Source organism: Algoriphagus lacus (genome assembly GCF_003583985.1).
Lineage (GTDB): Bacteria > Bacteroidota > Bacteroidia > Cytophagales > Cyclobacteriaceae > Algoriphagus > Algoriphagus lacus.
In genome coordinates this window covers 115,343-230,685 of record NZ_QXML01000008.1, presented here as the reverse complement: position 1 = coordinate 230,685, position 115,343 = coordinate 115,343, and the positions used below count along the sequence as shown (strand labels likewise).

96 protein-coding genes (2 of these 96 running past the window's edge) are annotated in these 115,343 nt (G+C 43.6%); 44 read left to right on the top strand and 52 right to left on the bottom strand.

Translation table 11 applies throughout. The features are described 5' to 3' along the window. The 3 genes from D0X99_RS16050 to clpX form a co-directional block, all read left to right on the top strand. A protein-coding gene (locus tag D0X99_RS16050) for a trigger factor (RefSeq protein WP_119478864.1) crosses the window boundary here: on the top strand, positions 1-445 show its 3' portion. It extends 884 nt beyond the left edge of the window; 445 of the gene's 1,329 nt are visible here — the last part of the coding sequence; its start codon lies beyond the left edge, outside the window; its stop codon occupies positions 443-445. 77 nt (positions 446-522) lie between these two features. After that, on the top strand, positions 523-1,194 hold the full coding sequence (locus D0X99_RS16045; RefSeq protein WP_119478863.1) for a ClpP family protease: 672 nt from the start codon (positions 523-525) through the stop codon (positions 1,192-1,194). 2 nt (positions 1,195-1,196) lie between these two features. After that, positions 1,197-2,420, top strand: coding sequence for an ATP-dependent Clp protease ATP-binding subunit ClpX (clpX, locus tag D0X99_RS16040; RefSeq protein WP_119478862.1), 1,224 nt, complete (start codon positions 1,197-1,199; stop codon positions 2,418-2,420). Positions 2,421-2,451: 31 nt separating this feature from the next. Here the strand turns inward: clpX and lpxB are convergent, their stop codons facing one another. From lpxB to D0X99_RS15990, 10 genes are all read right to left on the bottom strand, one after another. After that, positions 2,452-3,561 carry a lipid-A-disaccharide synthase gene (lpxB, locus tag D0X99_RS16035; protein WP_119478861.1) on the bottom strand — a complete coding sequence of 370 codons (1,110 nt, stop codon included), beginning with the start codon at positions 3,559-3,561 and terminating at the stop codon, positions 2,452-2,454. A gap of 80 nt (positions 3,562-3,641) precedes the next feature. Next, the gene (locus tag D0X99_RS16030) at positions 3,642-4,067 is read right to left on the bottom strand and encodes a 6-pyruvoyl trahydropterin synthase family protein (protein ID WP_119478860.1); all 426 of its coding nucleotides are present in this window, start codon (positions 4,065-4,067) and stop codon (positions 3,642-3,644) included. Between the two features lie 83 nt (positions 4,068-4,150). Further along, positions 4,151-4,813: a hypothetical protein gene (locus tag D0X99_RS16025; RefSeq protein WP_119478859.1), complete on the bottom strand. Its 663-nt coding sequence runs from the start codon at positions 4,811-4,813 to the stop codon at positions 4,151-4,153. Positions 4,814-4,884: 71 nt separating this feature from the next. After that, a complete protein-coding gene (locus D0X99_RS16020; RefSeq protein WP_119478858.1) occupies positions 4,885-5,343 on the bottom strand; it encodes a DUF4843 domain-containing protein in 459 nt (152 codons plus the stop codon). Between the two features lie 11 nt (positions 5,344-5,354). Next, positions 5,355-6,860: a RagB/SusD family nutrient uptake outer membrane protein gene (locus D0X99_RS16015; protein WP_119478857.1), complete on the bottom strand. Its 1,506-nt coding sequence runs from the start codon at positions 6,858-6,860 to the stop codon at positions 5,355-5,357. A gap of 21 nt (positions 6,861-6,881) precedes the next feature. Continuing rightward, the gene (locus D0X99_RS16010) at positions 6,882-9,944 is read right to left on the bottom strand and encodes a SusC/RagA family TonB-linked outer membrane protein (protein WP_119478885.1); all 3,063 of its coding nucleotides are present in this window, start codon (positions 9,942-9,944) and stop codon (positions 6,882-6,884) included. Positions 9,945-10,429: 485 nt separating this feature from the next. Continuing rightward, positions 10,430-12,352 (bottom strand): OmpA family protein, encoded by a 1,923-nt coding sequence (locus D0X99_RS16005; protein WP_119478856.1) that lies wholly within the window; start codon positions 12,350-12,352, stop codon positions 10,430-10,432. 4 nt (positions 12,353-12,356) lie between these two features. After that, the gene (locus D0X99_RS16000) at positions 12,357-13,007 is read right to left on the bottom strand and encodes a 7-carboxy-7-deazaguanine synthase QueE (protein WP_119478855.1); all 651 of its coding nucleotides are present in this window, start codon (positions 13,005-13,007) and stop codon (positions 12,357-12,359) included. Between the two features lie 124 nt (positions 13,008-13,131). Continuing rightward, a complete protein-coding gene (locus D0X99_RS15995) occupies positions 13,132-13,584 on the bottom strand; it encodes a GNAT family N-acetyltransferase (protein ID WP_119478854.1) in 453 nt (150 codons plus the stop codon). Positions 13,585-13,730: 146 nt separating this feature from the next. Beyond that, a complete protein-coding gene (locus D0X99_RS15990) occupies positions 13,731-15,320 on the bottom strand; it encodes a peptidase dimerization domain-containing protein (protein WP_119478853.1) in 1,590 nt (529 codons plus the stop codon). Between the two features lie 171 nt (positions 15,321-15,491). On the opposite strand from D0X99_RS15990, the gene D0X99_RS15985 reads away from it, so the two are divergent. The 5 genes from D0X99_RS15985 to D0X99_RS15960 all read left to right on the top strand — a co-directional run bounded on the left by D0X99_RS15985 (position 15,492) and on the right by D0X99_RS15960 (position 22,799). Continuing rightward, the gene (locus D0X99_RS15985; RefSeq protein ID WP_119478884.1) at positions 15,492-18,419 is read left to right on the top strand and encodes a leucine--tRNA ligase; all 2,928 of its coding nucleotides are present in this window, start codon (positions 15,492-15,494) and stop codon (positions 18,417-18,419) included. Between the two features lie 84 nt (positions 18,420-18,503). After that, on the top strand, positions 18,504-19,529 hold the full coding sequence (locus tag D0X99_RS15980) for a glycosyltransferase family 4 protein (protein WP_119478852.1): 1,026 nt from the start codon (positions 18,504-18,506) through the stop codon (positions 19,527-19,529). A 628-nt stretch (positions 19,530-20,157) separates the two neighbouring features. Continuing rightward, positions 20,158-21,321 (top strand): dipeptidase, encoded by a 1,164-nt coding sequence (locus D0X99_RS15970; protein WP_119478850.1) that lies wholly within the window; start codon positions 20,158-20,160, stop codon positions 21,319-21,321. 3 nt (positions 21,322-21,324) lie between these two features. Beyond that, positions 21,325-22,044 (top strand): VIT1/CCC1 transporter family protein, encoded by a 720-nt coding sequence (locus D0X99_RS15965; protein ID WP_119478849.1) that lies wholly within the window; start codon positions 21,325-21,327, stop codon positions 22,042-22,044. A gap of 8 nt (positions 22,045-22,052) precedes the next feature. After that, the gene (locus tag D0X99_RS15960) at positions 22,053-22,799 is read left to right on the top strand and encodes a DUF5995 family protein (protein ID WP_119478848.1); all 747 of its coding nucleotides are present in this window, start codon (positions 22,053-22,055) and stop codon (positions 22,797-22,799) included. Between the two features lie 47 nt (positions 22,800-22,846). Here D0X99_RS15960 and D0X99_RS15955 read toward each other — a convergent pair whose 3' ends face one another. Next, positions 22,847-23,956: a DUF4407 domain-containing protein gene (locus D0X99_RS15955; RefSeq protein WP_119478847.1), complete on the bottom strand. Its 1,110-nt coding sequence runs from the start codon at positions 23,954-23,956 to the stop codon at positions 22,847-22,849. A gap of 293 nt (positions 23,957-24,249) precedes the next feature. On the opposite strand from D0X99_RS15955, the gene cax reads away from it, so the two are divergent. Continuing rightward, positions 24,250-25,359 carry a calcium/proton exchanger gene (cax, locus tag D0X99_RS15950; RefSeq protein ID WP_119478846.1) on the top strand — a complete coding sequence of 370 codons (1,110 nt, stop codon included), beginning with the start codon at positions 24,250-24,252 and terminating at the stop codon, positions 25,357-25,359. A 3-nt stretch (positions 25,360-25,362) separates the two neighbouring features. After that, entirely contained in the window at positions 25,363-26,025 is a 663-nt protein-coding gene (locus D0X99_RS15945) for a GDSL-type esterase/lipase family protein (RefSeq protein WP_119478845.1), read from the top strand. 29 nt (positions 26,026-26,054) lie between these two features. Here D0X99_RS15945 and D0X99_RS15940 read toward each other — a convergent pair whose 3' ends face one another. Next, the gene (locus D0X99_RS15940) at positions 26,055-27,122 is read right to left on the bottom strand and encodes a bile acid:sodium symporter family protein (protein ID WP_119478844.1); all 1,068 of its coding nucleotides are present in this window, start codon (positions 27,120-27,122) and stop codon (positions 26,055-26,057) included. Positions 27,123-27,294: 172 nt separating this feature from the next. Between D0X99_RS15940 and typA the strand changes: the two genes are divergently transcribed. Together typA and D0X99_RS15930 are read left to right on the top strand one after the other, a co-directional pair. Then, on the top strand, positions 27,295-29,100 hold the full coding sequence (typA, locus tag D0X99_RS15935) for a translational GTPase TypA (protein WP_119478843.1): 1,806 nt from the start codon (positions 27,295-27,297) through the stop codon (positions 29,098-29,100). A gap of 161 nt (positions 29,101-29,261) precedes the next feature. Continuing rightward, positions 29,262-30,155, top strand: a complete 894-nt coding sequence (locus D0X99_RS15930) for a hypothetical protein (protein ID WP_119478842.1) — start codon at positions 29,262-29,264, stop codon at positions 30,153-30,155. A gap of 33 nt (positions 30,156-30,188) precedes the next feature. Here D0X99_RS15930 and D0X99_RS15925 read toward each other — a convergent pair whose 3' ends face one another. Continuing rightward, positions 30,189-31,175, bottom strand: coding sequence for an aldo/keto reductase (locus D0X99_RS15925; RefSeq protein ID WP_119478883.1), 987 nt, complete (start codon positions 31,173-31,175; stop codon positions 30,189-30,191). A 142-nt stretch (positions 31,176-31,317) separates the two neighbouring features. Here D0X99_RS15925 and D0X99_RS15920 point away from each other — a divergent pair, with 142 nt between their 5' ends. After that, the gene (locus D0X99_RS15920) at positions 31,318-31,710 is read left to right on the top strand and encodes a Dabb family protein (protein WP_119478882.1); all 393 of its coding nucleotides are present in this window, start codon (positions 31,318-31,320) and stop codon (positions 31,708-31,710) included. 183 nt (positions 31,711-31,893) lie between these two features. Continuing rightward, the gene (locus tag D0X99_RS15915; protein ID WP_119478841.1) at positions 31,894-33,213 is read left to right on the top strand and encodes a S41 family peptidase; all 1,320 of its coding nucleotides are present in this window, start codon (positions 31,894-31,896) and stop codon (positions 33,211-33,213) included. Positions 33,214-33,248: 35 nt separating this feature from the next. On the opposite strand, the gene hisIE is transcribed toward D0X99_RS15915, so the two are convergent. The 13 genes from hisIE to D0X99_RS15845 form a co-directional block, all read right to left on the bottom strand. Further along, positions 33,249-33,869: a bifunctional phosphoribosyl-AMP cyclohydrolase/phosphoribosyl-ATP diphosphatase HisIE gene (hisIE, locus tag D0X99_RS15910; protein WP_199708119.1), complete on the bottom strand. Its 621-nt coding sequence runs from the start codon at positions 33,867-33,869 to the stop codon at positions 33,249-33,251. A gap of 37 nt (positions 33,870-33,906) precedes the next feature. Continuing rightward, the gene (hisF, locus tag D0X99_RS15905; protein WP_119478840.1) at positions 33,907-34,662 is read right to left on the bottom strand and encodes an imidazole glycerol phosphate synthase subunit HisF; all 756 of its coding nucleotides are present in this window, start codon (positions 34,660-34,662) and stop codon (positions 33,907-33,909) included. A gap of 203 nt (positions 34,663-34,865) precedes the next feature. Continuing rightward, positions 34,866-35,582, bottom strand: a complete 717-nt coding sequence (hisA, locus tag D0X99_RS15900) for a 1-(5-phosphoribosyl)-5-[(5-phosphoribosylamino)methylideneamino]imidazole-4-carboxamide isomerase (protein ID WP_119478839.1) — start codon at positions 35,580-35,582, stop codon at positions 34,866-34,868. Positions 35,583-35,684: 102 nt separating this feature from the next. After that, on the bottom strand, positions 35,685-36,281 hold the full coding sequence (hisH, locus tag D0X99_RS15895) for an imidazole glycerol phosphate synthase subunit HisH (RefSeq protein ID WP_119478838.1): 597 nt from the start codon (positions 36,279-36,281) through the stop codon (positions 35,685-35,687). A 74-nt stretch (positions 36,282-36,355) separates the two neighbouring features. Further along, the gene (locus tag D0X99_RS15890; RefSeq protein ID WP_119478837.1) at positions 36,356-37,138 is read right to left on the bottom strand and encodes a phenylalanine 4-monooxygenase; all 783 of its coding nucleotides are present in this window, start codon (positions 37,136-37,138) and stop codon (positions 36,356-36,358) included. A 301-nt stretch (positions 37,139-37,439) separates the two neighbouring features. Next, positions 37,440-38,459, bottom strand: a complete 1,020-nt coding sequence (locus D0X99_RS15880) for a bifunctional 3-deoxy-7-phosphoheptulonate synthase/chorismate mutase (RefSeq protein ID WP_119478835.1) — start codon at positions 38,457-38,459, stop codon at positions 37,440-37,442. A gap of 158 nt (positions 38,460-38,617) precedes the next feature. Further along, positions 38,618-39,391: a tryptophan synthase subunit alpha gene (gene trpA, locus D0X99_RS15875; RefSeq protein ID WP_119478834.1), complete on the bottom strand. Its 774-nt coding sequence runs from the start codon at positions 39,389-39,391 to the stop codon at positions 38,618-38,620. Positions 39,392-39,599: 208 nt separating this feature from the next. After that, positions 39,600-40,778 carry a tryptophan synthase subunit beta gene (trpB, locus tag D0X99_RS15870; protein ID WP_119478833.1) on the bottom strand — a complete coding sequence of 393 codons (1,179 nt, stop codon included), beginning with the start codon at positions 40,776-40,778 and terminating at the stop codon, positions 39,600-39,602. 42 nt (positions 40,779-40,820) lie between these two features. After that, complete coding sequence (locus tag D0X99_RS15865; protein ID WP_119478832.1) at positions 40,821-41,450, bottom strand: phosphoribosylanthranilate isomerase; 630 nt, start codon at positions 41,448-41,450, stop codon at positions 40,821-40,823. Beyond that, positions 41,450-42,268 (bottom strand): indole-3-glycerol phosphate synthase TrpC, encoded by an 819-nt coding sequence (trpC, locus tag D0X99_RS15860; RefSeq protein WP_119478831.1) that lies wholly within the window; start codon positions 42,266-42,268, stop codon positions 41,450-41,452. Before trpC ends, D0X99_RS15865 begins: the two co-directional genes overlap by 1 nt. A gap of 99 nt (positions 42,269-42,367) precedes the next feature. Next, positions 42,368-43,381 carry an anthranilate phosphoribosyltransferase gene (trpD, locus tag D0X99_RS15855; protein WP_119478830.1) on the bottom strand — a complete coding sequence of 338 codons (1,014 nt, stop codon included), beginning with the start codon at positions 43,379-43,381 and terminating at the stop codon, positions 42,368-42,370. 37 nt (positions 43,382-43,418) lie between these two features. Further along, a complete protein-coding gene (locus tag D0X99_RS15850; protein ID WP_119478829.1) occupies positions 43,419-43,985 on the bottom strand; it encodes an anthranilate synthase component II in 567 nt (188 codons plus the stop codon). A gap of 12 nt (positions 43,986-43,997) precedes the next feature. Then, on the bottom strand, positions 43,998-45,410 hold the full coding sequence (locus tag D0X99_RS15845) for an anthranilate synthase component I family protein (RefSeq protein WP_119478828.1): 1,413 nt from the start codon (positions 45,408-45,410) through the stop codon (positions 43,998-44,000). A gap of 248 nt (positions 45,411-45,658) precedes the next feature. On the opposite strand from D0X99_RS15845, the gene D0X99_RS15835 reads away from it, so the two are divergent. The 3 genes from D0X99_RS15835 to D0X99_RS15825 all read left to right on the top strand — a co-directional run bounded on the left by D0X99_RS15835 (position 45,659) and on the right by D0X99_RS15825 (position 50,229). After that, a complete protein-coding gene (locus D0X99_RS15835) occupies positions 45,659-45,886 on the top strand; it encodes a hypothetical protein (protein WP_119478826.1) in 228 nt (75 codons plus the stop codon). A 374-nt stretch (positions 45,887-46,260) separates the two neighbouring features. Next, positions 46,261-49,221: a DNA polymerase III subunit alpha gene (locus D0X99_RS15830; protein WP_119478825.1), complete on the top strand. Its 2,961-nt coding sequence runs from the start codon at positions 46,261-46,263 to the stop codon at positions 49,219-49,221. A gap of 51 nt (positions 49,222-49,272) precedes the next feature. After that, complete coding sequence (locus tag D0X99_RS15825) at positions 49,273-50,229, top strand: DUF1295 domain-containing protein (RefSeq protein ID WP_119478824.1); 957 nt, start codon at positions 49,273-49,275, stop codon at positions 50,227-50,229. Positions 50,230-50,237: 8 nt separating this feature from the next. Here the strand turns inward: D0X99_RS15825 and D0X99_RS15820 are convergent, their stop codons facing one another. The 6 genes from D0X99_RS15820 to D0X99_RS15790 all read right to left on the bottom strand — a co-directional run bounded on the left by D0X99_RS15820 (position 50,238) and on the right by D0X99_RS15790 (position 55,259). After that, a complete protein-coding gene (locus D0X99_RS15820) occupies positions 50,238-50,909 on the bottom strand; it encodes a 3-keto-disaccharide hydrolase (protein WP_119478823.1) in 672 nt (223 codons plus the stop codon). A 58-nt stretch (positions 50,910-50,967) separates the two neighbouring features. After that, positions 50,968-51,213 (bottom strand): acyl carrier protein, encoded by a 246-nt coding sequence (locus tag D0X99_RS15815; protein WP_119478822.1) that lies wholly within the window; start codon positions 51,211-51,213, stop codon positions 50,968-50,970. Between the two features lie 359 nt (positions 51,214-51,572). Beyond that, positions 51,573-52,616, bottom strand: coding sequence for a hypothetical protein (locus D0X99_RS15805; RefSeq protein ID WP_119478820.1), 1,044 nt, complete (start codon positions 52,614-52,616; stop codon positions 51,573-51,575). 105 nt (positions 52,617-52,721) lie between these two features. After that, positions 52,722-53,477, bottom strand: coding sequence for a hypothetical protein (locus D0X99_RS15800; RefSeq protein ID WP_119478819.1), 756 nt, complete (start codon positions 53,475-53,477; stop codon positions 52,722-52,724). A 143-nt stretch (positions 53,478-53,620) separates the two neighbouring features. Next, positions 53,621-54,016, bottom strand: a complete 396-nt coding sequence (locus tag D0X99_RS15795) for a group III truncated hemoglobin (RefSeq protein ID WP_119478818.1) — start codon at positions 54,014-54,016, stop codon at positions 53,621-53,623. A 1-nt stretch (position 54,017) separates the two neighbouring features. After that, positions 54,018-55,259 (bottom strand): alkaline phosphatase family protein, encoded by a 1,242-nt coding sequence (locus D0X99_RS15790; protein ID WP_119478880.1) that lies wholly within the window; start codon positions 55,257-55,259, stop codon positions 54,018-54,020. Between the two features lie 229 nt (positions 55,260-55,488). Between D0X99_RS15790 and D0X99_RS15785 the strand changes: the two genes are divergently transcribed. Next, positions 55,489-56,160, top strand: a complete 672-nt coding sequence (locus tag D0X99_RS15785) for an OmpA family protein (RefSeq protein ID WP_119478817.1) — start codon at positions 55,489-55,491, stop codon at positions 56,158-56,160. 191 nt (positions 56,161-56,351) lie between these two features. On the opposite strand, the gene D0X99_RS15780 is transcribed toward D0X99_RS15785, so the two are convergent. The 8 genes from D0X99_RS15780 to D0X99_RS15745 all read right to left on the bottom strand — a co-directional run bounded on the left by D0X99_RS15780 (position 56,352) and on the right by D0X99_RS15745 (position 66,074). Then, entirely contained in the window at positions 56,352-58,727 is a 2,376-nt protein-coding gene (locus D0X99_RS15780; protein ID WP_119478816.1) for a tetratricopeptide repeat protein, read from the bottom strand. Positions 58,728-58,794: 67 nt separating this feature from the next. Continuing rightward, positions 58,795-59,325: a GNAT family N-acetyltransferase gene (locus D0X99_RS15775; protein WP_119478815.1), complete on the bottom strand. Its 531-nt coding sequence runs from the start codon at positions 59,323-59,325 to the stop codon at positions 58,795-58,797. Between the two features lies 1 nt (position 59,326). Continuing rightward, a complete protein-coding gene (locus tag D0X99_RS15770; protein WP_119478814.1) occupies positions 59,327-59,920 on the bottom strand; it encodes a hypothetical protein in 594 nt (197 codons plus the stop codon). 34 nt (positions 59,921-59,954) lie between these two features. Continuing rightward, a complete protein-coding gene (locus D0X99_RS15765; RefSeq protein ID WP_119478813.1) occupies positions 59,955-60,818 on the bottom strand; it encodes a bile acid:sodium symporter family protein in 864 nt (287 codons plus the stop codon). A gap of 98 nt (positions 60,819-60,916) precedes the next feature. Beyond that, the gene (locus D0X99_RS15760) at positions 60,917-62,050 is read right to left on the bottom strand and encodes a DUF819 family protein (protein ID WP_119478812.1); all 1,134 of its coding nucleotides are present in this window, start codon (positions 62,048-62,050) and stop codon (positions 60,917-60,919) included. 41 nt (positions 62,051-62,091) lie between these two features. Next, the gene (locus tag D0X99_RS15755; RefSeq protein WP_119478811.1) at positions 62,092-63,183 is read right to left on the bottom strand and encodes a DegT/DnrJ/EryC1/StrS family aminotransferase; all 1,092 of its coding nucleotides are present in this window, start codon (positions 63,181-63,183) and stop codon (positions 62,092-62,094) included. Continuing rightward, positions 63,164-64,453 carry a glycosyltransferase family 4 protein gene (locus D0X99_RS15750; RefSeq protein WP_119478810.1) on the bottom strand — a complete coding sequence of 430 codons (1,290 nt, stop codon included), beginning with the start codon at positions 64,451-64,453 and terminating at the stop codon, positions 63,164-63,166. The genes D0X99_RS15755 and D0X99_RS15750 overlap by 20 nt, the downstream gene beginning before the upstream one ends. A 166-nt stretch (positions 64,454-64,619) precedes the next feature. Further along, positions 64,620-66,074: an NADP-dependent isocitrate dehydrogenase gene (locus tag D0X99_RS15745; protein WP_119478809.1), complete on the bottom strand. Its 1,455-nt coding sequence runs from the start codon at positions 66,072-66,074 to the stop codon at positions 64,620-64,622. A gap of 211 nt (positions 66,075-66,285) precedes the next feature. Between D0X99_RS15745 and D0X99_RS15740 the strand changes: the two genes are divergently transcribed. The 17 genes from D0X99_RS15740 (at position 66,286) to D0X99_RS15660 (ending at position 90,820) form a co-directional block, all read left to right on the top strand. Continuing rightward, positions 66,286-67,071 carry an enoyl-CoA hydratase/isomerase family protein gene (locus tag D0X99_RS15740; protein WP_119478808.1) on the top strand — a complete coding sequence of 262 codons (786 nt, stop codon included), beginning with the start codon at positions 66,286-66,288 and terminating at the stop codon, positions 67,069-67,071. Between the two features lie 15 nt (positions 67,072-67,086). Beyond that, entirely contained in the window at positions 67,087-68,592 is a 1,506-nt protein-coding gene (locus tag D0X99_RS15735; RefSeq protein ID WP_119478807.1) for a lipopolysaccharide biosynthesis protein, read from the top strand. A gap of 75 nt (positions 68,593-68,667) precedes the next feature. Further along, the gene (locus tag D0X99_RS15730) at positions 68,668-70,416 is read left to right on the top strand and encodes a tetratricopeptide repeat protein (protein ID WP_119478806.1); all 1,749 of its coding nucleotides are present in this window, start codon (positions 68,668-68,670) and stop codon (positions 70,414-70,416) included. Continuing rightward, positions 70,409-71,146, top strand: a complete 738-nt coding sequence (locus D0X99_RS15725) for a DUF4292 domain-containing protein (RefSeq protein ID WP_119478805.1) — start codon at positions 70,409-70,411, stop codon at positions 71,144-71,146. The genes D0X99_RS15730 and D0X99_RS15725 overlap by 8 nt, the downstream gene beginning before the upstream one ends. A gap of 5 nt (positions 71,147-71,151) precedes the next feature. Next, positions 71,152-72,393: a murein hydrolase activator EnvC family protein gene (locus D0X99_RS15720; protein WP_119478804.1), complete on the top strand. Its 1,242-nt coding sequence runs from the start codon at positions 71,152-71,154 to the stop codon at positions 72,391-72,393. A 114-nt stretch (positions 72,394-72,507) separates the two neighbouring features. Further along, a complete protein-coding gene (tatA, locus tag D0X99_RS15715; protein WP_119478803.1) occupies positions 72,508-72,705 on the top strand; it encodes a twin-arginine translocase TatA/TatE family subunit in 198 nt (65 codons plus the stop codon). Between the two features lie 18 nt (positions 72,706-72,723). After that, positions 72,724-74,151, top strand: a complete 1,428-nt coding sequence (gatA, locus tag D0X99_RS15710; protein WP_119478802.1) for an Asp-tRNA(Asn)/Glu-tRNA(Gln) amidotransferase subunit GatA — start codon at positions 72,724-72,726, stop codon at positions 74,149-74,151. Positions 74,152-74,163: 12 nt separating this feature from the next. Further along, positions 74,164-75,558 carry a LysM peptidoglycan-binding domain-containing protein gene (locus D0X99_RS15705; RefSeq protein ID WP_119478801.1) on the top strand — a complete coding sequence of 465 codons (1,395 nt, stop codon included), beginning with the start codon at positions 74,164-74,166 and terminating at the stop codon, positions 75,556-75,558. A gap of 114 nt (positions 75,559-75,672) precedes the next feature. Beyond that, positions 75,673-76,770 (top strand): DUF4837 family protein, encoded by a 1,098-nt coding sequence (locus tag D0X99_RS15700; protein WP_119478800.1) that lies wholly within the window; start codon positions 75,673-75,675, stop codon positions 76,768-76,770. Between the two features lie 15 nt (positions 76,771-76,785). Beyond that, on the top strand, positions 76,786-79,059 hold the full coding sequence (locus D0X99_RS15695) for an NADP-dependent malic enzyme (RefSeq protein ID WP_119478799.1): 2,274 nt from the start codon (positions 76,786-76,788) through the stop codon (positions 79,057-79,059). Further along, on the top strand, positions 79,056-79,652 hold the full coding sequence (gene ruvA, locus D0X99_RS15690) for a Holliday junction branch migration protein RuvA (RefSeq protein ID WP_119478798.1): 597 nt from the start codon (positions 79,056-79,058) through the stop codon (positions 79,650-79,652). Before D0X99_RS15695 ends, ruvA begins: the two co-directional genes overlap by 4 nt. Before the next feature lie 90 nt (positions 79,653-79,742). Beyond that, a complete protein-coding gene (gene sov / locus D0X99_RS15685) occupies positions 79,743-86,798 on the top strand; it encodes a T9SS outer membrane translocon Sov/SprA (RefSeq protein ID WP_119478797.1) in 7,056 nt (2,351 codons plus the stop codon). Positions 86,799-86,852: 54 nt separating this feature from the next. After that, a complete protein-coding gene (gene gcvH, locus D0X99_RS15680) occupies positions 86,853-87,230 on the top strand; it encodes a glycine cleavage system protein GcvH (protein WP_119478796.1) in 378 nt (125 codons plus the stop codon). A 58-nt stretch (positions 87,231-87,288) separates the two neighbouring features. Continuing rightward, positions 87,289-87,612 (top strand): VanZ family protein, encoded by a 324-nt coding sequence (locus D0X99_RS20770; protein ID WP_119478795.1) that lies wholly within the window; start codon positions 87,289-87,291, stop codon positions 87,610-87,612. 67 nt (positions 87,613-87,679) lie between these two features. Further along, a complete protein-coding gene (locus D0X99_RS15670) occupies positions 87,680-88,363 on the top strand; it encodes an energy transducer TonB (RefSeq protein ID WP_119478794.1) in 684 nt (227 codons plus the stop codon). A gap of 134 nt (positions 88,364-88,497) precedes the next feature. Further along, a complete protein-coding gene (locus tag D0X99_RS15665) occupies positions 88,498-89,169 on the top strand; it encodes an energy transducer TonB (protein ID WP_119478793.1) in 672 nt (223 codons plus the stop codon). Between the two features lie 85 nt (positions 89,170-89,254). Beyond that, on the top strand, positions 89,255-90,820 hold the full coding sequence (locus D0X99_RS15660; protein ID WP_119478792.1) for an N-acyl-D-amino-acid deacylase family protein: 1,566 nt from the start codon (positions 89,255-89,257) through the stop codon (positions 90,818-90,820). A gap of 27 nt (positions 90,821-90,847) precedes the next feature. On the opposite strand, the gene D0X99_RS15655 is transcribed toward D0X99_RS15660, so the two are convergent. The 3 genes from D0X99_RS15655 to D0X99_RS15645 are packed head-to-tail and all read right to left on the bottom strand — an operon-like array spanning position 90,848 to position 96,103. Next, the gene (locus D0X99_RS15655) at positions 90,848-91,726 is read right to left on the bottom strand and encodes a YicC/YloC family endoribonuclease (protein ID WP_119478791.1); all 879 of its coding nucleotides are present in this window, start codon (positions 91,724-91,726) and stop codon (positions 90,848-90,850) included. A 12-nt stretch (positions 91,727-91,738) separates the two neighbouring features. Then, entirely contained in the window at positions 91,739-95,035 is a 3,297-nt protein-coding gene (locus D0X99_RS15650) for a biopolymer transporter Tol (RefSeq protein WP_119478790.1), read from the bottom strand. Between the two features lie 21 nt (positions 95,036-95,056). Further along, positions 95,057-96,103, bottom strand: a complete 1,047-nt coding sequence (locus D0X99_RS15645) for an NAD(P)/FAD-dependent oxidoreductase (RefSeq protein WP_119478789.1) — start codon at positions 96,101-96,103, stop codon at positions 95,057-95,059. Here D0X99_RS15645 and D0X99_RS15640 point away from each other — a divergent pair. From D0X99_RS15640 to D0X99_RS15620, 5 genes are read left to right on the top strand one after another with little or no spacing between them, the layout of a single operon-like run. Next, positions 96,081-96,812, top strand: a complete 732-nt coding sequence (locus D0X99_RS15640; RefSeq protein WP_449353857.1) for an MBL fold metallo-hydrolase — start codon at positions 96,081-96,083, stop codon at positions 96,810-96,812. The genes D0X99_RS15645 and D0X99_RS15640 overlap by 23 nt on opposite strands. A 2-nt stretch (positions 96,813-96,814) precedes the next feature. After that, positions 96,815-97,507: a CDP-diacylglycerol--serine O-phosphatidyltransferase gene (gene pssA / locus D0X99_RS15635; RefSeq protein WP_317133432.1), complete on the top strand. Its 693-nt coding sequence runs from the start codon at positions 96,815-96,817 to the stop codon at positions 97,505-97,507. Beyond that, positions 97,504-100,755: a type IX secretion system sortase PorU gene (porU, locus tag D0X99_RS15630; RefSeq protein ID WP_119478787.1), complete on the top strand. Its 3,252-nt coding sequence runs from the start codon at positions 97,504-97,506 to the stop codon at positions 100,753-100,755. Before pssA ends, porU begins: the two co-directional genes overlap by 4 nt. Further along, the gene (porV, locus tag D0X99_RS15625; RefSeq protein ID WP_119478786.1) at positions 100,752-101,966 is read left to right on the top strand and encodes a type IX secretion system outer membrane channel protein PorV; all 1,215 of its coding nucleotides are present in this window, start codon (positions 100,752-100,754) and stop codon (positions 101,964-101,966) included. Before porU ends, porV begins: the two co-directional genes overlap by 4 nt. Beyond that, entirely contained in the window at positions 101,966-103,237 is a 1,272-nt protein-coding gene (locus tag D0X99_RS15620; protein WP_119478785.1) for a M16 family metallopeptidase, read from the top strand. The genes porV and D0X99_RS15620 overlap by 1 nt, the downstream gene beginning before the upstream one ends. Here the strand turns inward: D0X99_RS15620 and D0X99_RS15615 are convergent, their stop codons facing one another. From D0X99_RS15615 to D0X99_RS15605, 3 genes are read right to left on the bottom strand one after another with little or no spacing between them, the layout of a single operon-like run. Next, positions 103,238-104,188, bottom strand: coding sequence for a glycosyltransferase (locus tag D0X99_RS15615; protein ID WP_119478784.1), 951 nt, complete (start codon positions 104,186-104,188; stop codon positions 103,238-103,240). A 2-nt stretch (positions 104,189-104,190) separates the two neighbouring features. Beyond that, positions 104,191-105,120, bottom strand: coding sequence for a hypothetical protein (locus D0X99_RS15610; RefSeq protein ID WP_233553740.1), 930 nt, complete (start codon positions 105,118-105,120; stop codon positions 104,191-104,193). After that, on the bottom strand, positions 105,092-105,535 hold the full coding sequence (locus tag D0X99_RS15605; RefSeq protein ID WP_119478783.1) for a sugar 3,4-ketoisomerase: 444 nt from the start codon (positions 105,533-105,535) through the stop codon (positions 105,092-105,094). The genes D0X99_RS15610 and D0X99_RS15605 overlap by 29 nt, the downstream gene beginning before the upstream one ends. Positions 105,536-105,620: 85 nt before the next feature. Here D0X99_RS15605 and D0X99_RS15600 point away from each other — a divergent pair, with 85 nt between their 5' ends. Next, positions 105,621-106,247 (top strand): IMPACT family protein, encoded by a 627-nt coding sequence (locus D0X99_RS15600; protein WP_119478782.1) that lies wholly within the window; start codon positions 105,621-105,623, stop codon positions 106,245-106,247. On the opposite strand, the gene D0X99_RS15595 is transcribed toward D0X99_RS15600, so the two are convergent. The 3 genes from D0X99_RS15595 to D0X99_RS15585 are packed head-to-tail and all read right to left on the bottom strand — an operon-like array spanning position 106,237 to position 109,470. Next, a complete protein-coding gene (locus D0X99_RS15595) occupies positions 106,237-106,839 on the bottom strand; it encodes a 3'-5' exonuclease (protein WP_119478781.1) in 603 nt (200 codons plus the stop codon). The genes D0X99_RS15600 and D0X99_RS15595 overlap by 11 nt on opposite strands. Then, positions 106,836-108,293, bottom strand: coding sequence for a Na+/H+ antiporter NhaC (nhaC, locus tag D0X99_RS15590; RefSeq protein ID WP_119478780.1), 1,458 nt, complete (start codon positions 108,291-108,293; stop codon positions 106,836-106,838). The genes D0X99_RS15595 and nhaC overlap by 4 nt, the downstream gene beginning before the upstream one ends. Positions 108,294-108,342: 49 nt before the next feature. Beyond that, on the bottom strand, positions 108,343-109,470 hold the full coding sequence (locus D0X99_RS15585; RefSeq protein WP_119478779.1) for an NAD(P)/FAD-dependent oxidoreductase: 1,128 nt from the start codon (positions 109,468-109,470) through the stop codon (positions 108,343-108,345). 76 nt (positions 109,471-109,546) lie between these two features. Here D0X99_RS15585 and D0X99_RS15580 point away from each other — a divergent pair, with 76 nt between their 5' ends. Then, positions 109,547-110,026: an Mpo1 family 2-hydroxy fatty acid dioxygenase gene (locus tag D0X99_RS15580; protein ID WP_119478778.1), complete on the top strand. Its 480-nt coding sequence runs from the start codon at positions 109,547-109,549 to the stop codon at positions 110,024-110,026. Between the two features lie 20 nt (positions 110,027-110,046). Here D0X99_RS15580 and D0X99_RS15575 read toward each other — a convergent pair whose 3' ends face one another. Further along, on the bottom strand, positions 110,047-112,308 hold the full coding sequence (locus D0X99_RS15575) for a patatin-like phospholipase family protein (RefSeq protein WP_119478777.1): 2,262 nt from the start codon (positions 112,306-112,308) through the stop codon (positions 110,047-110,049). 207 nt (positions 112,309-112,515) lie between these two features. Between D0X99_RS15575 and D0X99_RS15570 the strand changes: the two genes are divergently transcribed. Then, complete coding sequence (locus tag D0X99_RS15570) at positions 112,516-113,007, top strand: DUF4494 domain-containing protein (protein ID WP_119478776.1); 492 nt, start codon at positions 112,516-112,518, stop codon at positions 113,005-113,007. A gap of 31 nt (positions 113,008-113,038) precedes the next feature. Here D0X99_RS15570 and D0X99_RS15565 read toward each other — a convergent pair whose 3' ends face one another. Continuing rightward, positions 113,039-113,650 (bottom strand): HD domain-containing protein, encoded by a 612-nt coding sequence (locus tag D0X99_RS15565; protein WP_119478775.1) that lies wholly within the window; start codon positions 113,648-113,650, stop codon positions 113,039-113,041. Between the two features lie 81 nt (positions 113,651-113,731). Between D0X99_RS15565 and D0X99_RS15560 the strand changes: the two genes are divergently transcribed. Further along, positions 113,732-114,778 carry a PAS domain-containing protein gene (locus D0X99_RS15560; protein WP_119478774.1) on the top strand — a complete coding sequence of 349 codons (1,047 nt, stop codon included), beginning with the start codon at positions 113,732-113,734 and terminating at the stop codon, positions 114,776-114,778. 56 nt (positions 114,779-114,834) lie between these two features. Here the strand turns inward: D0X99_RS15560 and D0X99_RS15555 are convergent, their stop codons facing one another. Continuing rightward, positions 114,835-115,343, bottom strand: the 3' portion of a protein-coding gene (locus D0X99_RS15555) for an SDR family oxidoreductase (protein WP_119478773.1). The gene runs 364 nt beyond the window's last position; 509 of the gene's 873 nt are visible here — the last part of the coding sequence; its start codon lies beyond the right edge, outside the window; it ends in the stop codon at positions 114,835-114,837.

Here is a 115,343-nt window from a genome sequence, read left to right as displayed (position 1 = left end):
ATTGAAGAAAGCCTTGGTAGAAAAGGCTAACCTATCCCTACCGGATACTTTCTTGAAAGAGTGGTTGCTAAGAGCTAATGAAGGCAAAGTGACCCTAGCGGATGTCGAAAATGAATATCCACTTTATGCCAAACAATTGACTTGGTCTTTGATCTCCAATCAGATTGCAAAAGACAACGGAATACAAGCTGAGCATGCAGATGTAATTGAGAAAACCAAAGAAATGATTCGTGAGCAATTTGCTTCATCAGGTCTTGGTGCCCAGTTGGAAGCTAGCATGGATATGTTTGTCGACAATTACCTCAAAGGAAATGAAGGTCAGAACTACATGAACATGCTGACTTCAGTCCAAAATGAGAAAGTTCTTTCATTTGTTCAGGAGAAAATTGATCTGACAGAAAAGACCATTTCAATCGACGAATTCAAGGAACTTTTAGAGAAGTAAATCGATTTAGAGCTTATATTGAAAAGTCCTTTTTTAAAGGACTTTTTTATTTTTGTCCACCACAACAAACTCAAAAAATGATCAACAAAGAAGAATTCAGAAAGTACGCCATTCATAATCAAGGCGTAAGCGGGACGGCTTTTGACCAATATACCCAACATATCGAAAACATGACCCGCTCCGTAATCGAAGAGCGTCCTCAGAACTTCCGGGAAATCGACGTGTTTTCAAGATTGATCATGGACAGGATCATTTTCCTGGGTACCGGGATTGACGATCATATCGCCAATATCATTGTGGCCCAACTGCTTTTTCTTGAATCAGTCGACGCCAAAAAAGACGTATTGCTTTATGTGAACAGCCCAGGGGGATCTGTGACTGCAGGTCTTGGAATCTATGACACCATGCAATACATCGGCCCGGATGTGGCAACGATTTGTACCGGAATTGCCGCCTCAATGGGTGCAGTTCTTTTGGCAGGCGGAGCAAAAGGAAAAAGATCCGCATTGCAGCATTCAAGAGTGATGATTCACCAACCTTCAGGAGGTATGCAGGGTCAATCTAGAGACATGGAAATCTCCCTAAAACTGATTTTGTCCATGAGAGAGGAATTGTACCAAATCCTGGCAAATCATACTGGAAAAACATTTGAAGAAATCGAAAAAGACTCCGATCGCGATTACTGGTTGAGAGCTCAGGAAGCCAAAGAGTATGGCTTGATTGATGAAGTATTAATTAAAAAAGCGTAAGAATGGCTCAAGTAACCTGCTCCTTTTGTGGCAGAAACAAAAAAGATGTGGATCTCATGGTGTCGGGAATTTCTGCCCACATCTGCAATTTCTGCATCGACCAGGCACACATGATTCTTGGAGAGGAAGAAAAAACCAAGAAATCAGGTGCCAAGCCCAAGTTCAAAATCAAAAAACCAAAGGAGCTGACTTCCTACTTGGACCAATACGTCATTGGGCAGGAGGAAGCGAAAAAGGTACTTACTGTAGCCGTTTACAACCACTACAAGCGTCTTCAGCAAAAAGACGAGCATGATGAAATCAAGATTGAAAAATCAAACATCATCATGGTTGGGGATACAGGAACAGGTAAAACGTATCTAGCAAAAACCCTGGCCAAAGTTCTTGAAGTCCCATTTTGTATTGCGGACGCCACAGTTTTGACCGAGGCAGGCTATGTCGGGGAGGATGTGGAAAGTATTTTGACCCGCCTGCTTCAGGCCGCTGACTATAATGTCGAAGCTGCTGAGCGAGGCATTGTCTACATCGATGAGATTGATAAAATCGCACGTAAATCCGACAATCCATCAATTACTCGTGATGTAAGTGGTGAAGGGGTGCAGCAGGCTATGTTGAAGCTTTTGGAAGGAACGATGGTAAATGTCCCACCGCAAGGCGGCAGGAAACACCCCGATCAAAAAATGATCGCAGTGAACACAGAGAATATTCTATTCATTTGCGGTGGAGCATTTGACGGCATTGCAAGGCATATCGGTAAGCGACTGAATACCCAACCAATGGGATTCAGCAAAACTTCCAATTCACCTCAGGCAGATCGGGAAAACCTCCTTCAGTACGTAACCGCTCAAGACCTGAAAGCTTTCGGATTGATCCCGGAATTGATCGGTCGATTGCCTGTATTGACTCACTTGGATCCTTTGCACAAAGAAGCTTTGAAAAGAATCCTGACCGAGCCAAAAAATGCATTGGTGAAACAATACACGAAACTATTGGAAATGGAAGGGGTCAAACTCAAATTCGAAGATAGTGCTTTGGATTTCATCGTGGAAAAAGCGTTGGAATATAACCTTGGAGCAAGAGGTTTACGGTCCATTTGCGAAGCCATCATCACGGATGCGATGTATGAAGTACCATCCGACGACACGATCAAGGAATTGGTCATCGATGAAGTTTACGCAAGGTCACAATTTGACAAATCAAAATTCAAGCGACTACAAGTCGCATAAATTGAAAAACCCTGCTTCGATGAGGCAGGGTTTACTTTTTTAGAGAACCTAAAATCAACTTTGCAGTAGTCTCTGAGGCACTGCTTTCTCCTATTTTTTCCCGGATCAAATCATAGCCCTGAAGCATTTCTCCCTTATAGACCACATTGGTAAAAATGCGATTCAATTCCGACTTCAACTTTTCAACAGAAAAATCATCTTGAATCAGCTCCTTCAACACTTCTTTTTCTGCGATCAAATTAACCAATGAGATAAAAGGAACCCGAATCAGATTTTTTGCGATAAGGTACGAAACGGAGGAAGTTCGATACACTACAATCTGGGGAACACGGAAAAGGGCCGTTTCCAAAGTCGCGGTACCTGAAGTCACCACTGCAGCAGTAGCATGTGAAAGCAGGTCATAGGTCTGATTGAACACTACTTTAAGTCCAGCTTTTTTGGCAGAATCATAGACTGAGGCAGGCAGGCTATCCACCCCAGCTATGACAAATTGGGCATTGGGAAATTCCTTTACCAAAGAAATCATCCTATCCAACATGGCAGCAATTTCTTGCTTCCTGCTTCCTGGCAGCAATGCGATGATTGGCTGATAACTCAATTCATTTCTTTGGAAGAAAAAGTCATGTGGGGCAAACTTCCGGATTTCATCCAAAAGTGGATTGCCGACATAATGCACTTCCATTCCAAATTTGGCAAAAAAATCAGGTTCGAAAGGCAAAATGGAATAGATCTGATCGGTAATCTCCTTGAGTTTTAGTGCTCGCTTTTGATTCCAAGCCCAGACTTTGGGTGGAATGTAATAGTGTACAGGGATTCCGTTTTCCTTTGCAAAATCAGCGATTTTCATATTAAAACCACCGTAATCCACCAAAATCAAGGCATCAGGACGATAGGCCAACAAATCTTTTTTAACCAAATTCAGGTATTTCAAAACTTTCCGGAAGCCCAACACCACTTCCAAAAATCCCATCACCGCTACTTCTGAGTAATCCACCGCCAACTCGACTCCAGCTTCTTTGGAATATCCCCCTCCCATTCCGCGGAATTGAACGGAGGAATCAAGCCCTTTCATAGCCAAAACCAAATTGGATGCATGCAAATCACCCGAACGTTCTCCGGATATGAGGTAGATTTTTTTCAATTGTGTATGTTATTGGATTCGAAAACAATAAAAGTAGGCTTTTGGACCTACTTTTAATTCTAAATTATAAATTCTCAACTTTAAATACCTTCTCCAAAGTACTCTACAAAATTCCTCGGGGTCTCGTACAGCGTTAGCTTATAAAGTCCACCTTGAGGAGTGATTTCCTTGACAGCTGGCTCCAGAATTTTCCAAAATTCCATCACCAATATTTCACAGCTTGCCAACTTCCCCTGCATGAAATCGACGTCCATGTTTAGATTTTTGTGATCTACTTTATCAATCACCAATCTTCGGATAATTGTACTAAGCTTTTTAAGATCCACCACAAAACCCGTCTCCGGATCCGGCAAGCCTTTCACAGTTACAATCAATTCAAAGTTGTGGCCATGCCAATTGACATTGGCGCATGGACCAAATACTTCAAAATTCCTTTCATCGGACCAAGTTGGATTCCACAGTTTATGTGCGGCATTGAAATGTTCCTTTCGGCAAACGTAGATCATCTTTTCTGTTACTAGCTGGCAAAAGTAAAAAAAAAGTCCCTCGTTGAAAATTAAGGGACTTAGGATGAGGCAAACTTTGGCTTTTAATTCAATTGTTTAATCAATTTTTGAATATCAGCCTGGCTTTTCAAATTCAACTTTTGATCCTTAATAATAGAATTAACCTTTTCGAAATCTTCCCCAAAAATTTGCTGAAGGTCTTTTGATTTACTTTTCAAGAGCGAGACTTCGCCGTCCTTCACGATGAAAAACTCCTCCTGATCCTGAAAAACTTTGGCAGCTTGTGCACCGTAAGTGGCCATTACATCATCAGTCATAATCTTATATTGATGGAGAAGAAGAGTATATTCTCCTTTTTCCAACACCCTCAAAAATCTTTTTTCAGAAAGGGTCGGAACCTCAAATTCAGAAGTGAATTCAAGAATTTCTCCGGATTCTGAGGGATAGGAAAAGCCTGCCAATTTATCTGCAGGATACGCATACAAGGTTCCTTCCAATTTGTATTCAAGCGTATGTTCGTAGCCATTCAATGCAATCTGAAGACCTTCAACTTTTTGACCATTGGGGAGGTAAATGGTGCCGTTTTTGAAATCCTCAAAATACTGGGATCCTTTCACTTCCCGATAGGGGCTGGTCATAATCGGATTGCCGGTACCATTATCCCGCAAAACCGATAATTGGGCCTGAGAAAAGCTGGGGAATAAAAGGACGAATAAACCTGCAATTATCAAACTAATTCTTCTCATGATATTAAGGAAAAAAAGACCGGAATTCACCGGTCTTTTTGATTTATAAATTACTAGTTAACCTGATAAGATTATCTGGTGATTCGGATTTGAACCTGATTATGATTAACGCTGGAACCGATGGCTGCGTTGCCTTCCAATTCAAGAAGAAGGTCAACATTTCCGCCGATTTTTCCAGTGTTGGTCACATTCACAGTCAAAGTTCCAAAGCTAGAACCCGCAGGAATAACCACTGTACCCGTAGCAGTATAGTCAGTACCGGCAACAGCAGTCGTGCCTTCTGGAACTACCTTGAAAGCGATTGTCTCATCACTGGCGCGGTGAGCACCGATCAAGTTAACCTGAAGGTTAACAGTTCCTACTGTATTGGCTACAGTGATTCTTGGATATTTTTGGCCTGCCAGTGGAGTTCTCACCACTGCATCCTGAAACTCAACCAAAGCTCCTTCCCAAACAGGATAGTCCTGCTCGATACAAGAAGTGAAAACTAGAGCAAAGGCCAGAGTAAGTAAAGAAAATAACTTTTTCATGATTTCTGATTTTAGTAGCCTCTGTTTTGGTTAAGATTTGGATTACCATCCACCTCTCTCTGTGGAAGCGGAGGCAAGATTTTGAAATCGTCAAACGCCAAGTTTACAGCAGGTGTAGTCTTAACGATTGGTTTACCATAGCGTTTCAAATCAAAGAAACGGTGACCTTCAAAGGCAAACTCTTTGAATCTTTCCAAAAGGATCTCATCCAAAAGTGCCTGGCCTGATAGGTTGACAGCGGTCAATCCTCTCAAAGCTTTGAAAGCATTCAGTTCGGTAAGTGCTTCCGCAGTATTATTCAGATGGTAGTTTGCTTCTGCTCTGTTCAAATGCATTTCAGACTTTCTGATTACAGGAACGTTATCAGCATAAGCAAAACCGGACTTGGACATAAACTTGGTGGACTCGATCTGACGTCCAGCACCTCTTACCGTGTTACCGGTAGTGTAAAGCTGAGCTCTTACGTCTGAGTTTCTGGTCACATCCCAGTTGTTGTTGTCTGTAGCTGGTGAACCAGTCTGAAGAGGAGTCAACCCAAAGAAACCTCTAACAGTAGCATTTGGAATGAAATCACCCCAACCGCCCTGAGAGTTTTTGTTTGTCAGGTTCAACAGCGCAGTGTAAGAAGACTGAAGCGACTCATTCACGCCAATTGATTCTTCTGCCAAAGCAAAACGAACTTCAAACATTGATTCAGGATTAATTGAAGATCTCCAGCCGGAAACGTAAGCATTTCCTCCAAGGACAGTCCCCACATTGCTACCCAAAGCTGTAGTAGCTTCAGAAGCAGCTTTTGCCCAATCACCTCTGTACAAGGCAACTCTTGAAAGCAAAGCAGAGGCAGCAGCACTTGAAGCATACTGAGTACCTCTTGAAGTCAAGAGTCTCTTGGCATCTTCCAGATCAGTATAGATTTGAGTATACACCTCATCAATAGTGGCTCTGGAAGTCTGTCTGCCCAGTGCTTCACCGGAGGTAATTACACCAGTCAGTTCCAAAGGAACTCCCCCTTCATCAATCACACCTGGCTGATAGATAGCCGTTGGCATGTAGGCATATACCTTGATCAAATCGAAGTAGTAAAGTGCCCTGAGGAATTTGGCTTCACCTTCCCAACGATCACGCTGAGCCTGAGACGCTCCCTCCACACCGGCAAGACCGTCAATGATCAAGTTTGCTTCGTTGATTGCGAAGTAACTATTCTGCCAAAAACCTGCCTGAAAATGCGCGTTTGGCTGATTATTGTTTTCGCCAATCAAACGACCCGAGTTACTGGTAGTCTGACCAACATCTGCCAATGCATCTGACAAAGCCAACAAATCACGACCGTAATTTCTAACGGATCTTAATCTGGCATACACCGAATTAAGAGCTGCATCCATTGCATCAGGTGTATTCAAAGCACCGTTTGCATCGATGGACTGTCTAGGATCCACTTGCAACAAGCTATCGCATGAACTCACGAGAAGAGTACTCCCGAGTGCAAGTGATAAAATTGCTTTATTTATAAATTTCATAGTTTTTTCTCTTTTAGGTGATTAGAAACCAATTTGAACACCTACAGTGTAATTCTTAGTCAAAGGGATTTGACCTGTACCAGCACCGGTAAATTCAGGATCGTATCCTGGATAATCGGTGTAAGTCCACAAGTTTAGACCTTGAACATAAAGTCTTGCCTTGGAAAGACCGATTTTGCTTACTAGGCTTGACTGGAAATTGTAGGCAAGAGTCACTTGAGACAATCGGATAAAATCCGCCTTCAACAAACCTGCAGAACCGGAGTTACGACCAGCGCCTCTAGTTTCGTTACCTGCGTTGGTGGTCAAGTTTCTAGGGATATCAGTGATCTGACCTGGAGCAGTCCAAGTCCTCTCATTCACCTCTCTAAGCGCGTTGAGTGCCAGACGGGTACCGTTCTCTCTCAAGAAACCATATTGACCATCATTAACAACAGCTCCATATTCATAGGTAAAGAATGCTGTAGCCTCAAAGCCCTTGTAAGAGAAGGTATTATTCAAACCACCGAAAGTAGTCGCCAAGTTGGAACCTTTGTACACACGGTCAGCTGCCAATGGGAGGTAAGTGATGTTGCCATTGATATCGTACCACATTGGACGACCAGTTGCTGGGTTAACCCCAGCGTATTCAGCCACAAACCAAGCACCTGGAGCCTGTACACCCTGAGTTGCAGGGTTACCTACTGGCTGTCCTACAGCAATACCTGGGTTAGCTGGAAGGAATTGCAAACCATCATACAAGCTCAACACCTGGTTTTTGATATAGGTGAAGTTGAAAGTAGTATTCCATCTGAAACCTCCCTTGTCAATATTAACAGTGGAAAGTTCGAATTCAATACCCTTGTTCTGAAGCTCACCTACGTTGTTGGCAATGTTATCAAAACCATTAGTCCAAAGCACCGGCTGGCTCAACAACAAGTCTTTTGTTCTTCTGTCGAATACGTCAACGGAACCAGTCACTCGGTTGCTGAAGAAACCATAATCCAAACCAAAGTTCAGGGTGGTGTTTGTCTCCCAACCCAAATCCAAGTTTGCCAAGGAAGTAGGACGGATACCGGCACTACCTGCGTAGTTACCACCACCTCCGTACAAACCTCTTGCGTCAAAGTTTCCGATTTGGTCGTTACCTGTCAAACCATAAGAAGCTCTCAATTTCAATTCAGATACCGCTGTGGATTGCTTCAGGAATTCTTCTTCAACAATGCTCCAACCCAAACGGATGGATGGGAACAAACCATATTGGTTGTTAGTACCGAATCTTGAAGAACCGTCATATCGTGCTGTTACAGTAGCCAGGTATTTTTTCTTGTAATCGTAGTTAGCTGACAAGAAAATACCTGCTCTTCTGTAACCAGTCCAGAAACCTGTGATGGATTCTGGAGTAGCGGAAGACTGGATAGTTCTGAATTGGAAAGTAGGGAAACCAATACCAGCACCGGAAATACCTTCACGGGTTTCAGAAAGGAATTCACCACCAAGAATTGCAGAAACGGAATGAACTCCATTGAAAGTCTTATTCCAGTTCAAAGTATGGGTAGTGATGAAACGAGTTCTCCAGTCAGATTGAACAGAGCTTCTACCTCTAACACCTGCTCCATCTGGAGTACGTGGATCTCTGTAGCTATCACCTTGTAATAATCTATAATCCAAACCTACCAAAGCTCTGTAAGAAAGGTTATCGAGAATCTTATAAGTACCGATTACGTTACCTACAACTGTATTTGTTCTCTGAAGACCAGAGTTGTAAGCATTTACCAGGACAATGTTTTGTCCTAAAACACCACCAATGGCTGTGTTGAAAGTTCCGTCCTCATTGTAGATCGCATTGTGTGGCAATACTGCTGATGCGGAGAAAGCTGGGTTACCCAAGAATGCACCATCAATTGAGAAAGGAACATTCTGCTGGAAAGTAGACAAGTTGATGTTTGTCTCCAAGTTCAATCGATCGTTTGCCTGGTGAGCAAGTGCAACTCTTACGGTTCCTCTTTCAAAGTCAACTGGTTTGAAAGAAGATTCCTGATAGTTGTAAGAACCTGAAAGGAAGAATGTAGTCTTCGCATCACCACCTGAAACAGAAAGTTCATAGTTCTGGATTTTACCAGTACCCATTACCTCACGCTGCCAGTCATAGGTTGGAAGATCCAAACCGATCTGATTCAATTGTTCTCTAGAAAGAGTCTGCCAGTTTGAAGGTCTTCTCCCCATTGCATTGAGGGCATCAGCTTCAGGGCTTGCACTGTTTGAGTTGATGTGAGCATCTCTTCTCATTTCATACCACTCAGCTCCGCCGAGCACATCCAAATATTTCATTGGTTGTGTCTGACCGCTGAATGCGTTGAATTCGAACTTTGCCTTACCTTGCTTACCTTTTTTGGTAGTGATAATCACAACCCCGTTTGCAGCCTGAGAACCATAGATTGCTGCAGAAGCTGCATCTTTCAGGATTTCCATTGACTCGATGTCATTTGGGTTCAAGAAAGCCAATGGGTTTGACTGGGTGAAGTTTGAGTTAGACTGGTTGTTCAACTGAACGCCATCCACGATGAAAAGTGGCTCGTTACCTGCGTTGATAGAACCTACACCTCGGATACGGATGTTAACAGCTCCACCTGGAAGACCGTTAGATGATCGTACCTGAACACCTGCTGCTCGGCCCTGCAATGCGCGGTCAAATGACTGCATCGGCAAGTTTTGAATTGCCTCACCTTTTACAGAAGAAACCGCACCGGTTACTTCTCTTTTTGGCTGGGAACCATAACCGGTCACGATTATTTCCCCCAATGCCGTTACATCGGATTCCAACACTACGTCAACTGTAGTTCTTGTCCCGATGGTAACTTCCTGCTGTCTTAAGCCTACGAAGCTAAAGACGAGCACATTGTTTCCGGCAGGAACGCTGATTGAGTACTTACCATCAATGTCAGTGGCAGTACCAATAGTTGTTCCTTTCACCAGAACTGTCGCTCCTGGCACTCCCATGTTGTCCTCTGCGGAGGTCACGGTACCAGTGATCACGCGGTCCTGAGCAAACGCTACTGCGCTGGCAAAAAACAGCATGAGTCCTAGAAGTAAAACTTTCCTCATTTTGGTTAGATTTTGGTTTAATAAACTCAATGATATTTCTAAAACTTGAATATCTCAAGCGAAATACCACGAAGGAACTGGAAAAGTTTTGGGAACCAACCCATCAAAATAATCGCGAAAAAATGAGTTCTCGGAATTAAATTCCGTATAGCACTAATGAACTACTTACTGCAAATCATTATTCGGTTATCCCTATGTTAACAAAAGTTAATTTGTGTAAAAAAAAATTAACCGTTCATAAAAAAAGTGGGTTTAGGACCCCCAAAAGACCAAAGCAAAAGAAACAAAACAATTATTCCTTACAGGTTTTGAATCAGATTACCTCCAATAGGTATATAAAAGAAGAGCAAAACTTCAATTTTATATAATTGTTTAAAATTATATTTTGATTTTATTGTATAGACAATAATCATATAATATCAAAAGTGCATGTATTGATATTTATATACATCATTTGCAAAAACAGCAAAATTTAATTTTGGGATTTAAAGGACCTTTATAGTTATCCTTCTATTAAGCGCTTGATTTTCGGGACTGGAGTTTGGAACCATGGGCTCATTATCTCCCTTTCCCTCAACTAAAAGTCTTCCAGGATGTAGGCCTGATTTCACTAAAAAAGTCTGAACGCTGGTGGCTCTCTGCAAACTCAGGGTTTGATTATAAGCTGAGCTACCTACATTGTCGGTATGACCCGAAATCAGAATGTTGACATTGGGATTTTCCTGCAAAAATTTCAGCAGGCGCTTAAGTGATGTGATTGATTCAGATTTTAGGTCATACTTGTCAAAATCAAAAAAGACGTTTTCGAACACAAACTCTTCTCCCGTAGCCACTGGGGTCAATTCCACTTTTAAGTCTTTGACATTTTGAATTTTATCCCTTTCCACATTGTAGATTTTAGGCAAATAGCCCTTTTTCTCCACATAGAGGCCTGATACGGCATTTTCCGGATAGAGCATCATAAACTCCCCCGTTTTACCGTCAGATTGGAACTGATACAAAGTGCTGTCGTTTGTAAGGGACACAAGTGACAAAGTAGCGTCTATTGGTTGGCCGGTTTTTGCGTTCAGTACTTTACCTTGTGTTACAAGGAGGTTTTCTCCCAAATAAATTTCTTCCGGAAACTTGAACCGATAAAGCAGTGAGCGGTCTTGCGCTCCATCTTCTTTTGTCAGTTCGGTATAGTAGGCATAATCTTTCTTGGCGGTTATAAAAAGGGCCACTTGATCCAACTGATCATTGATGGGAAGGCCAAGATTCTCGGGGTCCTGAAATTCGCCATCCTTCACTCTGGAAAGAAAAATATCCATCCCACCAAAACCCTGATGGCCATCAGAAGCGAAAAACAAAAGCTCATTATTGAAAAACATGAAGGGTGAAATCTCATCTTTTGGTGAATTGACAATGCTTCCTAGATTTTTGGCATCTGACCAATTTCCGTCATTTAACCGAACGGTATACCAAATGTCATTTCCTCCAAACCCTCCTTTTCGATTGGAGGAGAAAAAAAGAATCCGCCCATCAGCAGAAAGTGAGGGTTGGGAATCCCAGGAACGGGAATTGACCTTAGTTCCCATATTGGTGGGTCGCTGCCAAGTTCCATTGACCTTGTAAGCCACATACAGATCACAGCTTCCCTGAGAATCCGGTGCATCACAGGAAGTGTAAATCAGGATATTTCCATCAGCGGTGACTGTACAAGTTCCTTCATTAAACTGCGAATTGATGGTTTGAGCAATGCTTTGCGGGTCGGTCCATCCTCCGTCAGCCTTCACATAGGCAGTGTAAATGTCCTCCTTGTCAAAATTGCCGGTTCCATCCCTTTTGGTGAATAGGATCTGCTCACCGTCAGCTGTAAGAACCGGGAAATATTGGAGCTGGAACTCATTCAGTGGTTGCTCGAGTTTTTCTTTTTCTATTGACCGAATATCCCCAAGTTGCGTACCCAAAAAGTCGATTTGCTTTTTCATTTGAGTGTAATACATGGACTTTTTGAACACCTCGTCAAAAAGGGGATCCACTTCCTGAAACTGTCTGTATGCTTCGGTAAATTTCCCCTGCTTCAAATAAAGATTGGAAAAAAGCCAACCATAATCCGCTTTGTGTTTTGAGGTGGCATTTTTGCCGGACAATTTTGCTTTGCCTGCTAAGGCCATTTTTTCCGCATCATCCAGTTTTCCCTGAGTAATCATCAACTGGGATACTTTCACATACGCTTCCAAAAAAGAGGCTTCTCTTTCTATAGCAGCTTTGTACTTTTCAATCGCCAGATCATATTCTCTGGATTGAGATAATTCCTCCCCTTCCTGATAAAGCTTAATGGCCTTCCCGTCAATGATTGAAAATGTCTGCGCCTGAGCCCAAAGGGAAAAGAAGCTTAACAGGATGAGAAGGTAAACAGGGCGCATGGACTTAGGGGATGTCCATAAATTTATGAGTTTGAAGAGATATTTTCCAAGTCGGGTGATTTTTCACGTACTCAATGATCTCCGGGGTAAATTTGGCTGCTTTACTCCACTCAGGCTGAAGACGGAGTTCGCAGTCTGAATTCACCAACTTTGCATGGTCCTCGGCAAAATCAAAATCACTCTTATTGTAAATGACCACTTTCAGTTCATCAGCCTCAACATAAATGGATGGATGGGGCTTTTTGAATTTCTTTGGAGAAAAACACACCCAGTCAAAATCACCTGAAAACGGATGGGCTCCTGAGGTCTCGATATTGGTAGTGAATCCCTTTTCTTTCAAAAGTTTGGTCAGGGGTCCGAGATTGTACATCAAGGGTTCGCCTCCGGTGATTACCGCTAGCCTTCCCGGAAAAGCTAAAGCATCTTCGACAATTTTCTCGATTGACAACACTGGCCACTTTGCCGCCTCCCAGGAATCTTTCACATCGCACCAGACGCAACCCACATCACAGCCTCCCAGCCGAATGAAATATGCTGGATGCCCGGTAAATCTGCCTTCTCCTTGGATTGTGTAAAAGGCTTCCATGATGGGAAGCTGTAGCCCTGCGGCTATTAATTCTTGGGTAGTCGGTGCTACCAATTCGAGCGTATTCATGAATTTTTGGTAAAGCGGGTGATTCGACCGCTGAGTTAGAGGGCAAAGATAGGATTGGAAAATTGAAAAATTACAAGATTGGAAAATTAAGCACCTAACCTTTCAATTTTCCGATTTTTCAATCTTACAATTCTTTTCTCATCACCACCCGAAAATCATCCACTCCACCCTTGGGAATGACCTCTATGATTTTAAAGCCCCGATTCAACCCAAAAGTTATCATGGCAGGAAAGCGGTTTCGGGTTTTGAAAAATACGGATGTAAAACCCTTTTCCCTTGCCCAGTTTTCCTGATACTCTGCCAAGGCCTTTGCAATTCCATGTTTTCTAAACTCAGGCCTTACCCCTCCCATCCACGAATAAAACGTATCTGGAGTATCACTCTGATAGCCGACCTTAAAACCCAACAACTCTCCTTCCCTTTCAGCCACCAACGCCAGATGAAGGCGATGCTTCAGGCGTTCAGTATAAAATTCCAAAGAAGCCTTCCCGGGAAACTCCGGGATGTGCTCATGCAGCCAGAGAAGTTCGGCAGGAGACGCTTGTCTTATGGTGAAACTTGAGTGGACTTGTGACATTGGATTTTTGATTTACGAATTACGATTTACGACATTGAAAAGAACCTCAATCCTAATTTCAATTGGTTAATCTTTGGAATTTAGGATTGAGGAACAAAAAAGGGTCGTAAATCTAAAATCGCAAATCGTACTAAAGCCAAACTGATTTAATCTTTTTTGATGGTGGGGTAAGTCACTCCCAACTGCTGCAAATAGGTATCATACTTCGTCTCGTCGTAGTAGAATTTCTCAAGCTGAGGACGGAATTGCTTCATAATGCCTTCATTCAAGTAAATCGGAGGAGCATCGTCCTTCGTGATCATCGGCTTGTAAGTTTCCTCTTTAGTTTGCACATTTTTGAAGTAATCCCATGCCTGATCGACAAGTTCAGGTTGAAGCAAAAAGTCCAAAATGGTCATTGCTTCTGCTTTTGCTCCTGCCGTCACACCCTTGTGAGCGATTGGGGTTGCCATAGCAATGGCATTGCTCCAATGGTGTCCTGGAAGTCCTGGAATGTTGGAAGGAAATCTCAAGGTAACGGTTGGAACCACCCAAGACACATCCCCGATATCATCCGAACCGCCAGAAATCGGCTCAACTACCGGAAGACCCAGGGTATCCAGTTTGGTTGGTAGTCCTTCCTCTTTGGATCCCAATTCTTTTTGAACTGCCTTGGCCAAAGTCTGATCATTTTCATCCCATGTAGGCAAGCCCACCTTCAGGATATTCAGATACATTTTTTCCGCAATCACTTTATTGAAGTGTCTTGGCCAGGCTGTACCCAACACTTTCGAAGTCATAGTGGTCCCCGTCATCAAGGCAGCTCCTTTGGCAATGTCGTTTGCCTGAGCATACATTTCCATGATTCCGTCGTACTTCACATCTCTGAAATAGTACCAGATCGAAGCTTTGGATGGTACAACGTTCGGCTGATCTCCTCCATCAGTGATAACCGAGTGTGATCGTTTGAGCGGATGCAAATGCTCCCGCTTGTAATTCCAACCGATATTCATCAGTTCAGTCGCATCAGCAGCGCTTTTTCCTCTCCAAGGTGCCCCAGCTGAGTGGGCAGCATCTCCTGAAAACGTATATTCCACGGAGATCAATCCTGTACCGCTTGCCTGTCCCCAGCTCACACCCAGATTATTGGCCACGTGGGTAAAAATGCACAAATCCACTCCGTCAAACTTCCCATCGCGTGCAAACCAAGCTTTCGCAGCCACCAATTCTTCGGCAATTCCGGGCCAGAGGACCAAAGTCCCTCCGATTTTTTCCCGCTCCATAATCTGCTTCACAGCCAAAGCTGCAGTGATATTCAAGGGAATCCCTGCATTATGTCCTTCACCATGTCCGGGAGCTCCCTCAACCATGGGTTTGTGATAGGCTACACCGGGGTATTGGGAAGCTTTGGGAATATTGTCCACATCAGAGCCTAGAGCGATAACGGGTCCCTCTCCATTGCTCCAAGTCGCAAACCAAGCAGTGGGAATTCCTGAAACACCCCGCTCGATGGTAAAGCCATTTTTCTCTAATATTCCAGTTAGGTAGTTGGAAGACTCTACTTCCTGAAATCCTAGCTCAGCAAAGCTGAACACTTTATCCACCATCACCTGGCTTTGTTTGTGATTGGCTTGGACGATTTGTGCAGCTTCGGCTTTGAGCGCCTCTATTTGTTTTGGGCTGTATTTTTTTTGGGGAAAAGCCGAAAGGCAGATTCCTCCAGCCAAAGCAAGTGTTACTAATAATTTCTTCCTCATAAGGTCGGTTGGTTAGGTTTGGGAAAGTACAAAAAAGCGCCAAGTACCTGAAACAAAATTGATCAATGGCCAAAATCCCAATTTGGGAGGAATTGGAAATTTGGCTACCAAAGCCGCCTGATTTTTCTATTTTTGCAGGCATTTAGTCAAAAAATCAAGAAAATTTCAATCATGGCGGAGTACAACTTCAGGGAAATTGAGCAAAAGTGGCAAGGATACTGGAAAAATAAAGGCACGTTCAAAGCCGAAGTGGACACCAATCGTCCCAAGTTTTATTCCCTGGATATGTTTCCTTACCCGTCTGGTGCCGGACTACACGTCGGCCACCCGCTGGGATACATTGCTTCTGATATCGTCTCCCGATTCAAGATGCTTAAAGGATTCAATGTCCTACACCCCATGGGCTACGATTCTTTTGGCTTGCCTGCCGAGCAATATGCCATCCAAACCGGACAGCATCCTGCCATTACCACTGAGCAAAACATTACCCGCTATACGGAACAGCTGAAAAACATCGGTTTCGCTTTCGATTGGGACCGGGAAGTTCGCACCTCTGATCCTTCGTACTACAAGTGGACACAGTGGATTTTCATGCAGCTGTTTAGCAGCTACTATGACCATGACGCTGACAAAGCGCTTTCGATTGATTCCCTGATTTCCAGATTCGAAAAAGAAGGAAACGGGAAAGTGAAAGCGGTTTGCGATGATGACACTCCGACTTTTAGCGCAGCTGAATGGAATTCTTTTTCAGAAAAAGAAAAGCAGGAAATGCTGCTCAAATACCGCTTGACTTTCTTGGCTGAGACGACCGTCAACTGGTGCCCGGCTTTGGGAACCGTACTATCCAACGATGAAGTGAAAGATGGCTTCTCCGAAAGAGGCGGACATCCCGTCGAAAGGAAAAAAATGATGCAGTGGTCCATGCGAATCACTGCTTATGCAGACCGGCTTTTGCAGGGACTGGAAAAAGTAGACTGGTCCGAACCGATCAAGGAAATGCAGCGAAACTGGATCGGAAAGTCGATCGGTGCAGAAGTGCTATTTGACGTTAAAGGTTCTGATAAAAAAATAAAGGTCTTCACCACCCGAGTGGATACCATTTACGGTGTGACCTATTTGGCTTTGGCACCGGAATCCGATTTAGCCTCCGAATTGGTAACGGATGATCAACGCGATACGGCCGAGGCCTACATCAATGTGGCCAAAAACCGCTCCGAGCGTGAGCGGATGAGCGACGTGAAAACCATTTCGGGAGCATTCACCGGATCGTATGCCATCAATCCGTTCAACGGAGAAGAAATTCAAATTTGGGTAGCGGACTACGTTTTAGCCGGATATGGCACGGGCGCTGTGATGGCTGTACCTGCACATGACGAGCGGGATTACAACTTTGCGAAGCACTTCGGACTGGAAATCCGCCAGGTGATCAAAGGCTCGATGGAAAATGGATCCTTCCCCGGCAAAGGGGGTTTAATCATCAATTCGGGAATGATTTCCGGATTGTATATGAAGGACGCGATGCAGAAATGCATTGAATTCTTGGAAGAAAAAGGCATCGGTAAGGGCAAAATTCAGTTCAGAATGCGGGATGCAATTTTCACCCGTCAGCGCTATTGGGGGGAACCGCTTCCGGTATATTTCAAGGACGGATTGCCTTATCTGATTGAAGAAAAAGACCTGCCTTTGGTACTTCCTGAGGTGGATAAATACTTGCCTACCGAAGACGGGGAACCCCCACTCGGAAGAGCAAAAGATTGGACTTACAAAACGGCAGACGGAGAATATCCATTGGAACTCTCCACCATGCCGGGATGGGCGGGTTCGAGCTGGTATTTCTTCCGCTACATGGATCCAAAGAACGATTCAGTCTTTGCAGACAAAGCCAAAACCGATTATTGGGGTGCAGTGGACTTGTACATCGGAGGTTCCGAGCATGCTACCGGTCACTTGTTGTATTCACGATTCTGGACAAAGTTTTTGTATGACTTGGGCGTGGTAAGTATCGACGAACCTTTCCAAAAGATGATCAACCAAGGGATGATTCAGGGAAGGTCGAATTTTGTGTATAGGATTAAGCCTTTATTCACTGGGTCAAAAGAAAATGAAAGTGAAAAGGCTATTTTACCAATGATTTTTGTATCCAAAGGATATCAAGACAAGATTGAAAGTGATAAGCTTTCTTCCGAGGAAAAGAAATTAATCGAAGATAAATTCAAAGAGGTTTTTAAAAGACTTAACCCATCCTATAGCTACGAAAGTCTTCAAAAAATTGAAACCTCTGCCATGCACGTGGATGTAAATATTGTCCACAACGATCAGTTGAACCTGGACAAATTCAAAACTTGGAGACCGGACTTAGCTGATGCGGAATTTATCCTGGAAGACGGTAAGTATATCTGCGGTTCCGAAGTGGAAAAAATGTCCAAGTCCAAATACAATGTGGTCAATCCGGACGATATCATCGAGCGCTACGGAGCCGACACGCTTAGATTATATGAGATGTTCCTTGGGCCTTTGGAACAATTCAAGCCTTGGAACACCAATGGAATCGACGGCGTTTTTAAGTTTCTGAGAAAAGTCTGGAATCTTTACCACAATGCAGCGGGGGAATTTGCAGTTTCAGATGCTCCAGCAAGCAAGGAGGAAATGAAAGCCCTTCACAAAGCCATCAAAAAGCTGGAAGAGGACATGGCTAATTACTCCTTCAATACCTCGGTGTCCAGCTTTATGATCTGCGTGAACGAACTTACCGCACTGAAATGCAACAAGCGCGAAGTTTTGGAGCCTTTGGCCATCCTGATTTCACCCTATGCTCCGCATATTGCTGAGGAACTTTGGTCGCTTTTGGGTCATTCAGGATCGATTACCACTTCAAAGTTCCCTGAATTCAAAGAAGAGTATTTAGTCGAAAGCAATTTTGAATATCCGGTGATGATCAATGGCAAAATGCGGGCAAAACTGGATCTGCCGCTTTCGCTCAGCGTGCCTGAAATCGAAAAAGCCGCACTGGAAGATGTACACGTTCAAAAATGGCTGGAAGGTAAAGCACCCAAAAAGGTGATCATCGTGCCAGGCAAGATTGTGAATTTGGTAGTGTAAAATTTCCAAAACCTGAATTTAAGGGGAAACTGTGTTTCCCCTTTTTCATTTTCTGAATTACCTTAATGACCAATACGGGCCCAAATGATCATTTATACATTTCCAGTACAAACTACTTTTATCGACCGTGACCTGGAAATGATCCGTCCAGTCGCTGAAATCAAGCCATTGGAATTCACCCAAAGTCCGGTCAAGCTTCCCTTTTATTTTATCCTTCAGTTTCTTCAACTGCTTTGGTTTTTACCTGTAACTAGCCAATACCTCTGTTTTTTTGGTGGGTATCACAGTGTTTTGCCGGTTTGCTTTGGGAAGGTTTTTGGAAAAAAATGCACCATCCAAGCCGGAGGTACCGACTGCATCAACATGCCTGAGATCGGATATGGAAACTTTCGAAAGAAATGGCTGCGTAAAGCCACTGTTTATTCCTTTAAAAATTGCTCCCTCATCCTCCCTGTCGCTGAGGCTTTGGTTAAACAGGACTATACTTACGACCCGCAGATCAATCCCAAACAAGGCTTACTGAATTTGATTCCTGATTTGAAAACGCCTATTCAGGTAATTCCAAACGGATTCGATACCATGTTTTGGAGGGATTTGGAAGAAGTACGAAAGCCGATGAGTTTTATTTCAGTTGCTACTGGGACCTCCAATCCCTCCCGAGCTATTGTCAAAGGATATGACTTGATTGAAAAATTAGCCGAAAACCATCCTGATTGGAGCTTTTCGCTTGTTGGTGATTCGGCCTATTCATCACCAAACTCCAACGTCAAAGTACTGGGAAAGAGTAAGCCGGCAGAACTCTTGGCACTTTACAATTCCCATCAGTTTTACCTCCAACTTTCCACTTCGGAGGGTTTTCCCAATGCCCTGGGAGAAGCTATGGCCTGTGGCTGCATTCCAATTGGATCGGCTGTCGGGGCGATTCCCGAAATTGTGGGAAGCGAGGGCTTTATTCTTCCTACAAAAGATTATTTCAAACTGGAAAGTATTTTAAATCGTGCTAGTGTGACTGATCTTAATTCAATCCGATTGGCGGCCTCAAAACGAATCCAAACGAAATTCAACTTCGCTAACAGGAAAAAAATGCTACTGAGAAGTTTGGGTGAGTAGGGGAATCAGGATAAATACCCACCCCTGTGACAAAGGTCACCATAAGTTCCAAGTTCAGGTTCGAAATTCGAAACACTAAATCAGGCTCTAAATAATCTCACAAAAGGCTGTCCTCCACGGACAAGTCTTCTTGAAGGATAGAAAAGCTGTTGATTTTTGGATTAAAGGGTTAATTAAAGCAAAAAGCCTTTTCGAAATTTTCGGAAAGGTTTTTTTGTTTTTAACCTCAAAATCAGAATCTTTTGGAAATCGATTTCTCAAGGTTCACAAAACCGAATTTTCTCATAATTACATTTTTTCGAAGCTTTTTACTGGTTTTTGAAACCGGTTTTTGAATTTTCAACAAAACCTTGGAAAATACAGACAAAAAAAGAGGGAGCCTTTTAGAATTTAGGCTCCCGGTCAGGGTTTATTGTCAATGGATTAAAACCATATAAACTTTGGCAAAGTGCTGGGTTGAGCGATTATTCTGTTTGCAAAAGTTTATTAAACCTATCAAAAGCAAACAAAGAATCAAAATTTCAGTAAAAAATATCTGATTTTTTTTCAACGGATCTCCACTTCAATTCTTCAATGTCTTGCCTCAGCTAATCAAATTTCCTTTTAACTTGATGCAAAACCGAAGCTGATGAAAAAATTTCTTCTATTCCTTGGTATCCTTTTCATTATTTATCTAATCGGAATCAATACGGTTCCCCAATACATTGAATCCCAACGGAATCCCGTAAAAGCAATCGGACCGCATCAAGTTTCTCCTGAGGCACAGGCATTATATGACCGCTTGGATTTCATTTCAGACCTTCATTGCGACGCTTTGCTTTGGGGAAGAAATCTAAACAAACGTGAAGATCGTGGGCATGTGGATTTCCCAAGAATGCGTGAAGCAAACGTTGCGTTGGAAATGTTTACGATCGTTTCCAAATCTCCAGCAGGGCAAAATATACAAAGCAACAGTGAAGATGCTTTTGACAACATCACTCCACTTACTATCGCAAAAGGCGAAAGCCCTTGGAACTGGTTTAGTCTGTTCAATAGAACAATCTCCCAATCTGAAGCCTTGGCTGCTTTTGTTGAAAATGAAGAAGAGAAAGCCATTTTCGTCAAGTCAAAAGCTGATTTGGAAAAGTTGATCGAAGCCAGAAAATCAGACAAGCAAGTAATCGGTGCTATGCTTGGAATTGAAGGTGGACATGCACTGGAAGGCACCTTAGAAAACTTGGATGCCGTCCATGCAGCTGGAGTCCGAATGATAGGACCTACCCACTTTTTTGACAATGAATTTGGGGGATCAGCCCATGGAAAAAATGGAGCAGGACTATCCGATTTTGGAAAAGCAGCAGTAAAAAGAATGAACGAATTGGGCATTTTCATTGATTTGGCCCACTCCTCTCCGGCTATCCTTGAAGATGTACTTTCCATTACCACCGAACCAGTCATTGTTTCCCATACTGGAGTAAGGGCAGTGATGGATTCTCCTCGAAACCTGACCGACGAGCAAATCCAAAAGATAGCAGCTAACGGAGGCATCATCGGAATAGCCTTTTTTGATATGGCTGTTGGAACTCCGGAATTACCCAATATCATCGCTTCCATGAAGCATGTCCGCGATTTGGTCGGCGTCCAATATGTCGCCTTGGGTTCGGATTACGATGGCTCGGTGGTTGTTCCATTTGATATAACTGGACTGCCATTGATTGCGGAAGGCCTTATGAATGCTGGATTTACCGAAGAAGAAATTCGCGCCGTAATGGGAGAGAATGTAAAGCGATTTTTTTTAAAGAACCTTAGATAAAACATGGAATCAGAAATTCATCTGGAAAACGCAAAATTTGGAAAGCTGCAGGAATACCTTCGGGAATTTGTTTATGGTGGAATTGATGGCGCGGTAACAACCTTTGCAGTTGTGGCAGGCGGATTCGGAGCCAATCTAGACGCCGGTATTTTGATCATTCTTGGGCTCGCCAATCTTCTTGCAGATGGTTTTTCCATGTCGGTAGGAGCTTACCTTTCTGCCAAAAGCGAACGGGACAATTATGATAAGCACGAAAAAATTGAATATTGGGAAGTGGAAAATCTCCCTGAAGTGGAACGTGAGGAAATTGTGGAAATCTACAGGGAAAAAGGCTTCAAAGGCGAGCTTTTAGACAAAATCGTCGATCACATCTGCTCCAACAAAGACCTTTGGGTTTCCGAAATGATGAAAGATGAATTGGGAATGATGCGGGACAGCAAAAGTCCCTTCAAAATTGGACTCGCAACTTTGATATCCTTTATCTTGGTGGGATTCATTCCACTTATGGTTTATCTCTGGGATTTTTTCTTCCCAACCGATCTGAATATTTTTCTTTGGACGAGTATTTTGACTGGAGTAGCCTTTCTGATTGTTGGTTGGCTCAAGGGAATTGTCAATCAGACTTCAGCCATCCGTAGCATTTCTGAAACGGTGGCCTTGGGACTTTTGGCAGCTATAGTCGCTTATTATGTGGGTGACATTCTGGAAAGCTTTTTTATCTAATATCCGATATGAAAACGATCGACGAAGTGTTGATCCGCATGGATCAAATTGTGACAGAATGCAAATCCACTTCATCCAGGATTGGATACTTTGCGGTTTTGTACAGGCAAGTGACCCGAAGAGTTCGGGATGGAATATTAGCAGGGGAGTTTGAGGATAATCCTCGGATGGAAGTACTGGATGTGCTTTTTGCGAAGCGGTTTATTGATGCTTACGAACTTTGGAAAGCTGGCAAAAAGCCCACTGAAAGCTGGCGACTTGCATTTGAAGCAAGCAAAAACCCACGTTTACTGGTGCTTCAGCACCTTTTTCTTGGAATCAATGCACACATCAACCTGGACTTGGGAATCGCCGCTTCGGAAACGATGGCTGGAAAAACCCTAATCGGAATCCAAGGCGATTTCAACAAAATCAATTCACTCCTTGCTGAACTGGTGGATGGAGTAAAAGCCAACATCAGCACCATTTCACCGATTTTCGGATGGTTGATTCCGCTTGCAAAAGGGCGGGATGAAATGCTACTCAACTTTTCCATTCAGCTCGCTCGAGACGGAGCCTGGAAATATGCCGGAGAGTACCATGCAGATTCCAATAAGGATTTTCAGGTAAAAGATCGCGATGCCAACATTTCCAAACTTGCTCAAAAGCTGATCAATCCCGGGAGATTCTTGGCATTTTTGGTCAAAATAGTCGGCTTTGCCGAATGGAAATCCGTGAGCCGCACTATGGATCAACTGGATCAGTTGACGAAGTGATTTTTGGTAATAATCAAGTTTTACCGAAGTTTTGGCAAAGGGATTATCTATAAATCGTTATCCCACTTTGCCAGTTCCCGATCCGTTTCGGCTCTATTTTTTCGATTGGTTTTTTCCTTTTTCAGATCGGTCGCATAAAAGTGCGTATCCTGAAAATAACCCACTCTTGCTTCGGATTCTCCTTTGGCAATAGTCCATTTTTCACCCTTAAAGAGCTTCACCTTCTCTTCGTGCAATTCCAGCAACTCATCATAAGGTCCCCGAGCTGAGATCAATTTGACAAAAATCGGCGCGGTCTCAATTGCAATAAACAGCAACATGATAAAGATATTGGCCAATGCCATGGCTGAGCTTTCTGTAGTCAAGACCGAAAGCGCATCCATACGTGCTGCCAATCCGTCAAATCCTTCGATTCCAGGTTGCTGCTTTTCAAACTCTGCCTGACGTAAAGCCATAAATTCACGAATCTGAGCTTCAAGCGTATCGATCCGGATTTGATTTCTTTTTCGAAGGTCATCCAGGGCAAGTTGGGCTGCGTCGAGTTGTTGTTCTTTTTTCTTCGCATTGGTTCCCAACCCAACAATCCCGCTTGTTCCCGAGGTCTTCTCTCCAAACCGCTCCGCATCGTATTCTTTTTGGAGCTGATCCCTAAATGCTTCCGCATCGGACACCTCAATTTTCAAGGTGTCAATATCTGCTTCCAATTCCTGGATTTCAGGAAATCCCTTGGCCAGATTTGCTTTGGATTGAGCGATAAACTCGGTCTTTTTCTCGTCTAGTTTTCGGTTGATTTCCCGTTCAAACATTTTCAATTCGAGCGGCTTGGAAATCACCAACGCGAGCAAAACCGCCAAAACCAATCTTGGAATGGCCAGCTTCCACTCTGCCCAGGCATTATCCCGCTTTCTCATACTGGACACAATAAACCGGTCCAAATTGAAAATCATCAAACCCCAAAGCAGCCCAAAGAAAATCGCCGGAACCAACGACTGAAAGACCGTAAAAAGTGCATAGCCAGCGGCTAAGGCAGCCAATACTCCAGTAAAGAAAACGGTAGCACCAATTCCGAAATATTTATTGGACTCGGTCGGGGTTCGCTTAAGCAAAGCAAAATTTGCTCCGCTGCAAAACCAGAAAAAACGGGTGATTTGCTCCATGGTTTGGAAGATTGTGGGTTGGATCCGTACTAGAGAACGCGAAAAGGATTCCAAAAAGATGCGGGTTATTTTATTCGCATTGATTTTATCTGAAAATGTGACCAAAACATGGTTTTATGGGGCAGAAAGGTAGTTTGGTTTTTTTGATTGAGCCTACTGGACAGGCTCTACGTCTGTCCGAGGTGTACAGAATCGTGCAAAAAAATGAACGATGGAGACCAGTGCCGTCAAAACCTGAGTTTGATCATATTTTATAAAACTTCAATAGGCTAGCTTCATGCAAATTCACCCATATGAAAAAGTCAAATTCCATTCTGAAAAGTATTTTAACTCCCGGAATCCACTGGTTATTTGCATTCATCCCCATCACGCTTTTTCTGGAATATTCACATTCCTCTGCTCCGATGATTTTTTTCTCAGCAGCACTTTCGATAATTCCAATTGCCAGACTTATTAGCACCTCCACAGAAAATCTGGCAACCTACACGGGAGATGCGGTGGGAGGATTGTTAAATGCCACATTTGGAAACCTTCCTGAACTCATCATTGCTTTTGTAGCACTTAGGGCAGGTCTTCACGAGATGGTTTTGGCTTCGATTGCTGGAGCGATTTTGGCCAATTTGCTTCTGGCATTGGGAGTTTCTTTTTTGGTAGGTGGAATCAAATTCCACTATCAGGAATACAACTCCACCAGTATCCGGATGTACAGTTCTATGATGATGATTGCTGTACTCAGCTTGATGGTACCTAGTGCCTTCAACCGGTTTTTTGGAAGCACTGGATTTACTGAGGCAGAAAATGACCTGAATATTCTTCTCAGCATTTCCTTGCTGGCAGCCTATGGACTATACCTGGTATTTATGCTAAAAACTCACCCGGATTTTTTCAAAAGCGAAAGTGCAGAAGGCCATGAAGAGCATGAAAAACCTTGGCCTTTACCAAAAGCAGTTGGTTTCCTGATTTTTGCATCTGTGCTTGCAGCATTCATGAGTGAAGTGCTGGTGGGAGCGGCTGAAGAAACAGGAGAAGTCATGGGGATGTCCAGTATTTTCATCGGGGTGGTCTTTTTGGCGGTAATCGGCGGTGCTGCGGAAAGCATCTCCGCTATTGTGATGGCTTCCAAAAACAAAGTGGATCTAAGCATCGGCATTGCCTTGGGAAGTTCGATCCAAATCGCCTTGTTCATCGCTCCGTTACTGGTATTGCTGAGTACCTTTATTGGACCTGAACAAATGAACCTGACTTTCAACAGGGCCCTGCTTGGAGCCTTGTTTTTGGGAGTGATTTTGGCTTCCATGATTTCAGGAGATGGCCGTTCAAACTGGTATAAGGGCGTTCAACTGATTTTGGTGTATTTAATTTTGGGAATGATGTTTTATTTCATACCCGAAACAGCGGTATAACCCATGAAAATCAATCGGATTTTAAGCCTTTACCTTCTACTCTCTTTTTTTCTTTGGGGAAAAACTCAAGCCCAGGAACTTCCTTTTGAAAAAGAAGTCCGTCGGATTTCCGCTCAAATCGACAGCTTGGGATGGGAACCAGAAAGCACAGTTTTCACGGGAAGCTCAACGATCCGAATGTGGAAAACACTCCAATCTTCCTTTCCAACTTATTCAATTCTAAACACCGGATTCGGAGGTTCAAAAGCTTCTGACCTGGAAAACCACCTGTTTCCGCTGGTTATCCGATTTGATCCAAGCAGGGTTTTCATTTACGAGGGCGACAATGACCTCTGGGCAGGCGTGGACGTAGCGGATATTCTAAGCAGCTTGGATAACATTGTCAAACGACTGCAGCTAATCAATCCGAAAACCGAGATCTACCTGATCGGTGCAAAGCCTAGCCCTTCCCGTTGGGAGAAAAAGGAGAACTATGCCATTTTCAACCAAAAACTCAAGGAATATTGCCTGTCCAAAGAAGGTGTTGAATTTGTGGATACTTGGAAAGCGCTCACTGACCAATCCGGAAATGCCAGACCTGAATTGTTTATCCAAGATCAGTTGCATCTGAATGAGGAAGGATACAAAATTTGGACAGGGATTTTCAAAACCTATTTCAAACAGTGACAATTAAAATGAAGATGATTTAAAAGGTTTTAATCTTTTACTTCTCTTTTGTGCCAATAGGAAGCCAAAATCGATCCTGTAATATTCTGCATTGGTCCAAAAACCGCCGGAGCCAAGCCGACCGTGGCAATTTTACCCAGAGTCTTAGCTAGACCTGAGGCCAATCCTGCATTTTGCATTCCCACTTCGATGGCCACAGTTCGGGCATCCCGCTCGTCCAGGCCGAGTAGCTTTCCAGCAAAGTACCCAATTCCATAGCCGGACAGGTTGTGAATCATCACCAAAACAATCAAAATCGGTCCGATGCTCAGGAGGCTATCCCGACCGGCAGCTGTAATGACCAAAATGATCAAGGCAATTCCCAGCATCGAAACTACCGGCATAGCCTTGTCCAACCAAGCTGATTTCCCTTTCAATATCTTGTTGAAAATCAACCCCGAAGCGATCGGAAGGATGATCATTTTGACGATGTCCCACATCATTTTCAGCAAATCTATCTCGATAAACTGACCTGCCAGCAACTTCATCAGCAAGGGAGTCATCACCGGTGCCATCAAAGTTGTAATGGAAGTCAGAGTTACCGAAAGTGCCAGATTTGCTTTGGCCAAATAGGTCATCACATTTGAGGCAGTTCCACTCGGGGAGCATCCAGCCAAAATAATCCCTGCGGCAATTTCAGGACTCATTCCACTGATCGATGCCAGAAAAAAACCCAATAGCGGCATAATCAAAAACTGGGCAGACACACCGATCAGGACCGATTTAGGGCTTTTTATCACCTCCGAAAAATCCCTCAAACTAAGCGAGGTTCCCATTCCAAACATGATCACCTGGATCAGGGGGGTAATCAAATTGGAAAGGGGATAACCATTGATTTCCTGAAAATCGGAAGGGAAAAACATCGCCAAAGCCACTACTCCAAAGATCACAATCGGGAAACTGAAGCCCTTTAAAGACTCCTTAACCCTGCAGCCCAATCCAAGTGCAACAAAAAATCCGATTAAGGGAAGTCCTGAGTTTTCAATCCCAGAAGTCAACCAGACCACTATCCACGTGATAAAAAGAACTGCTGCAAGAGGAAAGAAAATCTTATTCATTGGCTAACTGGATCAAATTCCTACCAAATAGCACCATAAAAACCAAGGTTCCAAAAGTCCACCGTTTCAACTTTGTTCGTTGATTACTAATCAACTAAGCCGTAAACTTCATGGGGCGATAACCTTACTCCCAAATTTTATTCGTACTTTTGCGCCTTCAATTAGGCAAACCATGCAGAATATCAGGAATATCGCGATCATCGCACACGTTGACCACGGTAAAACAACCCTTGTGGATAAGATCATCCACGCCTCTCAAATCTTCAGAGAAAACCAACAATTCCAAGACCTAATCTTGGACAGCAACGATCTTGAACGTGAAAGGGGGATTACTATCCTTTCAAAAAACGTTTCTGTACGCTACAAAGACGCAAAAATCAACATCATTGACACTCCAGGTCACGCCGACTTTGGAGGAGAAGTAGAGCGAGTACTTAAAATGGCTGATGGGGTGATCCTGTTGGTCGATGCATTCGAAGGACCAATGCCTCAGACCCGATTCGTTTTGGGTAAAGCTTTGGCGCTTGGACTTACTCCAATTGTGGTAGTCAACAAAGTAGACAAAGAAAACTGTCGCCCTGACGAAGTACACGAGGCGGTATTTGACTTGATGTTCAATTTGGATGCTACTGAGGAGCAGCTAAACTTCCATACCCTGTATGGTTCTGCCAAACAAAACTGGATGGGTCCGGATTGGAAAAATCCAACCAACTCTATCCTTCCCCTATTGGACGCTATTTTGGAATACATTCCTGCTCCAAAAATTGAGGAAGGAACTCTTCAGATGCAGATCACTTCTTTGGATTATTCCAATTTCGTAGGTCGGATAGCCATTGGTCGTGTAAAAAGAGGGAAAATTGTTGAAAATCAGCAAATCGCCCTTTGCAAAGCTGACGGTGTGATCAAAAAAATGCGTGTCAAAGAATTGCAGGTATTCGAGGGATTGGGAAGAGTAAAGGTATCCGAAGTAAATGCAGGTGATATCTGCGCCGTAATGGGTGTGGAAGATTTTGAAATCGGAGATACCATCGCAGATCCTGAGACTCCGGAAGCACTTCCGAGAATTTCCATTGATGAGCCTACCATGAACATGCTCTTCACAATCAACAACTCTCCTTTCTTCGGCAAAGAAGGAAAATTCGTGACTTCCCGTCACCTGAGAGACAGACTTTTCAAAGAAACTGAGAAAAACCTGGCACTAAGAGTAGAGACTACAGACAGTGAGGATAAATTCTTGGTTTACGGACGTGGCATTCTTCACTTGTCGATCTTGATCGAAACGATGAGAAGAGAAGGATACGAACTTCAAGTAGGTCAGCCTCAGGTGATTTTCAAAGAAATCGACGGAGTAAAATGTGAGCCGATCGAATTGCTCGTAGTGGACGTGCCTCAGGAAACTGCCGGAAAAGTCATCGAATTGGCAACCCAGCGAAAAGGCGAATTGACTATCATGGAGCCTAAAGGCGATCTTCAGCACTTGGAATTCAGAATTCCTTCTAGAGGTTTGATCGGGTTGAGAAATAACGTACTGACAGCGACCCAGGGCGAAGCCATTATGAACCACCGATTCTCGGCATATGAGCCCTTCAAAGGCACAATTCCTGGAAGAATCAACGGTTCAATGATTTCCATGGAAGGCGGACCTTGTACTGCCTATGCCATCGACAAACTTCAGGATAGAGGTGTATTCTTCGTAGATCCGGGAGATGATTTGTATGCTGGACAAGTTGTAGGGGAACATTCCCGTGACAATGACATTGTAGTAAATATTCAAAAAGGGAAAAAACTCACCAACATGAGAGCTTCAGGCTCTGATGACAACGTAAGGATCATTCCTGCCAAAAAATTCTCCCTGGAAGAATCCATGGAATACATCCAGAAAGATGAATACCTGGAAATCACTCCAAAGTCCATCCGGATGAGAAAAATCTATCTGGACGAAAACGAAAGAACCAGAATGGCGAAAAAGGAATCCTGATCCTTTTTTGAGCAATTGACTCATCTTAAATCAGAAAAATTTCAAAATCCCTCCGGAAGATCCCGGAGGGATTTTTCGTTTGCGCCAGTGTAAAAAAACCTTTTTCACCCTAACCCAAAACTCGATTTTTCGTCCTAGAAACTAATTTCAAATTTTATTTTATGAACAAACCAACTATTCTAACAGCTGCATTTTTGTTGAGTTGGAGCCTGCTATCAGCCCAGAGCAAAAATGATGTGATCCATCTTTTGGACGGAACCAAAGAAGTTCAGGTAAAAGAAGTCGGAATTAATACGATTAAGTATTCGTTCCCCAATGAATCCACTGTATACAGTGTGAGTAAGCATCAAGTGAGCAAAATTGAGTTTGCCAGTGGACGGGAGGAGATATTCCCCAGTCCATTCAAGGAGGTAAATGGCCTGGATGATTTCCAGGAGGTTTATATCACTTATAGTTCAGAAGATGTGTCTGGATTATACCCAAAGGGTGAACTTTTCAGTAAAGCAACTGGAGTAACCACCCTGTCAAGCATCAATAATGTTAAAAACAGGGCAGTGGAAAAGCTGAAAGCAGAAGCTGCCATGCTCGGTGCCAATGTGGTTTTGATCGGAAATATGTATCAACGTGGAAATGAATACGGCGGAGAAAATCAGGTAGGGAACAGTACCCAAACCACTTTCTCAGGTGTGGCATACAGCACAGAAAAACTTGATATCGAAAAAGCCAAGGCTCAGTTGGAAGGAAAAACCTTTCACCATTATCAAACCCACCGGCTAAACCGGAATTCCTGGAGTCCTGGGCGAACCATCGCCACCAAGTACGACGAAAACAGAAAGCCTTTGCTATTTGCCATTGATCGGATTTTTGAAAAAGAAGGGGAATTATTTGTCACTTCAACCCACCTTCCCACCAAAACCAAGGAGCTTAAAGTGATTTCTGTTGGTGAGGAAACAGTCATTCTTATGGAAAGAAATGACAAAGTGATCACCAACTACTATTTGATTTCTGATCAAAACAAGTATTTCAAAAACATGGCAAACCGAGTGGTTTTATAGATAAAAAGGCCGGGTATAAGCCCGGCCTTTCAGTTACCATAATTGGTGAACCTCTTCCTTGATGTATTTTTCATAGATTCTTGCTGCCTCCTGCATTTGATGGGGACTTAGTGGGGGAAGCTGAGCAGCTCTGACATTTCGTTCCACCTGATCCACACTCGACGCTCCAGGAATCACCGTACCCACTTGCTTAAACATCAAAATCCATCTCAAAGCCTGAGCTGCCAGATCGTGTCCATCCGCAAACTCTCCGTTCAATTCTTCAATGGCCTGAAAAGCCTTAGGCAAAGGAACACCTGAAAAAGTCTCCCCTTTGTCGAATGCCTTTCCATCCCGGTTGAAGTATCGGTGGTCATCCTTATCGAATTGTGTTTCGGGAGTGATTTTCCCGGACAAAAGCCCACTGGCAAGCGGAACACGAACAATCAATCCGATGGAATTTAAGGAGGCTAGATTAAACAGCATTTCTGCTGGCCGTTGCCTAAACAGGTTAAAAATGATTTGAACAGTAGAAACAACATCATATTTAATCGCTGTCATCGCTTCATTGATCCGCTCCACAGAGACCCCCATTGCAGCGATTTTCCCCTCCTTTTTCAAGTCTTCAAACAATCGGAAAATTTCATCACGGTGATAAACAGGCCCCGGAGGACAATGCAACTGAATCAAATCAAGTTGGTCCAAACCCGTGTTTCGCAAACTGTCCTCCACATATTTCCTCAGTCTTTCCGTGGTATATCCTTCGGCAGTGTGAGGCTGTATCCTTCGACCACATTTGGTAGCCACATAGATTTTTTCACTTCGCTCCCTAACGGCTTTTCCAACTGCAGCTTCGCTGAGTCCTCCATCGTAGACATCTGCTGTGTCCACAAAATTGATTCCCCTATCAAAAGCTGTGTGTAAAATTTCTTCGGCTTTTTTTGGATCAAAGGGTTTACCCCAACCACCTCCTACCTGCCAAGTACCCAATCCTATTTCAGAAACTTTCCATCCGGTCTTTCCTAAAGTCCTATACTGCATAAAAATCTTGTGGGTTTGATGATAAACTAGCTTCAAGCCATTGTAAAACCTGAATACCGAAAAGCAATTTAAATTTTTATCTTTAAATCCGTTCCGGAATGGACGCGCTTCACCATTCAAAATGACTCCGGAAAATCAAAAAATGACATCTCGAAGAAAAGTAATTCAAACCCTAGGCGTGGCGAGTGCCGCTGCCATATTACCTATTCAAACCATCGCTTCTGTTATGCCCGCACAAAAAATGATTCACCAGGTTTATTTCTGGTTACACAAAGACTCTGATCTGAAAGAATTTACAACTGATGCAGCCCCAATGCTCGGCCGATGCAAAGACGTCGCAAAGTTCATCATGGGAACACCGGCACCTACTGAAAAACGGGATGTGGTTGACCATTCCTTTCATGTGGCCTGTACCCTATTCTTTGATTCATTGGAAGACCAGGCAGCCTATCAGGTAGATCCACTTCACCTTGAATTTATCAAGAAGTATTCCCACATGTGGAAAACCGTGAAAGTTTACGACATCGCCATTTGAGAAACCTTTTATCGGTCTTTGTTCGTTTCTTCTTAAAAATCATACTTATGAATTCGAGCATGACGAAAACTTCACAAAGAAGTCTAGTTTGTTCAGTCGTGCGAGATTCGCACGAAACAAGCCTGCCTGCTGCAGGCAAACTCGGGAAAGGCTATTTACCTTTAAAAATCAAATTATAAACAGATGAAAAAGCTCCAGTGGATTGTAGGATTGGTGGTGATGGTAGTTTGGGCTTGTGAACCGAAAGAAGATACCCTTCCAGTTGCTCCTCAGCAGGATGTCAAAAAAGCAATTGTGGAATCGATGCGCGAATGGTATTTCTGGAACGGTCGACTCCCTAGCACAATCGATTTAACCAAGTTCGCCACGAATGAAGAGTTACTGAATGGTATCATTTACAAGCCCTTGGATAGGTTTTCTTATCTGACAACTCAGGAAGCTTTCAACAATTCCTTTGTCGGAAGAAATGCCGGACATGGTTTTGGATTCGCTTTCAATTCGGACGAGCGGGTGTTCATCTCTTTCGTTTTTGATGAATCTCCTGCCGGAAAAGACGGTTGGAAGCGGGGTTGGGAAATCATCCAGATTAACGGAAAACCAATTGCCGATTACAAAACGAGCACCGGTGGCTATGATTTCAAACTTGGAACTTCAGATCCTGGGATTTCAAACACCTTCACGTTCAAACTTCCAGACGGAAGCACTACTACCCGAACCAACGTCAAAGCGGAATACCAGTCCAATTCGGTTTTGGATCAACGCGTATTTACTGTAGGAGGGAAAAAAGTAGGGTATTGGGCTTATCAAAGCTTTAAAGCGACAGCCGGACTCAGCCCGACCCGAAGCACTGAAGTCCAAAAATCCATGGAATATTTTCAAAGCCAGGGAATTCAGGAGTTGATTATTGACCTTCGCTACAACGGAGGTGGATCAGTGGCTGTAGCAGAACAAATCTGCAATTATGTGATTCAGGCTTCCAACTCCGGAAAACTGATGTATACCAATAAGCTGAATGACATGAAATCAAGTAACAATGAGAACAGGAATTTCAGCAAAATTGACAATCTGAACCTAAGCAGAATTGTTTTCATTACTTCCAGAGGCTCTGCTTCGGCCTCCGAATTGATCATCAACAACCTCGATCCGTACATGGATATCGTGTTGATTGGGGATAATACCTTTGGGAAGCCAGTGGGCTCTTTCCCGCTTTCCAGATACAACAGAGTTCTTCAGACCAACAATGTCGAACTGGTACCAATCACCTTTGCAACTGCAAATGCTCAAGGGAAAGCGGAATATTTTGATGGGTTCCCTGTTGATTTTACAGTTGGAGACACGCCACAATATCCTTGGGGTGATACCAAGGATGCCAGACTTGCCGCAGCTTTGCAATACATCCAAAGCGGAAATGTGAGCGGAAGGATGCTGGACACCTATTACAAGCCAAAGTGGGAAATGATAGACGCCTTCACCGGATTGCAACAAGAATTCCCCGCTTTCTAAGAAAATCAAAGCCCGATCAATTGACCGGGCTTTTTTCATTTTTTATGCCTTTTAATGAGAACTTCCATTACTTCATCAAGCTCGTAACCCTTGGCTTCCAAAAGAACCAGATAGTGAAAAAGCAAGTCTGCGGCTTCACCAAGAAACAGCTCCTTATTATCATCCTTTGCTTCGATCACAATTTCCACTGCTTCCTCTCCTACTTTTTGGGCGATCTTATTGATTCCTTTGGCAAAAAGAGAAGCGGTGTAGGACTTATCTGAAGGATTGTTTTTTCGGTCTTTGATGATTGCCCGAAGCTGATCGATAAATCCGGTTTTGGAAGAATTAACCTCAAAAAAGCAGGTATCCGCTCCGGTATGACAAACCGGACCTCTTGGGTTGGCTTGAATCAAAATGGAATCTCCATCGCAGTCCGCTGCAATTGAAACTAACTCCATAAAGTTGCCAGAAGTCTCGCCTTTGGTCCAGAGTCGGTTTTTGCTTCGGCTGAAAAAAGTCACCATACCGGTATCCTGGGTTTTTGCCAAAGCCTCCTCGTTCATGTAGCCCTGCATGAGGACTTTACCGCTCAGGGCATCCTGGACTATGGCTGGCACCAGGCCGTTCATTTTGTTGAAATCGATTTTCATATTGTTCGTTTTAAGACCTGCCATGATTTGAAAACCTGGCGGATCTATCACTTTCAAAACTTTACTTTCTAATGCTTATTCCCTCTCCAATCAAGTAGCTCTTCAATTCGGGAATTCCGATTTCCTTGAAGTGGAAAATACTGGCTGCCAAAGCTGCATCTGCCCTACCAAAGGTAAAGACATCTTTGAAATGCGGCATACTTCCAGCACCTCCGGAGGCAATCACCGGGATGGACAAAGCGGAAGAAATCTCCGCCGTGAGTTCATTGGCAAATCCTGACTTGGTACCGTCATGGTCCATCGAGGTCAATAATATCTCACCTGCTCCCCGATCAGCTACTTCCTTGGCCCAAGCTTGGGTTTTAAGCAAAGTGGGTTTTCGGCCTCCATGCGTATGCACAAAATCAATCCCGTCCATAGTTCGGGTATCGATCGCGACTACGATACATTGGGAACCGAACTCTTTAGCCATTTCATCTACAATCTTTGGATTGTTGACAGCGGCAGAATTGATGGAAATTTTATCTGCCCCGGCTGCCAACAACACTTTAACGTCCTCCACAGTGGATATACCTCCACCTACGGTAAATGGAATATTGATCGCCTTGGCCACTTTGGTAACCAATTCAGCCAAAGTTTTTCGCTTATCAACCGTCGCAGTGATATCCAAAAAGACAAGTTCGTCCGCCCCTTCGTCAGAGTATATTTTCGCCAACTCCACCGGGTCACCGGCATCCCGCAATTGGACAAAGTTGACTCCCTTGACCGTTCGGCCGTCTTTGATGTCGAGACAGGGGATGATTCTTTTTGTTAGCATTATATAGTATTCAAAACTTCATTATTCTTCATTCGGTGTTCGATATTCGATATTGAAAATTTACGATTTACGAGATTTTGAAGAACCTCAACCCTGATTTCCTTAGGTGAAGATTTTCTATTTGATGATTGTAGTTCGCTAGGAGGTCGTAAATCCAAAATCGTACATCGTAATTATGGGATTCTTAAATCTAAAATCGGCAATCACCCAAAACTCGCTAATTCCTCCAACGTCACCCTTCCCTCATAGTAGGCCTTTCCGACAATCGAACCGTAAACTCCGATTTTCTCCAGTTCTTCCAAGTCTTTGACCGAGGAAACTCCACCGCTGGCAATCAGCTTCAACTCAGGAATTTCCTGCAAAATCTCACGGTACAAGTCCACAGAAGGTCCTTGAAGCAGTCCGTCTTTAGCGACATCCGTACAGATCACATAGCGGATTCCTTTATCGAAATAGCTTTTGATAAAAGGAATCAAGTCCACGGAAGTCGTTTCCTCCCAACCTCCGACAGCAATTTTTTTGTTTTTAGCGTCGGCGCCCAGGATGATTTTCTCCGAACCGTACTTTGTGATCCATTCGTCAAAAAGAATCGGATTTTTTACCGCAATGCTTCCACCGGTCACTTGCTTAGCTCCAAGTGCAAAGGCTTTTTCGATCTCCTCATCCGCCTGAATTCCTCCACCAAAATCCACCTGAAGACTCGTTCCGGCACAGATTCGCTCCAAAATATCTCCATTGATGATTTTTTTGGCTTTAGCCCCATCTAGATCCACCAGGTGCAACCGGGTTAGTCCAGCACCTTCAAATCGCTTGGCCATTTCGAGGGGATCGTCATGGTATTCTTTTTTGCTGCTGTAGTCGCCCTGACTGAGTCTGACACACTTTCCTCCGATTAGATCTATGGCTGGGATGATGTACATATTTAGAAATTAGACGCAAGACGGTAAATCAAAAACTTGCGGGATTTTAGGTTTGAGGTTCATTTTGGCCAACTCCCCTTTTCAAAAGGGACAGGTGGATTTTCAAATAGTCAGGAAATTACTCAGCAGCTTCTCTCCCACCGTGCTGCTTTTTTCCGGGTGAGCCTGAATGGCCCAATAATTATCCCGATGAAGAATAGCAGTAAAATCCTGGATGTAATGCGTGGTTGCTATCGTTGCCTCGCTCAGCTCGGCATAGTAGCTGTGAACATAGTAGAGAAACTTTGGGTCCGGCAAATCCTTCACAAGGACATTATCAGCAAGGTTTTCCAATTCATTCCAGCCTACATGCGGCACCTTGAATTCTTGGGAATTTTCGGGAATAAAGCGCTTTACCTTCACCGGGAAGATCCCCAGGCACTCGGTATCGTTTTCCTCCGAATGCTCGCAAAGCAACTGTAAACCCAAGCAAACGCCCAAAAAGGGTTGCTTGATCTCCTTGATGACTTGGTCTAGTTGGCGTGCTTTAAGATAGGCCATGGCAGAACTCGCCTCTCCCTGACCGGGAAAAATGACTTTGTCCGCCGCGTGGATTTCCTCCGGATCATCCGTCAATACCGCATCAGCACCTAATCGCTCCAAAGCGTATAGGACCGATTGGACATTGCCTGCGTTGTATTTGATTACTGCTATTTTCATGTGTGAAGACGGAAGACGGAAGAGGGAGGACGGAAGTCAATGCTTCAGTCTTCGGTCTTCAGTCTTCGGTCAGTTTAATTTTCCATCTTTTCTTTCAACATCTCCTCCAAAACCTCTTTTATCTCAGGAAGAGAATTGAACAGCTGCTCATAGCTTTCGATCACCCAATATTTATCCTGAAAGTGATCTTTCCAGTACTCGGTACTCATGATATGACGGACATCGTAAGGAAAGTGCTTAGGCTCGTCGGAAAGTGAAAACTTGGTCTCTCCAGCTGAACTCAAAATCCCTGCTCCGTAAATCCGCAATTCTCCTTCCTCCCGAATCAAGCCAAACTCGATCGTAAACCAGTAAATCCGACTGAGCAACTGAATCGCCCAAGGGTTATCAATATGCTTCAATGCTATGCCGGAAAGCTCCTCCAGAAAATCCACATAGTGCTGATTGGTCAGCAAAGGCATGTGGGCAAAGGCATCGTGAAACATATCCGGCTCCTCGAGATAATCGAGTTGATCCATTTTCCGCAGCCAGGTGGACGAAGGAAAACGCTTGTTGTTCAGCAAGCCGAAAAACAAATCATCATCAATCAGCCCCGGCACTACTTGCACTTCCCATCCTGTCGTTTTGGCTAGGATCCCGTTTAGTTCCTCAAAATTGGCAATCTGGTCTGCAGTAAATTTCACCGTTTTGACTCCTTCCAAATAGGCCTTGGAGGCCGCTTTGGGAAGGTTGGGCATCTGCCGTTCGAAGAGGATTTTCCAGACTTTAAAGTCCTCTTCGGTGTAAGCCGAATAATCCTGCCTCAGTTCCTTTAATCTCGGGTCGGTAAAGACCCAGTCTTTGGGTTTAGTACTCATTTTTATTTGGGTTTATGGTACGCTACTGTTGTCCTTTTTGCTGTCCTGCCTCTCTTGAAGCTGGACATTTACTCAAATCACCTTGAACTGCTGGTTCTGGAGAAGCAGCATAACCAAATACTGATTAAACTAAAAAAGGCCTACACCAGCTACGGAATAGGCCTTTTTTATTTCTTCAGCAAAAACCAAAGTCATTCCTATTCCCTCAGTGGAGGAGATGATAAGAATGATGAACGTAGGTTCTTGGTGTAGGATTCATGGTTCGAATTTAATCAGGGATTCGGCTTGGCACAAACTTATTTTACAGCAACTCGAAAGTTTTTCTTTTAGCGAAAATCTCTCTGATCCAAGCGGCTAGTCTCGCACTTTGCGCAAAGTCCAAGGTCTGCTGCCCATCGGAGTAAGCTTTCTCAGGTACTTCATGGGATTCATAGATGATTCCATCCGCTCCTGCCATTACGCCAGCCAAGGCCATTTGTGGCACATAAGCCCGGATTCCAATGCCGTGCGAAGGATCGACGATCACTGGAAGGTGGGATTTAGCTTTCAGGATTGGGATCGCATTGAGATCCAGCGTGTTTCGGGAAGCACGTTCATAGGTTCGGATGCCCCGCTCGCAAAGGATCAGTTTTTCATTTCCTCCGGAAAATACATATTCAGCAGACTGAAGCAGTTCCTCGATCGTTCCGGAAATCCCCCTTTTGATCATCACTGCCTTATCCACTTTTCCGAGCTCGTCCAGCAGGTTAAAGTTTTGTGAGTTCCTTGCTCCTACCTGATAAACATCCACATATGGATACATTTCCTCGATTTGGGAGGTTTGCATCACTTCGGTCACAATCTTAATGCCTGCCTCAGAGGCAATAGAATGCCACAGCTTTAAACCTTCCAAACCCAATCCACGGAATGCATAAGGACTGCTTCGCGGTTTGAACACTCCACCACGCATCATCTTGATGCCATTTTCAAGGCAGTGATTGACCACTTTGCGGATTTGCTCTTCCGACTCGATGGAGCAAGGTCCGGTAATGATAGCCATTTCACCATCTTTGATAAAAACATCGTCACCCAAATCGACTGAGGTGGGCTTTGCTTTCCATTTTTTGGAAACCAACTTATACTCATCCGACACGATGTGGATGTCCTGGATACCGTCCATCTGACCGATACGGCGTATGTCAAATTCATTTTTTCCGATTCCGATCAGGTAATCTCCCAATTGGGTTTTGACCTCAGTGGTCTTATAGCCAATCTCATTGACTTTGGAGATCAGTCTTTCTTTTTGGATGTCGGAAATATCGGGTTGAAGCTGGATAATCATGGGGAAGTACGATTTACGAAGTACGATTTACGAGGTCATTTTGAACCTCCATCCTTATCTCCCAAAGTTTAGACTCTAGGTTTGTGGAATGAAGGTTATCAAAGCGTCGTAAATCGTAAATCAAAATTCTAAATTATTAACTGGTTTAAATTGATTTACTAGGCTTTAACACCTTTCAGGTAGTCCTGAATGTCTTGACTCAGGTTTTGGGAATCTTTGATTTTCTTGATAAATGCTGATCCGATGATGGCTCCGTTGCTGTATTGGGATGCGGTGGTGAAGGTTTCAGCATCCGAAATTCCAAAACCGATCAGGCGGGGATTTTTTAGGTTCATGGCTTCCACTCGCTCGAAGTAGGCGATCTGCTCCTCGGTAATGCCTGTTTTCGCTCCGGTAATGGAATGCGAGGAAACCATGTAAATAAACCCATTGGAGTTTTGGTCTATCTCGCGGATGCGCTTTTCAGAGGTTTGCGGGGATATCAGGAATATATTGAACAGACCATATTCCTCGAAAAGCTCCTTGAACTCATCCAGGTATTGCTGCATCGGGAGATCAGGAAGGATCAGTCCGTCGATACCCACTTCCTTGCACTTCTTGCAAAAAGCCTCCATCCCGTATTGCATGATCGGATTGAGGTAGCCCATCAGGACCACGGGGAGATGAATTTTTGCCCGAAAGCCAACTAATTGCTCAAAGAGTTTTTTGAGACTCATGCCGTTTTCGAGAGCTATCAAGTTGCTGTCCTGGATAGTCGGCCCATCAGCAATCGGATCCGAGTAGGGAACGCCGATCTCGATGATATCCGCTCCACCTGCCTGAATTGCTTCCATCACCGGAAGAGTGTCCTCCAGTTTTGGAAATCCGGCGGTGAAATAAATCGAGAGTACCCGCTCTTTTTTGGTATTGAATAAGTAGTTTATGCGATTCATTTTTAAGTGCGATTTACGAAATACGATTTACGATGCTTAGTTGTATCTCATTCCTTTTTTCCAAAGTTTAAAGCCTTGAAAATTTCTTTTGAGGTTCATTTTAACTCTTAAATCGTAAATCAAAATTCTTAAACTTTTACGGAGCGTGGTCGAAGCATCCTATATCCGAAACTTGTGCTGAGCTTGTCGAAGCATCCGAAATCCGAAATCAATACCCTCCCCACTTGATATAAGTATCCAAGTCTTTGTCGCCCCTGCCTGATAGGTTGATCACAATAACATCATTCTTGCTGTATTCGATCATGTTCAGTGCATGAATGGCATGGGCAGTTTCAATGGCAGGAATGATTCCTTCGAGACGGCTGAGTTCGATGCCTGCTTTCATGGCATCTTCATCCTCCACTGCTACGAATTCAGCCCTTCCGATATCAAACAAATGAGCATGAACTGGGCCGATTCCAGGATAGTCCAATCCTGCGGAAATGGAATGCGGCTCAACAACTTGACCGTCTTCGGTTTGCATCAGGATAGTTTTGGAGCCATGCAAAATCCCCGGCGTCCCAAGAGCTGTAGTCGCGGCGGATTTTCCGGAATTAACTCCCAAACCTCCAGCCTCAGCAGCTACTAACCGTACTTCTGGGGTGTTGTAAAAATGGTAAAAGGCACCTGCAGCATTAGATCCTCCGCCCACACAGGCGATGACAAGGTCCGGGTTTTCTCGGCCTTCTTTTTCCATCATTTGCCATTTGATTTCCTCGGAAATTACCGACTGAAAGCGGGCGACCATCTCCGGATACGGATGAGGACCGACCACTGATCCAATAATGTAATGGGTTCCGACAGGATCATTGATCCAAGCACGCATGGCTTCGTTGGTGGCGTCTTTTAGGGTTTTGGATCCGGAAGTTGCCGGAACTACTTTGGCCCCAAGAATCTTCATTCGCTCCACATTGGGCCTCTGCCGTTGGATATCCAGCTCACCCATATACACGGTGCAGTCCATTCCCATTAAGGCACAAACCGTAGCCGTAGCCACTCCATGCTGTCCCGCACCAGTCTCGGCGATAATCCGCTTTTTACCCAGTTTTTTGGCCAAAATGATCTGACCTACGGTATTATTGACTTTATGGGCACCGGTATGGCAAAGGTCTTCCCGCTTCAGATATATTTTTGCGCCATGCTTTTCTGAAAGCCTGGAAGCAAAATACAAAGGTGTAGGTCGGCCAACGAAATCCCGAAGAAGCAGTTGAAACTCATTCTGAAATTCAGGCGAGGCAACAATTGACTCCCAATTTTCTCTCAGTTCTTCAATGTTGGGATGTAGCATCTCGGGGATGTAGGCCCCTCCAAATTTTCCGTAAAACCCCTTTTCATCTACACGTATCATAGTCTTCAAGTTTATGGTCAAAAGTCCATGGTCCACGGACCATCAACTATGCTCTAATTTTTTCTTAAATCGAATTAATTTTTCAATGTTTTTCAATCCCGGAGAATCCTCAAACTTGGAGTTGAGATCAACCCCTTGGAGTTGCGCTAATTGCTTCTCCAAGGCCAAAACTTCCTCGGCGCTGGCTTCGTCTAAGCCTCCACTTAAGAGAAAGCCTTTGTTGAAAGGATAAGTTTCCAAAACTTTCCAGTCAAATCGCTTACCCGATCCACCATGGGTAGAAGTTGCGGTGTCAAACAAGAATTTGCTCACGAAAGGCAGGTAACCTTCCAAGCTTTTCCAATCAATCGCATCCCCCACCGAAATCACTTTCCAAAGTTCACAATCGGTTTTTCCCGACAGGTTTTCAACAAAATCCGGGGACTCAGTTCCATGAAGCTGGATAGCTGAAAGTTCAAATTCATGCGCTTTTCGCAGAATTTCAGCTTCGCTTTCATTGACAAAAACTCCAACTTTTTTAATTGAAATTTCCTTCAACTCCGAAGTTTGTTCATCCGAAACATACCGGGGAGACTTGGGATAAAAGATCAATCCCATCCAGTCTGGTTTCACTTCTGAAATGAGACGCCGGATATTTTCCTGTTCCCGCATGCCACAGACTTTGATTTCCATTAGGCTTTGCTCAGTTCAGCAGCTGCAAGCAGCTTTCGGTATTCTTTGATAAAATTGTAAGCTGCCTGCTCCGGCCGGGCTGATTTCATAAAGTTTTCCCCGATTAGAAACCCGTCAAATCCCGCCTTTTTCAACTCAATCATCGTATTGGGATCGGAAATTCCACTTTCGGAAACTTTCACAAAACTGGACGGAATCCTGTTGACCAAGCTCAATGAGGTGTCCAGTGATACCTCAAAGGTCTTCAGGTTTCGGTTGTTTACTCCGACCAGATCGACGTTTTCATTGAGGCTTTTTTCAAGCTCTTCTCCATCGTGTACTTCCAACAAAACCTCCAGTCCAAGGCTTTTGGCAAAAGCGGCCAGAGACTTCAGTTTTTCAGGTTCCAAGGCTGCCGCAATCAGCAAAATGCAATCAGCGCCAATGGATTTGGCCTCGACAATCTGGTACTCATCCACCACAAAATCCTTTCTCAGGATCGGGCAGAAATTAAATTTCCGGGCAACTTTCAAGTCCTCATTAGTTCCTCCGAAGTATTCCTTATCGGTCAAAATCGACAAGGCTGAGGCACCTGCCTGCATGTACCCAATGCTCACTTGCTCCACAGAAGCGGAGCCATTGATTGTGCCCTTGGAAGGAGATTTTCGCTTGAATTCCGCAATGATTCCCGACTTGTCGGGATTGGTCACATACTTTTTCATCGAGACGACCTTTCCCTCAAAGTAGGTACTTCGCTCCAGCAGCTTTACCGGCAGAATGCTACTTTTCTCTTCAACTTCTCTGTACTTGTCTGCGATGATTTTTTCTAAAATATTCATGAGTAATGATTAAGCTATTGAAATCTAGTATGGAGTTACGCCTCAAACTTTTTGATAGGTTTTAAAACATCCGGGATTCCATGGGATGGTAATAAATCACTAATTATTAAAGGAAACTGAGGTTTTGGGATTGACTAGGCCATTGAACACACGAAGAGCTTTGCCGCTAAGCAAGACTTCCTCTGCCAGTCCAACAGCATCCGGAAAACTCAGCCCTTCCCGCGCAGTCACCAAAGCAGCGGCTGCATTGGCAATTACAACTGAATTTTGGCTGTCTGTCCCTTCCCCTTTCAGCACCCTTTCGAAAATTTTGGCGGATTCCTGTACTGTATTTCCCCCTTCAATGCTTTCAGGCGAAAGTCTGGAAAGCCCTAAATTTTCGGGATTGAGGAGTTTTTCACCCTGATTGGAAATCATTTTGAAAGGTCCGGTGAGCGAAATTTCATCGTAGCCATCAAGAGCATGAAGGATCGAAAACCGGCCGTCCATTTCCTGATACAGGTATCCGTAAAGTCGGGCTAGTTCGAGGCTGAAAACACCAACCAACTGTTTTCTTGGGAAACTTGGGTTAACCATCGGACCGAGCATGTTGAAGAAGGTCTTCACGCCAAGCTCCTTTCGGATTGGAGCGACATTTTTCATGGCTGGGTGAAATAGCGGGGCATGCAAAAAGCACAGTCCCGCCTCGTCCAAAGACCGACGAATCTCGCTGATGTCGTTGGAAAACTCATAGCCAAAATAAGCCAGGAGGTTGGAGGAACCGCATATCGAAGAAACGCCAGTATTGCCATGTTTGGCTACATGCTGACCTGCTCCGGCAACAATAAAGGAAGATAAGGTGGAGATGTTGAAGGTGTCCTTGCCGTCACCGCCTGTGCCACAAAGATCCATGGCATCGTATTCGTCGATTTCGACAGGAATACAAAGTTCCAGCATGGCTTCCCGGAATCCGCGAAGCTCCTCCACTGTGATACTTCGCATCAGGTATACCGTCATAAAGGAAGCGATCTGACTGGTGTTGTAAGATCCAGTTGCCAAGTTTTTCAATACCTCCCGAGCTTGCTCCTGAGAGAGCGTTTTATGCTCTATTAACTGATTGAGAATGTCTTTCATTTTGGGTCGAGTGGGGTGATGGGTAAAAGGCCAGTGATCAAGATTCCAGCCAGTTTTGCATGATTCTGACGCCATTTTCGGTCAGGATACTTTCGGGATGAAATTGTACACCCCTTACGTCGAATTTTTTGTGTCTTACGGCCATAATTTGTTGATCCGGAGTACGGGCGATGACCTCCAGGTCAGGGGAAAGAGTAGCCTCATCAATGACCCACGAATGGTATCGGCCAATTTTGAATATTTTTGGCACTCCTTCGAAAAGAACATCCGGCTGGACAGTCACTTCTGAAGCTACTCCATGGAGCACTTCAGAGAGGTTGATCAAACTGCCTCCAAATGCCTCTCCAATCGCCTGATGGCCTAAGCAAACGCCGAGAATGGATTTGGTCGGGGAATATTTCTTCAACAGCTCCGGCATAATACCCGCTTCGGAGGGAACACCAGGACCTGGAGAAAGGAGAATTTTATCGTATTGTGCGACATCCTCCAAGCTGATTTTGTCATTTCGGAAGACATCCATTAGCGCTCCATAGCCCAACTGCCGGACGATATACACCAAGTTGTAAGTGAAGGAGTCATAATTATCAAGGACGAGGATTTTCATGGCATTTTAGGTTCAAATATTTTCTGCAGCCCGTAGTGCCACTCTTAAAGCTTCCAATTTATTAGCCACTTCCTGCAATTCGGATGGAATCGAGGACTTTGCCACCACTCCCGCACCTGCCTGGAATCTAAGTTGATTGTTTTCGGAGACAAAGGATCTGATCAAAATGGCATGGTTGAAGTCTCCATTGAAACCCAAGTAACCGATCGCCCCTCCATAGAATTGTCGGCTGACATTTTCCAGTTCATCGATCAATTCCATCGCCCGATACTTTGGCGCACCGGAAAGTGTCCCAGCCGGAAAGGTATCTGCGACCAACTGAAGGGGATTGGCTCCGTCAGGCAATTGCCCAGTCACTTTGGACACCAAGTGAATCACATGGGAGTAGTATTGAATCTCTTTGAAAACCTCCACATTCACTAAGTCAGAGGATCGGGAAAGGTCGTTTCTTGCCAAGTCCACCAGCATCACATGCTCGGAGTTTTCCTTGGGATCATCATAAAGCTTTCTCGCCAGCTCGGCATCTTCTGCGTCATTTCCGGTTCTCCGGAAAGTACCCGCAATCGGGAAAATCGTCGCTTTTCGGTTTTTTACCACAATCTGTGCTTCCGGTGAACTTCCAAACACTTTAAATGAACCGTAATCGAAATAGAACAGGTAAGGCGAAGGATTGACCGAGCGAAGAGCCCGATAGACATTGAACTCGTCACCTTTAAACTCGGTGGTAAAACGTCTGGAAAGAACAATCTGAAACACATCCCCTCGGAAGCAATGCTCCCGACCCTGATTGAGGATTTTCAGAAATTCCTCATCGGAGTAGTTGGACACCTCCTCACCTACTTTTTTGAATGAATAGGCCGGGATGTTCTTGTTATTCAGCAGCGTCTCGATCTCATCCATGTATTCGGGATTTTGAGCACCGGCGACACGGTGTTCGAAGAGATGCAGCTCGTTTTTGTAATGATCCACCACTATGATGTTTTGATACATGGAGTACTGCATCATCGGGGTTTCGTTGGGCTGGGTGTTTTGCAGTTTGATATCCTCAAAATACGCTACCGTATCGTATTGAATGTATCCAAAAAGCCCGTTGGTACTGAACTTGAACTTATCCGGAGTAGGATCAAATTTATTCCCAAAAGCTCTCAGACAGTCCATCAGGCGCTTTTTTGCAGTCACCTCATACTCCAAAACATCCCCTACCGGAAGCTTTTCCTGTACCTTACCTGCATTGAAACTGAAGGTCGCAAGCGGATTGAAGCATATAAACGAATAGCTGTTTTCCTGTCCATGATAGTCGGAGCTTTCCAGCAAAATCGGATTGGCAAAGCGGTCACGGATCTGGAGGTAAATACTCACAGGAGTGATGGTATCCGCCAGTCGCTTACGGTAAGTAGTGAGGATCGGAAATTTAACGTGGCTCATTCGGGGTTAATTTTTTTGCATGAAAAAAGGCTTACCGGGAAATCCAGTAAGCCTTTTACTATGTTGTTGCGCAAATATTAGGCAACGGCTTTCTGAACTTTCCCTTGGAAAGTTGTAGAATGCCACCACCAAAATTTTGTTGCGATTGTTTTCATAAGACAGGAGCAAATTTAAAAAGGGATCGGAATTCGCAAAGCATGAATCCAATTTTTTCAGATTATTTTTGAAAAAATTTTAAAAAGCATCTCATGGCCAAAGCAATTTCACAATACTTCAAGCGGATTTTTGACGATTATCAGGTTTTGGTCATGGTAAATCCATCAGATTTCACCGGAATCGAGCTGATCGTCCATCCAGACGGCAAAATCGAAAAAACGGAAATGGAATTTGACGAGGAAATTTTTGAGGATCTGGAAGCGGATGAATTCAAACCCTGCGGGGCACTGGAGTTTCAGCTGACGCTGGCAAAGGTTTAGTTTTTATTATTCCAAAATTGGAGACCTGGAAGATTGGAGCATTTCCTGTCTCAGGTTTATAACTTTTTAAAATTCCATTTTCAAAAAATTACTTCCCAGATATTTCCCTCCAAAAATTCAGTCAATTCCTTGACTTGATTTCAATCCTATTGTTTAATTTATAAACATTAAAATGTTAAATATTTTAACATTTTGATTCTGGAGTAGCCTTTTAGGTTACTCAAAGCACCCAAAGTCATACCGCTTTATGACATGCTGCTTTTCCAGAAGCATCATGCATATCAATCCGGTCTAGCGTCTGGAGACGCAGGCAACAGCGATCTCCAAAATTTCAGGTCACCTCGTATTTAGTATCTCGTACTTCCTGCTTCAACATGTTCATCAACTGCCATTCTCACTTCAGCTTCAAATACGGGACGATGTCTGTGGAAGCGCTGATCGCTGAGGCGAAAGGCAAAAAACTCGACGCCCTGGCCCTTACCGACATCAACTGCACCGCCGGTGTTTTCCCTTTTATCCGTGCGGCTCAAAAAGCCGGCATCCATCCGGTGATTGGCATTGACTTCCGTAACGGCGTGCGGCAGCAATACATCGGCTTGGCCCGGAACCAGGAAGGCTTCTTTGAACTCAACAAGCACCTCTCGGAGCACTTGGTACACAAGCGGGAATTTAAGTCGAAGGCACCGAAATTTGAAAACAGCTTTGTGATCTATCCTTTTTCGGAGAAAGCTTTTCCCCTGCGGGAAAATGAATTCGTCGGTGTGCATCCCGGCCAACTCAACAAGCTGCTGACCTCACCCTGGTTCCGACGAAAGGAAAAGCTCGTTCTCCTCCAGCCGGCCACTTTCAGCTCCAAACTCGAATTCAACGCACACCGACTCCTGCGTAGCATGGATCTGAATACGCTACTCAGCAAGCTTCCTGTGAGCGAGCAGGCTGATCCGACCGATCAATTCTACTCCTATGCCGACCTGATCGCCCGCTGCGAAAGTCACAGCTACCTCCTCGTCAATGCCCAAAAACTGCTCGAACAGTGCCAGTTTTCATTCTACTTCCAAGCCGTCAAAAACCGCCGGGATATTCTCGGTTCGGACTGGGAGGATTTTGACTTTCTCCGCCAGGAAACTTTCAAAGGTGCACTGAACCGCTATCCGGATTTTTCACCGGAAATCTCCAAACGAATCGACAAAGAACTCGAACTCATCCAGCAAAAGGGCTTTGTCTCCTACTTTCTGATCAACTACGATATCGTGACTTTTGCGCAGCACCGCAACTTCTACCACGTGGGCAGAGGCTCCGGTGCCAACAGTATTGTGGCGTATTGCCTGGGCATCACCGATGTGGATCCGATCGAGTTGGACTTATATTTTGAGCGATTCATCAATCTCTATCGGGAAAACCCACCGGATTTCGACATCGACTTCAGTTGGACGGATCGGGATGAAGTCACGGACTATATTTTCCGCAAGTACAATACTGGAAAGGAAGAGCACGTGGCGCTCCTTGGCTCCTACAGCACCTTTCAGTACAATTCGGTCTTCCGTGAACTAGGAAAGGTATTCGGTCTTCCCAAAACAGACATCGAGTCGCTGATTCACTATGCAGAAAAGCCCGGCTACGAACCTGATCAGTATGGCAAACTGATCATCAAGTACAGTCAGGCGCTGCACGACAGACCTTCCCACCTGACAATCCACGCCTGCGGGATTCTCATTTCCCACAAGCCCATCCACTATTACACAGCGACGGACATGCCCCCAAAGGGATTTCCCCTCGCGCACATCGACATGCACACGGCCGAGGACATCGGCCTGCACAAGTTTGACATCCTGAGCCAGCGGGGACTGGGCCACATCAAGTCTGCCTTGGAGATCATCTACCAAAACCAAGGCATAAAAGTGAATATCCGGGAAGTGGAGAAGTTCAAAAAGGACCCTAGAATTAAGGAACACCTACGCACCGGACATACCATTGGGGCCTTCTATGTGGAGTCGCCCGCCATGCGCATGCTCCTGGCTAAAATGAAAGCCGACACTTACCTCGAACTTGTGGCCGCCAGCTCAATCATCCGCCCAGGCGTGGCTCGCTCCGGAATGATGCGGGAATACATTCTTCGGCATATCGATCACGAGCGTAGAAAAACAGCCCATCCCGTAATGGCCGACATCATGCCCGAGACCTATGGGATCATGGTATATCAGGAGGATGTCATCAAAGTAGCCCACTATTTTGCCGGGCTGAGTTTGGCTGAGGCTGATGTGCTGCGAAGGGGCATGAGTGGCAAGTCCCGCTCCAAGGATGAATTTCAGCGGGTGAAGGAGAAATTCTTCCAAAACTGCAAAAACCTCGGTCGGGAAGACAAAGTAGCAGCCGAGGTATGGCATCAGATCGAGAGTTTTGCGGGGTATTCTTTTGCAAAGGGACACTCAGCTTCCTTTGCCGTAGAAAGCTATCAGAGTCTCTATCTAAAAGCCTACTTCCCGCTGGAATTTATGGTAGGAGTGATCAACAATTTCGGAGGCTTTTACCATACCGAATTCTATGTCCACGAACTCCGGATGAACGGAGCCGATATTCAGGCTCCGGATATCAACGAAAGTGAATACCTCACCCGGATCACCGGAAAGACAGTTTATCTTGGGCTGATCCACATGAAGTTTTTGGAAAAATCCACCACGGAAAAAGTCCTGATTGAGCGACATGCAAACGGGGCATTTCTAGGCTTGGCGGATTTCATAGCCCGGGTGGATATCAGTCTGGAGCAGCTGCTGATTTTGATCAGGATGACCTGCTTTCGTTTTACAGGAAAAACCAAGCAGGAACTCCTCTGGGAGGCACATTTCATCCTCAACAAGCGAAAGACTGTGCCGAACACGAATGAACTTTTCCGCTCAGGAGGAATCTCTTTTGGCAATCGTCAACCGGAAATCCCCGTACTTGAACCACTGGATATTCGACAGGAAATCATCGATCAGATCGATATCCTGGAATTTCCGCTGGACTCCCCTTTTCACTTGGTCAAAGATCAAAGTATCCAGGGCATCAAAGCCAAAGACCTGAAAAACCACCTGGGAAAAACTGTTCTGATCCTTGGCTACCTAGTCACTGTCAAGTACACCCGCACGGTGAAGGGCGAGGTGATGAACTTTGGGACCCTTCTGGATCGGGACGGAGACTGGATTGACACGGTGCACTTCCCTCCCGTGGTGAAAAAGTATCCCTTCAAAGGCCGGGCGATCTACCGGCTCGAGGGAAAAGTCACGGAGGAGTTTGGCTTCTACTCGATCGAGGTGAATAAACTGGAACGGATGGAATATTGGAATGCAGCGGATTAGCCTTGCGAAATTTAAAATTTCGGGTAATTTGAGGCCAAATCAACTTCGCAAATGAAAATCCTTCAAACGGCAGCCATTCTCATTTTCACCTTGTTGGTGGTACCCATATTTACATACTTTTTCGGTATTCCTTTGGGAGAAAAAGAATGGGAAGCTCTCTCTGTACTAATCAAAATCTGCGGATTTTCGATTGCCTATTGCTTTCTCATCGGAGAATTGACCAACAACAACAGTCAGGTAGATAAATACTGGAGTATCCTGCCAATCATCTATGCTTGGGTGATGGCTTACTATGGAGATTTCAGCCCAAGGATGATCCTGATGGCGCTTTTAGTCACGGCTTGGGGAGCAAGATTGACTTATAACTTCGCCAGAAAAGGAGCCTATCGGTGGAAATTCTGGGAAGGTGAAGAGGATTACAGATGGGAAATTCTAAGAAAAAAACCAGAGTTTCAGCCTCGATGGAAGTGGACACTTTTCAACCTGTTTTTTATCTCAGGTTATCAAAATGTACTCATTCTCCTTTTCACACTACCCATGCTTGTGACGATGCAGTTTGATGGCCTTCCTTTGGGGATTTGGGACATTTTTATAGCCAGCGGAGTCTTGTTTTTCCTAGCCTTGGAAAGTGTGGCAGACGAGCAACACTGGAAGTATCAGAGTGAAAAATGGAAATTAATACGGGAAGGTAAATTACTACATGGAGACTTTGCCAAAGGCTTTTTGGATAAGGGACTTTGGGCCATCTCCCGCCACCCTAATTACCTTGGAGAGCAGGGGATTTGGGTTTGTTTTTACTTTTTCTCCTTCCTTGTTTCCGGACAGTTGCTCAACTGGTCAGTTGTTGGATGCTTGTTACTTCTGATCCTATTTCAAGGAAGCTCCAATTTCAGTGAGGAGATTAGTGCATCCAAATATCCGGAATACAAAAGCTATCAAGCCCGGGTACCTAGATTTATTCCTGGCAGAAAAGGTGAATCTGAAAAGAGCCCCGCTCCCACTACCTGATAAACGTTCTAATTGATAGGGGACAAAATCAAGTCTTTGAATTCTACCTCGGCTCCTTCAGCTTGAAGTGCGATTTGGCCTTTTTTGGCAGTGGCACCGTAGCCGTCATTGACTAGATCTCCATTGACCCAAACGGTAATCCTATTTCCTTCACATTTGATTTTCATCCGGTTCCATTCACCCAGTGGCTTTTCTGAATTATCCGTTAGATTAATAATCCTGCGCTCCTTGCCTTCAGAGACTCCCCAGTTTTCTTTAGGACCGCGACGCTTCTCCATGTCATCTACTTGGATATCTTCCTGAATGCACCAAAAATCACCTGCATTGCTGTGCATCATTTGGACTTCAATCGACTTGGGGAACATCCCATAAAGGGCTCTTGGTGTAGAAGCATGAACCAACACTCCGCAGTTGCCTGGCTTTCCCGCAAAGCGATATTCGAACTCCAGAATGTAATTCTCATAGCTTTTCTCCGAAATCAAATGCCCTCCGGGAGTACCCAAACTCACCAATAATCCCTCGCGGACAATAAAGGGTTTCCTAAGAGTACTGTCTTTTTGGAGATCAGGAACATCCATATACCAACCGTTGAGGCTCTTGCCATCAAACAGGGAAATTTGGGAAAAAGCGGTGGCTTGTAGGCCAATTAATAAGGAAAGTAGCGCTAGGAAATTTTTCATGGGGAGAATTATTCCCACCAATCTACCAAAAAGTTCTTTTTGGCCAAATAATGGCTTTTTATGCTTTGGCCTTGCTTTTAAATGCCATGATGACATCCAAAGGCGAATGAATCTTCTCGTTGTCCTTTTCTTCAAGAAGAACACCCAGTCGGCTTTCCAACTCAAACAGAATTCCTTCGACATAAAACTTGTCTACTGGAATCTCCGAGTAAAACTGTCTGAATTTTCTGGACCCAGTAATCGGGATCCCAAATTCCTGAAACACTGAGATCAAAATTTTGGATTTTCTTATTCGATTTTTCATTGGTTCAAAATTGATTTACGAAATACTCCATGTTTTAAGATTCGGTCAAAAAGGAAAAGACGAAAAAGTGAAAATTCAAAAACTGAATAGTGAGGATTAGATTCCTTTTCTTCTCAATTCAATTTAAAAATCAAGTTGTTCAAAAATCAATCTCATTTTCCTTCTCCATTGAGGGATCCGGATATGATATTGAATTTAAGCCCAGACTGGTGATGAAAGAAAATTTTCCTGAGATGGAGAAGCACCTGATTTTATTGGTTTTGCCCAGAAAAAAATATTCCTGGCTACAATTTCTCATTTCTTGCAAATCAGAAGAATCGACTTGGTGGTTTTAGTAAATAATGCAAGAAAACGCCCAATCAGAAAGATTGGGCGGCTTCGTTTTTCCTGCATGAATCAAGAATTTTTTGTTGAAATAACTTGTCTGATTTGAGCAAATCGAAATAATCTTTAAGAAAGGTATTCACTGTTTTGAGATCTGCTTCAGAAAAGTATTGCTTGTATTCATCAACGGTTTTGAAGATCGTTGCTTCTTTGGCTAAAAATTCCTGACGGATGGTTTGCATCAAAGCCGGATCCCGGCAAAATCCCCTGTAAACCCGATCCGTTACTTTTTCAATTCCGACAGCCGAATTGACCTGTGCATAGGGCGGATTGACAAGACCGGTCATATCAAAATCATAAGCGAGTGGTATCACGGTTTTTTCATCCAGTTTCATCACTTTCTGATTATGCTGAAAAAGTCCCGACCAGTCGGTGTTTCCGATCATCATTTGGAAAAAATCATGCCTTACAGTAGCTGTGTCCTCCATGAGTGTGGGAATGATCTTTTTCCCATCGAGAATTTCTCCGTCAAATCGGTCCGCCACCTCATCGTCATCCTCAATAAAAAAGCCTAACAGTTCCACCACTTCACCCTTTTTGTCATCTGTATTAGTCAATTTGACGCGAAGAGGTCTGGTCTGAAAATAGTATTGGGTTACTTCCTCGTAGAGCTTGTAAGAAAGGTATTCTTTACCCAGAAAATTGTCCGCCGTTTTGGATTTGGAGCATGGCAACACGAGTTTAATACTGCGGTCTCCCTTGAATAAGGTGTTTTCGACATCTTCTTTCTTTATTCTGATCCTCATGGGAGGATAGAAGCAGTTTTCCAACCTGAAATTACCCCGAGTCCGGATTTCGATATCCAGCGTATCGGTTTTTCCAGGAGACACCTCGTAGATCATCTTGGAATCGATGTAGGTAGAGTCGTTGGTGTCTGAACGGAGTTGCTTGATCGAAAAATTCAATTCAATAGCCAAGGGCTCTTCCGTTTTAAACAGGCCTCCCTGAGCCTGTAGGTTTTCTATCGAACAGAGTCCCAGCAAACAGGCTGAAACAAAGGTGTAAAGTAGCTTTTTCATAGTATTATGATTTGAATCTTATTGGGTGTGGGGAATCTTGAAAGGCTTTTTATTTTCTTTCTGTCTGTCGCCTTGGTTCATATTAGAATTTGTGGTGTCTTCTGTTTAATTAATGTGTGTTTTAAAAGCAAAGGTTTCAGCATGAATGTCATCCAATCCTTTTCGATCAAAGGGATTTTCGAGCTGTTCCTGTACATTGAAAAGCGATATTAGGATAAAGGAAGAAGTCAAAGAAAGGAAAATCAACAAGTACAAATTCCCCTCATGGACACCCTGCTGAAGCTTGAAATAGATTGAAGGAGTACACATAATTGGGTATAAGTAGATAAAAATCAAACAATATGCTCTCATTGATTTGGGAGTGTTGTATTGCTTGATAGAGGCGACTGTTTCAATACCCATATGGACATTATAAAGTTGATTGATGATTTTCAATCGATTGGAAGGCTTGATCAGATCGGCTTTATCCAAAATAAACTGGTTGATTTTGGAGGCTTCTGCCCTTAGCTCGTCGAGCGTACCTATAGAGCCATCTAAAAAGTCCATCATTGCCTTAGATGTCGTGAGTATTTGCTGATGAATAGTAGTCTTGTCCTCCTTGCTAAGCTTTTTGATGGACAAAAATGAAAAATCCACAGACACTAATCCGGATCGGAATCTGGATAAATACTCCAATGCCCTATCTCTTCGCTTAAAAGCACTTCGGATGGTAAAAACCAAAGGAAAAACAATAGCAATACTAATCAGAGTCAAATCAAGATCATAGGTAAAGGAAAAGTGATAAATAAGAAGGGTCGAAACCAAAGAAATAGCCAGAATCCCAAAAGTCCGTTGATTGATAATGGAAAGATACTTTTCCATGGTTAGCTGGTGATTTAAAAGAAAAATTAAAATTCAATCTCTGAAAATACATTATTTCCAGAATTATTACAGCCTTTTTGAACGAAAAATAGAATAGTATAGAACTAAAAGAGGACAATCATTCGATTTTGATTTTCCCCACTTTACCTCGGCCTAGCCTCCCAAATCCGCATAAAGAGCATGTGAGCCATCCTACGGGCATGCTCTTTGGCGTAATCTGCCGTCTCACCTTCAAAATTGGAATCGATTGTCTGAAACCAAAGCTCCAGCCAATTGCCAAAATGCGCCTGTTCGATGCCGTGATCCACTGCGGAGTCCACTTCCCGGTGAACTTTGGTGGGATTGAATTTTCCTGCCCCGGGACCAGTCTGAAGCAGGATCATTTCCCAAAAATCACTCAAATGAATCAGATGGTGGTCCCAATCTTTTACGATTTGGTTGAAAATCGGACCCAACGTCCGATGCTCCCTTACCTGATCGTAAAATCTCCTTACCAGGAAATCCACTTCAACACGGCTTTGAATTGGTTTCTTTTTCATTTTAATCCTGTAAGATCGGATCTAACACTTCCTTTTTTCCATCAATGGTTTCCGGAATCGGTAATCCCAAAAGCTGGCAGATCAGTGGATAAATATGGATATTATGAAACGGTTCTATCTGGTTTCCGGGTTTGATTTTCGGCCCTTTTGCGTAGAAAATCCCCCACATTTCACGATGCCTTGGACTGAAACCATGCTCCCCAAAAACTTCTGTTTTCAGGAGTGCAGCACGGTTTTGGTACCTCATCATTCCCCTGTTGTCTGCAAGATAGTGGCCGAACTTAGGGATGATCAAAAAGTCGCCGATCCGTTGAGGAAAGCGCGTGATATCCGTATAATTTTCATTCTTGGTCAAATCATCTATGAAAATATCCGGATTGCGGGAACGGATCAATTGGATTACACTTTCCTTTTCCGCGGGATTTTCCAAGTGAATATATGCCAAAGCCCCGTTATTGACCACTCGACCGTTGATCCCTTCAGTCAGCTCATCCAGATTGATCAATCGATTTTGGGGAACCTCAGCCATTCCATGGTCAGATACCAGAATGATATGGATCGGAAGGTCAAAACTTTTCAGTCCCTCGAAAAGCGACCCCATTTCCCGATCAAGTTTGAAAAGTCTTTCTTTAATCTTTTCATCATTACCGGGACCATAGGCATGTCCGACATCATCCATATCCGAAAAATAGAGTGTGATCATCCTGGGCCGTTCGGTATCGGGTAACTGCAACCATTCGAAAACTTTTGAAATCCTTGTCAGGTTGGGCACTTTTCCATCGTAGTCGAAATATTCACTGGGTCTAACTCCTTGTACCCGAGCCTCTGTCCCTACAAAAAAATAACTGGCGGATTTGATACCGTTTTGCTCTGCCAAAACCCAAATTGGAACACCTCCATACCAATATTCATCCTGCACGATACTTCGGTCGCCCATCGTATACACCTGATCTTTGAAGGGTTCGTAAAAGGAATTATCCACCAGTCCGTGATGATCGGGAAGCATACCCGTTGCGATGGTATAATGATTGGGGAAAGTTTTGGAAGGAAAGGAAGGAATCAAACCTTTGGCAGCCGTCCCATCAGCTATAAACCGAGTTAGGTTTTCCGGCTGGAATCTTTCAACATAATCATAACGAAAACCGTCCAGGGAAATCAAAATTACGATCGGCTCTTTTTCCTGTCCAAAAATGGAATTTTGATTACAAAGCCAGAAAAGTAAAAGCACTAGAAACCGGAACATTTTTAAAAGTTTTCCCAAAAATACCCCGATACCCTTTCCAAACCAACCCATTCCCAAAATTGAAAAAGTCGAGGAGTAAGCTATGAAAAATCCCCAAAATCGGGGGTTTATTCCCCAATTCCCTGCCTCAAATCTGGTCTCACATAGCCCAATACTACTGGTACGGCAATTGGGTTATAAGTAAGGTGTTCTAAAAAAACGCTTCACAATCCTAACAAAATCGCATCCCATGAAAACTAATAAAATTTTAAGCCTACTGCTTATTTCCTTTTTAACACTTGGCATCATTAGCTGCAAGACCAGTAATGCTTTAAAAGGCGCAGCAATTGGCGGAGCGGCAGGTGGAGTGATCGGCGGGGTAATTTCCGGAGGAAATAATACTGCCACTGGAATAATCATCGGATCCGCTATCGGAGGATCAGCCGGGGCAATTATTGGCAGTGAAATGGACAAACAGGCCAAAGAACTGGAGGAAGATTTGAAACAGGCAGAGGTAGAAAGAGTAGGCGAAGGCATCAAGGTGACTTTTGACTCTGGTTTACTGTTTGCCATTGATAAATCAACGCTTAATCCTACTTCCAAATCAAATTTGGACAGCCTTGCAAAAACGCTGAATAAGTACCCGGACACCAATATTATAATTGACGGCCATACTGACAACTCCGGAACAGAAAAGCACAACTTGGCTCTTTCAATGGATCGGTCCGATGTTGTAACAAGCTACCTGAAAAATCTTGGGGTAAGTTCTACCAGAATTACCACTAATGGATTTGGAGAATCTCTGCCTAAAGCGAGTAACGAAACCGCGGATGGAAGAAGTCAAAACAGAAGAGTTGAAATCGGGATAGTAGCAAACGAAAAAATGAAGGAGGAAGCAAAAAAGGCTGAAGGCGGGAAATAATTTCCTTATTCATCTCCAACAATTAATTCAAAAGACAGTCGATTTGACTGTCTTTTTTTATTGACTCTTTAATCGGCAAAAGTCATTAGGGTTTATTCCTGACCAACCCAATTGGGAAATTTTTGTCCCAAAATGAAGGGTTTCTTGACTTAGAGAGGCCCCACCAGAAGGCTTTGGAAATGAGGAAAACTTCAATTTGTCTCAGATAATAATTTCTGATAACGGGCTGCTTTTTCCTGATTTCCCAAGGATCTATTGATCAGATACAAATTAATAATCACGGATCGGCTGTTGCCGTATTCCAGTGCTTTCTCAAAAGTCTCGCCTGCCTCTCTTTCTTTTCGTTGTGCCAATTGGGCCATTCCCACATTGGAATAAGCGTTAAATTTATCGACAGCACCCAACTCCAACGCTTTACTGTAGTATCGCTCCGCCTCTGCAAAATTCTTATCCTTTGTAAAGGCAATTGTTCCCAAATTGGTGTAGACTACCGGATCTCGGGTATCCATTTCATTTACAGCCAAAAGGAAATACTGTTTGGAACTTGTGGTATCACCTGATTCAAGAAGTGATTTTCCGAAAACTGCATAGAAGGATGGGAATTTAGTTTTACCCTCCACTTTGTCATAAAGTGGTTCAATTTTCTGATACTCGGAAAGTGCTGCCCGAAAATTTCCTTTCAAAAATTCCTCATTCCCTTTAAGAACAGCCCTTACGAATTCCAAATCATCCGGATTTACCTCTTCTTCATCCAATAAATACTCCGAGGCCTTTTGGGTCTGGCCCAACTCAGAGTATAAAAAGCCAAGGACTCTTCGTATTTCCGGATCATCCCAATATTCAAGGGATTTTTCAAAAGCTACAACCGCCTTTTCCTTCTCTGATTTTCGGTTATAGATAATTCCGAGATTTCGATATAAAGGCCCAAGCTCAGGTTTTTCTGCTTTTAGGGCAAGCAGAAAGTACTTTTCGGCTTGGTCAATATCTCCTTTATCATAGTAGAATCTTCCGAGTTGAAAAAGCGGATAAAACGCCTTTGGTTTATTTTTAACATACCCTTCCAACACCGTAAAGGCTTGACTACTATCTCCAAGATTAATCAATACTTCTGCATAATTATTCAGGTATTGAGATACCGGCATATCTGGACCCAAAATTTCCACCATGATTTCATACTCACGCTTTGCTTCCAAAAAGAGAGTTTGGGCAGAGTCGGGATTTTCTTTTTTTAAGTCTTTTGCAGTCTCGCTGAGATTCACTGCATAAAACGTGTGAGTTCTCCAGCTTTTTGGTGCGCTCACAATATCGTTTTTTGTAATGGTGTAATTATTCTCCCATACTTGGGTACGATCAATTGTTTTCCATGTGAAGCCTGCCAAAACAGGAATTAGAACCAAAAGGGGAAACACAAATGGCTTTTTTAGAGCAACTTTTTTTCCCAATTGGAAAAGAATCAATACCACCAAAAAAGCAAATGCCAAAGAGGGCACAAAGAGAAATCGTTCACCCATATTGGATCCAATCGTCAGTGCAGGAACCAGGTTGGCAAAAATTGAAAATGTGGCGAAGTAGAAAATCAAGCCAAAACTCATTAAGCTCTTTTCCTTGAATCCACGAATCGCCAACCAGATCAATCCTCCGAAAAACAGAATACTGATCCAAACCCATAAACTAGAAAAATCCTGGATCGTCAACTGACTGAAGGAGTAATCCCAAGACAGGGGATGGGGAAAAAAGAGCAACTTGATATACTGAAGGTAGATATAAAAATTAGTCGCAATCCGCTCAGAACCATCAGCCAAGTATAAAATACTGTTGATGTAGGAATCATACGAGGAAGAGGCATCATCTAAAACTTTCCCACGAATAACAAGGTAAACAGCCGCAGTTCCTGCAAATGGAAGTACCGATAAAGCAGCCTCCAATGGCTTTTTACCAAGGAAAAAGTAAGATACCAATCCAACAAAGGCCAGCAGGGGAATACTTTCTTCTTTAGAGATCAAAGAAAGGAAGTAGAGTAAAATTACCGGAATCCATTGAACTCCTTTTAATCTGGGTTGTAGCTTCAACCAAATCAAAATCGAACTGAAGGCAAAAAGTGAAGAAAGCAAGGTGTCCCGGCTTTTGGCCGATGCCACCACTTCCACATGGACAGGATGAACCGTGAAAAGCACTAAAACCAATGCAGCAAACCACCAGGGCAGGTTTCTTTTTTGAGCCAAATCAGCCAGGAGAAGACCTAAAACCACCAGCAAACCGAAGTAAAGAATCACATTGATAGCATGACTGATGTGGGGATCGAACTCACCGACCAGCTCATTTTCTACCGCAAATGTCAAAAGGGTAAAAGGACGGTAAGTTCCCGTGTTAGTTGCACCTACATCGATGAAATTCATCGACCCGTACTTAAATAATTCTGTCCAGTTTTCGAGTCCTTTTACAGTGACGCGGTTTCGTTGAGCGTAAAGCTCATCATCCAAAGTATATTCAAACCAGATCGATTGAAAATAAAGTAATGACCCAAAAAGCGCGATGGAAAAAACCCAAATCCAAGTTTTATGCTTCATAATCGGAGGTAAAAGTTCCTGTTAAAGTTAACAGCATTAAACAATTAGAAAAATGAGCCTAGGACTTTTACAAGTCAACTCTCATCAACCAATCATTCTGGACTTCATCCCCAAACGGAAAAGGATGGCTTCCAAACTTTCGGAGGCCATTCTTTTCATAAAATCGGATAGCCCTGGCATTGTGCTCCCATACGCCCAGCCAGAGGTATTTTTTTTGATTAAGTCTGGCATATTCCAGAGAGGTATCCAATAGAATTTTACCCACTCCCAAACCCAAAAAATCCTCCAGCACATAGAGTCGTGCCAGTTCAAGACTCTCCGGGTCATGAACATCCGTTTGTGCAGGTACTAGATTCACCTTGGCATATCCGATCAGTTCACCTTCCAGTTCTGCAACAAAAAAGGTTGATGCCGGATTGGCCAATTCCTTCCCAAATTGCACCAGAGTAAATGCTTCATCCAAATAGGCCTGGACATTTTCAGGTTTATTTCCTGCCGTGAAAGCCTGCAAAAACGCTGTACGGGCCACATGAAGCAAATTTCCAAGGTCAGCAGGAACTGCCTTTCGGATGATCGGCTTGGGAGTATTAGTTTCCATATCAGAGTTTTTTTAGGGCAACGTCCACTTGAGAGATTGGATATTCTCCCAGAATTCCCCGGTAATTTCCATTTGGACTGATTACAACAAAACTTCCACAGGGATAGTGGAACTGAAAAAACAACTTTTCAAAAAGTCCGTCCGGATCGGCTGCCCATTCCTGGATCCCACGGTATTTTTCCAATCCGTGGGGATTTTTGTAAAAATAGAAAGGAGGCACCGCATCATGCTTTTCTGCATACTTGAGCAGGGATTTCTGTTTGTTTTTAAGGTAAGCCGGATCATTTGACCCGGTAGAATTGTACTCGTCCTTTCCCGGGTAATAAATCACAATTAGGGGTTTACCTTCCAAAAACTCCTGCTGAAGCCCAAGCTTTTCATAGATCAACTTGGCATCCGTGATGCCCACAGGCATCCGATGAACCAACTTCATATCTCCCGCCTCTCCGCTTGGTATGCCGAAATAAGGACCATTTAGGATTTTGTCCTCATAGTCAGCCTGGGTGATCCGTTTACCGGATTCGTTGAAGTAGGTTTGGGAAAAAAGGGAGAATGACCACCCCGAAAAAACAAAGAAAAGAACTGTACTTCTCATTATTCAAATGATGACTGCTGACTTCCAATTTTCATTAATCCCCATTATTTCGATTACCCCAAAGGATCATCGCCGAGGCTGTTACAAACATAATCAAACTGTAAATAGCCGACGGAATGGTCATGACAGAATTGACAATTAAAGTAGCGGCGATTGTGATACCCAAAGTTCCATTTTGAATACCGGCCTCAATCGCAATGGTCGTACTTTGTTTTTTCCCCAATCCAAAGATTATCCCGCTAAAATACCCGATGGCAAGGGTTGCAATGTTTAGCGTCAAGGCTACAGGGCCTGCCTCTTCAAAGAAACCAAGGAGGTTGTCTTTTTCCTTCAAAATAGCGGCTATCAATATCAGCACGAAGAAAACCGCAGACATCTTTCGAAAAAGGGGTTCCCATTTTAAGGCAAGAACAGTCCACTTTTTAGATACCAACATCCCCAAAATCACTGGAATTATGGTGATCACCAACACAGATATCACGGTCCCCATGATATTCAATTGTTGCTCTTCACCGTCAGGAATGAAGTAGGCAATGGAAAAATTGACCAAAAAGGGAATGGTAAAAACCGTGATAAAAGAGGAAAAAGCCGTCAATGTAATCGAAAGGGCAGCATCTCCTTTGGCCAAATGGGTAATCAAATTGGAAGTGGCGCCCCCCGGGCAAGCTGCCAAAATCATCAAGCCCACCGCTAGTTCAGGCTGAAGGTCAAAAACATGAATTAACCCAAAAGCCACTAATGGAAGCAGTATAATCTGATTAATCAGACCAAGAGCAGCTGCTTTGGGATAAATCAAAATGCGTTTGAAGTCATCGACTGTCAGGCTCAACCCCATGCCAAACATTATGATGGCCAATGCCAGAGGCAAAAACAGTTCCGTGATAATGCTGGATTCCATGTTTAATTTGGGTTTAATGTTTTTCAGTTAATTACCCTCACCAACAACCTTTGTCACGGATTCCATTGATTGAATCTCCAAGTTGCTCCTCCTTCTCTCTACAGCATCCCCGCCACTGCAAAGCCCACATAAGTCCCGATAGCATTTCCCAAACTCCCAACCAAAACCCCCGGAATCAATAAATCCGGACGGTTCAAGCTTTCAGCAGCTGCAAATGCAGTAGTATTTCCTCCCACGTTTGCCTGTGAGGCAACAGCAACGACGTCCCAATCCATTTTGAAAAGAGCTCCAACTCCAAAAATCACCAAGCCGTGAACCAAAATCAGGATGCCAACAAAAAGAATCAGTGTCCCGGCCAAAGATCCGATTCCTGCCAAGGCACTCAAATCACACAGAGTCCCGATCACTGCCAGAAAAATCAGGATCAAAAAATACCCCAACGTGTGTTTTCCATAAAGTTGCTGAACTGAGGGAAACTGAGCCAAAATCAATGCTAGAGTTGTCAAAACCAGGATTTCCGGAACCTGAGGGAAATAGGAAACCACCACTTTGGAAATGGTTATCCCCAAAAAACCCAAGGCTAAAAGAGAGGCAAAGGAAGCGATGGAAATGGATTCAATTCCATTGGTTTTTTCGTTTGATTGAACAGAAATCAACTTTTTTCTCGGGAAAAGTTTCTGCAGATACTTGGGCAAAATCAGCGTAGCAATAATCCAAGGTGTTCCGATCAAATTGTCCACCACGGTGGCAGCAGCGAACAGCGTCCCGTTTTCATTTACGTGATAATGAAGCGCAATAGCATTAAAATTGATGCTTCCTCCGATGTAAGTCCCAGTGTACATTCCAGCAATCGCCGGAGCCAAGTCCCCGATCTCAGCCTGAGGGCTGACGATAAACCAAGCCACTAAAACTCCTATCACAGTAGCTAAAGAACCCAGCAAAAACATTAATAGGAGTGGAAAACCTGCCTTTTTTACACTTTTCATGTCCACTTCCAACAAGGCAATGAAAATCCCCAAAGGAGCCAGATAAACAAATACTCCATCGTATATCGGGTTGCCGTCCATCGCGCTTGGGATAATATGCAGGTTGGAAAAAAGCGCACAGATTAAAATCACCCAAATCGGCGTCCCTACTGTCCTTCCCCACGAAAAACGATTCAACCAGGTGGCAAAAAACACCGAAACACAGAGCGTGCCGGCGATAAATAGAGGTTCTTGGGAAAAAGGCATTGCGGAAAATAGAAAAAATCAAGGAAAGTCCACCTCGATATTTACTCTGTCCTAAAAAATCTCGTGAGCTGATCAAGAATGAAATCCACCTCTGCCTCCTTCAAATACGGATTTAAGGGAATCGAGAGCCCCTCATTGGCAAGCCTTCTTGCATTTGAAAAGTCGCCCTCGGTACGATAAGGCTTCATATCCGGTAAAATCTTTGGATAGTGAATCGCTGTACCCACTCCCTGCCTTGCCAAAAAAGCCTTCAACTCATCCCTTCTCTCGGACTGTATCACAAAAAGGTGGGCATTGTGATTCTCATTCAAAATATCCAGGGGAAGCGATAACCCATCAATTCCGGAAAAAGCATCCAAATATTGTTTAGCAATGACTTTTCGTTTCCTTTGATTTTCCTGGAAATCCTCCAGAAACACATTCAAAAAGGCCGCCTGAAGGGTATCAATCCGGCTATTTCGACCTACCATTTCATGTTGATCACGAAAAGGCTGACCATGATTAAGCAACAGGCGGATTTTTTCGGCTAGACCTGAATCCTGCGTAAGGCACATTCCCGCCTCGCCTAAAGCGCCCAAATTTTTGGTTGGGTAAAAACTCATGCAACCTACCTCACCCCATGTACCGGCAGCCTTCCCATCCTGAAATGACCCAAAAGCCTGCGCGGCATCCTCCACTACAAAAATCCCCAGTGATTTGGCTTGCTTGGTCAAAGTCATCATCTCAGCCATTTTGCCGTACAGGTGGACCGGAATTACTGCTTTGGTCTTATTGGTCACCGCTTTTTCCCAATCGGATCGGATCAAGCCTTGGGAATCGGTATCCCAAAAGATGGGCTTTGCCCCAACCAAAACCACCGCTTCTGCCGTGCTGACCCAGGTCATCGCCGGAACAATCACCTCGTCGCCTGAACCGATTCCCAAGGCTCGAAGTGCCAGTTCCAAGGCATCAGTGCCGTTGGCGCAGGAAACGGAATGAAAGGAATTTAAAAATTGGGAAACAGAAGCTTCAAATTGGATCACCTCTTTTCCTCCTGAGAAAATCCCTGTATCCAGCACCTCGGAAAAGCGATTCTTCAGCCTGTCCTTAAGGCTTTCTTCCATTCGACTGAGCTCAAGAAAGGGTATGTTCATCGAGGATTTTGGCCAATTGAACACTTAGATTTTTGCGGGAATAGGTTTCCAAACCTTCGGCTTTTGAAATGGCTCCTGAGGATTCGAAAAGGAATCGAAGTTGCTTTTGGATAGCTAACTGATCAGTATGGGCCATCACAGAACCCGCGCCGGCATCTCGAAGAATTGAGGCGGAATCACCCTTGGGATCACCCAAAGCCAGTACCGGCACTCCGGTTGCCAAGTACTCAAAAAGCTTTCCGGGGATATTTCCTTGGGCATTTTTGGTATCGGTCAGGATCAATACCAAGGCGTCGGCTTTGGCATAAAAGCCAAATACTTCGGAATGGGCAACATAGCCAGCAAAGTGAATTCGCGAGGTCAGCCACGAATCCGACGCCACATAGTTTTGAACCTGCTCACTGACTTTACCGACAAATGTCCATTCCACTTGCTCTTTGCTTCCTTCAAATTCCGCCTTCATGGCCAGCATGAGTGGTATTGGATTTCGGATCGAATCAATGATTCCAGAGTAGACCAAGTGGAGCTTTTCCGGCTCTTTCACTTTGGGAGAAAAACCTGCCGGAATATCCGCCGGATCATAACCATTGGTCAACAGGTCAATTTTTCGATGCACTAATTTCCCCAAATCTCTCTGAAAAGTGGGCGAAATAGTCAGGACAGCATCGGCTTCTTTCAGCACACTTTGCTCAAGCTGTTCGTGCTTTTTGCGAACCAAAGAAGTCATCGGTAAGGTGTCCAAAAACTCCCATTGGGACCAAGGGTCCCTAAAATCCGCAATCCAAGGCAAGCCTGTTTTCCGCTTGAGTTCCCTCCCAATCAAGTGCATGCTATGCGGAGGACCGGTAGTGATTATCGCCTGAAATTGCCCATTATTCGCCAAATCCGTCAAAAATTTCACGGATGGTTTTACCCAAAAAACTCTGGGATCGGGTACCAGAAAATTGGCTCTTGCCCAAATCGCAGCTTTTTCCAAAAGCCCTTTTTCCTTTTGTTCCAGCAATCTTCCCGGATGAGTTTTTGACTTTCCTTTCAGCTTTGAAAAGAGCTGGTAAGGCTCCCAAATGGGAAACTTAATCACTTCAAGTTGCGGAGAAATTTCTTTGAGTAAGGTCTCATCTTTCAAGTCAAAATCAGGATTCTCAGGAGTAAAAATGACCGGTTCCCAACCTGCTTCGGGCAAATATTTGGCAAACTTCAGCCAACGCTGCACACCCGAGCCTCCACTCGGAGGCCAGTAATAGGTGATAATGAGAACTCGTCGGGACATTCGGGAATTCGAATTTTAATATTTGAAATTAGGGCAATCCTAGCAAAAAGAAAGGGGAAAGTTTCCTCTCCCCTGTCCTTCGTTATTAATTGTTCGATATTCGGCATTCAATATTCTTCATTTAATCTTTCAAGGATTCTCAATTCCGAAACCCGAAATCGGATTATTATTCTCCCTGCGCCAAGGAATATCCTCTCACCCCATCAAAAGTGTAGAGATGCTCGGTTTTGATAAAGTCAAATCCCAAATCCTCGATCTGCTTTAGCAATTCCAGAATCTGCGTGTGCTTCACCGCTGACCCATCAGCTGTCTTAAACCGACATCTCCAATGGTCGGTGCAGAATGTTTCTTTCAAACCTTCGGGGAATACTTTTACTCCTCTATTGGTGATCAGGTGGAGTTGTAGACCTCCTGATTCGACCTGTCTCAGTTTCTCTCCGATCACATTCGGATCTCTACCGTCCTGATCCCAATCGATAAACACATCCACTCCGGTGAGTTCCTTCACTGATTTTGCTCTTGGCTTGAGCTTGATGGTCATCGGTTTGGTATCTTCTTTGTCAAAGGCAGCCGGAATCATCTTAGCCGGTAATTGTCCCAATCGCTCAATGACAGCTTGGGCAAATTCCTGAGTCCCTACTTTTTTGGAAGAAAGTCCCTCCTGGTAAATATCTCCAGTGTGGATACCATCCTCCAGAGTTTTCATCCAGGCATTGGAAATTTTCTCTGCGATTTCAGGCTGCCCAATGTGCACCAGCATCATGATGGCACCGTTGAGCAATCCCGATGGATTGGCAAGGTCCATACCTGCAATGTCAGGTGCTGAACCGTGTATTGCCTCAAACATGGCCACTTCGTCACCCACATTCGCGGAGCCACCGAGTCCCACCGAACCAGTCACCTGTGCAGCGACGTCTGAGATGATGTCTCCATAGAGATTCAAGGTTACGATCACGTCAAAAACTTCCGGACGGTCAGCAATCAATGCCGTTCCGATATCAATGATTTTATGGTCTGTCTGGATTTCAGGGTATTCTTTTGCGATCTCATCGAAAGTCTTGTGAAAAAGTCCGTCGGCCAACTTCATGATATTGTCTTTGGTCATACAAGTCACCTTCTTTCTGCCATATTTTTTAGCATATTCAAAAGCATAGCGGATGATTTTCTCCGATCCCGGCTGGGAAATTATTTTCAGGCACTGAAACACCTCATTGGTCTGGCGGTGCTCAATTCCTGCATAAAGGTCTTCCTCATTTTCACGGATGATGACCAGATCAGTCTTCGGAAAGTGGGTTTTGATGAAAGGAGAATATGCTTTGCATGGACGCACATTGGCATAAAGTCCAAATGACTTTCGAGTAGTTACGTTGAGTGATTTGAAGCCTCCGCCTTGCGGTGTGGTGATCGGGGACTTAAGGAATACTTTGGTCTCCCTGAGAGAATCAAACGCCTTTGGCTCCATACCGGAGCTGATACCTTTGAGGTAAACCTGCTCACCGATTTCGATGACATCGTACTCAAGTTGGGCACCGGCTGCATCAAGGATCGCTATGGTAGCTTTCATGATTTCCGGACCGATCCCATCGCCGTAGGCAACTGTGATTTTTCTTTTGGAGGACATAAAACGGTAGAAGTTAGTTGATTTTTGGTTGCGCAAAAGTAAGTAAAAAAGCCTTAAGGAGCCCTTCTATTTCCATTAAATCCCCTGATAGAAATCATAAGTGATTAGATGGAATCTCCCTGTATACAAACCGAGAGTTCGATTCTCTGAAAGCAAAATTTGGCTTTGCCCCCCCTTGCTGTATATTTGTTGCCTTACACCCGAATCCTTTATGGCAGAAAATCAAAACATCCTGACTGAAGAAAAAAATGGAGTCCTTTACCTGACCGTCAATCGAGAGGATAAAATGAACGCCCTGAACTACGCCACGTTGGAAGAGTTGAAAGGGATTTTCGAGGAAGTTGCGGATAATCGGGCCATTAAAGCAGTTATCATTACAGGTTCGGGAGAAAAAGCCTTCATAGCTGGAGCTGACATCAGCGAAATCGCCTCACTGAATGAAGTAAATGCGAGAAAATTCGCAGAAAACGGACAGGAAATTTTCGCTATGATCGAAAACTGTCACAAGCCAGTCATCGCGGTAACCAATGGATACACGTTGGGCGGAGGTTGTGAATTGGCGATGGCCTGCCACATGCGAATCGCAACTGCGAATGCAAAATTTGGTCAGCCTGAAGTCAATCTGGGAATCATCCCGGGATATGGTGGCACACAGCGACTGACCCTATTGATCGGAAGAGGAAAAGCCAACGAACTCATGATGACTGGGGACATGATCGGAGCTGAAGAGGCCAAGTCGTTGAATCTTGTAAATCATGTCCTTCCTACTAAAGCCGAGGCAATGGCGAAAGCTGAGGAAATCATCGCAAAGATCATGAGCAAAGCACCTTTAGCCATTGGAATGATCGTAGACTGTGTAAATTCAGCATTCCTGGCTGAGGAAAATGGCTATCAAACAGAAGCCAACAGCTTCGCCCGATGTGTAAAATCAGGAGATTACAAGGAAGGAACTTCTGCATTTTTGGAAAAACGGAAACCGGTGTTCAAAGGAGAATAAGCTCCTGACTCCCGAATGAGCAACCTAAAAAAACTTGCCGGCCAAACAGCCATTTACGGGCTGAGCAGCATCCTCGGCCGGTCCATCAATTTTTTACTCATCATTGTTTACACTACCTACCTCAATACCGAGGATTTAGGGGCATTTACGGGAATCTATGCACTCATCGGATTTCTGAACATTGTTTTCACATACGGAATGGAGACAGCCTTTTTCCGCTATTCCACCGGTAAAAACCTAGACCCAACCAAGGTCTACCACACCACTCAATCCCTGTTAATCACCTCGACGCTGATCCTCGGATCAGCTCTTTATCTAGCTGCTCCGTGGCTGGCAATGGCGATGCAATATCCCGGTCAGGCTTATCTATTTCGCTGGACTGCTTTGATACTTTCGTTTGACGCTATCCTTGCTATTCCCTTTGCCAAACTCAGACTGGAAAACCGAGCAGTGGCTTTTGCAGGTGCCAAATTGATCAACATCCTACTGAACGTTTTTTTCAATATTCTCCTGATTGTTTGGATTCCGAGTTGGGTAGAAAACGGAAGCCTCGGGACAGATTTTATAGGGTACCGACCCGATTGGGGAGTGGAGTACATTCTCCTGGCCAATCTGCTGGCAAATGGACTCATCATACCTTACGTATGGTGGAGAGCAGGTTTTTTTAGGTTTACTCTGGAGAAAGAAATAATCAAACCGATGTGGAATTACTCCCTTCCTCTCCTATTCATGGGATTGGCAGGAGTGACCAATGAACTGGTTTCCCGATTGCTGTTCGAATACGTGTTGCCGGAAAATTACTTCCCAGGAGTTACTTCAAGAGAAGCCGCAGGAATCTTCGGCGCCAATTTCAAATTGGCCATTTTGATGAATCTGGTGATTCAGGCATTCAAGTATGCCGCCGAACCCTTTTTCTTCAAACAGTCAACGGACAAAAACTCCCCCCTGCTGTATGCCAAGGTCATGCATGCCTTTGTGATTTTCTGTACAATTTTGATGGTTGCCATTTCAGTTAATCTGACTTGGATCGGACCGCTGTTTTTGAAAGGGGAAGCTTATGCAAGCGGGTTTTTCATTGTGCCGATTTTGCTGATGGGTTATTTGCTTTTAGGCGTTTATTTTAATCTTTCGATCTGGTTTAAAGTCACCGATAAAACCCAATACAGTTTTTGGATCACACTGATCGGAGCACTGGTGAGCGTAGCTGTTATCATTTTCCTGGTTCCGATTTGGGGATTTTTGGGAGGCGCTTTGAGCACCCTTGCCTGTTACCTGGTCATGACGGTGATTTGCTACGTATTTGGTCAAAAATTTTATCGTATCCCCTATCAGACCGGTCGAGACGTGCTTTATCTGATAATTGGATTTGGGCTAAGTTATGCGGGCTTTTATCTGAATCTGGAATCTGGCATTTTGGATTTACTGGCCAAAAATTTCCTCGTTTTTATCATTCTTGCTTTGGTCATTTTTCTGGAAAAAGATCAAATCTTATCATTGGTCAACCGGAAAAAATCCGGCTGATTCCAGCTTCCCTATCCATCCAAAAGGCGAAATAGTCCAATCATTTTGAGCAAAAGGCATTATGTTTGTGAATTGATGCTGCATTCCAATTTCACCGTGAGATTTACCCCCATCTTTTTATTGTTTTCTCTTCTTTTCCTGGGATGGAATTCCGGATTTGCTCAGCAAAAGCTTTCCAGAAAAGAAGCCAAAATCCAGGAAAACCAGGCAAAATCCAGCCGCTATTTCATCGAAGGTGAAAAAGCACTTGTCCTGGGTGACCTCGAAAAATCTTACTTCTATTTCCAACGTGCGCTGGAGTTTACCCCCGAGGAACCTGCCATCAATTACAAAATCGCCGAAGTCCTAGTCCGGTCAAATCAGGCACAAAAAGGACTACCATATGCGGAAAAGGCGGCTTTGGATGACCCGGACAACAAATACTACGCGCTGATGGTGGCGGAAATTTATACCAATCTCAATCAGCCCCTGAAATCGGCCGAAATCTTGGACCGACTGACTTCCGACGGTGAAAGCAACCAACAATACAATCTGGATCTGGCATCGATATACCTGAATGCAGGAGAATTCGACAAAGCGCTCGTAGTTCTGGATCGGGCAGAAGAATACTATGGCGTTAGGGAGCCGTTCACCGTTCAAAAGCAGCGGATTTACCTTCGCAAAAACGACCTTCAAAGCGCAATCAACGAAGGGGAGAAACTCATTGAGGCATTTCCTGGGAACCCTGCCTATGTCCTAAATCTGGTTGAAATACTTTACAACAATGCACGTCTGGAGCAAGGTCTTACCTTGGTTTTGGGAGAAATTGAGAAATATCCCAACCAACCAGAACTTCAAATGGCGGCATATACCCTCCTCAAAGAGAATGGGGACCTGGCAAAAGCAAATGAGTTCTTGATTTCAGCTTTCAAAAGTCCGGATTTGGATGGTGAGGTGAAAGCCAAAACCTACAAGTCCATGCTTTCGGAGATGCAAACAAGCCAACGGGATGAGCTTCTAAATCAAATGGAAGCCCTGATGCTCGAACTCAACGCCAATGACGCCATGGTCATGGAAGCCATCGGCGAGCGAAAGAGAGTTTCCGGTGACATGAGCTCTGCCATGGACTATTTCAAAAAATCCCTTCAGATCCAGCCTAAAAATGCCCCAATCATCGAGCAGGTCATCTTGAACTCCTTTGGGGAAAATCCAGATTTCGCAGAATTGGAGACCTATACTATCATGGGCGTGGATGAATTTCCGGAGGCACCCGAATTTTGGTTTTATGATGGGGTAGTGAAATCCGCCCGTAAAAAAGATTCTCTGGCTGTGGTTTCTCTTGAAAAAGCACTCGAGCTTAATGCCGGCAAAAATCCGCAACTGGATCAGGTTGCTTTTGGCTCATTGGGCAGCTCACTTTACAACCTGGGAGAAAAGGATTCTGCCTTTGTATTTTTTGACAAGGCCCTTGACCTCAACCCTAATGATGAACAAGTCTTGAACAATTACGCTTACTTCCTTTCGTTGGAAAAAAAGAATTTGGAAAAAGCCCGATCCATGTCTGAAAAAGTGGTGAAAAAACACCCAAAAAATGCCACTTACCTGGACACTCACGCATGGGTTTTGTTTCAAATGGGCAGGTATGAGGAAGCCTTTAAATACATGGATGAGGCGATCAAAAATGAAAAAGAACCAAGTGGGGTCATGCTGGAACACTACGGTGATATCCTGTATCATCTTGGCAAAGTTTCTGAGGCAATGACCTGGTGGAAAAAAGCCGAAGGAAGCTCGGAGGCCTCAGACAAGCTCGCTCAAAAAATAAAAGAAGGAAAATACCATGAATAGACTTTTTGCAGGTGTTTTGACCGTTTTGGTACTAGTCCTTGCTGGTTGTGCCAAAAAAGTCGTGCTCTATGAAGGAGACGGTCAAATGGAGGAATTTCAGCCGGTTGAAGCGAAATATGATTACCTAAGCGCCAAAGCGAAGATTGTAATTGAAGAGGAATCCGGAAAAATCACCCGAGGAACCTTGAGTCTTCGCGCAAAAAAGGACAGTGTACTTTGGTTTACCATGTCTCCGGGAATGGGAATGGAAGCTATTCGTGGTATTTTTACTCAAGACAAAATCCAAATCCGCGATCGGGTAGGCCAAGATGACATCAACCTGACTTATGCTGAGTTTGAGCGTTTCTATGGACTCAAACTTTCACTGGAACTCTTCCAAAATGTACTTTGGGCAAACGCACCCTTTCCATTTGACTATCAGGATCGTTTGATTCGCGTTGGAAAAAAATTTGAGTTAACCCAAGTGAGAAACAACGTCCGGTACTTTTCAAAAATAGAAACTAGCCATGGTAAAGTCTCCGAATTGGTCAGCAACTCACTGGATGACAGAGGCTCTGTTTTGGCTAGCTTTCCAAAATTCCAAGATGTAGCCAATCAGCCATTTCCGGTGGAAGTTTTGTTCAAATTAGCCTATCAACTTCCCGAGGGAGGGCAAAACACCATCATTCACATCGAGTGGACCTCCATAGAGCCCAATTCAGAAGCCCTCAGCTTTCCTTTCAGATTTTAAGCCCCATGTGGACCAGACGATTACATACTTTTATTCTTCTTTTCTTCTTCATCGGCTGCCTATCCAGCTTGGCCCAGACTTCCAAATCTCGAGAGGAACTTGAGCGGGAAAAAGCGCAGGTACAAGCCAGATTGAAGGAGTTTGATGCAATTCTAAAGCAAACCACGGCTACCAAAAAAACCTCAATAGGGGAGTTGAATGCACTTACCCGTCAGTTTCAGACACAAAATAGATTGGTCAATACACTTGACAGGGAAGTCCGGCTGATCAATCAGGAAATATCGGATACCGAAAAGAAAATCGCCGAACTTGAATTCCAACTGAAGGACTTAAAGGCTGAATATTCAAGAATGATTTACAATTCCTCGAAACTCAACAGGGGACTTTCCATCGTTGCATTTGTGTTCAGTTCGGGCACTTTCAATCAACTGTACATGCGCCTGAAATACCTCAAGCAGTACAGCGACAGCCGAAAGCAACAAGCGGCTCAAATTGAGAAACTCAGCGCTGAACTCTCTGAGCAACGAAAACTTTTGGATGAGCGAAAAGCAGATAAAGTGACCGTGCTTTCGGAAGAGCAAAAAGAAAGAGCAGAACTGGAGCGACTCAGAAAAAGCCAACAGAGCGTCGTGAATACGCTTTCTAAAAAAGAACGGGAGATCCAGCGCCAGATTGCGGCCACCAAAAAACAACAAGATCAGCTCAACCGGATGATCAAGCAGGTGATCGAGGATGAAATCAGAAGGGCCGAAGCCGAATCCAAAAAAGAAAACAGCACCACCACCAAAAAGGCAGGAACTTCCATGCCGATGACTCCTGAAGCTGCCGCCTTATCCAACTCATTTGCTGGAAACAAAGGAAGGTTGCCATGGCCGGTGGAGACAGGATTTGTTTCGCAGGGATACGGTACCTATCCACATCCAACTTTAAAGGGAATCACACTTGACAGTGACGGAATAGATATCCGAACCCAGCCTAATTCAAATGTGCGATCGGTATTTGATGGAGTGGTAACCAAAATCACCACAATGCCAGGCTACGGAGGTACTGTAATTATCAAACACGGAGAGTACTACACGATGTATAGCCGATTAAAAACCATCTCGGTAAAATCTGGCCAAAATGTCAAAGCAAAAGACATTATTGGGCAAGTGGGTACTAATGCAGAAGGAGAATCTGAAGTTCACTTCCAAACTTGGAAAGGTTTGCAGATCATGGACCCTGCAACATGGATTACATCCAAATAGTTATTAATATCGTACGTTCATAAAAAAGAGCAATTGTCCTTGAGCGGAACTTTGGCCATGCGAGAGACAGTTGTATCTTTGTAATCCTGTATATCCTTAAACACATACACCATCATGACTACATTAGGTTTCATTCAAAACATGGGCGGAGGTTCAATCATATTGATCATCGTTGTGATCCTCCTGCTGTTTGGTGCTAAAAGGATCCCTGAATTGGCTCGAGGTCTAGGCCGTGGCATTAGAGAATTCAAAGACGCCACCAAAGAAATTCAGAACGATCTTGAAGATGGGCTGAAAGACAAGAAGAAGTAATTCCTTAAGCCAATACCATTGGAAAAATTTAGTTCCTTCGACGAAATTAAAAAATCGCTCGAAAAGAAAGAGACAGATTGCAGAGCGATCGTCACTCATTACTTACAGAACATTGCAACGAAGGCGCACCTCAACGCCTTCGTTGAAGTTTATAAGCAGTCCGCTTTGGAACAGGCAGACTTGATCGATGAAAAACTTGCCAAAGGAAAAGCCGGTAAACTTGCCGGAATGGTCATCGGAATAAAGGATGTTCTCAATTATTCCGGCCACGAATCCAACGCCTCCTCCAATATTCTCAAGGGCTACATTTCTCAATTCACCACAACTGCCGTTCAGCGTTTGATCGATGAAGACGCCATTATTATTGGCCGATTAAACTGCGATGAATTTGGAATGGGAAGTTCCAATGAAAACTCTGCTCACGGGAAAGTACTCAATGCACGGGACGAATCCCGTGTTCCGGGTGGCTCCTCAGGGGGCTCAGCAGTAGCAGTACAAGCAAATCTTTGTACCGTTTCTTTGGGCACAGATACCGGAGGATCAGTACGACAGCCGGCAGCATTCACCGGAGTCATCGGGATGAAACCCACCTATTCCCGCGTTTCACGTTGGGGGTTGATTGCATACGCCTCATCATTCGATACAATTGGGGTTTTCTCCCGAACTGTTAAAGACAATGCATTGGTCATGGAAATCATGGCCGGACACGACGAATTTGACAGCACTTCTTCCCGAAAGCCGGTGCTGCATTACAGTGAATTGCTGCATTTTGACAAAAAAGCAAAAGTGGCTTACCTCAAGGAAACTTTTGATTCCCCCTCACTTCAGCCGGAGATTCGTGAAAACACCCTGGCAGTTTTGGACAAACTGAAATCCGAAGGGCATGAGGTAAAAGAGGTCCAATTTCCTTTGTTAAAATATACCCTGCCAACCTACTACATCCTGACTACCGCTGAGGCAAGCTCCAATTTGTCCCGATTTGATGGAGTGAAGTATGGTTATCGCTCTCCAAATGCTCACAATTTGGAAAGCATGTACAAACTGACCCGAAGCGAAGGATTCGGAGAGGAGGTCAAAAGAAGAATCATGCTTGGGACATTTGTCCTTTCGGCAAGCTATTACGATGCGTATTTCACTAAGGCTCAAAAGGTCAGAAGACTCATAAAAGATTACACCGAAAATCTTTTAAATGATTTTGACTATATTATCATGCCAACTACGCCATCTACAGCGTTTAAGTTTGGTGAGCACAGCGGCGATCCTGTAGCCATGTACCTGGAAGATCTCTTCACTGTACAAGCTTCAGTATCAGGAGTTCCGGCGATTTCAATTCCAAACGGAAAAGACAACTCTGGCATGCCTATTGGGCTTCAGGTTATCTCCAACTCTTTCAAAGAAGCTGAGCTGTATGCTTTCAGCAACTATTTGACTGAATTAACCTCTTAAACATTAAACCTAATGAAAAAGTCTATCTGCAGTATCCTCATTCCGGTAGTTACTACTTGCTTGATCCCTCTGACTGAAGCTTTTTCGCAGGAATCACCACTGGAAGCGGCATCAATAATTTCCGATGAAGTGCTTCCCAATTACCATTACGAATACATCCCAGATTTCACCTATGAGGAGGTAGATCAGCGAGTGAAGGCGATGAAAACAGACATGCCTTTCGAGCTTAATGAGCGGATTTTTTCCTTTATCCAATATTTCACTGTGAGAAACCGGGACTACACCAAAATGGTCTTGGCCCGAAAAGAAAAATACTTCCATCTCTTTGAAAAAACCCTCGAAAAGCACGAAATACCAACCGAAATCGAATACTTATCGATTGTAGAGTCGGGACTGGACCCTCAGATTAAAAGCAGAGTTGGCGCTATGGGGCTTTGGCAATTTATGCCAGCAACAGGAAAAATGTATGGGATGCACGTCAATTCCGATGTGGATGACCGCATGGATCCAGAGCTTTCAACTGAGGCAGCAGCTAAGTATCTCAAATCTCTTTACAGGATGTTTGGCGATTGGGAAGTAGCCATGGCAGCCTACAATTGCGGCCCAGGGAATGTCAGAAAAGCCATTCGAAGATCAGGCGGCAAAAAAACCTTTTGGGGAATCTATGATTACCTACCTAAAGAGACTAGGAGTTATGTACCTCAATTCCAAGCCTTCCTCTATGTACTTAACCATCTCGAAGAACACAATTTCAATCTAGAGGAACCAACCTATCCCATCGAGTACGAAAAAATAAGATTTGATCGGGCTTTCAGACTGGACAGACTAGCCGAACTAACTGCCCTTTGTCTCGATGATTTGGAGGAGCTAAATCCCTCTATCAAAAACAAAACTATCCCTGAGGCAAACCGCAACATGGAAGTGAAAGTCCCTAAATCCAAAGCGCTTTTCCTGAAAGAAAACTTGGCTTGGATTGGTGATTCGCTTGGCTCACAACCTTCGATTCTGTTAGCATCCAATAGTATTCCTACTGTCGTACCAGTTGAAAAAGCCGTAGTTACCACCAACCCAGAGCGGATCTCTTATCGGGTAAAATCAGGAGATGTTTTGGGATCAATTGCTTCCAGACATGGGGTCAGTGTAACTCAGGTGAAGGAATGGAACAACCTGAATTCCAATCTAATCAAGGCAGGTCAAACCCTTTACATTTACACTGGCAAAGCTCCAATTACAACCAATTTGGCTGAGAATTCATCCAACTCCGGACAAAAAACCTATACTGTCCGTCCAGGTGATTCCCTTTGGATTATTTCCCAAAAACACTCCCTTTCAGTGGAGCAAATCAAACGGCTTAACAATTTGAACTCGAACAGCATCAAGCCAGGCCAAAAATTGATTATAGGCTAGTCTCACAGCAAAAGGGAAATATTAATATCATTTAACTCACTTTTTAATACACCTAGAACAAGAATGACTGAAATTTAGTCATCAACTTGGAACTGAGGCCAAACTCACTAAAATATGAAAGCATTTACCTATTCATTTCTTGTAATGTTGTCCTTGTTTCTCTTTTCCTGTGGAGAAGATGGAAAAGGAGGAATGGGAGATCCCAAACCAAAAGCCCGGGGGTCCATTGGTGAGATTGTTTTAGCCATTGATTCGACCAAGTGGGCTGGCCCGGTGGGGGATGAATTAAGAGATATCTTTGAAGCTGATCTTCCTGGAATGATCCGATCCGAGAGCATGTTCAAAGTCCACCGAGTGGACCCAAGAGGTATGACTCGGATGCTGAAAATGTTCACCAACCTCATCTATGTGACCACTTTCGATGACAAAAAAGGGGGCAGTCAGGTGATCAATGCACAGTTTTCAAAGGAGTCAAAAGAAAAAGCAAGCAAAGATCCTACGCTTTATTCCTTGAGAATGGAAGATGAGTATGCAGAAGGCCAGGAAGTCCTGTACCTTTTTGGAAACAATGAAGCAGAACTCATCGCAAACCTCAGGAAAAATAAGGATAAGCTTCAGAATCTTTTTGAGGTGAGGGAAAGAGGGAGATTGGAAAAGCCTCTTTTTACAAGAAAAAATTCCGCTGCCGAATACGAAGCAAGGACCAAACTTGGAATTGAAATTCATGCTCCGGCCTCCTACCAAATAGCAAAAACCACAGAGGATTTTCTTTGGTTGAGATCCCCTACTCCTACCCAAAACAGACCTGATATAAGCTTGTTTTTTTATGAAACAGATTATACCTCTGAAGAGCAAACCTTTCCTGCAAATATCCTGAGCCTCAGAGATTCCATCGCAGGAATGCACATTTTCGGCGATCCGGAGGTTCCTTCTTCTTTCATGACGAGCGAAAAACAAATCCCCCCTGCCTTCAGAAACATGGTGATAAATGATAATTTTACCGTCGAAATCAGGGGTACCTGGAAAACTAACAACTTGAGCATGGGAGGAACTTTCCTCGGTTATTTGATGGTGGATCAGGCGAAGGGCAAGCTTTACTACATGGAGGGATTTGTCTATTACCCAAATGAAATTCATCGGGATGCACTGAGAGAAATCCAAGCTATTTTGCTGAAAACCAATATCAGTTGGAAGGAAAACCAAGGTGCCTAACCCACCACTTCCTTTATGACGATAAAAATCAGGAAACAAGACGCCTTAAATTACCACAGCCAGGGATCTCCCGGCAAAATTGAAGTAATACCAACCAAACCGGTTTCCAGTCAAATTGATCTAGCACTCGCCTACTCTCCGGGAGTCGCGGAGCCTTGCAAGGAAATTGAAGCAGACATAGAGAACGTCTACAAGTATACTGCAAAAGGAAATCTAGTAGCAGTAATTTCAAATGGAACGGCTGTTTTGGGCTTAGGAGATATTGGACCTGAGGCTTCCAAACCGGTCATGGAAGGCAAAGGCGTCCTTTTTAAAAAATTCGCAGGTATTGATGTTTTTGATCTGGAGATTGATGAAAAAGACCCCAAAAAACTAATTCAGATTATCAAGTCTCTCGAACCGACTTTTGGAGGGATAAACCTGGAGGACATCAAAGCTCCCGAATGTTTTGAAATCGAGCAGACCCTAAAGCAGGAAATGAAAATTCCTGTGATGCACGATGACCAACACGGGACTGCCATTATTTCCGGAGCCGCATTGATGAATGCCCTGGAAATTGTGGACAAAAAAATCGACCAGATCAAATTGGTCGTAAGTGGCGCAGGTGCTGCTGCTATTTCCTGCCTTAGATTCTATGTGAGTCTGGGAGTAAAAAAAGAAAACATCGTTGTCTGCGACAAAGACGGAGTAATTCGGACAGACCGTCCCGGCCTCACTCCGATCCACGAAGAATTCGCGACAACTCGAAATATCAATACCATCAGTGAAGCTTTGCCTGGATCAGATGTGTTTTTGGGCCTCTCGGCAGGAAATATCATTTCCCAGGAAATGATCAAATCGATGGCTCCTGATCCGATAGTCTTTGCTCTGGCCAATCCTGATCCTGAAATCTCCTACGACCTGGCAATTGCCGCCCGAGAAGATGTGATCATGGCTACCGGTAGGTCAGATCATCCCAATCAAGTCAACAACGTACTGGGATTTCCTTACATTTTTCGAGGGGCTTTGGACGTCAGAGCTACAGTGATCAATGAGGAAATGAAGCTTGCCGCTGCCCATGCGATAGCCAAGCTTGCTAAAGAACCCGTTCCGGAGATTGTAAACAAAGCGTATGGTGATTTAAACATGGCTTTTGGAAGACTCTATTTGATTCCCAAGCCTGTAGATCCACGCCTAATCACCACTATAGCGCCGGCCGTGGCAAAAGCTGCTATTGACTCCGGTGTGGCCAAGAAGATGATCCATGACTGGGATGCTTACCAGCTGGAACTTCAAAAGCGAATCGGCATTGATCAGCGATTGATGTCGATTGTGATCGGAAGAGCTAAAAAAGACCCAAAACGAGTAGTATTCGGTGAGGCGGATAATTTGAAAATCCTGAAAGCAGCTCAAATCATTCGGGATGAAAAGATTGCTGTACCAATCCTATTGGGAAATCGGGAGAAAATCCTGGCAATGATCGAGGGCAACTCGCTGGATCTAGCCTATGTGACTATCATTGACCCGATGGAAGAGACGGCTATGCTTGAAAAATTTGGCCAATTCCTCTACCAAAAGCGGCAACGAAAAGGAATGACCCTTTTTGACGCCAATAGATTCGTCAGAGAAAGAAATTACTTTGGAGCTATGATGGTGGAAACCGGAGCCGCTGATGCGTTTATTTCGGGTTTGACGAGAGATTATCCGAAGACTATTTTACCATCACTTCAAACTATCGGTGTAAAACAAGGAGTAAACAGGGTAGCGGGGGTATATATCATGAATACGCCGAAAGGACCTTATTTCTTTGCCGATGCAACTGTCAACCTTAATCCAACTGCAGAAGAATTGGTGGATATCATCGGATTGACGGCAAATGCAGTGAAGTTTTTCAACATGGAGCCAAGAATCGCACTCTTGTCTTACTCCAACTTTGGTTCGGCTCAGGGGGATATTCCTGCTAAAATGTCCAAGGCAACCGCTCTTGCAAAAGCAAAATATCCAGATCTGATCATCGAAGGGGAAATGCAAGCTAATGTGGCTCTCAATCAGGAAATTCAACGTGAAATCTACCCTTTCTCTGCACTGTCTGAAAATAAGGTTAACACGCTGATTTTTCCGGATCTTGCTTCCAGTAATATTGCTTACAAACTTTTGGCAGAACTTGGAAATGCCGAAGCCATAGGCCCAATTTTGCTTGGAATGAATAAACCGGTCCACATCCTACAATTAGGAAGTTCCATCCGGGAAATCGTCAATATGGTTGCCATCGCTGTGGTGGATGCCCAATCAACCGAAGGAATGCTATGATCGCTTATCTGAGTGGAAAACTTGTCTTCAAAGACCCAACCTATGTAATCATTGATGTGGGTGGTATTGGCTACCAAGTCAAAATTTCACTTCAGACTTACAGCAAAATAAAAGATGAGGAGCAAATCCGGCTCCTCACGTTTTTACACATCAAAGAAGACGGTCATACCCTCTATGGATTTAAAGAAGAATCCGAAAAACGTCTTTTTCTTCTTCTGATTTCCATAAACGGAGTCGGGCCAAATACCGGACTGATGATACTTTCTTCTTTAAGCACAGAAGAAATCGAAAACGCCATTCTTTCAGGTGACGTTGGGACTATCCAAGCGGTAAAAGGAATTGGAACAAAGACTGCCCAGCGAATCATTTTAGAATTGAAAGACAAGGTGGGGAAATCAGGAAGTTCTGAGCTAAGCACACCTCTTGGATTCCTGAAAACCAGCAATAAAATCCGCGAGGAGGCGTTACAAGCCTTAGTTACTTTGGGATTTCAAAAAGCTGTTGCAGAGAAAAATATCACTCAAGTACTCAAAAAAACCAGCGGGGAAATTTCCTTAGAAGATTTAATTAAAGCATCTTTAAAGACACCTTAATTCTAAGCTGGATTGAACTTTCAGGAGTTACTGACTTTTTGCAGGGGGAAAATTAGAAGTCGCGGGCCTGTTTTCTTAATCCTGTTGGGTATGCTACTGGCAGTTTCACCGGGAATAGCCCAGCAAGGTGTAAAAGACAGTATCCAATCCCGGATCGATTCCCTGAATATTCGTAGACTATCGCCCTCCTTTCTGCTTTGGCAAAACATGAGGACGAATCCACTATATCCCTACCGAAACCCTTTCCTTCGTCCCAAATCGCCATTTATTCCCACTCCTCCAGTTGACCAAAGCGTCAAGGTGTTGGTGGATTCAACTCTTCGGTACAATATCATTGACCAGATAGACAGTGCAAGGTTGGGGAATGAGCAAGAGTATGATTTTGACCAGTTTTCGCAGCTCCAGGAGTATCGGGTCAGACAGGATTACTGGAGATCAAGGGCCCGTGGAATGGACGGAGAGAGTGCAGTCGAAGGGAGAAGTCTGATCCCTCCACTTACGGTGAGCCCTTCTTTCGATCGGATTTTTGGAGGAAGTGAGATCAATATTGTCCCTACCGGATACGTCAATCTTGACTTTGGAGCTATTTTCCGAAGAGTGGACAACCCCACTTTACCAATCCGACAGCAGCAAAATGGCGGATTCAATTTCCAGCAGCAAATCCAAATGGCTGTCAATGGCTCCTTGGGGCAAAAAATGAAGATCGCCGCCAATTTCGACTCAAACAACTCCTTTGATTTTCAAAATCAACTGAAGGTTGAGTACGACGGCTTTGAAGAAGACATTCTTCAATCGGTGGAAATCGGTAACGTGAGTATGCCAATTCAAAACCGATTGATACAGGGTGCTCAGAATCTGTTTGGAGTCAAGACCCAAATGCGCTTTGGGAAATTAAATGTTACCGCGGTTGCTTCCACCCAACGGGGACGAAGAGACAACCTCGTGATCGATGCCAACGGTCAAGGAAGAGCCTTTGATCTTCCTGCCTCCAGATATGATGAAAATCGCCACTTTTTTATTGCTCATTTCTTCAGGGATAATTACGAACGTTGGCTAAGGGGTCTGCCTCAGGTTCTTTCCGGAGTAAATGTGACCCGGATGGAAGTGTACATCATGAACCGGGCAACCAATACGGAAACGCTTCGAAACTTTGCGGCTTTCATAGATTTGGGAGAAGGCAGGGTGATTTACAACCCAAGCAACCCAGCAATTGGCTCTGGAAATCCGGGCGCACCAGCTGGAAACAGCGCCAACCTGCTTTATTCCAATATTTCCACTAACCCTTCATTTAGACCTTTTGATACGGGATCAAGGGCAATGGAGTCGGCTTTGGGACTTCGAAAAGGTCAGGATTTTGAGCAGATCAACGGTGCCAGAAAACTGGAACCCACTGAATATTTTTTCAATCCACAATTGGGCTATTTGTCCCTTTTTCGAAGACTTCAAAACGATGAGGTTTTAGCAGTTTCGTTTGAATACACTTACAACGGGCAAGTTTACAAAGTCGGTGAGCTTACCGAAGATTACCAAACCAGAGCTGAAGACGAGCTGATTTTCCTTAAACTCTTAAGACCTGCCCGAATCAATCCCAGAATTCCGACATGGGATCTGATGATGAAAAACGTGTACAGCCTTAATGCCAGCCAAATCATGCGTGAAGGGTTCCAGCTACAGGTGATTTATCGGGATGACCGTACCGGCCTGGACAACCCATCCCTTTTGGAGGGAGTAAATGTCCGGGATAAACCGCTGATCCGATTGACTGGTTTGGATAATCTAAACCCGCAAAACGACCCAGCTCCTGACGGAAATTTCGACTTTGTTGAAGGACTTACGATGATTTCAGACCGGGGCTTGTTAATCTTCCCAGTATTGGAGCCTTTCGGTTCAAACCTCGAGAAAAACTTCCTGCCAGAAGAAATTGTCCTCAAGGACAAATATGTCTACGACACCCTTTACCGAACTACCCAGGCGGATGCCGAGTTGGTGACCCGACTGAATAAGTATTTTATCAAAGGAAGGCTAACCGCTGGATCCGCCAGTGAAATCCAACTTCCCGGATTGAACATTGCTCCTGGCTCAGTCATCGTCCAAGCCGGAAATATCCCACTGACAGAAGGCGTCGACTACACCGTGGACTATAACGTGGGACGACTCGTGATCATCAACGATGCGATCCTGCAATCCGGAAAACAGATCAATGTCAGTTTTGAAAAAGCTGACCTGGTGTCGTTTCAAACCCGAAGCCTTTTAGGCACAAGATTGGACTATCTGGCCAGTAAAAAACTCAATCTGGGTGGAACGTTTATGTATCTCAATGAGCGTCCCAATGTCACTCGAATTGCAACTGGAAATGAAACCCTACAGAATAGCCTTTGGGGCTTGGACGTCAATTTCAACGACGAATCACGCTGGCTGACCAAGTTGGCTGATGCGCTTCCGTTCACGGATACTAAAGAAAAATCGCTGGTCCAGTTCAATGCGGAATTTGCCCATTTGATTCCCGGGACGTCTAACCGGGTCGATGGTGATCCGGCTTCCTACATCGATGACTTTGAGGCAGCTGTAACTCCGTTTTACCTCGGAGCAGCTGCTAATCAAAACTGGAAATTGGCTTCAACCCCTCAAACCCGTGACAACCGATTTGACCTCAGCGGACTAACGGAAGACAACCTTGGAAACACGTACCGAAGGGCCCGTTTAGCTTGGTACAACATCGACAACATTTTTTACCGTGAAAGCGGGCCGGGAGTACCATCCAATTTAACCCGGGAGGATAAACAAAACCATTATGTGAGGAGAGTCATTCCTCAGGAAATATTCAAAAACCAGGATCGTGAAGTAATTATTGTACCTCAACCACTTTTTGAAATGGCATTTTTCCCAAGCGAGAGAGGGATGTTTAACTACAACCCGAATTTGACCCAGCAGGGACTTTTGCCTAATCCAAAATTAAACTATGGTGGGGTTACCCGTGCGATCACTACCGAGGTAGATTTTGATCGAACAAACATTGAATACATCGAATTCTGGTTGATGGATCCGTTTTTGCCAGGTGAAAATGGGCGGGTTTTGGATGGTGTTTTCAACCAAAACAATACGACGGGTGGAAAGCTCTTCCTCAATTTGGGTGACGTCTCCGAAGACGTGATGAAAGACGGAAGTCACGCTTTTGAAAATGGACTTCCTCCGGATGGAGATCCTACTGAAACTGGACAAAATGAATGGGGACGCATTACCAGAGAGCAGTTTTTGATCCCTGCTTTTGACAATTCGGAATCTTCCCGAGTAAATCAGGACGTGGGTTTGGACGGCTTGAAAAATGATAACGAAAAAGGCTTTTTCCAAAGTCGATTCCTTGATCGGCTCAATGTGTCTCAGGATGTCCGGAACGCCATTGAGCAGGACGTTTCTGCAGATGCTTTCCAATATTACCTCGACGATCGATTTGATGAAGCCGATGTAAAAATCCTCGAACGCTACAAGAAATTCAACGGAATGGAAGGCAATACGCCTGTATCTGCTGACCCAAATTTGCCTTACACTCCTTCCGGAAATAACATTCCGGACAATGAAGACCTCAATACCGACAACACCATTAATGAGCTGGAGAATTACTACGAATACGAGATAGATCTCAGACCAGGCCAATTGAATGTGGGGGAAAATTACATTGTAGACCAAGTCACCCACGTGGAGAATGGGGAGGAAGTCAATTGGTATCTCTTCCGAATTCCTGTTCGTCAGCCTGATCGGGTGCAGGGCAATATCACCGGATTCAAATCGATCCGTTGGATGAGAACCTACCTGACTGATTTTGAGCAACCGGTTGTGCTGCGAATGGCGGAATTCCGAATGGTGGGTAGCCAGTGGCGTGTTTTCCAGGAATCACTTTTTGAAAAGGGATTTTTCGAAGTTCCGGAACCGGATGTTTCCAATGTCGTGGTAGACGTTGTCAATATTGAGCAAAACTCCCAAGGAAGCGACAAGCAAAGTCCATATGTTTTACCTCCAGGAATCAATCGGGACAGAGACAATACTTCCACTGTCGAGCGAAGACTAAACGAGCAATCCCTACGAGTATGCGTAGAAGATTTGGCTCCAAAAGATGCCCGTGCAGTCTTTAAAAACCTAACCATTGATTTGGTTCAATACGAACGCATCAAAATGTTTTTCCATGCAAACAGTGAGGATGCACAAAACGGTGAAATCAGTGCTTTCCTTCGCTTGGGTACGGATTACACAGACAACTACTACGAGATCGAGGTTCCACTTTACATTTCTCCACTTGGCACCAATGACCCAAGAGCCGTTTGGCCATTGGAAAACGAGCTGGATATAGCCATTCAGGAAATCGTTGGAGTAAAAGTGGACCGTGACAACAGTCAATCTCCATTGACTCTTCCTTATTCAAAAGCCATTCGCCAATACAAAGTCACTGTGGTCGGACGTCCGGAACTCAGCATGGTACAAGGCATGATGATCGGTGTGCGCAATCCTGGAACAGGAATCAACTCTTCCAAGTCGGTATGCCTCTGGGCAAATGAACTTCGGGTGACTGGATTCACCAAAAACAACGGTTGGGCGGCAAATGCCTTCCTGAATGCAAAAATCGCGGATGTTGCTGTGGTATCAGCTTCCGTAAGACACAATTCCATTGGCTTCGGTGGTTTGGAAACCAAACTTTCCCAAAGGGCAAGACAGGCTACCACTCAATATGATATTTCCACCAATGTGGAAGTAAACAAGCTGCTCCCCGAAAGTCTCGGTTTGAGCATCCCGATGTATTTCTCGGTGGAAAATGCCACTACTCAGCCAGAATATGACCCTCTCAACCCGGATGTTCCCTTTGAGGTAGCCTTGGGTAAATTTGAAACCAATACCCAGCGGAATGAATACAGGGATATTGCCCAAGATCAGCTGAGCAGGCGAAATCTGAGCTTCAATAACGTTCGAAAACTCAAACGAAACCCGGATTCACCAAGTAGATTCTATGATTTCTCCAATTTGGCGTTTTCCTATGCTGTCGGTTCGGTAACCCAAACAAACGCACAGATTCAGGGCTACAATTTCAAAACCAACAGAGGTAATATTACTTATAGCTATCAGCCAAAAGAATGGCGAATAGCACCCTTCCAAAACAGTGAAGGAATGACTTCACCCTATTTGAAGTTGATCAAAGATTTCAACCTTAATTTATCTCCTACCTTGATTTTGGCAAGGCTGGATGTGGACAGACGATTCCTAAGATCCCAATACCGAAATGACCAATTGAGTACTGAAGGAGTGGATCCACTTTTCCAAAAATCATTCTTCATGAACCGCTCATTCAACATCAACTGGGACCTTTCCAATAGCCTGAGAGTTGATTTTGCATCCAGAGCAAGTTCTGTGGTGGATGAACCCGAAGGGGATTTGGACACTGAAGCCAAGCGGGATTCTGTTAAATACAATGCCTGGAGATTTGGCCGAACTACCAACTACAACCATGTCGGTACTGTCAATTATTCCATTCCATTAAACAAACTACCAATAACGGATTGGATTCAGACAGATTATCGGTATGTGGCCTCCTATACCTGGCAGACTGGAGCAATCGGTCAGAAAGACACTTTGGGTAATATGATCCAAAACACAAGAGATCAAAGTCTGACTGGCAAATTTGACTTGGTAAAACTTTACAACAAGAACAAAAAACTGGCTGCGCTCAATGCCCCCAAGCGACCCGGAGTCCCTGGAAGAAATACGCTGGCTGCAGAGGATACTATAGGTACCCCATTCAGCAACAAGCTGGTGAAATTTCTCATGATGGTGAAGGAAATAACCTTCAACTATGGGGTGATTGAGGGGACTTTCCTGCCCGGATATATGCCAAATACAGGGCTTTTAGGGATGGATCGGGCTTGGGAAAATCCGAGTTGGGCTTTTGTCTTTGGTGCCCAAAATCCAAACATCCGTTTCGATTTGGCCGAAAATGGACAAATCGCACCAAGTTCAGAATTGACCCAAACCTTCAAGCAAAACAGGGCAATGAATTTGAGATTGACAGGACTTGCCGAACCTTTTCCGGATTTCAGAGTGACGTTGGAAGCAAGAAAACGAGAGATCGGCGACTATCAGGAAATCTTCCGAAATTCTCTGGACAATCCCGGTAATTATCAATCAATCAGTCCAAATCGACTGGGTTCTTACTCCATTACTACCATAATGATCGGAACGACATTTGACAAGGATGATTCCCAAAACAATTCACCTCTTTTCACGGATTTTGAAAATTACCGATCGATCATCAAAGCAAGATTGGATGGAGAAGCATCAGGAAGTGGAGAATATGGAATAAATGGTCAGGATGTAATGATTCCGTCCTTCCTAGCTGCCTATTTGGGGAAAGACCCGAATGAAGTTAAGCTAAATCCTTTTCCAAAAACTCCGCTTCCAAACTGGAGATTGGACTACCGAGGGCTTTCAAGATTAAAAGGGCTCAGTGATAAATTCAGCAGCATCAATATCACCCATGCCTATGCATCGACTTATGATGTGAGCAATTTTTCAAACTCTCTTCAATACCAGCAAGGATTGGAACTTTTCAATACCCTTCAGGAGGTTCAAAGACCGGATATCACCAATGATGACGGACAGTTTATCCCGATTTATGTTCTTAACCAAGTTGTGCTTACAGAACGATTTGCACCTTTCATTGGTATTGACTTGCTGACTAAAGACAGATTGAATGTGGCTGTCAATTATAACCGTGAACGAAATCTTGGCCTGAATTTCTCCAATTCTCAGGTCACCGAACAGAAAAGCAGTGACTTTGGACTAACCCTAGCTTATACCAAAGCAGGAGTAAAAGTGCCTTTCAAAATACAAGGAGGTCAAAAAGTTCTCAAAAATGACCTTGTGATGCGACTTGACACCAAGGTAGTAGATACTAGACAAGTTCAGCGAAAAATCGAAGAAGGAAGTACCGTGACCAATGGAAACATGAACATTCAAATCAGACCTACCATTGGATATGTAGTCAATCAAAATTTGAATCTTACCTTCTATTTTGAGCGGACGATCAATGATCCACGGGTGACCACTGCATACAGAAGAACCTCTACAGCCTTTGGTGGACAGTTGCGATTTAATTTATCTCAATAGATTTCAATCTCACCCGATTACTCTTAATTTTGGCGCATTCAAAAAAAACTAATCATGAATTTCCCACAAGAACTTAAGTACACCAAAGACCACGAATGGGTCAGAATCGACGGCGACGTAGCGACCATCGGCATTACTGAATTTGCCCAGAAAGAACTTGGAGATATCGTTTATGTAGAAGTTGAGACAGTTGGAGAAACGATTGAAGCAGGCGAGGTATTTGGCACTGTTGAAGCGGTAAAAACGGTTTCAGATTTGTTTATGCCAGTGACTGGGGAAATTTTGGAATTCAACGAAGAACTGGAATCCGCACCCGAGCTGGTCAACGAATCTCCTTACGAAGCCGGTTGGATGGTTAAGGTAAAGATCTCCGGAGAATTACCCGCGGACCTATTGGATGCTGCTGAATACAGTGAACTGGTAGGCGCTTAATATACAAGAGTTGAGGACATTCTTGTCCATTTGTTGGCTTTTAGTTCTAGCAGTGGCAATGCTTACTCCTGGCACCAAATTGCCCGAAGTGGATTTATTTGACTTTCAGGATAAAGCCGTTCACCTTATTTGCTTTTTCATCCAAGGCTATCTTTGGTCCGGTGTTGGAGTCAAAAAACAAGAGGCGATAAAAAGCAATCCCCGAATTTGGAAGAATTTCATTGTGTATGGATTACTGGCAGGAATCATTCTGGAATCCTTACAACAATTTATCCCGAATCGGTCGTTTGAACTAATGGATATGATTGTCAATGGACTAGGAGCTAGTTTGGGATTATTGGGATATTTAAAATGGCCATTCATTAAATTCATTTTGGAATAGTCTTCAATAATTCTTACACTTGTTATTCAAAATTTGAAAAGATTAACCTGTATAAACCAATTTCACCATGGAAGCAAAAAAGTCTCCAAGCGCTGATCTAAACAAGACTGTTGGTTTGTTTACCAACATCGGTTTGGCAGTAGCTGTAGGCCTTACTCTTGCTGCTTTCGAATACAAGTCATACGATGACTCTACTCTTAAAGATGTAGGTCCGGTAAATGACAATTTCGAGGAGTTGCTGGATGTGCCTATCACCGAACAGCCACCACCACCGCCACCACCTCCACCAATGGAACAACCTGTTATTCAGGAGATTCCAGACGAGGTTGAAATCGAAGAAAAAATTGACGTTAACTTCGACGTAGACGTTAAGGAAACCACTGTAATTAAAGAAGTGGTAATTACTGAAGCGGCTCCAGTTGAAGAAAAAGCTGATGAAATCTTTGACGTGGTAGAAACTCAGCCCAATCCTCCGGGTGGTATGTCAGGTTGGAATGAATATCTTTCCAAAAACCTAAAATATCCAACTCAAGCAAGAAGGATGGGTATTGAAGGGACAGTAATCGTGGTATTCGTAATCAACACCGACGGAACTATTCAGGACGTAGAAGTACTGAGAGGGATCGGAGGAGGTTGCGATGAAGAAGCGGTAAAAGTTGTTCAAAACGCTCCTAAGTGGGAACCAGGAAAGCAAAGAGGCCGTCCAGTTCGTACTCGTATGAGACTTCCAATTCGATTCAAGCTAAGCTAATCATAAGAGACCCGAGAAATCGGGTCTTTTTTTTGGCTAAATTTTAACAACTTTTTAAATAGTTAATTTGTGTTAGAGAAGTAGTTCCCTCGAATACCTTTTGGTAAATTTTAATAACCAAAACTCTAACAATCATGGAATTAAAAAAGAATACCGGTTCAGATCTCCGCAGATGGTCTGCTCCACTTTTCAACTTTGGGCTGATCATATCAGTTGGTTCCGTATTGGTGGCTTTCGAATGGAAGGATAAAATTGAAAAACCGCTGTTACAATTGTCAATTGGCAACTCTAGCTGGGAATCTGAAGTAATACCCATTACCATTCAATCTCCACCTCCCGTAATTCCGCCTTCTACCCCAGTCAATGAATTCGAAGTGATTGAAGATGATGTTAAAATCGAAGATAGGTTGGTGATAGATATTGGTGTTTCCGAATATGACAAAATCCCTGAAATCAAATTGGACGGACCACCGGAAATCGAAACTGCACCTGAAATTTTAGACTTTACAGAGGTCCAAGCCAAATTCAAAGGAGGAATGGATGCTTGGTATACCTATCTCAAAAATAATCTGACATATCCTAAACAAGCTCAGAAGGTGGGCATCGAAGGAACTGTTATAGTACGGTTTGTAATTAATACTGATGGAAGTATTCAAGATGTAGAGGTAGTCAGATCCATTGATTCAATCCTAGATAAGGCAGCAATTGATGTAATTCAAAATTCTCCTGAATGGAATCCGGCAATTCATCATGGCAGACCTGTAAGATCAAGAATGACTATACCTATAAAATTCAAACTCAACTAAACCAACAAATTTTCCTGATTGGAGCCTGCACTGGAAGTGCGGGCTTTTCTATTTAAATTCAAAAATGTCTTGAAAAAAATTGAACATGAAAACCACCAAACTTGCCATTCTGGCCATCTTGATCTTTTCCTGCAGTACAAAGCCAAAGTATGACGTTTTGATCCTGAACGGGACAATATATGATGGCTCGGGTGGAAAGCCTTACCAGGCGGATATTGGTATCTCTGGCGATCGAATTGTTGAAATCGGTAAGTTGGATAGGAAAAGTTCAGAAGAGGTAATAGATGCTACTGGAATGGCAGTTTCCCCAGGATTCATTGATATGCATACCCATCTTGAGCCGATCATGGAATTACCCATGATGGAAAGTATGCTGAGACAGGGAGTAACTTTCGCATTGGGTGGCCCAGATGGAGGTGGTCCTTGGCCCTTCGGAGAATATTTGGATTCATTGGAATCTTTTCCTTTAGGCATCAATGTCGGATATCTCACCGGGCATAATTCAATTCGGAAAGAGGTAATGGGAATGGAAGATCGAAAACCCAGTCCGGAGGAACTTGAAAAAATGGAGTCCATGGTTTCCAGCGCAATGGATGCAGGAGCTTTTGGCATTTCTACAGGCCTTAAATATCTTCCCGGGACATTTTCGGAAGTTGAAGAGGTGATCGCCCTGTCGAAGAAGGCAGCGGAAAAAGGAGGAATTTATACTTCTCACTTACGGGAGGAAGGTCTTGGTTTATTGGCTGCAGTTCGCGAAGCTGTTTCAATTTCCAAGGAGGCCGACATTCCCGTTGTTCTCACCCATCACAAAGCTATCGGTGTCAAAATGTGGGGAGCCAGCAAACTCACTCTTGCCATCGTAGACTCGGCAAGATCTCAAGGCCTAAATATCCTGATTGACCAATATCCCTATGCGGCAAGCCATACCGGAATCAGTGTTTTGATTCCAAGTTGGGCATTGGAAGGGAACAAATTTGCAGAACGTGTCCAAGATCCAGCATTAAAAGACAGCATCAAATCCGGAATTGTTTTCAATATTCTCAACGATAGAGGAGGAAGTGATTTACGCCGAATTCAGTTTTCAAAAGTAGAATGGCAGCCAGATCTGGAAGGAAAAACCCTCCACGATTGGGCTCTTGAATCAGGATTGGAACCTTCTGTGGAAAACGGGGCTGAATTGGTAATCAAAGCTCAATTGAATGGGGGCACAGGAACCATATTCCACGCAATGGACGAACAAGACGTGGAAAACATCATGAAGCACCCAGTAACCATGATTGGCTCTGATGGCAGATTGAGCAAACCAGGGGATGGACATCCTCATCCAAGGGCCTATGGCACCTTCCCAAGAGTATTGGGAGTGTATGTAAGAGAAAAAAAGCTGATCCCACTGGAAACTGCCATTTATAAGATGACCGGTTTGTCTGCAAAAAGTCTGGGATTGAAAAACCGGGGGGAAATAGCGGTCGGAAAAATCGCCGACATCACCATTTTTGATCCTGGAAAAGTCATCGACCAGGCCACATTTTCTGACCCCCATCAATATCCATTAGGTATTGAATATGTTATTGTAAATGGGATTCCTGCTGTAGAAAGTCAGGCATTAACCGGAAAAACTTCCGGAAAAGTGATCCGAAAAAACAGGCAATAAAAAAGGGGAATTCGATTCCCCCTTTTTTTACAACACATTCAGTGATTGTTCTTTTATCTTTTCAAGTTCATCCTTCATCAGGATGACATGCTTTTGAATTTCAGCGTCATTTGCTTTGGAGCCGATGGTGTTGATTTCCCTGCCGATTTCTTGGCTGATAAATCCCAGTTTTTTTCCCTGCCCACTTTCTTCTTTCATTGATTTCAGGAAGTAATCCAAGTGTGTTTCAAGTCGTACCAGCTCTTCGGTGATATCTATTTTTTCAAAATAGTAAATCAACTCCTGCTCAAAGCGGTTGGCGTCAAAGGAATTTTCGTCCATCCATTGGGCAAAATGATTGCGGATTCGCTGTTGGATTTTTTCCTTTCTCCCTGGTTCTTCCTGCTTAATCCGCTGAAATGCCGAGCGAATGACTTGAATATTTTCATCCAACTTTGTGTAAAGCGAAGCCCCTTCGTCCTTCCTGAATCCATCACACTTCCTAAGAGCCTCCTCCAAAACAAGCTTTACCTGCTCCCAATCTTCATTTTCTTCCCGGTCCATCGGAACGGTATTGATCACATTTGGAGCTTGGAGAGCCAGCTTAAACAGGTCATCTGACTTTTCCCCCACTTGTTCGGCTAAGCTTTTGAATTCCTGATAATAGGTTTTGAACAGCTCCTGATTAATAGTGACCGGAAGATTTTGATTCCCTTTGGGAATGAAATCAATCGACACACTCACTTTACCTCTGTCGAGAATCCCCAAGACAATATTGCGGACTTCAGGCTCTTTGTCAGAAAACTGCCTTGGACTTCGTAAAGACAAGTCCAAAAATTTTGAGTTGAGCGATCGGACTTCGACCTGAATAATCATTTGCTCATTCTCAAATCCGGCTACTCCAAAGCCGGTCATAGATTTGATCATAAAAGAGGGTAATTAGAAATTATACCCTAAGGTAAAGTAAAACTTCAGGTCTTCAGTCTCATAATTTCGAATTGGCCGTGCCACATCGAACTTCACATAATAGTTCATCAAAACAGTCCTCAACCCAGCTCCATAGCTTTGAAGCCAAGGATTGTTGAAGTTGTTCAGAACCACTACAAATGGTGAGCCTTCAGTATTGATCACCTCTGTATTTTGATCATTGACTCTCTCCCATGGTGCAAAATCATTCCATGCAGATCCAATATCATAGAATCCGACAAGCTGGAAGTTTCTGACAAAATTTGAAGTGATATTTCCTCTTGACAAGTACGAGAATAGCGGGATTCTGAGTTCAGTCGTGAAGGTGATGACGTTTCGCCCTCTGATCTCATCGTAATCATACCCTCTCAGATCCACAAAGTCGGCAAATAAAATATTTGAGTTTTCAACACCTGTTGGATTTCGAACCGGTGAAGGTTCGGGCCTGTTGGATGGAGGGTTATAAAACTCATTGAAAAGCCAGTTATCCATTCCGCCCACCAAGTAATTCTGTGGGTTTTTACCCATAAATGACCCTACATAAAGCTTGGAAGCCAAGGTGATATTTTTATGGATCTTCTGATAATTTCTCAAATCCAGATAAAAATTACTGAATGACCTGTCTCCGTGATTCAGACCTTGATAATGCTGGAATCCTATCTTTCCCTTAAGGCCGGTATAAGAATAAAGCCCCATCGGCTCGGTACGGTCAAAAACAAATTCTGCTTTTCCTCCCAGATAATTCACGTCAAACCGGTTTTGATCTGGATCCTGTCCATAAATCAGGGAATCCGGATTTAGGTTGAAATATTGAGATTTGGCGACAAACGGAGCTACATAAAATCTGGAGTTGATGGTCAAAGGATAGGATACACCAGCTTCAACCTGCGTTAGGACGTACTTTTGGAAGGTAATGTCATCTTCAGTAACTCGGATTGTCTTACGATCAAATCTTCCTCTGAAATCCAACCGGCTCTTTAGGTACTCATACTCAAACCACACATCTCCCCCTGAATTAAAATCAAGGGCAGTCATGATCCCTCCCATAAAAACGTGATTGTCCAGAATATCTGTCATCTTCCCGTTCAGATTTATCCCAAAACCTCTAAGCGGATCAACTACAAATCTTGTATTGATATTGTTGGTAAAGAACTGGGGTTCCATTTCTCTCGGACCGGAAACTCTCTTCTGAAGTGATTGCTTACGGAATGTGTCCAAAAGATTAGTCCTGTTTAATTCAGGCTTTCCAGTTTCAGTTTGGGTTTGGAAAGGAGGAATAGAATCGAAGGTATAATTTTCTGTATTTACTCCTTTTCTGGATTCAAACCTCAATCTGTCCAGGTTAATTGAAGAAGTCTTGCTTCGAATCGTAGCCGTATCGGTTTGTATTTGAGGTTTGGCTAATGTAGGAGTTGTTGCTGCGGCAGGTTGCTGCGTTTGAGCCGTTCTTTGTTCCAATAATCTCCGGGCAGCTAATCGCTCATTGAGATCTTTTGCCTGGGCCAATTGAATTCTCGGAGTACTTGGAGTAAACTGGTCCGCTCCGCTGTACCCTTCCACAAACAGGTAGGACTCTTTACCATTTCTTACAGCATAGGCGATTTTGTTCATTCGACTGGTGATGTCATACACCTCGATACTCTTATCAAAAGCAGAAATCTGATTTGACACCTGATTGCCAATATTGAATCGCATCAAGTTGGTAACTCCACTCAAATCACTGAGGAAAAGTAGGGTATTGCTGTTTACTTTTCTCGGTAAAAGGTTTTTGCTGTTGGAATTGGTAAGCTTGGTAAATGTGGTGGTATCCTTGAGCACGTCCGCTCTGAACAGATTATACTGGTTGGGTAGAACTCTGATATCCGGGGTAGCGGTAAGCACAGAATCAGGGAGATCAGTAAAGTTCGATGAATAAATGATTACCGAATCATTCAAAAATGTCGGGGTCAGGTCATCAAAAATATCATTGGTAAGTCGCTTACCTTGGCCTCTGACATTCAAGGTATAAACGTCTGTCTTCCCATTGGAAATGGCAGAAAGAACCATATTTTTTCCGGATTCATTGAAATCAAGACTCAGAATCTGAGTAATGTTTCTAAGGAAAATTTTATCCTGACTGGATCCATCAATGGAACGAAGCCGCAACGTAGTGAAGCCTCTTTTAAATGATGCAATAGCAATATTTGCAGAATCCCTCCAGGCTATTATCGGTGAATAAAGGTTTGGAGTAAGTTCATCATATTGCGCTCCTCCCTGAAAAATCGTCTGCTCAGTCCCTGATGAAAGATCCCGCACCAATACTTTAAACTTACCTGCATTATTCAGCACATAGGCGAGCATCAATCCATCCGGACTGAATTTGATATCACTGATCGCACCATCCAAACGCGAGGAAGTTTGGGCGATAGCAGATTTGGGACTTACATTTTTGAATGAATTGTAAACAGGCTCATTTACTTTTAAGTAATAACTTTTCCAATCTTCAAAAAAAGTCCGGGCATTAAGACCAATGGTATTTGCAATGCTGTTTTCCTCGTTTCTGTTAATTCTCGACAAGTTCAAAATACTGGAAACGTATCGTCTTCCGTATTTTTCGGCGATGTAATTCCAAATGGACTGTCCAACTAACCCTGCTTCAATTCCGGTCAGATTGAGAATTTTTGGATTTGAATTATCCTTTAAAAACTGTCGGATAAAATCATCCATTTCACGACTCCATCCTTTTGCCAAATAGAGTGATGCTCCATCAATGTACCATTCGGGAAAATCATTGACCAAGTTTGCCTGAAATGCATCTGCCACGGAAGCACCATAAAGCATTTCCCTAATTATCACTTTAGAGGTTGCATAAATGATGTCTTCTTTAAACTGATCAATTCTGCCTTTATAGGCCAATTCTGCAATCAGCCTGGTAAATTTCGTCTGACCGTCTTCAGAATATTGCTGGGAGTTGAGGTTTAGATTACTTTGAAGTAATTCCTCAGGGGAATTATAAATGTAAATTTTTGGCTTCGTATAGGCCACATAGCCAATCATCTGAGTCAGTTTATCAAACTCAGACTCCAAAAATTCGATCGCCATCTTTGCATTGGGTCCTCCCCGGTCGTAATAATAGACCTCAAAATTGTTGGAGGAGTAAAAATACCAATCTAGCTCCTTGTGCTGCACCCGGTTTTTTCCAAATCGCTCTTGATCAAATTGAGCCTTGGAAATATTCGAGTAACCCAGAAAAAGAAATAAGATCAAAAGCCGGAAGAAGATATACCGCATTCGAATCAAAATTGATAGGTTTTAAATATACTTAAAATACCGTGCGATGTCCACCTCAGTACTGATTGGCTTGGAATAAAGAAGATAATCACTCATCATTTTGCTAAAATAAGGAATGAGCGATACACCTTTAGCTCCAAATCCATTGAATATGTAAACGCTATCTTCCAACGGATGTTTGCCGAGAAATGGTTTTCGGTCCTTGGTGGCTGGTCGGATTCCTGTCTTGTGACTTTTTACCGACTCTACCGGCACTCGGACTAGATCTTGAAGTTTGTCCAAAATTTCATTTTTGGCCGATTCGGTTGGACCTTGATCCAAATCATGCCAGGTGTAGGTTGACCCAACCCTGAACAGATGGTCACTTAACGGAACTCGAAAAACTCCCCTATTGACAATGAAATCAGGATTGAATTTTTGCTCCACCTCAAGAATTTCCCCTTTTACCGGAGCAAACGGGAGATAACCGAAAAATCGGCTTTGAAGTGATCCAAGGCCATTACAATAAATAAGATTCTTTGCCGAAATATCTTCATAATTCCAGCCGGTTGAAGTCTTTTCCAATTTTGCTTCATCAAAACTTTGGATAGAAAGTCTATCTCCAAAGTACTCAGACATCCCATCCAGGTATTCATTAATGTTCAGCCATCCTGACATTTTCAAAAGGACGCCACCGAATGGATCTCTAAGTTCCTGGTATTGACTTTCCGAGAAAATTTGCTCTATAAACATACCAATCGCCGGATCACTGGAATGACCCATCCATTCATTTTGCTCCTCGATTGATAAAAAGGGTCGATAAATCTTTTTCCGGGTAAGAAATTCCCTCCCAGTCACCAGTTCCATTTCCTCGTAAAATGGCTGGATTTCCGGAAAGAGGAATTCTGCTTTCCAGGATTTGACCATTTTACGGCCTGTTACCGGATTGAAAAGGCCGGCGGCGACTCTACTGCTTTTGTTCTGATCAGGTTGGTCCAAAATCAGGATCCTTTGGCCGGATTTCTCCAGTCGATAGCCTAGCCCCGTACCTGCCAAACCTTGTCCTATGATCAAAAAATCAATTTCCATAATCCAAATTAAGGGCATAATTCATTACTTTGCTGCGATCTCGCATACTTTTGCAATGCTTCATATCAAGTCCTTCACCTTCAATCCCTTTCAGGAAAATACCTACTTGGCCTACGATGATCAGGGCTCAGCAGTACTTGTTGATCCCGGATGCCATACTGCCGGAGAACGCGCAGAATTGGAAAATTTCATCCAGACAAACGGCTTGAAAGTAGAGAACTTGCTCAATACCCATTGCCATATCGATCATGTCCTTGGAAATGCCTGGGCAAAAAAGCGGTTTGGAATCCCGCTTTGGATTCATGAAAAAGAGGTTTCTGTTTTGAAATCAGTGGAAGTCTATGCCCCCAATTATGGATTTCATGGATTTGAATCGAGCTCCGCTGACCACTTTTTGTCAGAGGGACAGGAATTTAAAGTGGGACAAGAAATGTTGAAAGTCCTCTTTGTTCCCGGACATGCTCCCGGGCATGTCGTTTTTTATCATGAAAAAAGCGGGCAATGCATTGCCGGAGATACGCTCTTCCGGGGAAGTATCGGACGAACGGATCTTCCAGGGGGAAATCATGAACTGCTCCTTAATAAAATCCGCACCGTGCTTTTTTCGTTACCTGATGAAACCATCATTTATTCAGGTCATGGACCGGAGACCAAGATTGGTTTTGAAAAAGTGTATAACCCCTTTGTGGGAGAAAGAGCTGTCTATTGAAATTGAAAGCACAAATACCCAACCTCCTGACTCTGCTCAATTTGCTTTTTGGAGTCATCGGAATCATTCAGGTGTTGGATGGTGAAATCCTTCAGGGAGCCTTTTTTGTTCTGATCGCTGCAGGATTTGATTTCTTCGATGGGTTTGCTGCCAGACTGTTGAAGGTTCAAAGTGACATGGGCAAAGAGCTGGACTCGCTTGCAGACGTGGTTTCATTCGGGGTTTTACCAGGATTGATTCTGTTCGAAATGGCTACAAGTTCCACAGATGCGGGCTCCTCCTATTTGCCTTACCTGACACTTATCGTGCCCATGCTTTCTGCTTACCGCTTGGCAAAATTCAACTTAGATACCCGTCAAAGTGAGCGTTTCATTGGACTTCCTACGCCTGCCAACGCCCTTTTCCTAAGCACACTTCCCCATCTCGGCCTTCAATGGCCGGCGCTTGGAAATTGGCTTGAATCACCTGTCGTCCTGATCGTGGTTGCTTGGGCTTTTGCCCTTTTGTTGGTTTCCGAACTCCCACTGATTGCTTTGAAGTTCAAAAGTTTTACGTTTTCCAAAAACCGCTTTCGGTACTTCCTGATTTTGCTGAGCTTGGTGATGTTTGCATGGCTGCAATTGGCGGGAATCCCAATTGTGATTTTAGCGTATATTGGGCTATCCGTGATCGAAAATGCAACGGGAAGTGAATGAGGAAAAAAATCACAGGTTGGATTCTGCTGCTTCTTTTTGGATTCTTTTCTGAATCTCACTTTGCACAGGCTCAGTTTTTTCAATTTAAAATCAAAGATGCCGGAGTTTACAAAATTTCCTCCGAACAGGCTCGCCGGTTGGGCTTTTCAAACCTAACTGAAATAAGCATTTTTGGATTTCCAGGAATGCTCCCCCAAAAACTTGATTCCGCCCAACTCAAACTCCAGGAGATCCCTTCCTTAGAGCAGGAAGGAAACTTATATTTCTATTTAACCGGACCAAACTCAATGACTTTTTCGGGAGCAGACGATGTCAGCTATTCCCATCATCTTTTTTCAGATTCGCTGAGTTTTTTGTTGGGCAAAAGCAAAAGTCCAAAACGAATTATGCAAGTCAATGCTTCGTCGGAACTCCCAGAACCCAACCAAATCTGGTATTCCTGGACCACTATCAAAGAAGAAAAAAACAACCTTTTGAATTCAGGAAGGGACTGGTATTCAGATCCCATTCGACAGGGACAAAGTCTAAACATCAATCTTGGATTAAAATCTGAAACTTCTGCACCTTGGATTTTGCATGGAAAAGTCATGGGTCAGTCGTTTAACTCGGCGCAAATCAACATCCTTTCGGGTAATCAATTGCTTGGAGAAATAAGAATAAACCCCATCCCCAACACCACCTATGGAATAAAGGGACGAGAGGAATTTTTTACCTGGCAGACTAGTCCTAACGGAGGTGCGCTTTCCCAGATCAGATTTACCTTCCAAGGCTCAGGATCGGAATCCGCGGGCTACTTGGGTTATTTAGCCGTGGGAGTCCCCTATTCCAATTCGAATTTGAAAGAAGGAGTATTTGAAGCAAAAGAAGTAAACAGAATCGCTCTCCTTCCAAACCTCAACACTTGGGAAATCAGTGATTTTTATAATCCGATTGAACTACGCACTACATCCGGCCGGAGTGCTGAGGGGAAAAAGTGGGTAATTTTTTCTCCCCAAAAAACACCTGAAATCAGTCAATTCAAGCCAATCTCCTTAAGTATCAGGGAGCAATCGATTTCGCCTGATTTATTGATTATTACCAATAAGTCGCTCCTTTCTTCAGCAAACAAACTTAAGAATCACAAGGAAAGTCTTGGGACAACCTCTCATGTGGTCACCGTGGATGAGATCTTTCAGGGATTTGGGTATGGCAATCCCGATCTGACGGCAATTAGAAATTTTATCGCCTACCTCTATCATCCCGAAAAGAGCCTTAAAAATGTGCTGATCCTCGGAAAAGGAACATTTGATTACAAAAACAAACTCGGAGGACGACCAAATCTCGTCCCGATATATACCAGTAGGTCCAGTTTAAATCCACTCACTACCTTCAGTTCGGATGATTACCTTGGATTGGTTGATTGGGGACAAGGAGAATGGATAGAAACACGTGAGGGAGATGAGTTACTTCAGCTCGGGGTCGGTCGACTGCCTGCTATCAACTTCACAGAAGCCAATGAAATGGTTGAAAAAATCATACGGTATGAGACCTATCCGATTAAAAAACCTCAAGTTCCTCTGGTAAGTTTTCTCGCTGATGATGCAGACAATAACATCCATGTTCGCGATGCTGAGGTACATTCTGACTACTTAAGCAAGAATCATCCGGAAATACTCCAGAATAAACTGTATTTGGATCGGTTTGAGCAAGAGAAATCCGGAACCAGTCAGAGTGCTCCTCAAGCAAAAAAAGCCCTTGAGAAAACCCTTGAAAATGGAACCTTGATTCTCAATTACATTGGACACGGGAATGAGACCACCTTAACCGCTGAGGAGATTTTTAAGGTCTCGGATATTTCAAATTGGGCGAAAATGGATCAACTCGCACTGTGGGTGACAGCAACCTGTGAATTTGGCCGACACGACAGTCCTTTTATCCGATCTGCAGCGGAAGAACTTCTCTTTGCATCAGGAAAAGGTGCCGTTGCTTTGCTAACCACTGGAAGACCTGTTTTCAGCAGTGTGAATTTCGCCTTAAATGAGGCATTCATAGAGGAGGTTTTTCAAAAGGATGAAGGCCAATATCAGGATTTGGGAAGGATATTCCGAAACACCAAAAACAACAGTCAAAACGGGGCCCTAAATCGAAATTTTTCCCTGCTTGGTGACCCAAGTTTGAAACTGGCCTTACCTGATCTTGGGATTAAAATAAACTCAATTAAAAACACCTTAACCGGAAATGAGACCGACACCCTTTCTGCTTTTCAGGAAATCGAACTGAGGGCAGAAGTAACTGATCCGATTTCCGGTTCCGGCCAGTCTGGTTTCAATGGCACATTCCAACTCGAGTTGAGAGACAAACCGGCAAAGGTCGAAACACTGGGAGACGAAAGCAGTCCTGTTGTTTTTGAAGAAGAAAGTCTCTTGCTGTTCAAAGGTGAAGGAAAAATTGAACAGGGAAAATTGACCGCAAAATTGTTTATTCCAGCTTCCACCAAACCGGATTTTGGAAATGGAAATCTTCGGATTTCGGGATTTGATCCTTCCTCAGGATTTCAGGCAATGGGAAATGAAAACCCGATCCTCGGTGGAATGGAAGAAAATCTATCCAAGGATCAAGAAGGGCCAGAAATATCTGTCAAAATCAACGGTCAGGGCACAGGCCCATTCATTTTCCCCAGTACCCAGCTCGAAATCGGTGCTTTGCTTTCGGATCAAAGTGGAATTAACGTCTCCGGATTTATTCCAGGAAAAGAATTAAGCATTCAGGTAAATGACCTTGAGCCAATCATCCTAAATGAATCTTATCTTGCTTTGGATGGAAGTTTTCAGAAAGGCAGTTTTCTAACCACCGTAACAGGATTGACGGAAGGGATAAACAAGTTGATAATCAGAGCTTCTGACAATGTCGGTAATGAAAGCGAATTTCAAGTTGAAATTGAAATTAGAGGAAGCGAACAACTCCAAATCATAAGTCAGAAGGTTTATCCCAACCCGGCCAATGTGGAAAGTCAATTTGAAATAAAACACAACAGACCTGGTGAAAACTTAAACCTTACATTTGAAGTTTATTCCTCTAGTGGTCAGATACTATTTTCAGAAGCAATTCGTTTGGTAAAAGCCGAAGAAATTATCCGGGATTTGTCTTGGATTTTTTTCCAAAGTCAGACAAAATATCCAGCAAAAGGAACTTATATTTACAAATTAACGCTTCAGGCAGAATCTGATCTTTCGGCAGACTCGGTGAGCGGAAAACTAGTGATTCAATGAACAAAAAGGCCTTAAGAAGCAGGAAAAGCATACTTCTAATTGTTTTTGCCTTAGCTGGTTTTTCTTCCTACGCACAGAACAGTGTGATTATTTCTGGTCAGGATCCTAATCGACGTGTAATCACTACTGCTGTCCCTTTTTTGAATTTCGCTCCGGATTCCCGTCATTCTGCCATGGGTGATGTGGGTGTCGCTACTTCACCTGATGCTAATTCAGCACATTGGAACTCTGGGAAATTGGCCTTCATCAAAGAGGATTTGGGATTTTCACTCTCCTATTCTCCTTGGCTCGGAAAATTGGTCAATGATATGTCCGTCAGTTATTTGACAGGCTTTAAGAAAATTGACGAAAACTCAGCTTTCGCCTTTGATCTTCGGTATTTTAATATGGGTGACATCCAGCTGACAGACGGAAGAGGTAATGAATTGGGTGAATTTAACCCTCGGGATATTGCAATCGGAGGAACCTATTCGAGAAAGCTCTCCCAATATTTTGGTCTTGGTATCTCTGCACGTTTCATTTATTCAAATCTTTCAGGAAATATTTCTTCCACCACAGGTTCCGAGGCCAAAGCAGGTGTCGGGGTGGGGGCAGATATCGGACTTTACTACCAGAAGCCAATCTTCATCGGATCAAAAGAAGGAACTTGGTCTTGGGGTATGGCTATCACCAATATAGGCCCGAAAATCACATACAACAGTGCAGAGGATTTGGATTACATTCCTACAAACTTCCGACTTGGAACTGCCTACGCCGTGAATTTTGACACAAACAATTCTCTGACCTTCGTTTTTGATGTCAACAAGCTGATGGTACCCACACCTCCACAGTATGCGACCAATGAAGATGGAACTTTGGCCACTGATGAAAATGGTGAACTAATTATTGAAGCTGGAGAGGACCCTAACCGAGCGCTGATTTCCGGGATGTTTGGATCCTTCTCTGATGCACCGGGCGGATTTGAGGAAGAAATGAAAGAATTCACCCTTTCTTTCGGAGTAGAATACCTTTACGCTCAAAAATTCGCTTTGCGCACGGGTTATTTCTATGAAAACCCAAGCAAGGGCGGAAGAAGATATTTCACGATGGGATTGGGCTTTGATCTCAATAAAATAGGCATTGACTTTTCTTACTTGGTTCCCCAAGTACAAAACCACCCTTTGGCAGAGACACTTAGGTTTTCCTTGCTCTACACCATTTCCAACAATTAATGTTTCCGGATCGGTCAAAAGCGCCTGAATTCATCATTCCGGCTGATTTCGAATTGTCCTCTCCGAAAATTCATTCAATTTCAGGAGAACGAAAGTTGTATTTCATTCCAACTCCAGGGCTACAGGCAGTAAAATTGGAAGCAGTTGGAAACAGTCAAAGGCTCTCCATTCCGCTTCAAAAATCTTTGGTTCCTTCGTTTACACTCCAAATGTTAACAGAAGGCACAAAGGAGCAATCAGAGTCCGAACTTTCTGAGTTTTTTGACTTTCATGCCAGCGAGGTTCACCCAATGATCTCTTACTCTCATGAGGGAATGAGTTTACTTACTACAAAAAAACACCTTTTGGAAGTACTGCCGGTGTTTTTTTCATTATTCGATCAGGCAATTTTTCCTGAGGAAAGTTTAAATAAACGCAAGTCACAGCGGAAACTCAGCATCAAAATGGAGCATGAAAAGTCGGCATCCCGTGCTAGCCAACTTTTCAGAAAAGCACTTTTTGGAGGAAATCATCCCTTTGGTCAAGAAATAACAGAAACGCACGTAGATCAGGTAAGTCGGGTAGATTTGGTGGATTACTATAAAACCAAACTCTGGACTTCCACTGAGTTTTTTATGTCCGGCGACTTAGATGATCAAGAGTTAAATTCGATTGAAAAATTTCTGAATCAACTTCCTTATCAAAAAGAAACTCATTCTCCCGATCTTCCGATATTAAATTCCCTGCCATCCATCGACGAAGACCGTTCAACAGCCTTGCAAAGCAGCATTAGAATCGGCACTTGGTCCATTCCAAAATCCCACCCGGATTTTATGGCACTATCGGTGTTCAACACTCTTTTGGGAGGGTATTTTGGTTCCAGACTGATTAAAAATATCCGAGAAGACAAAGGGCATACCTACGGGATTTATTCCTCACTGTCTGAAATCGGTGATTTCAATTATTGGGTGATTGGTGCAGATGTGCAAAAGGCACATAGGCAGGAGGTCATCGAAGAGATCTATAAAGAAATCAATCTATTGGCGACAGAACCTATTTCCACTGAAGAGTTGGAAGTGATTAGAAATTACTTGATCGGTCAGATGCTCAGTCGATTTAGCTCATCATTTGATTTGATGGACCGTTTTCGATCCGTGCACCATTCGGGATTGGACTTTGATTTTTACATGAAAAAACTGGCTTTCCTAAGAACATTCGGCGCTGAGGATATTTTGACAGTTGGTAAAAAGTACTTCTCCAATCCTCCTTTCACCGAAGTAATCGTAGGCTGATTAGGTTAGTTGTATATAAAGCCAGGAAATATCCCATTTTTTTTTTGCCCAAAGTCGGTACAACAAAAACCTTGGGTCCTTAATCCCGAGATTTTCACCCATTTTCACCAATTCCAAGGCAGGTTCAAAATTTGCCGACCAAAGCGCATGTTTTAACTCAAAAAGGATTCTTGTTTTAAGCGCTTTGTTTTCTTCCTCTGTATAATTCATTTGCTGGATTTTGGAGCAGACCCTGACTGTACTTGGAAGCATTTGGGATTGATATCTGTGGTATTGGCCAGCTGACATTGATCCAGCATGCCTTCGCTTTAGCACACCGATATGGTCTGAAAAAACGACCGGATAATTCCTCGCCAATCTTATTTGAATATCAAAATCCTCATAATAAAGTGATTCATCATACCCCCCCTCCTTTCTCAGAATTGAGGTATTGAAGACTACCGTAGGCGAACAGATAAAACTCCTTTGGATCAAGGTTTCGTAAATGTTGCTCAATTCGATTTCCTCATCAAGTTCTCCGGAGGAATTGCGTTTATAAAATGTGTTAACCTCTCCCTGCTCATCCAGGATGTAAGCATCGGAGAAAACAAATGCAGCCTGAGGAGAGGTTCTCAACACCCGAATAGAAGACGAAAGGTGATCTGGGTAAAGTACGTCATCACCGGATAAATCCACCAGATAATTGCCTTGTACGTTGGACAAAATCTCATTAAAAAGTTGGCAATAAGGCTTTGTCTCCTTTTGAAAAAAGGCCTGAACAGAAAGTTTTCCGGAGGAATTATTTATCCAATTTTGGATTTTCTCAGCAGTTTCATCCGTACTTCCATTATCTACCACGATAAGTTCTTTGGCATAGTAATCCTGCAGGAGCACACTTTCAAGTGTTTGTTCAATCCATTTTTCGTGATTGTAAGCGATGCATATGACCGTAATCCGATCTGCTACTTCCATGGTCAGAGTTTCAATGTCCAGCTTATTTTATTACTAATTTCATTGGAAAAACGTGATTTGAAAAACATCAGATTGTGGTTTACTCCAACTTCATTTTCAGAAGATCCCAAGTCGATAAAGCTAACCTTTAATTCCGCAGCCAACTGAAAAAGAGTGAATAAAATCAAATCTCCTACATTTTTCAAAGTAGACTTTGGATCAATTGCCGAAAGAAAATAATACAATGATCCTGGCAAAACCGTATTGCAAAGTGAATGGGCAATTGCTCTTTTATCCTTAACAAAAGTGATCAGGAAATATCGATCCGGAAACTCCGACACTTGATTGATAATTCTGGCATCCTCAAAACCTATCTGATATCCTCTGGATTGATTCCAAGACCTAACTTGATCAAGAAAGCTAAAGTTCTGGATATGGCCCACTTGAATGGTCAATCCCTCATCCTTTGCTTTTTTCTGGGACTTTGCGTGCTCTTTTTGAACCAGCTTTTTGATTTTCTTTTTACCGACAAAAAATTGGTGGCTTAATATCCTCTCCTGAATGAAACCCTCCTTGAAAAGGAGGTAGTTAATCAAATCGGTTTTGGGTTCGTAGACTTTTGGAGGTTGAATGACCCGAATAAAGGCTATTCTTCTTTGCTTTAACTCAAGAATCACCGCTTTCAAAAAAGCTTCCAAGGAAGACGAAGTGAGGTTTTCTTCGATCCAAAATCCACCAAAGGGAGACTTGGGTAGAGAAACAGCCTCAAATTCATTAGAAATGGCAAATGTCACAGAGGCTTTGACTTTCCCTTTTTTCATCCAAAGAAAATCAAGCTGCTCCGAAAAACCCTCTGTCCTGCATTCTCGCAAAAAATAGGCGTGTTTTTCCTTCCCGGAAGGAATCACTTCCAACTCGTACGACTCAGCGTTTCCTTTTTTGTAAGTTTCCAAAATAGTCTTTGTCTCTGATGTAATCTTCCTCGGAAAAAGCTCGATCCGAAAGCCCTAAAAGTACTGCATCGATAGAAAATTTTACTTCTACCCAATTCAAAGGTGGAACAAGAATTCCTTTGCCCGGATCAATCAACTCAAACTGAGTACTACCCCCATCTATTCCCTCTACATTTACCACTAGCTTACCTGCTAATGCCACAATCACTTGAGACTCTTTCCAATGCGCGTGATTACCGCGTGTTTCCCCTTCTTTTACCTCTGTAATCCAAAAACACCGCAGCACCCCATTTGGAAAAAGGCTGGTATTTTCCCAAAAATGAACGGCTCCATTTGCCCTTACCTGACCGGGAATATCGATAAGAATTGGAGCAGAATAGGCAGTTATGTCAGCGAGAAAATCTATTGGCATCATGTTTAAAATTACGACAAAACCAGTAAACTGGCCTTTAGCCCAAAGTTAATTTTATATTTTCGAGCCTGCGTTTCACACCCTTCTCATGGCCAATTTATCAGGAAATTCCGACCAATTCGATTCCTACCTGACTATTGCTGCAAAAAGCGAAGGGGTCTACAAGGATCGGGGAAGCAGGTTTCTTTATTTCGCAATTCCGGTTCGTTCTGAAGAGGAAATAAAGGCGGAACTATCCGCACTTCGAAAAACCTACTTTGATGCAACTCACCATTGCTATGCTTGGATCTTGGGAAAGGAAGGCGCCCAGTTTCGCGCCAATGATGATGGCGAGCCCAATCACTCGGCAGGGGATCCGATATTGGGTCAAATTCGCTCCCAGCACCTCACCAATATTCTTGTTGTGGTAGTGAGGTATTTTGGAGGTACAAAATTGGGTGTGAGTGGACTGATTCAAGCCTATAAAACTTCAGCAGCGCTTGCCTTGGCAGAAAATCAAATCATTCGGGAATGGGTAAAAACATCGATTAAAATTCGATTCCCCTATCCTGCCATGAACGAAGTCATGAAGATTGTCAAGGCACATGACCTAGAAATCATTGAACAGGAAATGGCCCTTGATTGTCAGATGAGTCTAAGTTTTAGAGCAGGATTGACCGAGCTGGTACAGCCTAAGCTGGTAGAAATTGATGGACTGGAGCTGATCAGCGATTAAACAACTCGTCCAAATAACCTTCTTCCCGCAATAAATTAAAGATTTCCAGGCATGCCCAAGCATCCGTAGCTGCATACCGAAGCTGTTTCTCGGTCAGTTTTTCAGCTTCCCAGTTGGACACCTGCTCTGTTTTTGAAATCCTGATTTTCAATACCATCCCACAGAGGTTTCTTACACCGACATTGTGGAAGCCTACCTTCTTTAGCTCGTCATTCAGATCGAAAAAAGACAGGGGAAAAAAACTGTCAGTCAATTTTCTCAAACCCTTCAAATCATCATGAACTGCGGCTCCGACTTTCACCAGGTTTTCTTTTTCAAGAAGATTTCTCAAGGGATCAGGAAAGCCAATCTTGTTCAGGCGAAATATAAATGCCTGCTCTGAAGTGGATAATTGAAGCAAGGACACATGATTAAACTGCCCTTTTCTAAAGGAGGGTTTGGTCTCCGTATCGAATCCGATAATCCGCTGATCCTCCAAAAAGTCGACTGCATCCTCCACCTGATCGTGGGAATCAATCAAGTAAATCTTACCCTCAAATTGCCCCAAAGGCAACTCGTTAATTTCTTCTTTACTGATGCTGTACGGAATCATGCCAACTCTTCTTCCTTCTCGTAATAGTGAATTCCGATTTTCAAATACCCATATAAAATTGTCATTAATGGACTGATAATATTGAAAAAGCAATATGGAGCATAGGTTAATGTAGCCACCCCCAATACTGATGCCTGAGTAGCACCACAGGTATTCCAAGGAACCAATACTGAGGTTACTGTAGCAGAATCCTCCAAGGTACGGCTGAGGTTCTCTGGCTTCAATCCGCGCTTTTTATAGACATCAGCGTACATCCTGCCAGGGACCAAAATCGCCAGATATTGATCTGAAGTGGTAATATTGAAAAAAATACAAGTTGCCGCAGTGGATGCAATCAGGGAGCCTACGGAATGTACTTTCTTTATAACAGCCTCTGCCATGACTTTCAGCATTCCACTTTCTTCCATGATTCCGCCAAAGATCATTGCACAAATAATCAACCAGATAGTATCCAACATTCCAGCCATCCCGCCCGTAACCAGCAGTTCATTAACGATATCATTTTCGGTGACTATCGCGATTTTTCCATACAGCGCCATCATGACTCCTTTGAAACCCAAATAAGCAAAGGAACCGGATCCACCGGCTATTGATTTGACAATTTCAGGTTGGAAAATCAAGGCAAAAACTCCACCCAAAATAGCTCCGCATAGCAGAGCTGGTAAGGCCGGAACTTTTTTAACGATCATTACCAAAACCACCAAAGGGACAAGAAATAACCATCCTGTGATGTTAAATTTCTCAGAAATGACTTGAGAAATAGCTTTAACATTCTCTACACTTCCTTCTGTTTCATAATTCATCCCTATGATGATAAACAGTAACAGCGTAATAATCATGGTTGGGGTAGTCGTTTTGGCCATGTACCGGATGTGTGTGAAAAGATCTGTACCTGCCATGGCTGGAGCAAGATTCGTTGTATCACTCAACGGAGACATTTTATCTCCGAAATACGCTCCTGAAATAATTGCCCCGGCAATAATTCCTTCCTCAAAACCAAGCGCTTTTCCAATACCAAGTAATGCTACTCCAACCGTTGCGACAGTAGTCCAACTACTACCTGTCGCAACTGAAACAATTGAACTTATAAAACATGCCGCAAACAAAAACACTTCAGGACTTAGCACCCGAAGTCCATAATAAATCATGGCAGGCACAATACCACTCATCAACCAAGTACCTGCCAAAGCACCTATCAAAAACAAAATCAAAATCGCACTCATCGCTGAACTGATACTTTTTACGATTCCGTCTTGGAGTGTCTCCCAACTGTATCCCAGCTTGAAAACTGCAATTGATGCAGCAACTACGGCCGAAAAAACAAGAACCATTTGATTGGAACCTGATAAGCTGTCATTCCCAAAAATCTGGATATTGATAATCAGAAGGACAATTAAAAACAGTAATGGAATCAGCGCGTCAACAATACCTGGAGCTTTTGGGGTTCCTTTCATTCAGTTAATCCGGAAGTTTAATGGCCTTGAATCTAAGTAAAAAAATCAATTACATTTTCGAAAGCAGCTGGGAAAGCTCTTTGCCTACCTGCCATCCCAAAGCAACTCCCATCCCTCCCAAGCGAACTGCGACGGCAGTTTTTTGCCCAATAGACTGAATTAGAGGGGATTTCTTTGGACCGAAGGCCATAATCCCCGTCCATTCCATTTCCCATTCAAAATCCCGATTAGGAAAAATCACTTCCCTAGCCAAACGCTCCAAATGAGCTTTAATTTTTGGATTGGTTTCAAATTCCAAAGACTTTTCCTTCTCAAAATCTTTATTTCTTGCCCCTCCCAGCAATAATCGCCCATCAATTTCCCGGAAATAGACGAATCCTTTGTCCATGTGAAAAGAGCCCTTCCAAGGAAACTTGAAGTCCAACTGCTTACTCATCAAAATCAATCCCCTACCCGGTTCCAGTTCCGATTCCGGCCAGAGCTTTTTTGCAAAGGCATTGGTGCAAATGGCCACTTTATTTGCCATAAACTCAAAAACCCGGTTTTTGGATGAATTCTCAGCAATAACAATTCCTTCATCTTTACGCACTTCAACCACGGAAACTCCTGTTAAAACACGAATTCCCTCCTCGGCAGCCATATCCCAAAGCGCTCCCAAATAAGCCCCAGGATCCAACTCTCCTTCAAATTGATTTTCAACCACCAGCTTGACCCGATCCGAAAACCCCAATTTTTCAGGCTTTTTAACCAAGGAAAAAACCTCTTTCCCAAAGACTTTTTTAAGAATCTTATTCACATCTCCAATCTGCTCTGCCGCCTTTACATTTTCCTCCTCCAAAAGTTCAAATCCATGACGATGCTTGTAGCGAAGTGTGGAATCTCCAAATGTTTTTCGGATTTGCTGGAGGCCCTTAAACCTTCTTTCCACAAGGGCTATCACTTCGTCCTGGTTCATCGACCAAAAATCATCCAGAATTTCGGTCAGACTGCCAAAACAAGCGAAGCCAGCATTTTTTGTACTTGCTCCTGTTGGAAATACCCCCTTTTCCAGGACTAAAACACTGGCTTTTGGATGCTTCTTTTTGAAATGGATGGCAGTAGAAAGGCCAGTAAACCCTGATCCTATCACGATCAGGTCATAGTTGAAAAAGTTTTTTTGTTCCCAATAACTAAACATTGACAGGGTAAAGTTTATTTTTCGAAATGAGTTATCTAATTTGAATTGTAACTACTGCAATTAAACCCAAAAAACCATGAGAAAAATAGATTTGCTCCTCGAAGAATACGGTGAAAGCCACCAAAATCACACCAATAAGCTCATTCATTGGTTTTGTGTACCGGCGATTTTCTTCAGTGTGGTAGGGCTGATTTTCAGCATCCCTTCCGGCATTTTACCTGATGTGCTTCCATTTTTAAGCAACTTTGCCAACTGGGCAACAATTGCTTTGCTGTTGGTACTGATTTACTATGTTTCCCTCTCACCACCCCTTACTTTGGGAATGCTTTTTTTCTCTGCTTTATGTCTCGCGTTGGCCAATTTTCTGAACATTGCCTTTCCGGGAAAGCTATGGTTAATCAGCCTTGGAATTTTCGTAGTGGCTTGGATCATCCAATTTTACGGACATAAGATTGAGGGCAAAAAGCCTTCATTCTTCAAAGACGTACAATTTCTGATGATCGGTCCTGCTTGGTTGATGCACTTTATTTATAAAAAAATTGGAGTGGCATACTGATTCAAAAACCGGCTATTTTTTCATCCCTTCTTTTCAAAAATCTTTTTTACCCGATTAAGTGATTTTTGATTTTTTTCTGATTTGATACTTTCCAAAATTGACTTTTTCTCCCGAGCCGTAAGCCTCCAGTTGAGTGAAGCGCGCCGCATAGTCTTTTGCGATCCGCTTAATTCTTCATTTTGCATTAATTCAGGTGCATATTCAAACTCTATCCTTTCCAGAGGAAACGGCATGGACTCTGCCATATAATTAAAAAGAACTTCGTTTTGGATGGTTTGTACATTGTCCCAATTTGTGTAGATGTTTTTTAGTGGATTAAAGACCTTTTCAAAAATTCTTGGAAGTTCGGTAGTTGGTATCTCCATGTTTTTTTCAGAATCCCGAATCGAAATAACCACAACACCACTGGTGTTTTTGGACACCCAATCCTGAAATACATACAAAAAGCGGAGCGCATCCTGGATCCCAAAATTATCCGAAAGCCCAGTGTCCATGGTCTCCATGACTGGAATCGATGGAAGCTGGACATTGGGTGTGATGAAAGGAAATGTGGCACTCATCCGAAGGGCACTCAGAAAACGAAGATTACCGGCGTCATGAGCATGGAAAAATCGCAAAAAATCAATGGATTGTTTTTTCTCCTGCAGCCCGGTTTTCCCAAACATTGAACTGCCCATATAGGACATGGAATGAGGAGAAATAATCAGTTTTCTCCCATCATTGGTAACTAATGAAGTGACTGGCAAAAGAGGGATTTGAGCTTCAAATTCAGGTTTTTTATACTCAATCAGTGGTTTATCCAGAATTCTATGAGTATTAATATTCAGCTGATTTTCAAATGCAAATCCACGATCTTTTAAGTGACTATAACCACTGTACTCAAAACGCTGATTGCGGATCAATAGATCATTGACCAAGAGGGTGAATATAATCGGGTTGAGGTTATCCGCTGAAATCTGATTCAAAAATGCTGGATCGCTTGGGTTAAATGATTTGTCGGAGAATGACCTCAGGTAGATTTCCCTGAAAAACGCTTCTCCCAATACTCCTCCTGATGCGCCGGTGTAAAGTTCGGTGTGCTTGGTCGCCTCCCCACCAGTTTCTTTATGGATGGATTGGAGGACGTGTAAGGTCCACAAAGCAGCCCGTTGACCTCCTCCACTTGCAGCGACGATTACCAACTTTGGAAGTGAATCATTGGGGAATTTCGACTTCCAGTTATCCAGGATTTGAAGGGTATTGTTCCTATCCTTGGCCAAAGTATCCGGATGGGTCAAAGAATCCAATTTGGCAAGCGTATAAGAAACAGGCTCCAGTTGGTAATTCAATCCATAAGCCTCATGAGGTCGGTTGAGAAAGGAAAAATTGGAGAAGTAATTGGCGAGGAAAAGCATGGAAACCACCACCAAAGTCGCCCAGCTTCGAAGCCAAAAACTCAAAGCACCAACGAGCATTACGAGTATTGCCAATAGCAAAAGGGCACTTACCGCAGCAGGAAGCTGAAGTATTTCTTTCTCCTTGAACAGGCCTAAAAACAGGACAAAGAGGATCAAAAAAATCTGGATTAGGAATAAGTTCAGGTGGTTTTGATCAAATACCCGAAGTAGTTTTCGGGTTTCAAACCTTGAAATATCAGGACGGACATCTTCCAGTTTCAGCTTGAGATTGAGGTAAGTCATCACCCCATCTTTCCTGCCTCTCATTTCCTTGTATCTACTCAGTACATTGGCTCGAGTGAGCCTAACTTTTCTGAGTCTTTTGTCCAACGTGCCTGCAAAAAGCACAAAAAAATCCTTGTTGGTCAGCGCGAAATAGCCAAAAATCAAGCTGTAACTTAGAATTCCTCCCAATGAGAAGCCGAGGTAGAATTTGAGTACCTCCCAGTTGGAAGGCAAGTCATTGTTTAACTGAAAAACGAGGAATTTGACAATGTAAATAAGGTAAAACAACAGTGGAATGATTGAATTATTGACGCAAAAATGAATGAATGGACGCGGGACGATGGCCAAAAACTGAAACTGCCTCCCATTCATTATATAGGTAGTCATATGGAAAGCCATGGTTAAAACAGCCAAACCAACTCCCATCATAAAAAAACTTAACCAAGAGACCTCGTGGAGATATTCAGGATCGAGAAATAAAAACGGTATTCCCAACACCACTCCAAACTGCTCAAGGATAATCCCCAACAAAACCACCCAAACCAGCAGCAAGGCAAGGTTTTTTTTAAGATGAAGCAAGAAGAGCTGTACCGGGAAGCTGTATAAAATTCGCTCGCGCATGGGTTTATTGTTAATCCAAGATAATCTTTTTTGAGAATTACTTTTTAACAAGCAGATCAAGGAGGTTTACTTGAAAACCCAAAAAGAAAAATAAACTGACTTTCAAGTGATTGAATTTCCAGATCAAAGAAAATTAACAGATTACATGACTAATCATTCGCAGCTTTAGAATAGAAAAAGTACCTTCGAATCCCTAAAAGCAAAAAGATGAGAACTTGGTTTTTGTGCAAAGTCAAATACGCCAAAGAGAATGAGGAAGGATTGCTGAAAAGCATTTCAGAGCAATACTTAGTGGATGCAGTGTCATTTACAGAGGCCGAAGCGATCCTTTATGACCGCTTAGGATCTCAGATCAGAGGCGATTTCCAAGTGACTGGGATCAGTAAAAGCAACATCGTGGATGTTTTCTTCTATGAGGATGCGGACCTTTGGCACAAATGTAAAATCACCTATCTGATTGCTGATGCAGATAGCGGCAAGGAGAAAAAAGTAACCCAATACATGATCGTAACAGCCGAGGACGTCAAACAAGCTTACGATCGAATCCAGGAAAGCCTAAGTAATATGTTGGTAAGCTTCAGAGTTCCTGATATCACTGAAAGCCCAATTGTGGAAGTTTTTCCGTTTGAAAAGGATGAAGTAGCGGAGCAATTACCTCCCGGTAACTTCAGACCTGTAAATCAAGTAGAAGAAGAATAAGAATAGGCCGCAATAGCGGCCTATTTCATTTTCAGGTCAAGTCCGCGTCAGCTTGATTTCCGATAACAAATTGAATCAAATCATCCACAGGAATTTCAGCCCTCTCGGAAGCATCCTGAATATCCTCCCTGCTTACCTGGGCTGCAAAAGTTTTGTCCTTTAAACGTTTTTTTACTCCTTTTACCTCCATCCCCGTATAGCCTTCCGGACGCATCAGGGAGTAAGCATGGACAAACCCGCTAAGTTCATCAAAAGCATAAAGCATTTTATCCATTTCACTCTTCGGCTCAACTCCAAAATATCGAGGCCCATGGGAAGCTATTGCACGGATGATCTCCGGATCAATGGCCTTGGATTCCAATTCTTCAATAATTTTCCTGCAATGCTGATCTGGCCATTGGTCCCAATCCGCATCATGGAGTAGCCCTGCCAGGTACCATTTGTCAATAATTTCTTCCGAATAGCCCTTTGATATAGCGAAAGCCTTCATCAAATGCCCTACCTGCTTCATGTGAACTTTCAGCTTTTCATTTTTAACCCAGTCATCAAGAAGAGTTTTCGCTTCATGGATTGGCATCACTTTGCCGCGATTTTCTTCGCTCCCAAATAGATCTCGATTTAATAAAAGTGAAATGTTTTCCATTTTAAATATATTTTTATGTATTTTGAATAAATTTTAATGTCTTACAAACTATAAACGAAGGATTTCAATTACTTTTGCCAAATGCAGGACTGGGACGCCATACAGGTATTAAGCCAACTGGCCATTACCTCTGAATACTTTCTTCAAGTGACTTTAAACAAGTCAGGGAAAGTCTTGTCCTCAGATTCCGGATTAGGCCCGGTACCCTCACTTTTTGACAGTAAAGAAAAGCCCATAGAATTTTCAGACTGTTTCCTTGCTTCAGATTGGTCAAAATATGAAAATCAGCGCATAAAAGCCTGGAAAAGCAGTCATCAGTCTTTCATGGTCGATTTACAAAAAATCAACCATCCTGAAGAATCCACCACCCTAACCAAATGGGAATTTTTCTTCATATCAGAAGATTATGGTACTTGCTTGGGCATAGGACACCCAGTAGAACCTATGCGCCCTTACAACTTGGGCTTGGGTGAATTCATTGATGGCACTACAGCAAACAATGAGATAGTTGACAGTCTACTGGAAAACAAGCTTTTGGGATTTTGGGATTTCGCCCCGGAAGAAAGACAGGATTACATTAGCACAGGTCTGGCCCATATGCTCGGGTATACCCCGGAGGAAATTGGAAAAGAAGGAAAAATTTCATGGCAAAAGCATATCCATCCCGAAGATTACCAAGGGCTATTAAAAGACCTTGCTAATCATTTCAAAACCACCGGGAGCATCCCCTTCAGACGTGAATTCCGGATTATTTCCAAAGGAAATCAAACTGCTTGGGTTATCGGATTTGGGAAAACGACCAAATGGAATGAAAACGGATTACCCTCCCGGGTCCAAGGACTTTTGATCGATATCACAGAAAAGAAAAAGCAGGAAATCTGGATGCGTGAGCACCACTATTTTTTAAGAGACTTAGCGTTTCAACAATCTCATTCGCTCCGTGCTAGAGTAGCCAATATTTTAGGGATTCTGGAAATCCTGGACACCGAGCACCAAACCACCGAATCCCGGAAACTTTTGGACATCATACGAAAAGAAACACAGCTCCTCGACCAATCTCTGAAGAAAAGCATCAAGGAGTCTGTCCTGCAAAATGAATCCTGGGAACGAGGAATAAAACCTAGTTGATTACAACTTTCTGATTTTCCATTTGGCTTTCAAATAGCCCCAAATCAATCCGGGGCTTAGGGCTTTTTTCCTCGGGATGCCTCCATCATATCCCACATTTCTTGAGGTATCTGATCAAGATTGTTGAATTCTCCTGCTCCTTTGAGCCACTCCCCTCCATCAATGGTGATTACTTCTCCATTGACATAAGCTGAAAAATCCGAAACTAAGTATGCTGCCAAATTGGCCAGTTCCTGATGTTCGCCTACTCTTCCCACTGGCACTTTCCGGGCAGGATCAAATTTCTTTACAAGATCACCCGGAAGCAGTCTACTCCATGCACCTTCGGTGGGAAAGGGACCGGGAGCTATTGCATTTGATCTGATTCCGTATTTGGCCCATTCCACTGCCAAAGACCTTGTTAAGGCCAAAACTCCGGCTTTGGCAGCAGCTGAAGGAACCACATAGCCCGAGCCTGTCCAGGCATAAGTGGTCACAATATTTAGAAAATTACCGGGCTGTTTTTGAGCTATCCAGTCCTTCCCAGCGGTTAGCGTGACCTGGGAAGTTCCTTTTAAAACAATAT

Coding starts and splice junctions, on each gene's coding strand:
- D0X99_RS16045 (WP_119478863.1), top strand. CDS start 523: ATGATCAACAAAGAAGAATTCAGAAAGTACGCCATTCATAATCAAGGC.
- clpX (WP_119478862.1), top strand. CDS start 1,197: ATGGCTCAAGTAACCTGCTCCTTTTGTGGCAGAAACAAAAAAGATGTG.
- D0X99_RS16030 (WP_119478860.1), bottom strand. CDS start 4,067: ATGATCTACGTTTGCCGAAAGGAACATTTCAATGCCGCACATAAACTG.
- D0X99_RS16025 (WP_119478859.1), bottom strand. CDS start 4,813: ATGAGAAGAATTAGTTTGATAATTGCAGGTTTATTCGTCCTTTTATTC.
- D0X99_RS16020 (WP_119478858.1), bottom strand. CDS start 5,343: ATGAAAAAGTTATTTTCTTTACTTACTCTGGCCTTTGCTCTAGTTTTC.
- D0X99_RS16015 (WP_119478857.1), bottom strand. CDS start 6,860: ATGAAATTTATAAATAAAGCAATTTTATCACTTGCACTCGGGAGTACT.
- D0X99_RS16010 (WP_119478885.1), bottom strand. CDS start 9,944: ATGAGGAAAGTTTTACTTCTAGGACTCATGCTGTTTTTTGCCAGCGCA.
- D0X99_RS16005 (WP_119478856.1), bottom strand. CDS start 12,352: ATGCGCCCTGTTTACCTTCTCATCCTGTTAAGCTTCTTTTCCCTTTGG.
- D0X99_RS16000 (WP_119478855.1), bottom strand. CDS start 13,007: ATGAATACGCTCGAATTGGTAGCACCGACTACCCAAGAATTAATAGCC.
- D0X99_RS15995 (WP_119478854.1), bottom strand. CDS start 13,584: ATGTCACAAGTCCACTCAAGTTTCACCATAAGACAAGCGTCTCCTGCC.
- D0X99_RS15990 (WP_119478853.1), bottom strand. CDS start 15,320: ATGAGGAAGAAATTATTAGTAACACTTGCTTTGGCTGGAGGAATCTGC.
- D0X99_RS15985 (WP_119478884.1), top strand. CDS start 15,492: ATGGCGGAGTACAACTTCAGGGAAATTGAGCAAAAGTGGCAAGGATAC.
- D0X99_RS15980 (WP_119478852.1), top strand. CDS start 18,504: ATGATCATTTATACATTTCCAGTACAAACTACTTTTATCGACCGTGAC.
- D0X99_RS15970 (WP_119478850.1), top strand. CDS start 20,158: ATGAAAAAATTTCTTCTATTCCTTGGTATCCTTTTCATTATTTATCTA.
- D0X99_RS15965 (WP_119478849.1), top strand. CDS start 21,325: ATGGAATCAGAAATTCATCTGGAAAACGCAAAATTTGGAAAGCTGCAG.
- D0X99_RS15960 (WP_119478848.1), top strand. CDS start 22,053: ATGAAAACGATCGACGAAGTGTTGATCCGCATGGATCAAATTGTGACA.
- D0X99_RS15955 (WP_119478847.1), bottom strand. CDS start 23,956: ATGGAGCAAATCACCCGTTTTTTCTGGTTTTGCAGCGGAGCAAATTTT.
- cax (WP_119478846.1), top strand. CDS start 24,250: ATGAAAAAGTCAAATTCCATTCTGAAAAGTATTTTAACTCCCGGAATC.
- D0X99_RS15945 (WP_119478845.1), top strand. CDS start 25,363: ATGAAAATCAATCGGATTTTAAGCCTTTACCTTCTACTCTCTTTTTTT.
- D0X99_RS15940 (WP_119478844.1), bottom strand. CDS start 27,122: ATGAATAAGATTTTCTTTCCTCTTGCAGCAGTTCTTTTTATCACGTGG.
- typA (WP_119478843.1), top strand. CDS start 27,295: ATGCAGAATATCAGGAATATCGCGATCATCGCACACGTTGACCACGGT.
- D0X99_RS15930 (WP_119478842.1), top strand. CDS start 29,262: ATGAACAAACCAACTATTCTAACAGCTGCATTTTTGTTGAGTTGGAGC.
- D0X99_RS15925 (WP_119478883.1), bottom strand. CDS start 31,175: ATGCAGTATAGGACTTTAGGAAAGACCGGATGGAAAGTTTCTGAAATA.
- D0X99_RS15920 (WP_119478882.1), top strand. CDS start 31,318: ATGACATCTCGAAGAAAAGTAATTCAAACCCTAGGCGTGGCGAGTGCC.
- D0X99_RS15915 (WP_119478841.1), top strand. CDS start 31,894: ATGAAAAAGCTCCAGTGGATTGTAGGATTGGTGGTGATGGTAGTTTGG.
- hisIE (WP_199708119.1), bottom strand. CDS start 33,869: ATGGCAGGTCTTAAAACGAACAATATGAAAATCGATTTCAACAAAATG.
- hisF (WP_119478840.1), bottom strand. CDS start 34,662: ATGCTAACAAAAAGAATCATCCCCTGTCTCGACATCAAAGACGGCCGA.
- hisA (WP_119478839.1), bottom strand. CDS start 35,582: ATGTACATCATCCCAGCCATAGATCTAATCGGAGGAAAGTGTGTCAGA.
- hisH (WP_119478838.1), bottom strand. CDS start 36,281: ATGAAAATAGCAGTAATCAAATACAACGCAGGCAATGTCCAATCGGTC.
- D0X99_RS15890 (WP_119478837.1), bottom strand. CDS start 37,138: ATGAGTACTAAACCCAAAGACTGGGTCTTTACCGACCCGAGATTAAAG.
- D0X99_RS15880 (WP_119478835.1), bottom strand. CDS start 38,459: ATGATTATCCAGCTTCAACCCGATATTTCCGACATCCAAAAAGAAAGA.
- trpA (WP_119478834.1), bottom strand. CDS start 39,391: ATGAATCGCATAAACTACTTATTCAATACCAAAAAAGAGCGGGTACTC.
- trpB (WP_119478833.1), bottom strand. CDS start 40,778: ATGATACGTGTAGATGAAAAGGGGTTTTACGGAAAATTTGGAGGGGCC.
- D0X99_RS15865 (WP_119478832.1), bottom strand. CDS start 41,450: ATGGAAATCAAAGTCTGTGGCATGCGGGAACAGGAAAATATCCGGCGT.
- trpC (WP_119478831.1), bottom strand. CDS start 42,268: ATGAATATTTTAGAAAAAATCATCGCAGACAAGTACAGAGAAGTTGAA.
- trpD (WP_119478830.1), bottom strand. CDS start 43,381: ATGAAAGACATTCTCAATCAGTTAATAGAGCATAAAACGCTCTCTCAG.
- D0X99_RS15850 (WP_119478829.1), bottom strand. CDS start 43,985: ATGAAAATCCTCGTCCTTGATAATTATGACTCCTTCACTTACAACTTG.
- D0X99_RS15845 (WP_119478828.1), bottom strand. CDS start 45,410: ATGAGCCACGTTAAATTTCCGATCCTCACTACTTACCGTAAGCGACTG.
- D0X99_RS15835 (WP_119478826.1), top strand. CDS start 45,659: ATGGCCAAAGCAATTTCACAATACTTCAAGCGGATTTTTGACGATTAT.
- D0X99_RS15830 (WP_119478825.1), top strand. CDS start 46,261: ATGTTCATCAACTGCCATTCTCACTTCAGCTTCAAATACGGGACGATG.
- D0X99_RS15825 (WP_119478824.1), top strand. CDS start 49,273: ATGAAAATCCTTCAAACGGCAGCCATTCTCATTTTCACCTTGTTGGTG.
- D0X99_RS15820 (WP_119478823.1), bottom strand. CDS start 50,909: ATGAAAAATTTCCTAGCGCTACTTTCCTTATTAATTGGCCTACAAGCC.
- D0X99_RS15815 (WP_119478822.1), bottom strand. CDS start 51,213: ATGAAAAATCGAATAAGAAAATCCAAAATTTTGATCTCAGTGTTTCAG.
- D0X99_RS15805 (WP_119478820.1), bottom strand. CDS start 52,616: ATGAAAAAGCTACTTTACACCTTTGTTTCAGCCTGTTTGCTGGGACTC.
- D0X99_RS15800 (WP_119478819.1), bottom strand. CDS start 53,477: ATGGAAAAGTATCTTTCCATTATCAATCAACGGACTTTTGGGATTCTG.
- D0X99_RS15795 (WP_119478818.1), bottom strand. CDS start 54,016: ATGAAAAAGAAACCAATTCAAAGCCGTGTTGAAGTGGATTTCCTGGTA.
- D0X99_RS15790 (WP_119478880.1), bottom strand. CDS start 55,259: ATGTTCCGGTTTCTAGTGCTTTTACTTTTCTGGCTTTGTAATCAAAAT.
- D0X99_RS15785 (WP_119478817.1), top strand. CDS start 55,489: ATGAAAACTAATAAAATTTTAAGCCTACTGCTTATTTCCTTTTTAACA.
- D0X99_RS15780 (WP_119478816.1), bottom strand. CDS start 58,727: ATGAAGCATAAAACTTGGATTTGGGTTTTTTCCATCGCGCTTTTTGGG.
- D0X99_RS15775 (WP_119478815.1), bottom strand. CDS start 59,325: ATGGAAACTAATACTCCCAAGCCGATCATCCGAAAGGCAGTTCCTGCT.
- D0X99_RS15770 (WP_119478814.1), bottom strand. CDS start 59,920: ATGAGAAGTACAGTTCTTTTCTTTGTTTTTTCGGGGTGGTCATTCTCC.
- D0X99_RS15765 (WP_119478813.1), bottom strand. CDS start 60,818: ATGGAATCCAGCATTATCACGGAACTGTTTTTGCCTCTGGCATTGGCC.
- D0X99_RS15760 (WP_119478812.1), bottom strand. CDS start 62,050: ATGCCTTTTTCCCAAGAACCTCTATTTATCGCCGGCACGCTCTGTGTT.
- D0X99_RS15755 (WP_119478811.1), bottom strand. CDS start 63,183: ATGAACATACCCTTTCTTGAGCTCAGTCGAATGGAAGAAAGCCTTAAG.
- D0X99_RS15750 (WP_119478810.1), bottom strand. CDS start 64,453: ATGTCCCGACGAGTTCTCATTATCACCTATTACTGGCCTCCGAGTGGA.
- D0X99_RS15745 (WP_119478809.1), bottom strand. CDS start 66,074: ATGTCCTCCAAAAGAAAAATCACAGTTGCCTACGGCGATGGGATCGGT.
- D0X99_RS15740 (WP_119478808.1), top strand. CDS start 66,286: ATGGCAGAAAATCAAAACATCCTGACTGAAGAAAAAAATGGAGTCCTT.
- D0X99_RS15735 (WP_119478807.1), top strand. CDS start 67,087: ATGAGCAACCTAAAAAAACTTGCCGGCCAAACAGCCATTTACGGGCTG.
- D0X99_RS15730 (WP_119478806.1), top strand. CDS start 68,668: ATGCTGCATTCCAATTTCACCGTGAGATTTACCCCCATCTTTTTATTG.
- D0X99_RS15725 (WP_119478805.1), top strand. CDS start 70,409: ATGAATAGACTTTTTGCAGGTGTTTTGACCGTTTTGGTACTAGTCCTT.
- D0X99_RS15720 (WP_119478804.1), top strand. CDS start 71,152: ATGTGGACCAGACGATTACATACTTTTATTCTTCTTTTCTTCTTCATC.
- tatA (WP_119478803.1), top strand. CDS start 72,508: ATGACTACATTAGGTTTCATTCAAAACATGGGCGGAGGTTCAATCATA.
- D0X99_RS15705 (WP_119478801.1), top strand. CDS start 74,164: ATGAAAAAGTCTATCTGCAGTATCCTCATTCCGGTAGTTACTACTTGC.
- D0X99_RS15700 (WP_119478800.1), top strand. CDS start 75,673: ATGAAAGCATTTACCTATTCATTTCTTGTAATGTTGTCCTTGTTTCTC.
- D0X99_RS15695 (WP_119478799.1), top strand. CDS start 76,786: ATGACGATAAAAATCAGGAAACAAGACGCCTTAAATTACCACAGCCAG.
- ruvA (WP_119478798.1), top strand. CDS start 79,056: ATGATCGCTTATCTGAGTGGAAAACTTGTCTTCAAAGACCCAACCTAT.
- sov (WP_119478797.1), top strand. CDS start 79,743: ATGCTACTGGCAGTTTCACCGGGAATAGCCCAGCAAGGTGTAAAAGAC.
- gcvH (WP_119478796.1), top strand. CDS start 86,853: ATGAATTTCCCACAAGAACTTAAGTACACCAAAGACCACGAATGGGTC.
- D0X99_RS20770 (WP_119478795.1), top strand. CDS start 87,289: ATGCTTACTCCTGGCACCAAATTGCCCGAAGTGGATTTATTTGACTTT.
- D0X99_RS15670 (WP_119478794.1), top strand. CDS start 87,680: ATGGAAGCAAAAAAGTCTCCAAGCGCTGATCTAAACAAGACTGTTGGT.
- D0X99_RS15665 (WP_119478793.1), top strand. CDS start 88,498: ATGGAATTAAAAAAGAATACCGGTTCAGATCTCCGCAGATGGTCTGCT.
- D0X99_RS15660 (WP_119478792.1), top strand. CDS start 89,255: ATGAAAACCACCAAACTTGCCATTCTGGCCATCTTGATCTTTTCCTGC.
- D0X99_RS15655 (WP_119478791.1), bottom strand. CDS start 91,726: ATGATCAAATCTATGACCGGCTTTGGAGTAGCCGGATTTGAGAATGAG.
- D0X99_RS15650 (WP_119478790.1), bottom strand. CDS start 95,035: ATGCGGTATATCTTCTTCCGGCTTTTGATCTTATTTCTTTTTCTGGGT.
- D0X99_RS15640 (WP_449353857.1), top strand. CDS start 96,081: ATGATCAAAAAATCAATTTCCATAATCCAAATTAAGGGCATAATTCAT.
- D0X99_RS15645 (WP_119478789.1), bottom strand. CDS start 96,103: ATGGAAATTGATTTTTTGATCATAGGACAAGGTTTGGCAGGTACGGGG.
- porU (WP_119478787.1), top strand. CDS start 97,504: ATGAGGAAAAAAATCACAGGTTGGATTCTGCTGCTTCTTTTTGGATTC.
- porV (WP_119478786.1), top strand. CDS start 100,752: ATGAACAAAAAGGCCTTAAGAAGCAGGAAAAGCATACTTCTAATTGTT.
- D0X99_RS15620 (WP_119478785.1), top strand. CDS start 101,966: ATGTTTCCGGATCGGTCAAAAGCGCCTGAATTCATCATTCCGGCTGAT.
- D0X99_RS15615 (WP_119478784.1), bottom strand. CDS start 104,188: ATGGAAGTAGCAGATCGGATTACGGTCATATGCATCGCTTACAATCAC.
- D0X99_RS15605 (WP_119478783.1), bottom strand. CDS start 105,535: ATGATGCCAATAGATTTTCTCGCTGACATAACTGCCTATTCTGCTCCA.
- D0X99_RS15600 (WP_119478782.1), top strand. CDS start 105,621: ATGGCCAATTTATCAGGAAATTCCGACCAATTCGATTCCTACCTGACT.
- D0X99_RS15595 (WP_119478781.1), bottom strand. CDS start 106,839: ATGATTCCGTACAGCATCAGTAAAGAAGAAATTAACGAGTTGCCTTTG.
- nhaC (WP_119478780.1), bottom strand. CDS start 108,293: ATGAAAGGAACCCCAAAAGCTCCAGGTATTGTTGACGCGCTGATTCCA.
- D0X99_RS15585 (WP_119478779.1), bottom strand. CDS start 109,470: ATGTTTAGTTATTGGGAACAAAAAAACTTTTTCAACTATGACCTGATC.
- D0X99_RS15580 (WP_119478778.1), top strand. CDS start 109,547: ATGAGAAAAATAGATTTGCTCCTCGAAGAATACGGTGAAAGCCACCAA.
- D0X99_RS15575 (WP_119478777.1), bottom strand. CDS start 112,308: ATGCGCGAGCGAATTTTATACAGCTTCCCGGTACAGCTCTTCTTGCTT.
- D0X99_RS15570 (WP_119478776.1), top strand. CDS start 112,516: ATGAGAACTTGGTTTTTGTGCAAAGTCAAATACGCCAAAGAGAATGAG.
- D0X99_RS15565 (WP_119478775.1), bottom strand. CDS start 113,650: ATGGAAAACATTTCACTTTTATTAAATCGAGATCTATTTGGGAGCGAA.
- D0X99_RS15560 (WP_119478774.1), top strand. CDS start 113,732: ATGCAGGACTGGGACGCCATACAGGTATTAAGCCAACTGGCCATTACC.